The 112,758-nt window shown below is 70.3% G+C and carries 101 protein-coding genes and 5 pseudogenes (2 of these 106 running past the window's edge); 50 read left to right on the forward strand and 56 right to left on the reverse strand.

All coding sequences use genetic code 11. From position 1 onward, the window contains the following. Positions 1-67 carry the end of a helix-turn-helix transcriptional regulator gene (locus GEMRO_RS33060; RefSeq protein WP_051329471.1) on the forward strand. 353 nt of this gene lie to the left of the window's left edge, so only the last 67 of its 420 coding nucleotides appear in the window; its start codon lies off the left edge, out of view; the stop codon is at positions 65-67. Between the two features lie 79 nt (positions 68-146). On the opposite strand, the gene GEMRO_RS0125350 is transcribed toward GEMRO_RS33060, so the two are convergent. After that, a complete protein-coding gene (locus GEMRO_RS0125350; protein ID WP_027136249.1) occupies positions 147-809 on the reverse strand; it encodes a peroxiredoxin in 663 nt (220 codons plus the stop codon). Here GEMRO_RS0125350 and GEMRO_RS31835 point away from each other — a divergent pair. Further along, the gene (locus GEMRO_RS31835; protein WP_084507602.1) at positions 808-2,040 is read left to right on the forward strand and encodes a YihY/virulence factor BrkB family protein; all 1,233 of its coding nucleotides are present in this window, start codon (positions 808-810) and stop codon (positions 2,038-2,040) included. The two genes, GEMRO_RS0125350 and GEMRO_RS31835, sit on opposite strands and share 2 nt — an antisense overlap. 18 nt (positions 2,041-2,058) lie before the next feature. On the opposite strand, the gene GEMRO_RS0125360 is transcribed toward GEMRO_RS31835, so the two are convergent. After that, on the reverse strand, positions 2,059-2,895 hold the full coding sequence (locus tag GEMRO_RS0125360) for an HAD family hydrolase (protein WP_276202844.1): 837 nt from the start codon (positions 2,893-2,895) through the stop codon (positions 2,059-2,061). Between the two features lie 52 nt (positions 2,896-2,947). Next, complete coding sequence (locus GEMRO_RS0125365) at positions 2,948-3,202, reverse strand: hypothetical protein (RefSeq protein WP_027136251.1); 255 nt, start codon at positions 3,200-3,202, stop codon at positions 2,948-2,950. A gap of 220 nt (positions 3,203-3,422) precedes the next feature. Here GEMRO_RS0125365 and GEMRO_RS35530 point away from each other — a divergent pair, with 220 nt between their 5' ends. Further along, positions 3,423-3,923, forward strand: coding sequence for a DUF2934 domain-containing protein (locus GEMRO_RS35530; RefSeq protein WP_240476769.1), 501 nt, complete (start codon positions 3,423-3,425; stop codon positions 3,921-3,923). Positions 3,924-4,005: 82 nt separating this feature from the next. On the opposite strand, the gene GEMRO_RS31840 is transcribed toward GEMRO_RS35530, so the two are convergent. Further along, positions 4,006-5,979 (reverse strand): AI-2E family transporter, encoded by a 1,974-nt coding sequence (locus tag GEMRO_RS31840; RefSeq protein WP_084507605.1) that lies wholly within the window; start codon positions 5,977-5,979, stop codon positions 4,006-4,008. A 274-nt stretch (positions 5,980-6,253) separates the two neighbouring features. Here GEMRO_RS31840 and GEMRO_RS0125385 point away from each other — a divergent pair, with 274 nt between their 5' ends. Continuing rightward, positions 6,254-7,174: a sensor histidine kinase family protein gene (locus GEMRO_RS0125385; RefSeq protein WP_157505746.1), complete on the forward strand. Its 921-nt coding sequence runs from the start codon at positions 6,254-6,256 to the stop codon at positions 7,172-7,174. A gap of 82 nt (positions 7,175-7,256) precedes the next feature. Here the strand turns inward: GEMRO_RS0125385 and GEMRO_RS0125390 are convergent, their stop codons facing one another. Next, positions 7,257-7,601, reverse strand: a complete 345-nt coding sequence (locus GEMRO_RS0125390) for a response regulator (protein ID WP_051329474.1) — start codon at positions 7,599-7,601, stop codon at positions 7,257-7,259. A 174-nt stretch (positions 7,602-7,775) separates the two neighbouring features. Here GEMRO_RS0125390 and GEMRO_RS0125395 point away from each other — a divergent pair, with 174 nt between their 5' ends. The 8 genes from GEMRO_RS0125395 (at position 7,776) to mnhG (ending at position 16,637) form a co-directional block, all read left to right on the forward strand. After that, on the forward strand, positions 7,776-8,519 hold the full coding sequence (locus tag GEMRO_RS0125395) for a Crp/Fnr family transcriptional regulator (RefSeq protein ID WP_027136256.1): 744 nt from the start codon (positions 7,776-7,778) through the stop codon (positions 8,517-8,519). A gap of 86 nt (positions 8,520-8,605) precedes the next feature. After that, positions 8,606-10,897 (forward strand): PAS domain-containing protein, encoded by a 2,292-nt coding sequence (locus GEMRO_RS33070; protein ID WP_051329475.1) that lies wholly within the window; start codon positions 8,606-8,608, stop codon positions 10,895-10,897. Between the two features lie 180 nt (positions 10,898-11,077). Beyond that, positions 11,078-13,816, forward strand: coding sequence for a hydrogen gas-evolving membrane-bound hydrogenase subunit E (gene mbhE, locus GEMRO_RS31850; protein ID WP_035486015.1), 2,739 nt, complete (start codon positions 11,078-11,080; stop codon positions 13,814-13,816). Beyond that, positions 13,813-14,157, forward strand: a complete 345-nt coding sequence (locus GEMRO_RS31855; RefSeq protein WP_035488071.1) for a sodium:proton antiporter — start codon at positions 13,813-13,815, stop codon at positions 14,155-14,157. The genes mbhE and GEMRO_RS31855 overlap by 4 nt, the downstream gene beginning before the upstream one ends. Continuing rightward, the gene (locus GEMRO_RS0125415) at positions 14,157-15,632 is read left to right on the forward strand and encodes a proton-conducting transporter transmembrane domain-containing protein (RefSeq protein WP_027136257.1); all 1,476 of its coding nucleotides are present in this window, start codon (positions 14,157-14,159) and stop codon (positions 15,630-15,632) included. Before GEMRO_RS31855 ends, GEMRO_RS0125415 begins: the two co-directional genes overlap by 1 nt. Then, the gene (locus GEMRO_RS0125420; protein ID WP_027136258.1) at positions 15,629-15,961 is read left to right on the forward strand and encodes a Na+/H+ antiporter subunit E; all 333 of its coding nucleotides are present in this window, start codon (positions 15,629-15,631) and stop codon (positions 15,959-15,961) included. Before GEMRO_RS0125415 ends, GEMRO_RS0125420 begins: the two co-directional genes overlap by 4 nt. Beyond that, positions 15,958-16,248 (forward strand): monovalent cation/H+ antiporter complex subunit F, encoded by a 291-nt coding sequence (locus GEMRO_RS0125425; RefSeq protein WP_051329476.1) that lies wholly within the window; start codon positions 15,958-15,960, stop codon positions 16,246-16,248. Before GEMRO_RS0125420 ends, GEMRO_RS0125425 begins: the two co-directional genes overlap by 4 nt. Beyond that, positions 16,245-16,637, forward strand: a complete 393-nt coding sequence (gene mnhG / locus GEMRO_RS0125430) for a monovalent cation/H(+) antiporter subunit G (protein ID WP_240476770.1) — start codon at positions 16,245-16,247, stop codon at positions 16,635-16,637. The genes GEMRO_RS0125425 and mnhG overlap by 4 nt, the downstream gene beginning before the upstream one ends. A 48-nt stretch (positions 16,638-16,685) precedes the next feature. On the opposite strand, the gene GEMRO_RS0125435 is transcribed toward mnhG, so the two are convergent. From GEMRO_RS0125435 to GEMRO_RS31860, 4 genes are all read right to left on the reverse strand, one after another. Further along, positions 16,686-17,381, reverse strand: coding sequence for a hydrolase (locus tag GEMRO_RS0125435; RefSeq protein ID WP_027136261.1), 696 nt, complete (start codon positions 17,379-17,381; stop codon positions 16,686-16,688). Positions 17,382-17,489: 108 nt separating this feature from the next. Continuing rightward, positions 17,490-17,681: a hypothetical protein gene (locus GEMRO_RS0125440; RefSeq protein ID WP_027136262.1), complete on the reverse strand. Its 192-nt coding sequence runs from the start codon at positions 17,679-17,681 to the stop codon at positions 17,490-17,492. A 67-nt stretch (positions 17,682-17,748) separates the two neighbouring features. Next, complete coding sequence (locus GEMRO_RS0125445; RefSeq protein WP_027136263.1) at positions 17,749-18,390, reverse strand: response regulator transcription factor; 642 nt, start codon at positions 18,388-18,390, stop codon at positions 17,749-17,751. Continuing rightward, on the reverse strand, positions 18,383-19,990 hold the full coding sequence (locus GEMRO_RS31860; RefSeq protein WP_051329477.1) for an MASE4 domain-containing protein: 1,608 nt from the start codon (positions 19,988-19,990) through the stop codon (positions 18,383-18,385). Before GEMRO_RS31860 ends, GEMRO_RS0125445 begins: the two co-directional genes overlap by 8 nt. 366 nt (positions 19,991-20,356) lie before the next feature. Here GEMRO_RS31860 and GEMRO_RS0125455 point away from each other — a divergent pair, with 366 nt between their 5' ends. The 3 genes from GEMRO_RS0125455 to GEMRO_RS0125465 are packed head-to-tail and all read left to right on the forward strand — an operon-like array spanning position 20,357 to position 23,107. Beyond that, complete coding sequence (locus tag GEMRO_RS0125455; RefSeq protein ID WP_240476771.1) at positions 20,357-21,529, forward strand: patatin-like phospholipase family protein; 1,173 nt, start codon at positions 20,357-20,359, stop codon at positions 21,527-21,529. A gap of 27 nt (positions 21,530-21,556) precedes the next feature. After that, the gene (locus GEMRO_RS0125460) at positions 21,557-22,294 is read left to right on the forward strand and encodes an acetoacetate decarboxylase (protein ID WP_027136265.1); all 738 of its coding nucleotides are present in this window, start codon (positions 21,557-21,559) and stop codon (positions 22,292-22,294) included. A 33-nt stretch (positions 22,295-22,327) separates the two neighbouring features. Further along, entirely contained in the window at positions 22,328-23,107 is a 780-nt protein-coding gene (locus tag GEMRO_RS0125465) for a 3-hydroxybutyrate dehydrogenase (RefSeq protein ID WP_027136266.1), read from the forward strand. Positions 23,108-23,156: 49 nt separating this feature from the next. Here the strand turns inward: GEMRO_RS0125465 and GEMRO_RS0125470 are convergent, their stop codons facing one another. Beyond that, entirely contained in the window at positions 23,157-24,014 is an 858-nt protein-coding gene (locus tag GEMRO_RS0125470) for a LysR family transcriptional regulator (RefSeq protein WP_027136267.1), read from the reverse strand. Between the two features lie 79 nt (positions 24,015-24,093). Here GEMRO_RS0125470 and GEMRO_RS31865 point away from each other — a divergent pair, with 79 nt between their 5' ends. Further along, positions 24,094-25,017, forward strand: a complete 924-nt coding sequence (locus GEMRO_RS31865; RefSeq protein WP_035486017.1) for a DMT family transporter — start codon at positions 24,094-24,096, stop codon at positions 25,015-25,017. Between the two features lie 32 nt (positions 25,018-25,049). Here GEMRO_RS31865 and GEMRO_RS0125480 read toward each other — a convergent pair whose 3' ends face one another. From GEMRO_RS0125480 to dapA, 6 genes are all read right to left on the reverse strand, one after another. Further along, a complete protein-coding gene (locus tag GEMRO_RS0125480; protein WP_027136268.1) occupies positions 25,050-26,069 on the reverse strand; it encodes an SIS domain-containing protein in 1,020 nt (339 codons plus the stop codon). Between the two features lie 25 nt (positions 26,070-26,094). Continuing rightward, positions 26,095-26,820, reverse strand: a complete 726-nt coding sequence (locus GEMRO_RS0125485) for a sugar isomerase domain-containing protein (RefSeq protein ID WP_027136269.1) — start codon at positions 26,818-26,820, stop codon at positions 26,095-26,097. Positions 26,821-26,932: 112 nt separating this feature from the next. Continuing rightward, positions 26,933-27,865: a flagellar motor protein MotB gene (locus tag GEMRO_RS31870; protein WP_051329478.1), complete on the reverse strand. Its 933-nt coding sequence runs from the start codon at positions 27,863-27,865 to the stop codon at positions 26,933-26,935. Positions 27,866-27,871: 6 nt separating this feature from the next. Beyond that, positions 27,872-28,750, reverse strand: coding sequence for a flagellar motor stator protein MotA (gene motA, locus GEMRO_RS0125495; RefSeq protein WP_027136270.1), 879 nt, complete (start codon positions 28,748-28,750; stop codon positions 27,872-27,874). A 93-nt stretch (positions 28,751-28,843) separates the two neighbouring features. Further along, positions 28,844-29,326, reverse strand: coding sequence for an SsrA-binding protein SmpB (gene smpB, locus GEMRO_RS0125500; protein WP_027136271.1), 483 nt, complete (start codon positions 29,324-29,326; stop codon positions 28,844-28,846). Between the two features lie 10 nt (positions 29,327-29,336). Continuing rightward, positions 29,337-30,212, reverse strand: a complete 876-nt coding sequence (gene dapA, locus GEMRO_RS0125505; RefSeq protein ID WP_027136272.1) for a 4-hydroxy-tetrahydrodipicolinate synthase — start codon at positions 30,210-30,212, stop codon at positions 29,337-29,339. Positions 30,213-30,451: 239 nt separating this feature from the next. Between dapA and GEMRO_RS31875 the strand changes: the two genes are divergently transcribed. Genes GEMRO_RS31875 through GEMRO_RS31880 form a run of 3 tightly spaced genes read left to right on the forward strand, consistent with a single transcriptional unit; the run spans position 30,452 to position 34,330 of the window. Beyond that, complete coding sequence (locus GEMRO_RS31875) at positions 30,452-32,386, forward strand: lytic transglycosylase domain-containing protein (protein WP_051329479.1); 1,935 nt, start codon at positions 30,452-30,454, stop codon at positions 32,384-32,386. A 37-nt stretch (positions 32,387-32,423) separates the two neighbouring features. Beyond that, positions 32,424-33,416, forward strand: coding sequence for a threonine ammonia-lyase (locus tag GEMRO_RS0125515; protein WP_240476772.1), 993 nt, complete (start codon positions 32,424-32,426; stop codon positions 33,414-33,416). Continuing rightward, a complete protein-coding gene (locus tag GEMRO_RS31880) occupies positions 33,413-34,330 on the forward strand; it encodes an alpha/beta fold hydrolase (RefSeq protein WP_051329480.1) in 918 nt (305 codons plus the stop codon). The genes GEMRO_RS0125515 and GEMRO_RS31880 overlap by 4 nt, the downstream gene beginning before the upstream one ends. Here the strand turns inward: GEMRO_RS31880 and GEMRO_RS0125525 are convergent. Together GEMRO_RS0125525 and GEMRO_RS0125530 are read right to left on the reverse strand one after the other, a co-directional pair. After that, a complete protein-coding gene (locus tag GEMRO_RS0125525) occupies positions 34,311-34,952 on the reverse strand; it encodes a uracil-DNA glycosylase (RefSeq protein WP_027136274.1) in 642 nt (213 codons plus the stop codon). The genes GEMRO_RS31880 and GEMRO_RS0125525 overlap by 20 nt on opposite strands. Before the next feature lie 14 nt (positions 34,953-34,966). Next, entirely contained in the window at positions 34,967-35,596 is a 630-nt protein-coding gene (locus GEMRO_RS0125530; protein WP_035486021.1) for a LabA-like NYN domain-containing protein, read from the reverse strand. A gap of 269 nt (positions 35,597-35,865) precedes the next feature. On the opposite strand from GEMRO_RS0125530, the gene rpoZ reads away from it, so the two are divergent. Next, on the forward strand, positions 35,866-36,237 hold the full coding sequence (gene rpoZ / locus GEMRO_RS31885; protein ID WP_035486023.1) for a DNA-directed RNA polymerase subunit omega: 372 nt from the start codon (positions 35,866-35,868) through the stop codon (positions 36,235-36,237). A gap of 154 nt (positions 36,238-36,391) precedes the next feature. Continuing rightward, positions 36,392-38,533 carry a RelA/SpoT family protein gene (locus GEMRO_RS0125540; RefSeq protein ID WP_027136276.1) on the forward strand — a complete coding sequence of 714 codons (2,142 nt, stop codon included), beginning with the start codon at positions 36,392-36,394 and terminating at the stop codon, positions 38,531-38,533. 40 nt (positions 38,534-38,573) lie between these two features. Here the strand turns inward: GEMRO_RS0125540 and hemA are convergent, their stop codons facing one another. The 4 genes from hemA to GEMRO_RS0125560 form a co-directional block, all read right to left on the reverse strand. Continuing rightward, positions 38,574-39,785, reverse strand: a complete 1,212-nt coding sequence (hemA, locus tag GEMRO_RS0125545) for a 5-aminolevulinate synthase (RefSeq protein ID WP_027136277.1) — start codon at positions 39,783-39,785, stop codon at positions 38,574-38,576. Between the two features lie 129 nt (positions 39,786-39,914). Further along, positions 39,915-41,105: a type III PLP-dependent enzyme gene (locus tag GEMRO_RS31890; protein WP_169728450.1), complete on the reverse strand. Its 1,191-nt coding sequence runs from the start codon at positions 41,103-41,105 to the stop codon at positions 39,915-39,917. 152 nt (positions 41,106-41,257) lie between these two features. Then, entirely contained in the window at positions 41,258-42,094 is an 837-nt protein-coding gene (locus GEMRO_RS0125555) for an MOSC domain-containing protein (protein ID WP_027136278.1), read from the reverse strand. Beyond that, positions 42,094-43,203: a mandelate racemase/muconate lactonizing enzyme family protein gene (locus tag GEMRO_RS0125560; RefSeq protein WP_027136279.1), complete on the reverse strand. Its 1,110-nt coding sequence runs from the start codon at positions 43,201-43,203 to the stop codon at positions 42,094-42,096. The genes GEMRO_RS0125555 and GEMRO_RS0125560 overlap by 1 nt, the downstream gene beginning before the upstream one ends. A gap of 80 nt (positions 43,204-43,283) precedes the next feature. Here GEMRO_RS0125560 and GEMRO_RS31895 point away from each other — a divergent pair, with 80 nt between their 5' ends. After that, positions 43,284-44,432, forward strand: coding sequence for an iron-containing alcohol dehydrogenase (locus GEMRO_RS31895; protein ID WP_051329482.1), 1,149 nt, complete (start codon positions 43,284-43,286; stop codon positions 44,430-44,432). Here GEMRO_RS31895 and GEMRO_RS0125570 read toward each other — a convergent pair. The 12 genes from GEMRO_RS0125570 to GEMRO_RS0125630 form a co-directional block, all read right to left on the reverse strand. Beyond that, entirely contained in the window at positions 44,383-45,144 is a 762-nt protein-coding gene (locus GEMRO_RS0125570) for a hypothetical protein (RefSeq protein WP_027136280.1), read from the reverse strand. The genes GEMRO_RS31895 and GEMRO_RS0125570 overlap by 50 nt on opposite strands. Before the next feature lie 97 nt (positions 45,145-45,241). Further along, positions 45,242-45,727: a GNAT family acetyltransferase gene (locus GEMRO_RS0125575; RefSeq protein WP_084507616.1), complete on the reverse strand. Its 486-nt coding sequence runs from the start codon at positions 45,725-45,727 to the stop codon at positions 45,242-45,244. A gap of 85 nt (positions 45,728-45,812) precedes the next feature. After that, on the reverse strand, positions 45,813-46,724 hold the full coding sequence (locus GEMRO_RS33075; RefSeq protein ID WP_051329483.1) for a calcium-binding protein: 912 nt from the start codon (positions 46,722-46,724) through the stop codon (positions 45,813-45,815). Between the two features lie 421 nt (positions 46,725-47,145). Next, a complete protein-coding gene (locus GEMRO_RS31905) occupies positions 47,146-48,993 on the reverse strand; it encodes an ABC transporter substrate-binding protein (RefSeq protein WP_051329484.1) in 1,848 nt (615 codons plus the stop codon). Between the two features lie 54 nt (positions 48,994-49,047). Next, positions 49,048-50,916, reverse strand: a complete 1,869-nt coding sequence (locus GEMRO_RS0125595) for an ABC transporter ATP-binding protein (RefSeq protein WP_027136282.1) — start codon at positions 50,914-50,916, stop codon at positions 49,048-49,050. Beyond that, the gene (locus GEMRO_RS35535) at positions 50,913-51,590 is read right to left on the reverse strand and encodes a polysaccharide deacetylase family protein (protein ID WP_051329485.1); all 678 of its coding nucleotides are present in this window, start codon (positions 51,588-51,590) and stop codon (positions 50,913-50,915) included. Before GEMRO_RS35535 ends, GEMRO_RS0125595 begins: the two co-directional genes overlap by 4 nt. After that, complete coding sequence (locus GEMRO_RS0125605) at positions 51,587-52,705, reverse strand: glycosyltransferase family protein (RefSeq protein WP_027136283.1); 1,119 nt, start codon at positions 52,703-52,705, stop codon at positions 51,587-51,589. The genes GEMRO_RS35535 and GEMRO_RS0125605 overlap by 4 nt, the downstream gene beginning before the upstream one ends. Continuing rightward, positions 52,702-53,247: a histidine phosphatase family protein gene (locus GEMRO_RS0125610; RefSeq protein WP_027136284.1), complete on the reverse strand. Its 546-nt coding sequence runs from the start codon at positions 53,245-53,247 to the stop codon at positions 52,702-52,704. Before GEMRO_RS0125610 ends, GEMRO_RS0125605 begins: the two co-directional genes overlap by 4 nt. Continuing rightward, positions 53,244-54,416, reverse strand: coding sequence for a glycosyltransferase family 4 protein (locus GEMRO_RS0125615; RefSeq protein ID WP_027136285.1), 1,173 nt, complete (start codon positions 54,414-54,416; stop codon positions 53,244-53,246). The genes GEMRO_RS0125610 and GEMRO_RS0125615 overlap by 4 nt, the downstream gene beginning before the upstream one ends. Positions 54,417-54,438: 22 nt before the next feature. Beyond that, complete coding sequence (locus tag GEMRO_RS31915) at positions 54,439-55,692, reverse strand: glycosyltransferase (protein WP_051329486.1); 1,254 nt, start codon at positions 55,690-55,692, stop codon at positions 54,439-54,441. Between the two features lie 66 nt (positions 55,693-55,758). Next, positions 55,759-56,973, reverse strand: a complete 1,215-nt coding sequence (locus GEMRO_RS31920; protein WP_084507622.1) for a glycosyltransferase family protein — start codon at positions 56,971-56,973, stop codon at positions 55,759-55,761. 193 nt (positions 56,974-57,166) lie between these two features. Beyond that, the gene (locus GEMRO_RS0125630; RefSeq protein WP_027136286.1) at positions 57,167-58,036 is read right to left on the reverse strand and encodes a fatty acid desaturase; all 870 of its coding nucleotides are present in this window, start codon (positions 58,034-58,036) and stop codon (positions 57,167-57,169) included. A gap of 255 nt (positions 58,037-58,291) precedes the next feature. Here GEMRO_RS0125630 and GEMRO_RS0125635 point away from each other — a divergent pair, with 255 nt between their 5' ends. The 9 genes and pseudogenes from GEMRO_RS0125635 to GEMRO_RS34505 all read left to right on the forward strand — a co-directional run. Then, positions 58,292-59,986: an ABC transporter substrate-binding protein gene (locus GEMRO_RS0125635; protein ID WP_027136287.1), complete on the forward strand. Its 1,695-nt coding sequence runs from the start codon at positions 58,292-58,294 to the stop codon at positions 59,984-59,986. 112 nt (positions 59,987-60,098) lie between these two features. After that, positions 60,099-61,040 (forward strand): ABC transporter permease, encoded by a 942-nt coding sequence (locus GEMRO_RS0125640; protein WP_027136288.1) that lies wholly within the window; start codon positions 60,099-60,101, stop codon positions 61,038-61,040. Then, on the forward strand, positions 61,037-61,918 hold the full coding sequence (locus GEMRO_RS0125645) for an ABC transporter permease (protein WP_084507625.1): 882 nt from the start codon (positions 61,037-61,039) through the stop codon (positions 61,916-61,918). Before GEMRO_RS0125640 ends, GEMRO_RS0125645 begins: the two co-directional genes overlap by 4 nt. A gap of 328 nt (positions 61,919-62,246) precedes the next feature. Beyond that, positions 62,247-63,274, forward strand: a pseudogene (locus GEMRO_RS33770) (IS630 family transposase). Positions 63,275-63,663: 389 nt separating this feature from the next. Beyond that, positions 63,664-64,743, forward strand: a pseudogene (locus tag GEMRO_RS33080) (IS481 family transposase); the annotation flags it as partial. 1,392 nt (positions 64,744-66,135) lie between these two features. Next, positions 66,136-67,032 carry an alpha/beta fold hydrolase gene (locus GEMRO_RS31935; protein WP_205625093.1) on the forward strand — a complete coding sequence of 299 codons (897 nt, stop codon included), beginning with the start codon at positions 66,136-66,138 and terminating at the stop codon, positions 67,030-67,032. A gap of 1,021 nt (positions 67,033-68,053) precedes the next feature. Then, a pseudogene (locus tag GEMRO_RS35540) lies at positions 68,054-68,378 on the forward strand (IS481 family transposase); the annotation flags it as partial. Between the two features lie 821 nt (positions 68,379-69,199). Then, positions 69,200-69,262: pseudogene (locus GEMRO_RS36040) on the forward strand (hypothetical protein); the annotation flags it as partial. Positions 69,263-69,523: 261 nt separating this feature from the next. After that, positions 69,524-69,751 (forward strand): annotated as a pseudogene (locus tag GEMRO_RS34505) (IS481 family transposase); the annotation flags it as partial. 50 nt (positions 69,752-69,801) lie between these two features. Here the strand turns inward: GEMRO_RS34505 and GEMRO_RS0125680 are convergent. Next, complete coding sequence (locus GEMRO_RS0125680; RefSeq protein WP_027136292.1) at positions 69,802-70,947, reverse strand: GAF domain-containing protein; 1,146 nt, start codon at positions 70,945-70,947, stop codon at positions 69,802-69,804. A gap of 259 nt (positions 70,948-71,206) precedes the next feature. Here GEMRO_RS0125680 and GEMRO_RS0125685 point away from each other — a divergent pair, with 259 nt between their 5' ends. Both GEMRO_RS0125685 and GEMRO_RS0125690 read left to right on the forward strand, forming a co-directional pair. Next, positions 71,207-72,826, forward strand: coding sequence for a GMC family oxidoreductase (locus GEMRO_RS0125685; RefSeq protein WP_027136293.1), 1,620 nt, complete (start codon positions 71,207-71,209; stop codon positions 72,824-72,826). A gap of 109 nt (positions 72,827-72,935) precedes the next feature. Continuing rightward, positions 72,936-73,712, forward strand: a complete 777-nt coding sequence (locus tag GEMRO_RS0125690; protein WP_084507631.1) for a winged helix-turn-helix domain-containing protein — start codon at positions 72,936-72,938, stop codon at positions 73,710-73,712. Positions 73,713-73,746: 34 nt separating this feature from the next. Here GEMRO_RS0125690 and GEMRO_RS0125695 read toward each other — a convergent pair whose 3' ends face one another. Continuing rightward, positions 73,747-74,223: a MarR family winged helix-turn-helix transcriptional regulator gene (locus GEMRO_RS0125695; protein ID WP_027136295.1), complete on the reverse strand. Its 477-nt coding sequence runs from the start codon at positions 74,221-74,223 to the stop codon at positions 73,747-73,749. 165 nt (positions 74,224-74,388) lie between these two features. On the opposite strand from GEMRO_RS0125695, the gene GEMRO_RS0125700 reads away from it, so the two are divergent. The 10 genes from GEMRO_RS0125700 to GEMRO_RS0125745 all read left to right on the forward strand — a co-directional run bounded on the left by GEMRO_RS0125700 (position 74,389) and on the right by GEMRO_RS0125745 (position 83,730). Then, a complete protein-coding gene (locus GEMRO_RS0125700; RefSeq protein ID WP_035486029.1) occupies positions 74,389-75,189 on the forward strand; it encodes an alpha/beta fold hydrolase in 801 nt (266 codons plus the stop codon). Between the two features lie 267 nt (positions 75,190-75,456). After that, complete coding sequence (locus GEMRO_RS0125705; RefSeq protein WP_027136297.1) at positions 75,457-75,783, forward strand: hypothetical protein; 327 nt, start codon at positions 75,457-75,459, stop codon at positions 75,781-75,783. Position 75,784: 1 nt separating this feature from the next. After that, a complete protein-coding gene (locus GEMRO_RS0125710) occupies positions 75,785-75,982 on the forward strand; it encodes a hypothetical protein (RefSeq protein WP_027136298.1) in 198 nt (65 codons plus the stop codon). Continuing rightward, positions 75,982-77,838 (forward strand): glycosyl hydrolase family 28-related protein, encoded by a 1,857-nt coding sequence (locus tag GEMRO_RS0125715; RefSeq protein ID WP_027136299.1) that lies wholly within the window; start codon positions 75,982-75,984, stop codon positions 77,836-77,838. Before GEMRO_RS0125710 ends, GEMRO_RS0125715 begins: the two co-directional genes overlap by 1 nt. 580 nt (positions 77,839-78,418) lie before the next feature. After that, the gene (locus GEMRO_RS0125720; RefSeq protein ID WP_027136300.1) at positions 78,419-79,411 is read left to right on the forward strand and encodes an ABC transporter substrate-binding protein; all 993 of its coding nucleotides are present in this window, start codon (positions 78,419-78,421) and stop codon (positions 79,409-79,411) included. Between the two features lie 19 nt (positions 79,412-79,430). Then, positions 79,431-80,054: a hypothetical protein gene (locus GEMRO_RS0125725; protein WP_157505750.1), complete on the forward strand. Its 624-nt coding sequence runs from the start codon at positions 79,431-79,433 to the stop codon at positions 80,052-80,054. Further along, the gene (locus GEMRO_RS31945) at positions 80,047-80,730 is read left to right on the forward strand and encodes a hypothetical protein (protein ID WP_027136302.1); all 684 of its coding nucleotides are present in this window, start codon (positions 80,047-80,049) and stop codon (positions 80,728-80,730) included. The genes GEMRO_RS0125725 and GEMRO_RS31945 overlap by 8 nt, the downstream gene beginning before the upstream one ends. A gap of 29 nt (positions 80,731-80,759) precedes the next feature. After that, positions 80,760-81,800: a FecCD family ABC transporter permease gene (locus GEMRO_RS0125735; protein ID WP_084507866.1), complete on the forward strand. Its 1,041-nt coding sequence runs from the start codon at positions 80,760-80,762 to the stop codon at positions 81,798-81,800. Then, complete coding sequence (locus GEMRO_RS0125740; protein WP_027136304.1) at positions 81,788-82,558, forward strand: ABC transporter ATP-binding protein; 771 nt, start codon at positions 81,788-81,790, stop codon at positions 82,556-82,558. The genes GEMRO_RS0125735 and GEMRO_RS0125740 overlap by 13 nt, the downstream gene beginning before the upstream one ends. Positions 82,559-82,932: 374 nt before the next feature. Then, on the forward strand, positions 82,933-83,730 hold the full coding sequence (locus tag GEMRO_RS0125745; RefSeq protein WP_027136305.1) for an alpha/beta fold hydrolase: 798 nt from the start codon (positions 82,933-82,935) through the stop codon (positions 83,728-83,730). An 11-nt stretch (positions 83,731-83,741) separates the two neighbouring features. Here GEMRO_RS0125745 and GEMRO_RS0125750 read toward each other — a convergent pair whose 3' ends face one another. Beyond that, positions 83,742-85,385 (reverse strand): acyl-CoA synthetase, encoded by a 1,644-nt coding sequence (locus tag GEMRO_RS0125750; protein ID WP_035486032.1) that lies wholly within the window; start codon positions 85,383-85,385, stop codon positions 83,742-83,744. Positions 85,386-85,427: 42 nt separating this feature from the next. Next, on the reverse strand, positions 85,428-86,672 hold the full coding sequence (locus tag GEMRO_RS35775; protein WP_027136307.1) for an O-antigen ligase family protein: 1,245 nt from the start codon (positions 86,670-86,672) through the stop codon (positions 85,428-85,430). A 59-nt stretch (positions 86,673-86,731) separates the two neighbouring features. Between GEMRO_RS35775 and GEMRO_RS0125760 the strand changes: the two genes are divergently transcribed. From GEMRO_RS0125760 to GEMRO_RS33090, 3 genes are read left to right on the forward strand one after another with little or no spacing between them, the layout of a single operon-like run. After that, positions 86,732-87,451, forward strand: a complete 720-nt coding sequence (locus tag GEMRO_RS0125760; RefSeq protein ID WP_027136308.1) for a hypothetical protein — start codon at positions 86,732-86,734, stop codon at positions 87,449-87,451. Continuing rightward, on the forward strand, positions 87,448-87,906 hold the full coding sequence (locus tag GEMRO_RS33085) for a glycosyltransferase family protein (protein WP_051329487.1): 459 nt from the start codon (positions 87,448-87,450) through the stop codon (positions 87,904-87,906). Before GEMRO_RS0125760 ends, GEMRO_RS33085 begins: the two co-directional genes overlap by 4 nt. A 16-nt stretch (positions 87,907-87,922) precedes the next feature. After that, positions 87,923-88,411 carry a glycosyltransferase gene (locus GEMRO_RS33090; protein ID WP_051329488.1) on the forward strand — a complete coding sequence of 163 codons (489 nt, stop codon included), beginning with the start codon at positions 87,923-87,925 and terminating at the stop codon, positions 88,409-88,411. Here GEMRO_RS33090 and GEMRO_RS33095 read toward each other — a convergent pair. Both GEMRO_RS33095 and GEMRO_RS31965 read right to left on the reverse strand, forming a co-directional pair. Further along, positions 88,342-90,222, reverse strand: coding sequence for an adenylate/guanylate cyclase domain-containing protein (locus GEMRO_RS33095; RefSeq protein ID WP_051329489.1), 1,881 nt, complete (start codon positions 90,220-90,222; stop codon positions 88,342-88,344). The genes GEMRO_RS33090 and GEMRO_RS33095 overlap by 70 nt on opposite strands. Positions 90,223-90,262: 40 nt before the next feature. Continuing rightward, positions 90,263-91,642: a CRTAC1 family protein gene (locus tag GEMRO_RS31965; protein ID WP_051329490.1), complete on the reverse strand. Its 1,380-nt coding sequence runs from the start codon at positions 91,640-91,642 to the stop codon at positions 90,263-90,265. Between the two features lie 336 nt (positions 91,643-91,978). Here GEMRO_RS31965 and GEMRO_RS0125785 point away from each other — a divergent pair, with 336 nt between their 5' ends. Continuing rightward, on the forward strand, positions 91,979-92,767 hold the full coding sequence (locus GEMRO_RS0125785) for an alpha/beta fold hydrolase (protein WP_027136309.1): 789 nt from the start codon (positions 91,979-91,981) through the stop codon (positions 92,765-92,767). A gap of 14 nt (positions 92,768-92,781) precedes the next feature. Further along, a complete protein-coding gene (locus GEMRO_RS0125790) occupies positions 92,782-94,467 on the forward strand; it encodes a PAS domain-containing hybrid sensor histidine kinase/response regulator (protein ID WP_035486033.1) in 1,686 nt (561 codons plus the stop codon). A gap of 40 nt (positions 94,468-94,507) precedes the next feature. Here GEMRO_RS0125790 and GEMRO_RS0125795 read toward each other — a convergent pair whose 3' ends face one another. The 6 genes from GEMRO_RS0125795 to hutU all read right to left on the reverse strand — a co-directional run bounded on the left by GEMRO_RS0125795 (position 94,508) and on the right by hutU (position 100,185). Continuing rightward, positions 94,508-95,305: a hypothetical protein gene (locus tag GEMRO_RS0125795; RefSeq protein ID WP_157505751.1), complete on the reverse strand. Its 798-nt coding sequence runs from the start codon at positions 95,303-95,305 to the stop codon at positions 94,508-94,510. 333 nt (positions 95,306-95,638) lie between these two features. Then, positions 95,639-95,986 carry a hypothetical protein gene (locus tag GEMRO_RS0125805; protein ID WP_027136312.1) on the reverse strand — a complete coding sequence of 116 codons (348 nt, stop codon included), beginning with the start codon at positions 95,984-95,986 and terminating at the stop codon, positions 95,639-95,641. Positions 95,987-96,183: 197 nt separating this feature from the next. Continuing rightward, complete coding sequence (locus tag GEMRO_RS0125810; RefSeq protein ID WP_051329491.1) at positions 96,184-97,707, reverse strand: trimethylamine methyltransferase family protein; 1,524 nt, start codon at positions 97,705-97,707, stop codon at positions 96,184-96,186. A 154-nt stretch (positions 97,708-97,861) separates the two neighbouring features. After that, a complete protein-coding gene (crcB, locus tag GEMRO_RS0125815) occupies positions 97,862-98,248 on the reverse strand; it encodes a fluoride efflux transporter CrcB (protein ID WP_027136314.1) in 387 nt (128 codons plus the stop codon). Positions 98,249-98,264: 16 nt separating this feature from the next. Beyond that, positions 98,265-98,510, reverse strand: coding sequence for a hypothetical protein (locus GEMRO_RS0125820; RefSeq protein ID WP_027136315.1), 246 nt, complete (start codon positions 98,508-98,510; stop codon positions 98,265-98,267). A gap of 1 nt (position 98,511) precedes the next feature. After that, entirely contained in the window at positions 98,512-100,185 is a 1,674-nt protein-coding gene (hutU, locus tag GEMRO_RS0125825; RefSeq protein WP_027136316.1) for a urocanate hydratase, read from the reverse strand. A 75-nt stretch (positions 100,186-100,260) separates the two neighbouring features. Between hutU and GEMRO_RS33100 the strand changes: the two genes are divergently transcribed. Beyond that, positions 100,261-101,358, forward strand: coding sequence for a GNAT family N-acetyltransferase (locus GEMRO_RS33100; RefSeq protein WP_051329492.1), 1,098 nt, complete (start codon positions 100,261-100,263; stop codon positions 101,356-101,358). A 288-nt stretch (positions 101,359-101,646) separates the two neighbouring features. Further along, positions 101,647-102,183 (forward strand): hypothetical protein, encoded by a 537-nt coding sequence (locus GEMRO_RS0125840; protein WP_027136317.1) that lies wholly within the window; start codon positions 101,647-101,649, stop codon positions 102,181-102,183. A 109-nt stretch (positions 102,184-102,292) separates the two neighbouring features. On the opposite strand, the gene GEMRO_RS31975 is transcribed toward GEMRO_RS0125840, so the two are convergent. The 10 genes from GEMRO_RS31975 to GEMRO_RS0125890 form a co-directional block, all read right to left on the reverse strand. Then, positions 102,293-102,595 carry a hypothetical protein gene (locus tag GEMRO_RS31975; RefSeq protein ID WP_035486036.1) on the reverse strand — a complete coding sequence of 101 codons (303 nt, stop codon included), beginning with the start codon at positions 102,593-102,595 and terminating at the stop codon, positions 102,293-102,295. Between the two features lie 6 nt (positions 102,596-102,601). Continuing rightward, the gene (locus GEMRO_RS31980) at positions 102,602-103,447 is read right to left on the reverse strand and encodes an aromatic ring-hydroxylating oxygenase subunit alpha (protein ID WP_051329493.1); all 846 of its coding nucleotides are present in this window, start codon (positions 103,445-103,447) and stop codon (positions 102,602-102,604) included. Beyond that, positions 103,444-105,825 (reverse strand): N,N-dimethylformamidase beta subunit family domain-containing protein, encoded by a 2,382-nt coding sequence (locus tag GEMRO_RS0125855; protein ID WP_027136318.1) that lies wholly within the window; start codon positions 105,823-105,825, stop codon positions 103,444-103,446. The genes GEMRO_RS31980 and GEMRO_RS0125855 overlap by 4 nt, the downstream gene beginning before the upstream one ends. A gap of 87 nt (positions 105,826-105,912) precedes the next feature. Further along, on the reverse strand, positions 105,913-106,347 hold the full coding sequence (locus GEMRO_RS0125860) for a hypothetical protein (protein ID WP_027136319.1): 435 nt from the start codon (positions 106,345-106,347) through the stop codon (positions 105,913-105,915). A 219-nt stretch (positions 106,348-106,566) separates the two neighbouring features. Next, positions 106,567-107,637, reverse strand: coding sequence for a hypothetical protein (locus GEMRO_RS31985; protein WP_205625095.1), 1,071 nt, complete (start codon positions 107,635-107,637; stop codon positions 106,567-106,569). Positions 107,638-108,044: 407 nt separating this feature from the next. Beyond that, the gene (locus GEMRO_RS31990; RefSeq protein ID WP_035486040.1) at positions 108,045-108,629 is read right to left on the reverse strand and encodes a UbiX family flavin prenyltransferase; all 585 of its coding nucleotides are present in this window, start codon (positions 108,627-108,629) and stop codon (positions 108,045-108,047) included. A gap of 41 nt (positions 108,630-108,670) precedes the next feature. Next, on the reverse strand, positions 108,671-109,171 hold the full coding sequence (locus GEMRO_RS0125875; RefSeq protein ID WP_027136320.1) for a Fur family transcriptional regulator: 501 nt from the start codon (positions 109,169-109,171) through the stop codon (positions 108,671-108,673). Between the two features lie 61 nt (positions 109,172-109,232). After that, entirely contained in the window at positions 109,233-109,994 is a 762-nt protein-coding gene (locus GEMRO_RS0125880) for an adenine nucleotide alpha hydrolase family protein (protein WP_027136321.1), read from the reverse strand. Further along, positions 109,987-111,168 carry an electron transfer flavoprotein subunit alpha/FixB family protein gene (locus GEMRO_RS0125885; RefSeq protein ID WP_027136322.1) on the reverse strand — a complete coding sequence of 394 codons (1,182 nt, stop codon included), beginning with the start codon at positions 111,166-111,168 and terminating at the stop codon, positions 109,987-109,989. Before GEMRO_RS0125885 ends, GEMRO_RS0125880 begins: the two co-directional genes overlap by 8 nt. Further along, on the reverse strand, positions 111,165-112,758 hold the 3' portion of the coding sequence (locus GEMRO_RS0125890; RefSeq protein WP_035486045.1) for a DUF3483 domain-containing protein. Its footprint extends 332 nt past the window's final position; the window shows 1,594 of its 1,926 coding nt (coding positions 333-1,926); the start codon falls outside the window, past its right edge — the gene reads right to left on this strand; its stop codon occupies positions 111,165-111,167. Before GEMRO_RS0125890 ends, GEMRO_RS0125885 begins: the two co-directional genes overlap by 4 nt.

Below are 112,758 nucleotides of genomic sequence, written 5' to 3' on the forward strand. Positions count from 1 at the left end.
CTTCACCCGGCTGTCGGTGCACACCCGCGCCGAGATGGTGGCGGTCATGCTGAAGGAGATCAGGTAGTGCTTCGGCGCGCCTTGCGAGGTGCTGGATCCCTCCGGATCGCTGGCCGCCGGTCTTCGACCACGACCAGCGGCCCGTGTCAGGTGCTCGGGTCCGGCGTCATCCGCAGATAGGGCTTGAGCTCCGTCACTCCCTTGGTGAAGCGCTCGCGGGCCTCGGCGGTCGGGATCGACGGGAGCACGATCACGTCGTCGCCGCGGTTCCAGTTGGCCGGGGTGGAGACCGAGTACTTGGCGGTCAGCTGCATCGAATCGATCACCCGCAAGACTTCGTCGAAGTTGCGCCCTGTGCTCATCGGGTAGACCAGGACCAGCTTCACCTTCTTGTCCGGGCCGATCACGAAGACGTTGCGCACCGTGGCGTTGTCCATCGGCGTGCGCCCGGAGGCGCTGTCGCCGGCGCTGGCCGGGAGCATGTCGTAGAGCTTGGCGATCTTCAGCTCCGGGTCGCCGATCATCGGATAGTTCGGCGCATGTCCCTGGGTCTCGGCGATGTCGTCGGCCCAGCGCCGGTGATCGTCGAGCGGGTCGACGCTGATGCCGATGATCTTGACGTTGCGCCGCTCGAACTCGGGCTTGACCCTCGCCATGTAGCCAAGCTCGGTGGTGCAGACCGGGGTGAAGTCCTTGGGGTGCGAGAACAGGACCGCCCAGCTGTCGCCGATCCAGTCGTGGAACCGGATCTTTCCCTCGGTGGTCTCTGCCTCGAAATCGGGGGCCGTGTCTCCCAGACGGATCACCATGCTCGTCCTCCTCTCGGCTGCTCGGGAGAGTTATCGTCGGTCCAAGCTAGCACAAGGTGTCCTATCGCACAGCGGGAGTCGGGCGGCTTTACGGGGCAACATCGGCGGGCGCTTCGACATCCGGATGGAACCTTCTGGCCACTGCCGCCGTCCAAGGGCACGTCCCTGTAAAGACAGGTTGACCGGTCCGCTTGCCGGCCGCACCGGAAAGGCGATGGGAGGCTCGATGGCGCAACAAGGACGAGGTGACGTCGTGGGACCGGAAGCTTCACAGTCTGATGGCAGCGACGAGAAGAACCTGGGCAGGTGCGCAGGCAGCCCGTCGGAGATCCCGCCGGAAGGCTGGCTCGTGGTGCTGCGGCGCGTGCTGCGCGAAGCGATTTCCGACGAGGCGGGAACGGCGGCGGCGAGTTGCAGCTTCTACGCGCTTCTGGCCCTGTTCCCGGTCATCTCGGTCGCAATCTCCCTTTATGGCCTGTTCACCGACCCCAGTTCCGCTCAGAGCCAGCTGGAAGTATTGCGCGGCGTGCTGCCCGCCTCGACCTATGAACTCATCGAGACCCGCATGCGCGACATCGCGAGCGCCGGCCGCACCCAGTTGAGTTCCGGCCTGGTGCTGAGCCTGGCCATCGCCCTGTGGAGCGCGATGAACGGGGTGAAGTCGATCCTCACCGCCCTCAACGTGGCCTACGAGGAGCGGGAGAAGCGCAGCTTGCTGCGCCTGAACCTGGTGGCGCTGCTGTTCACGCTCGGTGGAATCGCAGGCGTTACCATCGCCCTTACCGTGATCGTCGCCATTCCCGCCGTCCTGTCCTTCAGCTGGCTCGGGCCGCTTGCAGCCATGGCCGTGCGGGCATTCTCGTTCCTGCTGCTGCTGGCCTTCACCATGCTGGCGCTGGCAATCCTCTACCGGCTTGGCCCCTCCCGCGCCGAAGCGAAGTGGCGCTGGGTGACCCCCGGCTCCATCCTGGCGGCTGCCCTCTGGCTGCTCTCGTCGGTCGCCTTCTCGTTCTATGTCAGCAACTTCGGGGCATACGACGCGACCTACGGCACGCTCGGCAGCGTCGTGGTGGCGCTTCTCTGGTTCTGGATCTCGGCCTATGCCGTGCTGCTGGGGGCGGAACTGAATGCGGAACTCGAACTGCAGACGCGCCGCGACACCACAACGCCGCCCGCGGAACCGATGGGCGAGCGCGGCGCCTTCGTGGCGGACCATGTGGCCCGTCGCTAGGCCAAGCCGCGCCAGATGTCAGTGCGATGCGAGGATAAAGCGCTCGATCGCTTCAGCGACGCCGTCCTCGTCATTGCTCGCGGTCACGTGGTCCGCCGCCGCCCGCACGTCCTCCGCTGCCTGTCCCATGGCGATGGAAAGTCCCGCGCGCCGGAACATCGCCACGTCGTTGTGGCCGTCGCCGATGACGGCGACCCGCTCGAGCGGAATGCCGGCCGCCTCGGCGAGCGCCGCTACGCCATGCCCCTTGTCGGCCCGGAGCGCGGTGACGTCGAGATAGTAGGGCTGCGACCGGACCGCCCTCGCCCGATCCTCGAGCGCCGCGCCGACACTTCCTTCCATCCGCTGCAGCATGGCGTGGTCGTCGCTTGCCGCGACGATCTTGTCGACACGGCGCGCCTGCCCGAAGGATGGAACCACGACCGGCTCGAAGCCCACGGCCCGCCGTTCACGCGGCACGAACGGGCCGTCCGGATCAAGCACCCGCCACTCGTCATCAGCGAACAGCCAGATCTCGACGTCGTGCCGGCAGAGCAGCGCCAGGGTCTCGTCGGCGACCTCGTTGGCAAGCTGGTGCGCCTGGATGATCGTTCCGTCCGCGCCGGCGATCGTCCCGCCATTGAAGGCCGCCGTCGGCTGGTCGATCTCCAGCACCTCGACGGGGTACCGCAATCCCCTGGTCGGCCTGGCGCTGATGATGGTGAATCCGATGCCGGCCGCCCGCAGACGCCGGACCGCCCTGGCCGTGGCCGGAGCCACTTGTTTCTCGCTGTCGACCAGGGTGCCATCCACGTCGCAGATCAGGAGATCGATGGCGCGGCCGCCGGAGGCGTCGCTTCGGCTGGATGAAGTCACAGGCAAGTTTCTCCGTCTGTCTTGCCGGAAGCGCGTGGAGGAGCACGTTCTTCTAGCGATGGGAAGGTACCGGACGAAGCCCCGGCTCCGCCTCCTCCTCCAATAGATCGGTGACGGCGTCGACGGCTCCCATCAGCCTGTCCAGCAGGTCTAGATCAAGACTGCGCAAAGGAGCCGTGATCACCGGCTGCCCGCCCACCAGGATGACGGACCAGCCCCGGCGCCTGGCGTTGACCAGGCTCTTCCGGGCCGCCTCGATCGGTTGGGCCTCCGCCTGGTCTGCAGGCCGAACCCCACGCTCCGTCATGCTCGAATTCTCCGGATGCTGCCCGCCGCCATCCTGTACACCCAGCCGATCCAGGTCCGACAGGAGTCTCGGCCGGCGAGTTGCCGGGATTCTCGGAACGCCGGCACCCAGGAAATGTTGTCGTGGGAGCAAGGGCTCCGCCCTTGGCGGGACCGGCAGGAGAATAGAGATGGCACCCAGGACACGTTCGTCGACGGTCGAAAGCTCTGAGATCGCCGCCATGGATCGTGCAGAGCAGCAATCACCCGACCAGGACACGTCGATGGCGGTGTTCGGCCGGGACGTCGACAGCTACGACGCGCAGGGAACCGGTACGCAGGGGGAAGACGCCACGGTCCAGGACTGGGCGGTGGCCGAGACGGCGCGACCGGACTTCGCCGATGAGACGGCGGACGGACTGGACGACACGGAAGAGGCCGTCCGTCGTGGGGCGGAAGATCCCCAGATGGACGAGCCGCTCGAGGAGCGCATCCGCCGGAAGGCCTACGAACTGTGGGAATCCGAGGGCGGGCCGCATGGCCGGGCGGAGGACCACTGGCATCTCGCTGCCGAGTTGGTGGCGGAAGAGGATGCGCATCGCTCGGCCCTGCTGCCGTTCGAGAGCGGCACCGACCCAGCGGTGGAAGAGGAGAGCACCCTGAACAATCTGGGTGAGTTCCCGAGCCTGTCGGATCAGGGCGAGGACTCGGCCGACCCGGTCCGATCCACGCCGGAGCGCTGAACGCTTCTCCGAGTTCAGGCAGCGAAGCACGCCCCGGCCGGTGACGGCCGGGGCGTTTCCTTGAGCATCAGCGCCTGCGCGATCAGGCGATCTTCTTTTCTGGCGACTGGATGGCCGGCTCGGTCCGGGCCGGCGTGCCGGTCGCGGCCGCGAGGCACAAACGCACCGCATCCTCGAAGGTCGAGGCGTAGTGGTCGGCCAGGACCTCACGCTCTGCGTCGGCCTGGCCGGGATGATCCTGGGCACGCCAGAGGCCGAGCAGGGTGCGGGCCTTGGGGATCCGGCGCCGGATCCGTTTGACCGCCGTGCGCGCCGGGATCAGGCTGGCGGGGTCCAGATAGGAGAAGCAGACCATCGCCACGCCGGCAGGCTCCAGCCGGAACAGATTGGCGGTGCTGATCGCGTCGGTGCCGACGATCCGCGACCGGATCCCGTGCTTGAACAGGAGCTGCGCTAGGATCCTGGACGCGGAATCATCCAGGGCACCGCGTCCGGAAATGATCAGGACCGGCGCTTCGCCCGCCCATTCCGGCGCCAGCGAACCTTCGGTCAGGACCTGCAGCCCGAGCGCCGGATCCTCCTGGTCCGCCGATTCCACGGCCGCCTCGGCCTCGGGGTCGTCGGTTGCCGGCGCCGGCTTGGGCCGGTCCTCCTGATCCACCAGATCGTCGATCAGTTCCTCCAGGCTGGCGCGGATGCGGTTCAGCCGCTTGTCGTTCAGCGCCCCCCGCGCATGGTCGTTCTGCGCCAGCTGCAGCCCCTTCAGCGCGACCTCGTCGTAGTAAGACGTCAGGGACCGCTCCTTCAGGTACTCCACCGCCTTCTCGGTCGCTTCCAGCGGATCGCCCGCCAGCATCCGCTGGTAGAATAGCTCGGAAGGGGTGAGCGCCGGCCGGTCGCCGAACATGATGTCCAGGAACTCCAGCGACTTCACGTGCCGCCCGAGCACCACGAGGCAGACGGTGACCGGGGTGGCGAGCAGAAGACCGATCGGCCCCCACAGCCAGGTCCAGAACGTCGCCGCCGCGACCACGGCGACCGGCGAGAGCCCGGTGCTGCGGCCATAGAGCAGCGGCTCGATGCCATGGCCGACCATGGGCTCCACGATGAGGAACAGGGCTGCCGCCCAAATCGCCATCGACCAGCCCGGATCGACCGCCGCCGCGATGATGACCGGGAAGACGCTGCCGATGACCGCGCCGATATAGGGCACGAAACGCAGGACCCCGGCCAGGACGCCCCAAAGGATCGGGCTCGGTACCCCGATGATGGAGAGGCCGATGCCGATCACCACGCCATAGCCCGAGTTCAGGGCGACCTGGGTGAGGAACAGCCGGCTCAGGCGCCGGCCCGCATCGTCCATGGCCGCTGTCGTGTTCTGGATGTCATGCGCGCCGGCCAGCCGGATCAGTCGATTGCGCAGGTCCTCCCGGGCCAGCAGGATGAAGATGACGAACACCACGATGATCCCGGTCGTGGCGAGCGGATGCAGCAGCGGATTGATGATCAGCGCCAGGGTCGCCAGCGAGCCGGGATCTGGCTGCTGGATGATCACCGGGATCGGCGAGACTTCCCCGGCGGGCACCCCTGATTCGGCGGGCCGCAGGTCTTGTCCCCTCTCCGCATCCTCCCGGTCCAGTTCCTCGCTCAGATTGTTGAGCATGCCCGAAACGCGGTCGACCACCCCCTCGCCGTCGGTGGCGCCGCGGAACGAGCGGATCTTTTCCTGAATGGTCGTCTGGTAGCGCGGAAGGTCGGTGGCGAGTTGCGCCAGCTGGGCCGCCATGATGGTGCCCAGGCCGAAGATCAGGGTGAAGGCGAGAAGCACCACCGCCAGCACGGCAACCGCGCGCGGCACCCAGTAGCGCTGCAGGACCCTGACCAGCGGCGCCAGGACAAAGCTCAGCAGGATGGCGAGCGCGGCCGGGACCAGCACCTCTCTGCCGAAATACAGAAAGCCGATGATGACCACCGCCACGAACAGCCCGGATGCGGCGGGTGCACGCGCACCGCTTTCCCCCAGCCGGGGGTCGATCGGGGCAGGTATTTGAGGCATCGCGTCTCGCAAGCGCCATGAGGAGCCCACTGCTCCTGGATGATCACCCAACGTGCGGACAAGGCCGCAGCACCCATCGAGGTGAATTTATTTTTACCAGTGTCGCAGGCCGGGAAGACCAAAGATTGTCGATTCCACTCCCTGGCGGCTCTGGGGACCAAGAAAGGGTCGGCTCACGCTCTCTCGTAGATGGCCTCGACCCCTCCCGTAAGCCGGGAAGCGGGTCACAGCAGGCCGGATCCTGCGACGAGGCGCCCGGCTCTCTGGGAAACAGGTGCAGCATCCCGGCTATCGCGAAGCAATCACTGGCGAGCCTAACCTGAGTGAGTGGCAATCAGTCGAGCCAACTCTACTTCTCTTGAGGAAGAGCCGGCACGCCATGCGATCTCGACAGAAGCGGCGCGGCTTGACCAGGGAGCGGGAGGAACGGTCGATGAGAAGAGTCCGTCAGTCTCATGGTGAAACGGTCGTGGACACAGCACCGCATGATCGGTCCGCCCACTCCTTCCAGCTCATCTCGCTCCTTGCAGAACATCGGCTTCGCGACATCGAGAGCAAGGAAGCCCGCCACCATCTCGGATGGCTGGCGGAGACGGCCTCGACCCTTTACCTCCTTCAGCAACGCGCCGCGCGGCCGGGCCGCGATGGAGCGAGCCTCCAGGCCTACTTGCGGGACACGGCCGAGTACTGGAACCGCGCCCTGCACGACCGCGGCATCCGGGTCACGATCGAAGCGGCCGACCACCTGCATCTGAGCGAATCAGCGATGATCACCCTGGCGATCCTGGCTCATGAGGAGACCGCCTACTCGATCGAGCACAGCTTTCCGGACGGCCGACCGGGCACCATCGCCATCCGCCTGGCTCCCCTCGGGCATGGCCGCGCCGAACTCACTGTCTCGGACGACGGCAGGCAGCCTGCGGCCACCGGCGCGCAGGGACCCGGGGTCGCCCTGGTCCAGCAACTCGCGGAGGCATCGGGTTGGCAGTATGAGTGCTCGACCGACGGGCATGGCCGCCGGATCGCCATCCGCTTCCGCACCGGCGCGCCGGCCCGCTACGTCCTTTCCGCCCGGCTGCCCGTGGCCAAGGTGCGCCGGTCGCCGAAGGTCGGGTCGGTGGCGCGGCATGCCATGAAGGCCATAGGAACCAGAGCCAGGGGTCATGCGGCCGCCATGGCAGGAGGTGGCCGCTAAGGCTCGCGTGCCCCTGCCCGGGATGTCTCGTTGTCCGACGGGCGACCCTGGCCGGCTCATGTCCCGCCAGGGGTCGCGGGGCTCACCCCCGGCGAGTCCTGTCCAGGAGCCGAAGGACCAGCCCCGTCAAATCCCTGTCCTCGAAGGGCTTTTCCAGGCGGGGAACGCCGGCATGCTCGGGCGGGATGATGGAGTCGTCGTAGCCCGTTGCAAAGATCATTGGGACTTCGTGGTCGCGCAACCCGGCCGCGAGCGAGAATACGAGGTCGCCACGGAGGTTGATGTCGAGCACGGCCAGATCGGGAAGAGAGGCAGCCTCCAAGCACTTCTCTGCGCTTTCCAGATCCGAAAGCGGCCCGATGACTTTCGCTCCCATGCTTTCCAGTAAAATTTTGACATCGTCGGCAATATAGAACTCGTCCTCCACAACTAGTATGCGGCGTCCTTGCAGGGGCTTCGACCGATCAATATGCATATTGCACCTGGATACGCCTCTGCGTCAGGAGATAAGACTCCCCTCACCGCCAGATGATAACATAAGACAGTCTTCCAGCACGCATGCTTCTGATAACGCATCGCGAGGCAAGCGGAAGGCACGTGCATGATCAATCCCTTGGTCAGGAAGCTGGAGAAGTTCACCAAGCTGTCGAGGGCCGATCAGGAGGCGCTGCGGGATCTGGCTTCGCAGCGGGTGCGTCATCTCAATGCGCGGGACGACCTGATTCACGAGGGAGACCGGCCGGATCATGTCAATCTGATCCTCTCCGGATGGGCGTGCCGCTATAAGACGCTGGAAGACGGCAGGCGGCAGATCATCGCCTTCCTTCTCCCTGGGGACCTTTGCGACCTGAACGTCTTCATCCTGCGAGAGATGGATCATTCGATGGCGGCGATCACGCCCCTCACCTTCGCCGAGGTCACCCGCGAGCATATGGAAGCCCTGACGCTCGACCATCCAAGGGTGACCCAGGCGCTCTGGTGGGACAGCCTCGTCAATGCCGCGATCCAGCGCGAGTGGAGCGTCAACCTGGGCCAGCGGACCGCGTTCGAGCGGGTCGCCCATCTGCTGTGCGAACTGTTCCTGCGCCTGCGCTCGGTCGGGATGACCGAGGGAACGAGCTGCGACTTCCCGGTCACCCAGGTCGATCTCGCGGATGCCACCGGCCTCTCCGCGGTCCATCTCAACCGCACCCTCCAGGAACTGAGGGGAGCCGATCTCATTGTCCTGCGCGGCAAGCTCCTGACGATCCCCGACCTGGAGGCGCTGCAGGCGGCGGCCCTGTTCAGTCCCAACTATCTCCACCTCAACCATGAGGGGCAGCGTTTCGACGCGAACGATGCATGACGACCCGTGACCGGCATCCGCTCGCATTGGCACCTGAAGGACATGCTCCGGGCGGAGGCCCACGTCCGGCCAGGACCGGCGCGGGCATGCGGGAACTGATCGCCGATCACGACTGGGCCGGCAGTCCCTTGAGCGGAATCGGCGACTGGCCACCGAGCCTGAAGGTCATGGTGAACCTGATGCTTGGCTCGTCCTTCCCCATGCTGCTGCTCTGGGGCGAGCATCTCGTCCCGATCTACAACGATGCCTATGCGGCGATCATGAGGGACCGGCTGCCTCCCCTGGGGCAGGCATGGGACGATTTCCGGCCCGAGATGGCGCCGGTCGACCGGCACACGTTCGCCCGGGTGCTGCAGGGGCAGACCTTGACGTTCGAGGATGCCGCCCATCCGGTCATGCGCCCGGCCCTTCCACCGTTCGCTCCGCTGCGCGCCTGCTACGCTCCAAGCCGCGACGAGCATGGCAAGGTGATGGGGATCCTGATCACCGTCGTGCCGCCAGGGGATTTCGGCGCCCGGAGGCGGCCGCCTTCGCTCCCGGACAAGTCGCTGGCGACGTTCGAATGCAGCCTCCTGTCCGGACGGCTGGTCATGTCACCAGAGGCGACCGAAGTCCTGGGACTGGAGCGCAGGAGGACGATCCGCCATGTCGAGGATCATGATCGCCTGATCCATCCTGCCGACCTCGAGGACTACCGCCAGCAGTTCGAAAGGGCTCTCTCCACCGGCGAGGCGTTCCAGATCCGCTATCGGATCATCCGCCCCTCCGATTCGAACGTCGCCTGGCTGACGAAGCAGGTGATCGTGCTGCGCAACCCGGATGGAACCGCCATTGGCCTGACGGGAGCAGTCTGGCAGGCCGACGCCTCCCCTCGCGATCGCCTGGACCCGGCGCGACCCCAGCAGGAAGGTTCCGTCAGCGATGCCGGGCTCCCGCTGCAGGCGCTCCTGGATGACGTCCTCGCCGCTGCCATCGAGGCGCAGGGGGCCGATGCGGGCACCCTTCATCGATACGAGGCTTCGGACCTGACCCTGCGGGTGGCAGCCTCGGCCGGATTTGACGACAACAAGATCCGCAAGCTCCTCGTGACACCGCTTGCGGATTCGCTTGTGACCTGCGTCCGGGCGTTCCTTGCCGGTGACAGCCTGATCATCGACAGCCATGCGCCGGGCGCAGCACGATGGCAGGACCAGGACATTGCAGCGCTGCTGCCTGCCCGCGGGGTTCATGCCCTGCCTCTGGCAGATCAGTCGGGGCGCGCCATTGGCGTGCTGACAACCTACTTCAAGGGGCCGGGCCTGCCGTCGGGCGAGGACCAGCGCCAGCTTGAGCGCTGTGCCGCACGGGCAGCCCATGCCCTTCGGGCCGCGGACCGGCAGGATCAGGCTGAGCGACGCCTTGCCGCGCTCCTGGAAGGCCTGCCGCACCTGGTCTGGCAGTCCCGGCCCTTCGGGGAGTGGAGCGCCGTCAGTCCCCAATGGGTCGCCTTCACCGGCCTGAACGAACAACAGTCGCTGAAACTGCGCTGGCTGAATGCCCTCCATCCGGATGACCGAGCGCCAGCGCTCGCCGCATGGAGGGCGACGGCCGCCGGGCAACCACTCGACTTCACCTGCCGGATCTGGAGCGTGCGCGAGCAGCGCTATCGCTGGTTCCAGACGCGCGCCCATCCGGTCCGCGACGGTCGTGGCGCCATCGTGCAGTGGATCGGCACGTCGACCGATGTCGATCAGCTTCGGCAATTGCAGGAACGGCAGGCTTTCCTGCTCCGGGAACTCCAGCATCGGGTCCGCAACACGCTGGCGGTGATCCGCTCGATCGCCCGACGCACCGCGGAAAGCAGTTCCAGCCTACAGGAATATTCCCAGCACCTGGACGGGCGGATCGGGGCGTTTGCCCGGGTCCAGGCGGCGGTCACCCGTGATCCGGGCTGCGGGATCCAACTGGAATCCCTGGTCGCCGAGGAACTGCTCGCCTCTCACGCCCAGCTGGGCGATCAGGCCCGCCTCAGCGGCCCCTGCATCCGGCTGCAGCCAAAAGCCGCCGAGATCCTTGGCCTTGCGATCCACGAGCTCACCACCAATGCCCTCAAGCATGGTGCCCTGTCCGGCCCGGCCGGCCGGGTCGAGGTCACTTGGCAGGTGGACGGCGACAACCTGGTCTTCGACTGGACCGAGACGGGAGTGGCGTACGAGCGCGGCAGCACGGCTGAGGAGGGCTTTGGCATGTCGCTGCTGAAACGTACGCTGGCCTATGAACTGAAGGCCGCCGTGGTCCTGCGGGAGGATCCTGCCGGCGTCCGCTGGAACATGACGATCCCGATCAACGAGCGGCTCGTCGTAGGAGCGATCTCCGCGCTGCCGGAGGCCACTTCCTGACTTCCCGACGGGCGTGAGCGGAACCACAGCTCGCTCGCCGGGTTTGCAGTTCATCGCTGCCTTCCCCACCGGAGCCGGCAACGTCGTCCTGCGCGCCAGAACAGGGCGATGGTTGTGCGAGGGGCAAGGGATCGTGTGCCCTGCCGCCAAGACGGCGCCCTATCTGCTTGACCGTGCCCGATGACCCTTCTCGACCTCCTGATCGTCGCGTTCGTCGGAGCATGCCTGGCCGGGCCCCTGTCCCTGCGGCTCGGCGCCCATGCGGGCTGGGTGCTGGCGGCCCTGCCGGCCTTCCTGTTCTACCAGTTCTGGCGGCTGGCCCCCCTGCTCAAGGGCGGGCTGGTCGTCGAGCATGCGGTGGAATGGGTGCCCTCCCTCGGGATCGATCTCGCCCTGCGCCTGGACGGCTTCTCGTTCCTGTTCGTGCTGCTCATCACCGGGATCGGCGCGCTCGTGGTGGTCTATGCCGGCGCCTACATGGCGGAGAACTCGCTTGCCGCGCGGGCAAGGTTCTTCACGCTGATCCTCCTGTTCATGACCTCGATGCTGGGCGCGGTGCTCGCGAACAACCTGATGGTGTTGTTCATGTTCTGGGAGGCGACCAGCATCCTGTCCTTCCTGCTGATCGGGTTCGAGAGCCGCAGCGCCCTGGCCCGCCGGTCCGCCGTCCAGGCCCTTCAGGTCACCGCAGGGGGCGGCCTGGCCCTCCTGGCCGCGTTCGTGCTGATCGGGGTCCAGCTCGGCACCTTCTCGGTGACCGAGGTCCTGGAACGGCGCGCCGAACTGGTGGACAGCCCCTGGATCTGGCTCATCGTCACCGGCCTTCTGGTCGGCGCCTTCACCAAGTCGGCGCAGTTTCCCTTCCATCTCTGGCTGCCGAACGCGATGCAGGCCCCCACGCCGGCCTCCGCCTACCTGCATTCGGCGACCATGGTGAAGCTCGGGATCTACCTCCTGGCGCGGTTCGAGCCGATGCTGGGCGAGGTGCCGGGGGTGCGGGCCATCCTGCTGGCCACCGGCAGCATCACCATGCTGATCGCCGCCCTCTATGCCCTGCGCGCGGAAGGCTTCAAGGCGGCGCTGGCCTATTCCACCATGGCCTCGCTCGGCATCCTCGTGATGCTTATCGGCCTGGACGGACCCACCACGGCGGTCGCAATCGTCGGCTTCATCCTGGCCCACGCGCTCTACAAGGCCGCCCTGTTCTTCTGCGCAGGCTCGGTGATCCATTCCACCGGCATCTCCCGCCTGCGCCGGATGGGGGGTCTGGCCCGGCTGCTGCCGGTCACCGCCGGCGCCGCCATCCTGGCCAGCCTCTCGATGGCCGGCCTGCCGCCCTTCATCGGCTTCATCTCCAAGGAACTGCTGTTCGAGGCCCAGATCGAGAGCACCTGGGTGGTGATCCCGGTCGCGATCGCGGTGGTCGTCAATGCGGTGATGGTCGGCGTGGCTGGGGTGGTCTCGTTGCGGCCGTTCTTTACCGGCAACGCCCCCGACGAGGGGCTCAAGCATCGCGAGACAACCGGCATCGTCATCGGTCCCGCGGTCCTGGCGGTGACTGGCCTGCTGATCAGCGTCGATTCCGGCTGGATCGCCGGCAACGTGCTGCGCCCGGCGTCCTACATCATCAACGACGGTCCCCTGAAGGTCGACATCGCCCTCTGGCACGGACTGACCCCGATGCTGGCGCTCAGCGTGGCCGTGCTCGCGATCGGCGGGGCGATCGTCTGGTTCTGGCGGGCCATCCACCTCCGCCTGCGGTCGGTGCGCCTGCTCGACGAGATTTCCGGCGACCGCGCCTACGATGCCGGGATGTGGGCGATCACCCGTTCCGCCCGTCTGACCTCCCGCCTGGTCCAGCACGGCGACCTTCGGCGCTATCTGTTCACCGTGCTGGCGGCGACCACCCTGCTGCTGGGATGGGCGATGCTGGCCGGCGGTATCCTGCCGCGCTGGCCAGCAGGCTCGCCGGTGCAGGCAGGCTCGCTCGCGGTGCTGGTGATCGGCGTGGCGGGCGCCCTCGCCGCGGCCAGGGCGCACTCGCTCCTCTCGGGGATGCTGGCGGTCGGTTTGGCCGGCCTGGCCGTGGCCCTGACCTTCCTGATGAATGGTGGCCCGGACCTGGCGCTCACCCAGTTCGCGGTGGAGGCGCTGATCGTGGTGCTGCTGACCGCGACCCTGCTGGCGCTGCCGCTCCAGGAACAGCCGTCGCGCCTGCCCCGGGAGCGGGTCGCGGACGCGATCCTGTCGGGCTGCGTGGGCCTGCTCGTGCTGGTGGCGACCCTCGACATGCTGGCCACGACGCCGGATGCCTCGGTTGCCGGCTATTACGGCCAGGAGAGCTACCGCTCCGCGTTCGGCCGCAACGTCGTCAACGTCATCCTGGTCGACTTCCGGGCGCTCGACACGCTGGGCGAGACCATCGTGGTCGGGATGGCGGCGATCATGGTCGCGGGCGTGCTGCGCGGGGCGGACCCGGCCGGCCACGCCTCGGAGCGACCCACCGCCCTGATCCTCCGGCTCACCCTGCGCCCGTTCTTCGCGCTGCTCCTGGCCACCTCGCTCTTCATCCTCCTGCGCGGCCACAATGAACCCGGCGGCGGCTTCATCGGCGGCCTGGTCGCCGCCCTCGCGTTTGCCCTGATCGCCCTGGCCGACGGGCCCGCCGCCGCCCGGGCGATGCTGCGCATCCATCCGCTGGTCCTGGTCGGGGTGGGCGCCCTGGCGGCGATCGGAAGCGGCGTGCCCGGGCTGTTCCTCCCCGGCGGCTACCTCACCCATCTCTGGGCGGAGCCCCAGATCGCCGGGATCGGGATCAAGCTCGGCACCACCCTGGTCTTCGACATCGGCGTCTATGCCGTGGTGCTGGGCAGCGTGCTGGCCTTCCTGTCGGGCGTGCAGCGGGAGGGCAGCCGGTGACGCTCGCCTATGCCCTGGGGGCGGCCATCATGGTTGCCTGCAGCCTCTACATGATCCTTTCCCGCAACCTGATGCGCACCGTCCTCGGGATCACGATGCTTTCGACCGCCGTCAACCTGATCCTGTTCCTGTCCGGCCATCTTCGCTCGCAGCGGCCGCCCCTGATTGCCGGAAGCGAGGAGGTGCTGGTCGACAGCGCCGATCCCCTGGCCCAGGCGCTGGTGCTGACCGCGATCGTGATCGGCTTCGCGCTGACGGTGATCCTCGCGGCCCTGGCGCTGCGCGCCTATCGCACCGAGCGCACGCTGGATGCAGCGCGGATCGATTCGGCGGAACGCTGATGATGGCATGGCCCGACGCACTCGTGGTGCTGCCCGTCCTGATCCCGCTGGCAGCGATGGCGCTCACCTCGATCCTCCGGACAGATCTCCAGGCGAAGCGCATGGTGATGGAGGCGGCGGTCGGCCTGATGCTGCTGGCCTCCCTGGCGCTGCTGGCGCAGGTCGCCGCGACCGGCACCCGCACCGTCGCGTTCGGAGGATGGCCCTCGGCGTTCGCGATCGTGTTCACGGTCGACCGGATAAGCGCGGCGCTGGCAAGCATCACCGGGATCGTGGCCCTGGCCGCGACCGTCTATGCCCGGGCCGAGATCCGCGACCGCCGCCGCCGCGCCGGCTTCGACCCGCTGTTCCTGGCGATGATCGCCGCGGTCAACGGCGCCTTCCTGACCGGCGATCTCTTCAACCTCTATGTCTGGTTCGAGCTGATGCTGGTGACGGCGATGGGGCTGATCGCCATCGACCGCCGCCGCTCCCAGATCGACGGGGCGCTGCGCTACGGCGCGATGAGCATCCTCGGCGCCAGCTTCATCCTGCTGGGGATCGGGCTTCTCTACGGGGAGACCGGCACGCTCAACCTGGAAGGCCTTTCGGCGGCCCTGCGCGGCAAGGAGCCAAGCCTGGCCTCGGGCAGCGCCGCCTTCCTGCTGCTGGCCGGATTCGGCGTCAAGGCCGGCCTGTTCCCGCTGTTCTTCTGGCTGCCGGCCTCGTACCACACCGCACCGGTGGCGGCCTCGGCCGCCTTTGCCGGCCTGCTGACCAAGGTCGGCTTCTATGCCTGCCTGCGGATCTTCACCCTGGTGTTCGAGGTGGAGCGCACGCCCGGGCTGCAGCCGGTGCTGGCCCTGCTGGCGGGCACCACCATGCTGATCGGGGTGCTGGCGGCAGCCGCGCAGTGGGACGTCCGCCGCATCCTCGCCTTCCATATCATCAGCCAGATCGGCTACATGCTGATGGGTCTGGCGCTGGCGACCACCGCGGGCATCGGGGCGGCCATCTTCTACATGGTCCACCACATCCTGGTGAAGACCAACCTGTTCTTCGCCGCCGGCGCCATCGGGCGGGCCAGCGGCACCTCCAACCTGAAGAACGCCGGCGGCCTGATGCGGGCACAGCCGCTCTTCGCCCTGCTGTTCGCGGTTCCGGCCCTCTCGCTGGCCGGGATCCCACCTTTGTCCGGCTTCTGGGCCAAGCTTCTGGTGATCGAGGCCGGCCTGCGCGACAGCGCCCTGCTGCTTTCGCTGACCGCGCTGGGCGTGGGCTTCCTGACCCTGTACTCGATGACCAAGATCTGGGTCGAGGCGTTCTGGAAGGACCGGCGCGATGGTCGCCGCCCCCGCCCGGTGCCGCCGGCCATGCTGCTCGCTTCGGGGATCCTGGGTGTCCTGACCGTGGCGATCGGGCTGGCGGTCGAGCCGCTGATCGCGTTCACCGACCAGGCGGCGGTCGAACTGACCGGGCAGGAGCCCGCGCGATGATCCTGGTGCGCGTCAAGGCGGCAACGCTGCTGTTCGCCAGCGCCATCTACGACCTGGTGGCCTCCTCCATCGACGTCGCCCGCATCGTGGTGGCGCGCAATCCGCAGCCGCACCCGGCGATCATCGTGTTCCCGGTCCGGCTGAAGACGCGCTGGGGCGTGGGCCTGCTCGCCAATCTGGTCTCGCTGACGCCGGGATCGACCTGCCTGCACATCGAGGAGGACATGAGCGCGCTCTACATTCATGTTCTGGACAGCCGCCAGGAGGAGAAATTGATCCGGGAGTTCCGGACCCTCTTCGAGCACCGGATCCGGGAGCTCGAAGGATGAGCGGCCTGTTCGGGATCGACGTCCCGGTCCTGGCCTCGGTGCTGCTGGTGGTCCTGGCGGTTCCGCTGGCACTTGCCGCCTACCGCATGGTGACCGGGCCGGGCTATGCCGACCGGTTCGTCGCCCTGGACATGCTGACGGCGGTCGCCGTGGCGTTCGCGGCCTTGACCGCGCTGGCGACCGGCAGCAGCGCGTTCCTGGACGTCGGGCTCGGGCTGGCGCTGATCAACTTCGTCGCCACCTGCGCTGTCGCGGCGTTCCTCGAGCGCAAGGGGGGTGACGAGTGAGCGCCGTGCTGGACGTGCTGGGGCTGCTGGCGATCCTGGTCGGCATCGTGTTCCTGATCATCGCCGCGATCGGCGTCGTCCGCCTGCCCGACGCCCTGCAGCGGATGCACGGCGCCACCAAGGCCGGCACCCTCGGCGCCACCCTCGTGGTCCTGGGCGTGGCTGGGATTTCCGGCCAGGGCCTGTTCACCGCCGGCCTCACCGTGCTGGTCCTGCTGCTCACTCTCCCGGTGGGGGCGCAACTGCTGGGACGCGCGGCCTACATGTCGGGCGCCACGCTCCGGGACCTGCACGGGCCGGACCCGCTGCGCGGCATCCTCGATCGCCGGTCCCTGCCGCTGGAGGAGCGGACCGATGGCGGGCGGTCCGCTTCCGACCGGAAAGCCTGAGGATCCGCCGGATACCAGCCCGCCGCCACGACCCGGCCCGGCCAGGGATCAGCCCGCGGTGATCGGGGCCGCGACCGGGTCGAGCCGCTTGCCATGCTCGACCCGCTCGGCCGCGTGGTGGACCATGGTGTAGGCGTAGTCGACACCCATGCCATAGGCCCCCGAGTGCTCGCGCACGATCGCCATCACCTCGTCATAGGTCTCGCGCCGCGCCCAGTCGCGCTGCCACTCCAGCATGACCTGCTGCCAGGTGACGGGAACGACCCCGACCTGGATCATCCGCTGCATCGCGTAGTTGTGCGCTTCCAGCGTCGTGCCGCCGGAAGCGTCGGCGACCATGTAGATCTCGTAGCCGCCCTCGCGCATGGCATCGAGGGCGAAGCTGTTGTTGCAGACCTCGGTCCACAGGCCGGACACCACCACCTTCTTGCGGCCGTGGCGCGCCAGGGCATCCCGGACCTTCTGGTCGTCCCAGGAATTCATCGAGGTGCGCTCCAGGATCGGATGGTCCGGGAACACCGCCAGAAGCTCGGGATAGGTGTGGCCGGAGAAGCTCTCGGTCTCGACCGTGGTGATCGTGGTCGGCACGGCGAAGGTCCGGGCCGCCTTGGCCAGTGCTACCGTGTTGTTCTTCAGCACCTGACGGTCGATCGACTGCACGCCGAACGCCATCTGGGGCTGGTGGTCGATGAAGATGACCTGGGCGTTGCCGGCGGTCAGAAGGAGCTGCCTGGGATCGGACATGATGGGTCTCCGGATGGGTGCAGGGTGTGCGGACGGCCCGGCTCGAGCGTGGCCCGGCTGGTTCGGGAGGATGCCGGACCCGGTAAAGGCAGGTCCCGGCGCTGCGGGTCAGGTGATGGGTGTCGGGGACGTGAAAGCTTGCTCCGGCAACCGGCCGGGGATGGCTTCGCCGGCTGTCGTCGGCGAGAGGCCGGAAGCGCCCGCCGCCCCCCGTGCATGGCCCGGAATCACCGGCGTGATCCGGACACCGTCCGCCCTGATCTTGATCGGCCCAGGAGCCGCCATGGTGGCGGTCGGCATCGGCGCTTCCTCCTGCCTGTGCAGTGACCGAGCCTATTCCGGATCGAAACGTTGGCCGCAATTATACCTAAGCGTATCCGGACCGAACCCCGCTGGCCTTCTTGAGCTCGTCGGCGATCCGCACCAGGTCGGGCAGGGACCTTGCGTCCAGCTTGCGCATCACCTGGGCCCGGTGGACCTTGATCGTGATTTCCTTGAGGTCGAGGGCCGCGGCGATCTGCTTGTTGGCCAGGCCTTCCGTCACCATCGCCATCACCTCGCGCTCCCGTGGGGTGAGGGTCTCGTAGCGCTCCTGCAGCGACGACAGCCGCCCGGTCTCCGCCCTTCGGTCCCGGTCGAGCCGGATGCCGCGCTGGATCGCATCCAGGAGATCCTGGTCGCGGAAGGGCTTGGTCAGGAAATCGATCGCGCCGGCCTTCATCGCCGCCACCGACATCGGGACGTCGCCATGGCCGGTGATGATCACGACCGGGATCTGGATGCCCGAGCGCAGCAGGGCCTGCTGCAGGTCGAGGCCGTTCTGCTCGCGCAGGCGCACGTCCAGCACCAGGCAGGACGGCAGGTCGGGACGGTCAGCCTCGAGAAAGGCCCGGGCCGAATCGAACGAGACCGCCGCCTGTCCCACCGAGCGCAGCAGGCTTTCCAGGGACGAGCGGACCCGTTCGACATCGTCGACGATGAAGACGATGGAATCGGCAGCATCAGTCATGGGCGGTGCTCGCGGATCCGGTCGGCCCGGTGGGCAGGAACATCTGGAAGACCGCTCCATGCGGCGGGTTGCTGCCGGCCGTGACGCGCCCGCCATGCGCCTCCACGATCAGCCGGCAGATCATCAGTCCCAGGCCGGTGCCGTGCGGCTTGGTCGAGTAGAAGGGGTCGAACAGCTTTTGCCCCTCGGTCCAGCCGATCCCGTTGTCGGAGACGGAAACCACCACATGGCCGCCTCCGGCCGAGCAGGCCACCCGGATCTCGCGCCGCTCCCGCGACACGCCGGCCACTGCGTCGACTGCGTTCGTCAGCAGGTTCAGGACCGCCTGGCGCAGCGGCATGGCGTCGCCCCGGATCGTCGGCAGGTCGGAGGGCGCATCGACGGTGATGCGGGCCTCGGCAAGCCGGGCCTCGGCCTGCATCGCGTCGACGGCACCGCCGACCAACACCCCGAGGTCGATCGGCTCCCGGCGGGCCGGGCGCCTGGCGAAGGCCCGGCGGACGCTCTCGATGATCTCGCCGGCCGCATGGCCATCGGCCGCGATCCGGCGGAGGCATGCGCGCACTTCCTCCGGTTCGGCGCGATCGAGCCAGCGCACCGCTGCGTCGGCACCGGTCACCACGCTGGCGAGCGTCTGGTTCACCTCATGGGCCAGCGAGGCCGACAGCGCTTCCAGCATGGTCGCCCGTGCATCCTTGGCACGGCCCTCGGCCAGCAGCGACTTCAGGAGCCGCGCGTGAAGGCTCGCGGTCTCGGCCAGGAGCGCCAGCATGACGATGCTCACCGAGACCAGGCCGAACATGCGGCCGACCCACCAGCCGATGCTGAAGCGTGTCCCAGCACCCAGGAAGCCGAGCAGGACGACCTCGCTCAGCTGGGCGGCCAGCGTGACCAGCAGCCAGAGATGCAGGAGCGTCAGCCGGCCACGACCAAGCAGCAGGCCGGCTGACCCGACAACCAGCACCAGCGCGGCATAGAGCACCAGGTCCCAGATCGCGGTGGCCTGCCGCGGGTCCGACATGAAGGCCGGCGCCAGTCGCTCGCCAGCCACCGAGACCCAGGTCAGGACGGCGGTGAGCAGCACCGAACCGATGGCCACGACCAGGATCAGCGGCCAGGTATGGCGCGCGTCGACGGTCGCCGGGCGCGGGCGGAACTGCAGGATCGCATAGACGAGCAGGGCGAGCGGCAGGACGATCCGCCGGAACGCTGCGATCGTGGCGGTCGACTGCAACCCTGCGTCGAGCAGGCCGGTTTCCGCGAACACCCCGGGAAAAGTCATCGCCCAGGGCAGCGCGGTCAGGCCGGTGAGCAGGTAGCCGGCCGCCAGCACCAGCAGCGCCACCCAGCCGTTCACGGTGAACTGCCCGAGCAGGAGCGTGGCGGCGATCAGGTCGATGAGCAGCACCGCCGCCGCATAGGCCGGCAGCCATGCCTCGGTCCCCTCCAGGGGGATCCGGGCGAACGGCGCCGTGACCACCAGCACCAGCACGAGGCCGGCCACGATCGCGCCGGCCAGCAGGCCATGGCTCCGCCCCACCTCCTTGGCCGTCAGCGAGAAGGCATGGTCGCCGGTCGAGGAGCGGTCTTGATGGTTCACGGGGGTACGGTGGCTCGAGGACAGATGGGCGCGGGGTCGACGCCGGGATCAACTTAGGCGACCCGGGCGCCATCGCAACCATCCCTGGTCCGCCCCGCCTCCATGTCCTCGTTCCCGCTGGCCGTGGCGGCACCTCGCCCATGGACCGCCTTGCTATCCCCCCCGGTCTCGCGGCCCTGCCGCCGGTATGCCACGGATTTGTCGTTGTATCGGCGGGCGAACAGGATCTACTGATCGGAGCGGTGGAAACGGACCGACAAGCCGCGCCGGCGCGACCGCATCCCGGACAAGCAGCTTTCGACGGTTTCCGTCATCGCGGGGCGGCCGAAGCGGCGTCACCATCTTCATCCTGCTGCGGGAACCACGGTGTCGAACAGACAGATCCCCAAGAAGAAGTCGCACCTGTGCAGCGAGCGCCCTCCCTTCGAGTGCATCGCGCTGCTCCTGCAGGGCGGCGGGGCCCTGGGATCCTACCAGGCGGGTGTCTACCAGGCGCTGGCGGAGGCGGGCCTCCATCCGGACTGGGTGGCGGGGATCTCGATCGGCGCGATCAACTCGGCGCTGATCGCGGGCAATCCTCCGGAAAAGCGGGTCGAGCGCCTGCGCGCGTTCTGGGAGGAGATCACCACGCCGCCGTTCGGTATCCCGGACTTCGAGGCCCTGGAAATCAAGGGCGACCTGGCCCGCAGCGTGGTCAACCAGATGCGGGCCTTCGGGGTGCTGGTCGGCGGCGCGCAGGGCTTCTTCACGCCGCGGCCGGTCCCCCCGCAGTTCCAGCCGCCCGGCACCATGGAGGCGCAGAGCTATTACGACGTGACGCCGCTCAAGGCGACGCTGGAACGGCTGGTCGACTTCGACCGGATCAATGCCGGCGGCACCCGCTTCAGCGTCGGCGCCGTCAACGTCCGGACCGGCAATTTCGTTTACTTCGACAGTACCCGCCAGATGATCCGGCCCGAGCACGTCATCGCCAGCGGCTCCCTGCCGCCGGGCTTCCCCGCCACCGAGATCGAGGGGGAGTTCTACTGGGACGGGGGCATCGTCTCCAACACCCCGCTGCAATGGGTGCTGGAGGGCAGGCCGCGCCAGGACACGCTGGCCTTCCAGGTCGACCTGTGGAGCGCTCGGGGCGACCTGCCGCGCAACCTCAACGAGGCGGATGTCCGCCAGAAGGAGATCCGGTTCTCCAGCCGGACCCGGGCCACCACCGACCAGTTCAAGTATGCCCAGCACCTGCGCCACGCCCTGAGCCGGGTCCTGAAGTCGTTGCCGCCGGAGCGCCAGGCCGAGCCGGACATCGCCTTGCTGGCCAGCGAGGCCGACCACAAAGTGCACAACATCATCCAATTGATCTACCGCTCCAAGCGCTATGAGGGAGCGGCCAAGGACTACGAGTTCTCCAGGCGGACCATGGAGGAGCACTGGAAGAGCGGCTACCACGATGCCGTGCGCACCTTGCGGCATCCCGAGGTCCTGGAGCGGCCGAAGAGCCCGGACGGCGTCTTCACCTTCGACCTTGCCTACCAGGGGCGGGAATAGCCCGTCCATCACCAGTACGAGGCGACGATGACCGAGAACGAGGTGCGCGAGCGCGCCTACGCGATGCCGCTGACCAGCCCGGCCTTCCCGCTGGGGCCCTATCGCTTCTACCATCGCGAATACCTGATCATCACCTACCGGACCGACCCGGACAAGCTGCGCGCCCTGGTGCCCGAGCCGCTCCAGGTCGACGAGCCGCTGGTGAAGTTCGAGTTCATCCGCATGGCCGATTCCACCGGCTTTGGCGACTATACCGAGAGCGGCCAGGTCATCCCGGTGAGCTTCCAGGGACGCAAGGGCGGCTACACCCATTGCATGTTCCTGGACGACCATCCGCCGATCGCCGGCGGCCGGGAGTTGTGGGGCTTTCCCAAGAAGCTGGCGAAGCCGACCCTGCGCGCCGATGTCGACACGATGCTGGGCACGCTCGACTACGGGTCGGTGCGGATCGCCACCGGCACCATGGGCTACAAGCACAAGGTCGCCGATGCCGAGAAGGTGAAGGCGTCGATGTTGACGCCCACCTGGCTGATCAAGATCATCCCGCATGTCGACGGCACCGCCCGGATCTGCGAGCTGGTCGAGTACTACCTGGAAGACGTCGACCTGCACGGGGCCTGGACCGGCCCGGCCTCCCTGACCCTGGCCTCGCACGCCCTGGCGCCGGTGGCGGAACTGCCGGTGCTGGAGATCGTGTCCGCCAGCCATATCATCGCCGACCTGACGCTGGGCATGGGCAAGGTCGTCCACGACTACCTGGCCTGATCGGGTCGTTTTCGCTTTTGATGGAGTAGATCTATGCGCCTGCAAGACAAGGTCGCCGTCGTCACCGGGGCCGCGAGCGGCATCGGCAAGGAGATCGCCAGGGTCTATGCCCGCGAGGGCGCCAAGGTGGTGATCGCCGACCTCAACGCCGAGGCGGCGATGGCCACGGCCAGGGAACTGGACCCGTCCGGCGACCGCTCCCTGGGCGTCGCCATGGACGTCACCAACGAGTCCCAGGTCGATGCCGGGATGCAGCAGGTGATCGACCGGTTCGGCGCGCTGGACGTGCTGGTCAGCAATGCCGGCATCCAGATCGTGGCGCCGGTGGTGGAGTTCGAGTTCGCCAAGTGGCAGAAGATGCTGGCGATCCACCTGGACGGCGCCTTCCTGACCACGCGCGCGGCCCTGCGCCAGATGTACAAGCAGAAGAGCGGCAGCGTGATCTACATGGGCTCGGTGCACTCCAAGGAGGCATCCGTGCTCAAGGCGCCCTACGTGACCGCCAAGCACGGCCTGATCGGCCTGTCCAAGGTGGTCGCCAAGGAAGGCGCCGCGCATGGCGTGCGCTCCAACGTGATCTGCCCGGGCTTCGTGCGCACGCCGCTGGTCGACAAGCAGATCCCCGAGCAGGCCAAGGAACTCGGCATCTCGGAGGAGGACGTGATCAGGAAGGTGATGCTGAAGGAGACGGTGGACGGCGAGTTCACCACGGTGGAGGACGTGGCCAACACCGCCCTGTTCCTGGCTTCCTTCGAATCGAATGCGCTGACCGGCCAGTCGATCGTGGTCAGCCATGGCTGGTTCATGAACTGAGCGACCGGGCGGCGCCCGCCGCTGGCCTGGCGCGGCGCCGACCCTTCCCTCACCCCGGATGCTGCATCGCCGCCACCAGATGGTCGGCCAGCAGCGCCGCGGCGCGGGGAAGGTTGGGTGCGCGGTGCAGCCGGGTCTCCAGGCCCGGCAGGGCGGGCATTCCCTCCGCCTCGCCCAGCCGCCGCAGCCGATCCGGGAAGGTGGCGGCCTTCACCACCGTCACCGCCAGCCCCTGGGCGGCCACCGCCTCGACCGCTGCCAGGCTGTGGCTCACAAAGGCGATCCGCCAGGGCCGCCCCTCGCGGTCCAGCGCCTCGGTGGCATAGCGGCGCAGGAGGCAGCCGCCCGGATAAAGCGCCAGCGGCACCGGGTCCTGCCGCTCGGTCTCGTGGCCCAGGCCGGTGGCCCAGACCGCCTGCTCGCGACGCACGAACTGGCCGGCGGCCTGCCCCTCCGGATGCAGGGCCAGGACCAGGTCGAAGGCGCTGCCGAGCCGGTCCGGCATGGTGGCGGTCAGGCCGGTTTCCATCTCCAGGCGGATATGCGGGTAGTCGCCGGCGAACCCGGCCAGGATCGCCGGCAGCACCAGAGTGCCATGGTCGTCCATCACCCCCAGCCGGACCAGTCCCTCGACCTTGTGGGCGCGCAGCCGCCCCACCGCCTCCTCGCCCAGCACCAGGATCCGCCGGGCATAGCCCAGCAGCCTCTCGCCGGCGGGGCTGAGCTCGACCTGCACGGTGGTGCGGTGGAACAGATCCACCTCCAGCCGCTCCTCCAGCCGCCGGATCTGCATGCTCACTGCGGACTGGGTGCGGTGCAGCGCCAGCGCCGCGCGGGTGAACGAGCGCTGTTCGGCCACCGCCACGAACGCCTTGAGCAGGTCGGGATCCAGGTCGGGCATGGTCATGGGCGATCGTGATGAGCCTCATCAGCTCAATGCCATTCCCTGATGAGTACCGGTCTGGCTATGCAGCAGGCAAGGAACCATGGCCGGGGGACGTCGGATGGAACTGCTGGGCGTGCTCGCCGCCATGCTCTCGAGCGGCCTGGGCGGGGCCTCGGTCGGAGTGACCCGCTACGTGGTGGCGGCAGCCGACCCGATCACCCTGGGCGTGTTCCGGTTCGGCGCCGGCTGCCTGCTCCTCCTGCCGGTGGCGATGCTGCGGCCGGAGCCCTGGCCGGCGCCCGCCGACTGGCCGGGCGTAGCCGGGCTGGGGATCCTGTTCTTCGCGGTCTTCCCGGTGCTGTTCAACGCCTCCCTGGCCTTCACCACCGCCGCCCGCGGCGCCCTGGCCCTCTCCACCCTGCCGCTGCTGACCATGCTGGTGGCGGCCTCGCTGCGCGTGGAGCCGCTGAGCGCCCGCAAGGCCATCGGCGTCGGGGTCGCGATGGCCGGGGTGGCGATCGGGCTGTTGGCCGATCTCGGCCAGGCGCCGGAGGGAGCCTGGCGGGGCGACCTGCTGATGGGGGGCGCCGCCCTGTGCATGGCGCTCTACAATGTCTGGTCCAGGCCGCTGATCCGCCGCTCCGGGCCGGTGCCGTTCACCGCCCTGGCGATGGCGGCGGGCGCTGGCTGCCTGGCGGTGATCGCCGCTGCCCAGGGCGGCTTTGCCGCCACCCTGCGGTTCGGGCCCGGCGAATGGGCCGCGGTGCTTTATCTGGGCGTGCTCGGAAGCGCCCTGACCTTCTGGCTGTGGGCGTTCGCCCTCCAGCACACCACGCCGACCCGGGTCGCGGTCGCGGTCACCGTCAACCCGCTCGCGGCCGGCCTCACCGGCGCTCTGATCCTGGACGAGCCGATGCGCTGGTCCCTGGGGGTGGGCATCGCCGCAGTGCTGGCGGGAATCGGGATCGCCGCCGGGGGCAGGCCGGCCGCCGGGAGCGCCACACCGGCGGCGGTCCCGCGCTAGGCCAGGACGGCGCGGCGCTTCAGCCCGGCGGATCAGAAGGTGCTGGTGACCTTGGACAGGGTGCGGGGCCGGTCCGGGTCGCGGCCACGGGCAAGGGCCGCGGCCGCGATCGCCGGATAGGCCAGCTGCAGGGCGGCCAGCGGCCCGTTGGCCGGGTCGATCGTTGGCAGGCGCCAGTGGTCGCCCGGCTGGTCGCCCACCAGGATCACCGAGGCGCCCTGGCCGGCCAGTTCCGCCGCGGCGGCCCGCACGTCGGCCCCGGTAGGCCCTGGCAGCGCCAGCGCCACCACCAGGAAGCCCGGTCCCACCACCTCGCGCGGGCCGTGGCGGACCTCGGCGGCGGACAGCGCTTCGGCGGACAGCCCGCAGGTCTCCTTCAGCTTCAGGGCGATCTCCAGCCCGGCGGACAGCCCGGCACCCCGGCCGAGCACGAAGGCATGCTCGGCGGCGACGAGCGGCCCGACCGGTAGCCCGCCGCTCTGGGCGGCGGTGGCCTCCAGGTCACCGGGCAGCCGCTCCAGGGCGGCGCGCAGGGACGCGTCCCCGGCAAGATCCGCCAGCAGGGCCTGGATCGCCGCCATCGAGCAGATCACCGACTTGGTGGCGGCGACGCTTTGCTCCGGCCCGGCCCGCTGGTCCAAAACGAACTCCGCGGCCGAACCCAGCGGCGATCCCGCGTCGTTGACCAGCGCCACGGTGCGAGCCCCGGCACGCCGCCCCCAGCTGACCACCTCGACGACGTCGGCCCCCCGGCCGGACTGGGAGATCGCCAGCATCAGCGCGCCCGCGACCCGCAGCCCGGCGCCGTCGCGGGTCACCAGGGAGGGCGGCAGCGACATGGTCGGCAGGCCCAGCCAGCGGGCAAGGCTCCAGGCGGCGAACGTGCAGACATGGTCGGAGCTGCCGCGACCGACCGTCACCGCCAGGGCCGGCGGCCTCGAGCGCAGCGCCGCCGCCACCGCCTGGCGCTCCTGGGCGCCAGTCTCGATCAGCCGGCGCACGGCTACCGGCGCGAAGAGCGCCTCCTGCTGCATCAGGCTGTCCGGTGCCATCCGATCTCTCCTGTTGGCCTTCGCCTCAGAGGCTGCGGTTGCGCTCCTGCCAGACCGCCGCCAGCCGGTCGTTATGAGCGTCGGAGCCTGGCAGCGCCGAGGCGCGCCAGACCGGCGGCGCAAAATCCTGCTCCAGAAGGCGCTCGGCGACCCGCCCGGCCAGCAGCTGCAGGAGCAGCGCCCCGCTCACGCTGGAGAACGCGCCGACCCGGAGGTCCTGGGCCAGTTCCACCACCGCATCCCCTTCGGGCGCGCCATTGTCCAGGACATGGTCGGCCAGCGCGAACAAGGACGGCCGCTCCGGCCGGCTGGCCGCGCAGGCGGGCGAGCCAAGCGCCAGCACGGTCAGCCCGCGCTCCCCGGCCAGCCGCGCCACCTCGACCGTGAGCGGGGTGGTGCCGCTCGACGAGATCGCGATCAGCACGTCGCCGGGCTGCCAGGCATGCCGGGCGACCATGGCCGGCGCCATCGCCGGCAGCCGCTCCAGGGCGGTCTCGACCGCGGCACCCTCGGCGAAGGCCAGCGCCGGGGACGCCATCGGCACAAAGCAGGCCGAGGTGCCGGCCCGGTGATGCAGTTCCAGCGCCAGGCACTGGCCATGCCCGGCGCCGAACAACCAGATCGTCCGGTCGGCCAGCACCGCCTGCACGCAGGCCTCGGCCGCGGCCTCCAGCGTTGCCCGGCCAGGACCCGCCGCCTGTGCCATGAAGGCCGAGAGATGCGCCAGATAATCGTCGATGACCTTGCTCATGGCCCTTGGCCTACCAGCATCCAAAGGCCGCGTCACCGGCCGCGGCGCTGCCGGAGCGGCGGTCGGGCGGGGACGGCGATCCGGAGCGGGCGGAAGCCGCCCGGGAGCGTGCTCACGGCCCGGCCGGATCCACCATCTCTTCTCCTGCCGGAGCGGCATGGTTCATCAGCAGGATCGAGATCCGGCGGTTGCGTGGATCCTCCGGCCGCTCGGGCAGGCGCGGCTCGGTGTCGGCCTTGCCGACCACCTCCGCGATCCGCGCCGCCGCCAGGCCCATCCCGGTCATCGCCAGCCGGGTGGCGTTGGCCCGGTCGGAGGAGAGCCGCCAGTTGTCGCTGCCGGCCCCGCTGGCGAACGGCCGCGAATCGGTGTGGCCGCGGATCGACAGGCGGTTGGGCTGGTCGGCCACCGCGGCCGCCACCACCTCCAGCAGGCGCAGCGCCTCCGGCGACAGGCGGTCGCTGCCGGAGGGAAACATGGCGAGGTTCTCCCGGTCGAGCAGCTCGATGCGCAGGCCGGCCTCGGTGCGGGTGACCTGCAGCTGGTTGCGGAACGGGGCCAGATCGTCGCGGGCAGCCAGGGCCTCGCGGATGCGGTCCTCGACCTGCGCGAACGTCCTGGCATCCTCGGCGTCGCCCGGCATGTCCAGGGCCGGGTCGTCGCCGACGGGTCCAAACGCCTGCACCACCCGGTCCGCCAGCTCGCTGTCGGTCTGCTCGCCGCGGGCGGGGGTCGGCGACAGGTCGAAGGGCGAGGCCGGTGGGATCTGGATGAAGCTCGGCGCCATCGCCATGCTGCCGCGCAGGATGCCGGCATCGCCGCCGGGCGGCAGCCGGCTGACCGAGCCGGGATCGGTGAAATACTCGGCCAGCCCCTCCAGCTTGGCCTTGCTGGTGGTCCCGAGCAGCCACATCAGCAGGAAGAACGCCATCATCGCGGTGACGAAGTCCGCGTAGGCGACCTTCCAGGCGCCGCCATGGTGTCCGCCATGGCCGGCCTCCACCACCTTGCGGACGACGATCCGGCCATCCTTCCTGGGCGCCATGGCCGGTCACGCCGCCATCGGCTCGGCGGGGATCTGCTGGAGCAGTTCCTCGACGGCCTGGAAGTTCGGCTGCAGGTGGGAAGGCACGCTGCCTCGCGCCAGCTCGACCGCGATCGGGGCGGCATGACCCTGCAGATAGGCCACCAGGCAGTCGCGGATGATCGCGTAGAACTGGGCGTCCTCCTCGTAGGTCTGCGCCAGGCGCGAGGCCATCGGCGCGAAGATCCCGTAGGACAGGAAGATCCCGAGGAAGGTGCCGACCAGCGCGCCGCCGATCATCTTGCCCAGGATGTCGACCGGCTGGTCGATCGCGGCCATGGTCTTCACGATGCCCAGAACCGCGGCGACGATCCCGAGCGCCGGGAAGGCATCGGCCATGGTCTGCAGCGCGCCCGAGTTCATCAGCTGCTCGCCGTGATGCTTCTTGAGCTGCCGGTTCATGCTGTCCTCGACCTGCATCGCGTCGTCCATGCTCATGGTCATCATGCGCACGGTGTCGGAGATGAAGTCGCAGGCGAAATGGTCGTGCTGGATCTTGGGGTAGCGGCCGAACAGGGCGCTTTCGTGCGGGTTGTCGATATGCGGCTCGAGCGCCAGCACGCCCTTGGTCTTGAGCAGCTTCACGATGGTGAACATCAGGCAGAGAAGGTCGCGATAGTCGTCCTTCTTCCATTTCGGCCCGGCGAACACCCGCTTGAGGTCGCGCAGCGCGCCCTTGACCACCTGGGTGCCGTTGGCGACCAGGAAGGTGCCGGCCCCGCCGCCGCCGATCATCATCAGCTCGAACGGGGCGGCCTTGATGATCAGGCCGAACTTGCCGCCTGCCAGCGCATAGCCGCCGAAGATCATCACGAACACGAGGACGAGGCCGATGATGGCGAACATGCGCGGACGGCGCCTCCGGTAGGTCTACCGGGGACACCATAGCCGCGATTCCTTGCCTATCCATTAACGGGCCCGGCTTTCCAGGCCCTTCCGTCAGTCGTTGGCGCGATGGGTCTCGCGCAGGAGGCGCTGCTTGTCGCGCTGCCAGTCGCGCTCCTTCTCGCTCTCGCGCTTGTCGACCATCTTCTTGCCGCGGGCCAGGCCCAGCTCGACCTTCGCCCAGCCGCGCTCGTTGAAGTAGATCGAGAGCGGCACCACGGTCAGGCCCTTACGCTGCACGGCCCCCTTCAGGCTGTCGATCTGCCGGCGGCGCATCAGCAGCTTCCGCGGCCGGCGGGTCTCGTGGTTGAACTGGTTGCCGCCGTGGAACTCCGGAATGTAGGCGTTGAACAGCCAGAGATCGCCCTGCATCTCGCCGGCATGGGCGTCGCCGATGGTCGACCGCCCCTCGCGCAGCGACTTCACCTCGGTGCCATTGAGCACCAGGCCGGCCTCGAACCGTTCATCGATGAAATACTCGTACAGAGCCTTGCGGTTCTGCGCGACGACCTTGCGGCCTTCCTGCTTCTTCGCCAAAGCGACCTTCTCAGTTCGTCAAGCCGACCGCGCGCAGCGCCGAGTCGATGCGTTCCTTCGATGCCGGCTGCGGCTCCACCAGCGGGAGCCGGAGCTCCGAGCGGCAGCGACCCAGCCGGGACAAGGCATATTTGGTGGGTGCCGGGCTGCTTTCACAGAACAGCGCCTGGTGCAGCGGCATCAGGCGGCGATGAATCTCCAGCGCCTCGCCGGTGCGGCCGGCGGCCCAGGCGTCATGCAGATCCGCGCACAGCTTCGGCGCGACGTTGGCGGTGACCGAGATGCAGCCATGGCCGCCATGGGCCAGGAAGGCCACGATGTTGGCGTCCTCGCCCGACACCTGCAGGAACTCGCTGCCGCAGGTCTCGGTGGTCAGCAGCGGGCGGACGATGTCGTTGGAAGCGTCCTTGACCCCCACGATCCGTGGCAGCTCGGCCAGCCGGCCCATCGTTTCCGGGGTCATGTCGACGATGCTGCGCCCGGGAATGTTGTAGATGATGATCGGGATGCCGGTCTGCTCGTGGATCGCATGGTAGTGGGCGTACAGGCCGGCCTGGGTGGGCTTGTTGTAGTAGGGCGTCACCACCAGGGCTGCGTCGGCGCCGGCCCGCTCGGCATGCTGGGTGAGGCTGATCGCCTCGGCGGTGCTGTTGGAGCCCGCCCCGGCGATCACCGGCTTGCGGCCGGCCACCACCTCGATGCACAGCTCCACCACCCGCTCGTGCTCGGCGTGGCTGAGGGTCGGGCTCTCGCCGGTGGTACCGACCGGGACGAAACCGTCGGTGCCTTCGGCGATGTGCCATTCGACCAGCTCGCGCAGCGCTTTCTCGTCGACCGCACCGTCGCGAAACGGAGTGACTAGCGCGACGATGGAGCCACGAAACATACTTTTCAACCTTCTGGTTCTTTCGGCTTGGAGCCGTGCCCGTGATCAACGATAGTCGCCTGCGCCTGCCTCCGGCAAGTCGGGGGCACGATCCCTTCGGGAACGGTTACGCGATGCGCAGCGCTTGGTTGCCCGACCTGGCCCCTCCACCCGGGTCCCCCGCCAGCTCCGCCCCTTCTTCCACCCCCTGCCCTCCCCTCCCGCGAAAGACCTGGTGGCGGCCCGCCCTGGCCGCGCTCGTGCTCGGCCTGGCGGTCCTGGCCGCACCGGGGCCGGCCGGCGCCGAGAGCGTGCAGGACGTGCTGCGCGCGGTCGAGGCCGGGCATTTCTCCTGGGCGCGCGCCAAGGCCGACGACGCCGGCGGCGACCTCCTGCGCGACTACGTGGCCTGGCGCGAGCTGCGCGACGGCAAGCCGCTGCCGGCGTTCGACAGGTTCGAGGCGTTCCTGGCCGGGGAGCCCGACTGGCCCAGCATCGGCCGGATCCAGCGCCGCGCCGAGGAGGCCATGGATGCCACCGTCCCGGACCAGGAGGTGCTGGCGTTCTTCGCCAAGCGCGACCCGGTCACCCGCCAGGGCCGGACCCGGATGGCCCTGGCCCTGCTGGACCAGGGCGACCGGGCGAACGCCGCGCGGATCGCCGGGCTGGCCTGGGTGGACGGCCGGTTCTCGGCCGGCGAGGAGCAGTATTTCCTGGTCCGTCTGGGCGAGCTGATCACGCCGGAGCAGCAGCGCGCCCGCCTGGATGCCCTGCTGGCGGCCGGCAGCCGGGACGAGGCACGCCGCCAGGCCAAGCGGCTCGACCAGGGCCATCGCCGGCTGGCCGAGGCGCGCATCCTGCTGCAGTCCGATTCCAGCGGCATCGACCGGGCCGTGGCCGCGGTGCCGGAGGCGCTCAAAACCGATCCGGGCCTGACCCTGGACCGGATCGCCCGGGCACGCCGGGACGGGCGCGACGCCCGGGCACGCGAGCTCCTGCTGCTGATCCGCAGCGCCAAGGCGCAGCCGGCCGCATGGTGGCGGGAGCGGCACATCCAGATCCGCGACCGGATCGATGCCGGCGCCTACAAGGAAGCCTACCGTTTGGCGGTGGCGCACCGGCAGCCCGAGGACCATCCGAGCTTCGCCGACGCGGAATGGCTGGCCGGCTGGCTGGCCCTGAGCTTCCTGGACCAGCCCAAGGACGCCGCCGCCCATTTCCAGAAGATGACCGACGCGGTCGGCTCGCCGATCAGCCTGGCCCGCGGCGCCTATTGGACCGGCCGGGCGCAGGCCAGGGCCGGCAAGCCGGAATGGGCGGCCGAGAGCTGGAGGGCCGCAGGCCGGCACGGCACCGCCTTCTATGGGCAGATCGCCTGGCTGGAGACCGGCCAGGCGCCGAGCCTCCCGTCGCTGGACTTCCCGGCCCCTGGCAAGAAGGCCGAAGCGGCGTTCGCGGAGCGCAGGCAGGTCAGGCTCGCGCGCCTGCTGTGCGCGCAGAACGGCAAGCCCCAGGCCGGGCCGATCCTGGCGCATCTGGCGGAGACGGCCCTGGACGATCCGGCGACGCTTGGCCAGGTGGCCGATCTCGCCGCCTCCTGCGACCGGCTGGACACGGTGGTGCAGACGGCCCGGCTGGGCCAGCGCGGCGGCGACCTGCGGGCCGCGGCCGCCTTTCCGGCACCGCCCTTCCTGGCCCTCATCGACCCGTCCGGGGTCGACCCGGCGCTGGTGACCGCGATCGCGCGTCAGGAGAGCCAGTTCGATCCCCGCGCGCAGAGCCCGAGCGGGGCGCTCGGCCTGCTGCAGCTGATGCCGGGCACCGCCAAGGCGATGGCGCGCAAGCAGGGCCTCGACTATGCCGCCTCCCGCCTGCTGACCGACCCGGTCTACAACGTCTCGCTCGGGCGGACCTACATGGCCGAGCAGCTGCGCCGCTGGGGAGAGCCGGCCCTGGCGATCGCCGCCTACAATGCCGGGCCCAGACGGGTCGACAGCTGGATTGCCCGCTATGGCGACCCGCGCGGCAAGGGGCTGCACCGGCTGATCGACTGGATGGAGCTCATTCCGTTCGCCGAGACGCGCAACTATGTTCAGCGGGTCCTGGAGGGCCGCAACGTCTACCGCCTGCGCTTTGGCTGGAATGCCGAGGTGGCCGGCCACCCGTTCGAACCGAGCTCCAGCGACCCGTCCTGAGCCGCCCGACCGTCCGCCCACCTCCCGGAGATCCGCCTTGCCCGCCGATGACGACCTGCCGCTCTCGATCGACGCGATCCGGGCGGCGGCCGAGCGCCTGGACGGCCTCGCCCTGCGCACGCCGCTCCTGGAGAGCCCGCTCCTGAACGCCCGGCTGGGCGGGCGGCTCCTGGTCAAGGCGGAGTGCCTGCAGCGGACCGGCAGCTTCAAGTTCCGCGGCGCCTACAACGCGGTCACCGCCGCCGGCGGCCGGCCGGTGGTGGCGTTCTCGTCGGGCAACCACGCCCAGGGGGTCGCCCACGCCGCCCAGATCTCCAACAACGCCGCGACCATCATCATGCCGGCCGATGCGCCGCGCACCAAGATCGAGAACACCCGCGCCTACGGCGCCGAGGTGGTGCTCTACGACCGCCGCAACGAGGATCGCGAGGCGATCGGCGCCAGGATCGCGGCGGAGCAGGACGCGGTGCTGGTGCGCCCCTACGACGACCCGCTGGTGATGGCCGGCCAGGGAACCGTGGGGCTGGAGATCGCCCAGCAGTGCCGGGCGCTCGGCATCGTGCCGGACGTGGTGGCGGCGCCTGCCAGCGGCGGCGGGCTGATCGCCGGCATCGCCACGGCGATCCGCGACAGCTTCCCGGACACCGAGCTGCGGGTGGCCGAGCCGGCCGGGTTCGACGACCATGCCCGCTCGCTGGAGCGCGGGGAGCGGGTCGCCCATGGCGGCGCCGGCCAAACGATCTGCGACGCGCTGATGGCGCCGATCCCGGGCGAGCTCACCTTTGTGGTCAACCGGCGGCTCCTGGCCGGCGGGGCGGTGGTGGACGACGAAGCAGTGCGCGACGCGATGCGGGCGGCGTTCCGGTTCTTCAAGCTGGTGGTGGAACCGGGCGGTGCGGTGGCGCTGGCCACCGTGCTGGCCGGCGTGGTGCCCGCCAGGGGCCGGACCGTGGTCGCGGTGCTGTCCGGCGGCAACGTGGATGCCGAGCTGTTCCGGGACGTGCTGGCGGAAAGCCCGGCGGCCCGATGACCGGCCAGCGGGAGACCCGGGTCGACTGGCCCACGGTCGACGGGCTGCGGCTGCGCTGCGTCACCTGGCGCGGCGAGGGGCAGCGCCGCGGCACCGTGGTGATCTGCAACGGCCGGACCGAGTTCGTCGAGAAGTACCAGGGCGTCGTGCCGGAGCTGCTGGAGCGCCGCTTCGACGTGGTCGCCTTCGACTGGCGCGGCCAGGGCCTGTCGGACCGGCTGCTGGCCGACCGGGCCAAGGGCCACATCGAGCGCTACGAGGACTACCAGGCCGACCTTGCCGCGATCACCGAGCTGGTCGAGGCGCGCCGCCTGCCCGGGCCGCGCCTGATGCTGGCCCATTCCATGGGCGGCCAGGTCGGCCTGCGCTTCCTGCACGACCGGCCGGGCTTCTTTGCCGGGGCGGCGATGACGGCCCCCCTGATCCAGATGCGGTTCGGCAACCTTGCCGCCTCGGCCGTCTCGGCCATGGTCCGGCTGATGTGCCTGATCGGCCGGGCGGAGGCCTATGTGCCGGGCCAGGGCCCCAGGCCCTACGCCTACCATCCGTTCGAAGGCAACGTGCTTACCAGCAGCGAGGAGCACTACCTGGCGTTCCGCGCCCTGCTCGAGGCCGATCCGGAGCTGCGCCTGGGCGGGCCGACCCATGGCTGGGTGCGCGCCGGGCTGCGCTCGATCGCGCAGACCCATCGGCCGGCCTATGCCGCGGCGATCCAGGTCCCGGTTCTCCTGGCGCGGGCCGAGAACGAGCAGGTGGTCGACAACCCCGCCATCGGCCAGATGGCCGAATGGCTTCCCAAGGGCGAACTGCTGGAGATCGCCCAGGCGCGCCACGAGATCCTGATCGAGCAGGCGCCGGCGCGCCGGGCGTTCTGGGACGGGTTCGACCGCTGGCTCAGCCGGATTCCGAGCTGAGCGCCGCCACCGTGCGGACGATCTCCTCGACCATCGGGTAGGTGAGCCGGTTGGTCTGCACGTTGTAGCGCGAGGTGTGGTAGCTGCAGACCAGCCGGGTACCCTCGTCGACCTGGTGGACCGCCCCGTGGCCGAACGGCAGTTCCGACGGCTTGCGGCCAAGGGCGCGCACCGTCGATTCGTGGGCAATCCGGCCCAGCACCAGCACGACCCGGGGCCGCGGCGGAACAGTCAGCTCGTCGACCAGGAAGCGCCGGCAGGTCGCCACCTCGGCCGGGGTCGGCTTGTTCTCAGGGGGCACGCAGCGTGCGGCGTTGGTGACCCGGCTGCCGACCAGACGGAAGCCGTCGGCCGGGTCCGCCCGGTACTCGCCCGCCGCCAGGCCATGCCTGGCCAGCGCCGCATAGAGGACGTCGCCGGCAAAGTCGCCGGTGAACGGGCGCCCGGTGCGGTTGGCGCCGCGCAGCCCGGGTGCCAGCCCCACGATCAGGAGGCGGGCATCGGCCGGACCGAAGGAGGGCACCGGCGCATGGTGCCAGCCGGGAAACTTCGCCCGGTTGGCAGCCCGGAACGCGGCCAGCCGCGGGCAGAGCGGACAATCCGCCGGCGGCACGGCACGCACCGCCCCCTGCCCGCTCAGCTCTCGACCTGCTCGTCGTCCTGCTCGTCCTCGCCGACCTCATTGTCGAGGTCATGGTCGTCGGCGGACATCGGCCGGTGGGTTTCCCGGGCGATCAGCGGCATCAGATCGGCCAGATCGACGAAAAAGTCGGCCTGGCGGCGCAACTCATCGGCGATCAGCGGCGGCTGGATCTTGATGGTGGAGATCACGGTGACGCGCTTGCCGCGCCGCTGGACCGCGTCGACCAGGCGCCGGAAATCGCCGTCGCCGGAGATCAGGACGATGTGGTCCAGGAAATGCGACTGTTCCATGATGTCGACCGCGATGTCGACATCCATGTTGCCCTTGTACTTCCGGCGGCCGGTGCTCTGGGTGTACTCCTTCAACGGCTTGGTCACCATGGTGTAGCCGTTGTAGTCCAGCCAGTCGACGAGCGGCCGGATCGGGGAGTACTCCTGTTCGTCCAGGAGAGCCGTGTAATAATAGGCCCGCACGAATCGGCAGGACAGATTGAACGTGCGCAACAACCTCTTGTAGTCGATATCGAACGCGAGGGCGCGTGCGGCTTGGTACAGGTTGGCCCCGTCGATGAACAGCGAGGTCCGATCGTCTGGGTGAAGGATATCAGAGGGCAGGAGCCCCATCGGGCCGCTCCGAGTGCGTTGTAATCTATTGTCCGCCGGGTGACGGAACACGTGACTTAGAGCGTGGCAATCCGCTCGGCAACCGCCCTGCGACCAGGGCGCACTGTTCAATCACCTTGTGGTTGTTGATGGTGACGGTATCATGCCCGTCCCTCCGGGATATTTCATCAGTGTCATCTCGTCGCTTTTCGTTCGGCAGCCGTTTGCACCCGGGCCTGCGATGCATTAGATGAGCGGACGACGTCGTTTTTCCCTCCCGGAGTCTGTTCATGGCCCGCATCACCGTCGAGGACTGCGTTGAGCGCGTCCCGAGCCGGTTCGAACTCGTCATGCTCGCAGCGCAGCGTGCGCGCGACGTGTCGGCCGGCGCCGCTCTCACCCTCGACCGCGACAACGACAAGAACCCTGTCGTGGCGCTGCGCGAGATCGCCGAGGACAAGGTCGAGCTGGACCATCTGCGCTACGAGATGATCCACGGCCTGCGTCGCCATGCCGAGGTCGGCAGCGAGGAGCCGGAGAGCCTGCAGGACGAGCTCGACGCGCTCATGCCTGCCCCGGATCTCGGCCAGATCGGCCAGATGCCGGAAGACGTGTCCTACCAGGACCAGGACATCGTCGAGGACGAGGGCTTCGATCGCTGAACACAGGCGAGGAGCGGCCGCGGTACGGGCAGCGGCGGCCGCCCCATCCATGGAGAACGCGGCGACCGTGAAGCTCGAAGCCGGTGACGAACTCCTTCTGAACCCGCCCGCCGAGGCGTCGGCGGAACCGGCCAAGCCGGCACCACGCCGCAAGATCCTCCGCCAGTACGAGCTGGTCGACCTGGTCCGGGCCTACGACCCGAACGTCGACGAGGAGCTGCTGGACCGCGCCTACGTGTTCACCATGCGGGCGCACGGCTCGCAGCTGCGCGCGTCGGGCGACCCCTATTACCACCACCCTGTCGAGGTCGCCGGCATCCTGGCCGGGCTGAAGCTCGACACCGCCTCGATCGCCACCGGCCTGCTCCACGACACCGTGGAGGACACCGGCACCACCAATGCCGAGCTGGCCAAGCTGTTCGGCAAGGAGGTGGCGCGCCTGGTCGAGGGGGTGACCAAGCTCAACAAGATCGAGCTGCAGTCGGCCGAGACCGCGCAGGCCGAGAATTTCCGCAAGCTGCTCCTCGCCATGAGCGAGGATATCCGGGTGCTGCTGGTCAAGCTGGCCGACCGGCTGCACAACATGCGCACGCTGCACTTCATCAAGAACGATGAGCGGCGCAAGCGGATCGCGCGGGAGACCATCGAGATCTATGCGCCGCTCGCCGAGCGGATCGGCATGGAATCGATGAAGGGCGAGCTGGAGGACCTGGCGTTCGCCGCCTTGTGGCCCGAGCATCGCGAAGGGGTGCTGCACCGCCTGGACACGCTGCGCCAGGGCGATGAGGGCCTGATCGAGCGGATCTGCACCTCCCTGCGCGAGACCCTGCACAAGGAAGGCATCGAGGCCGAGATCACCGGGCGGGTGAAGTCGCCCTACTCGATCTGGCGCAAGATGCAGAACAAGAACGTCAGCTTCGAGCAGCTCTCGGACCTGATGGCGTTCCGGGTGATCGTGGGCACGGTCGGCGAGTGCTACGCCTCGCTCGGCATCATCCACGGCAAGTGGCAGACCCTGCCCGGGCGGTTCAAGGACTATATCAGCCTGCCCAAGCCGAACGGCTACCGCTCGCTGCACACCACGATCCTGGGGCCGGAAGGACGCAAGGTCGAGATCCAGATCCGCACCACCGAGATGCACGAGGTGGCGGAGCTCGGCGTGGCGGCGCACTGGGCCTACAAGGACGGCGAGCGGCCGCGCGACGGGCGGCAGTTCCGCTGGCTGCGCTCGCTGCTCGAGATCCTGGAGCATGCCAGCGACCCGGAGGAGTTCCTCGAGCACACCAAGCTCGAGATGTTCCAGGACCAGGCGTTCTGCTTCACGCCCAAGGGCCAGCTGATCAGCCTGCCGCGTGGCGCTACCCCGGTGGACTTCGCCTATGCGGTCCATTCCCAGATCGGCGATTCCTGCGTGGGCGCCAAGGTCGACGGGCGGATCGTGCAGCTGCGCACCCAGCTGAAAAACGGCGACCAGGTCCAGATCATCACCGCCAAGGGCGCCACGCCCTCGCCGGCCTGGGAGCGGTTTGTCGTCACCGGCAAGGCGCGCTCGCGGATCCGCCGGTTCCTGCGCCAGCAGCGCCGCTCGGAGTTCATCGAGCTGGGCAAGGACCAGGTGGTCAAGCTGGCCGAGCGCGAGCACCTGCCGTTCAGCGAGAAGCACCTGGACAAGGCCCGCCAGGCTTTGTCGCTGAAAAGCGTCGAGGACCTGCTGGTCGCGGTGGGCGACGGCACGCTCCATGCCAAGAGCGTGGTCGACGCGGTGCGCAGCGAGCTGCAGCCGGCGCCGGTGCAGGAAGAGACCCTGCAGCCGCACCGCTCCAAGGGCGTGCCGATCGACCAGACCGAGCATGCCGGGCCGATCCGCGGCCTGCCGACCGGGGTGGCGTTCCATTTCGCCGGCTGCTGCCACCCGGTGCCGGGCGACCCGATCGTGGGCGTGGTGCGGACCGGCAAGGGGATCGCGATCCACCGGCTGGAATGCCGGACGGTGGCGGCCGAGGACCATGCCGGCCTGATGACGCTCGGCTGGAACGGCCGCCTCGCCGATGCCACCGCCCCCGCCCGCCTAGCGGTAATGGTGACCAACAAGCCGGGTGCCCTCGGCACGGTCAGCACGGTGATCGGCAAGCAGGGCGGCAACATCACCGACGTGCGGATGAACCGCAAGGACGAGGAGCTGTTCGAGATCGTGCTGGACGTCGAGGTCCAGTCGCGCGAGCAGCTCGACCAGATCCAGGCGGCGCTGCGCTCCAGCGCCATCGTCAACGGCGTGGACCGCCTGCTGATCGGCTGACCGGGCGGACTTGCCCGACCAGGATCGAGGAGCGGCCGCCTCAGGCGGCCCGCTTCAGCTCCAGCACCGCCCAGACATCGCTGAGCGCCTCGACCAGATGGTCGACCAGCGCGTCGTCGTGCAGCGGCGAGGGGGTGATCCGCAGGCGCTCGGTGCCCTTGGGCACGGTGGGATAGTTGATCGGCTGGATGTAGATGCCGTGGCGGTCCAGGAGCAGGTCGCTGGCCTGCTTGCAGCGCACCGGGTCGCCCACGAACACCGGCACGATGTGGGACGGGTTGTCCATCACCGGGATCCCGGCCGCCGCCAGCCGGCCGCGCACCGATGCTGCCCGCTCCTGGTGGCGGATCCGCTCGGCGTCGCTGGTCTTCAGGTAGCGGACGCTGGCCAGCGCCGCCCCGGTCACCGCCGGCGGCAGCGAGGTGGTGAAGATGAAGCCCGAGGCATAGGAGCGGATCGCGTCGATCAGCGCCCCGGAGCCGGCGATGTAGCCGCCCAGCGCGCCGAACGCCTTGCCGAGCGTGCCCTGGATCACCGTCACCCGGTGCTCCTGGCCCATCATCTGGGCGATGCCGCCACCCTGGTCGCCGTACATGCCGACCGCGTGGACCTCGTCCAGATAGGTCATGGCGCCGTAGCGCTCGGCCAGGTCCATGATCTCGCCGACCCGGCCGAAGCTGCCGTCCATGGAGTAGACGCCCTCGAACGCGATCAGCTTGGGGCGCTCGGGCGCGGTCTCCGCCAGCATCTGCTCCAGGTGCTCGACGTCGTTGTGCCGGAAGATCCGTTTGGGCGCGCCGCCGTTGCGGATCCCGGCGATCATCGAGGCGTGGTTCTTCTCGTCGCTGAACACGACGCCGTCGGGCAGGAGCCTGGCCAGGGTGGAGAGGGCCGCCTCGTTGGCGACATAGCCCGAGGTGAACACCAGGGCCGCTTCCTTGCGGTGCAGCCCGGCCAGCTCGCGCTCCAGCGCCACGTGCAGATGGTTGGAGCCGCTGATGTTGCGGGTGCCGCCGGCACCGGTGCCGTGGCAGCGCACCGCCTCGCGCCCGGCCTCGACCACCATCGGATGGGTGCCCATCCCCAGATAGTCGTTGGAGCACCAGATCACGACCGGGCGCGGTCCGTCGGGAGTATGGCGCAGTGCGCGCGGGAACGTGCCGACCTGCCGCTCAATATCGCAAAAGACCCGGTAGCGACCCTCTGCGCGCACGGCCGTGACCGCCTCGCGGAAGATGCGCTCGTAATCCATGATGTCTGTCCCGAGTCCTGGCGCCAACGTCTTATGGCACCGAATGTGCGACGGACGCTGGATGGATTCCAGTGTTTCGACGCTGCTCCGGCCAGGATGTCGCGGCCGGAGCAGATCGAGGAAGGCCGGTCAGGCGGCCTGGGCGTAGACGAAGGTCGCCTCGCTGCGGCTCTCCTGGAGCCGGACCCGGTCGAAGGCCTCGTCGTGCAGGAACACCACGGTGCCGGTCTCGAAGCCGTTGAAGCGGGTGCGCAGCGCGTTGCTGTAAGCACCCATCTGGCCGACCTCGACCCAGTCGCCCTCGTCCATGTCGGAAGGCAGCCAGTGCGGGCCCGGCATCGAATCGATGCTGTCGCAGGTGGGCCCGAACAGGTCGTAGGACATCAGCGGCGCCTCGCTGCGCTGGCCGTCGGCGCGGATCGCGCGCAGCGGGAACTGCGGGCCGATCCATTTCAGCTCGGCCAGGTTCCCGTACACCCCGTCGTTCAGGTAGAGCGAAGCGCCGCGGCGCAGCTCGACGCGCGCGAACACCGAGGCGCCGTCGGCGACCAGGGCGCGGCCGGGCTCGCACTGCAACGGCGTGCCGGACAGGCCGTAATCCGCGACCGCCTTCTTGATGGCCGCCACGAAGTGCTCGAACGCCGGCTCGTCGCCGACATAGCGCCCGGGAAAGCCGCCGCCGACATCGATCATGTCGACCGGGCCGGTCTCGCGCACCACCTGGCCGCACAGGCCGAGCGCCCGGCGGAACGCGGTCGGGTCCAGGCACTGCGAGCCGACATGGAAGGTGATGCCCACGCTCCTGCCGAACGCGCGGCAGGCGCGCACCAGGGCCGGCGCCTCATGCACCTCGCAGCCGAACTTGCCGGTCAGGGTCAGCACGGCACCCTCGCCCGGGACTGCCAGGCGCACGAACAGGTCGAGATCCTTCGCCCGCCCGGTGACCTGGACGATCTTGGCCAGCTCCTCCTCGTGGTCGAGGACGAAGCTGCGCACGCCGTGCTCGAAGTAAGCCTCGGCAATGGCCTCGGGCGACTTCACCGGGTGCATGAAATGGCAGATCGCACCGGGAAAACGGCGGCGAATCTGGCGAACCTCACCAATCGAGGCGGTGTCGAAGTGACGGATTCCGCCCTTCCACAGTGCATCGAGAACCGGATCGGCGTCGTTGCATTTGACGGCATAGAGGACGTCGCCCGGAAAGGCGGCGATCATACGCCTGGCCGTGCGCTCGACCACGTGGGGCCGGACGCCGACAATCGGGTGAGAACTGAGGTGATGGGTGAGCAACGCCTCAGCGCTGCCGTAGCTAGTGGTCATTTCCAACCTTCCGAGAGACCGGTGGAGGTCCAGGGCTGATCAGAAAGCCGCCGCCGCGCGCGCCGCAGTGCATGGGCTTCTTTTCGTCGGGGGGTAGATAGGGACACTACCCCCCTGACGCAAGCTATAATTAGTCCCGGATTTAGATGGACTTAGGCATCTACTTCCATGTGAAGCCCGATCAAGGCCCCGATCCGCAGCGCTGGGGCGGGTTTGCCGTCATCCAGCCACACGGCGTTCTGGCCAAACAAAGGTCGGCCCGAGTCGTCCGCATGGTACCGCTTCAGGGTCCGGATCGGCTCCGGGCCGGTCCGCTCGCCGCTCTCCTGGTCGGTGGTGGGGACGATGCAGCGCTCGCAGGCGCTCGCCAGCGCCAGGCGGATGCCGTCCGCCACCGCGTAAGGATGGTCGTCCTCGGCATAGGCCGGCAGGCCGTCCACCACGATGTTCGGCCGGAACCGGTCCATCGGCAGCGCCGGGCCGCCGGCTTCCTGGAGCTGGTCGTTCAGCCGGGTGAGCGAGGCGGTGCTGGTCAGGAGGATCGGGAAGTCGTCCACGAAGCTGGTGCGGGTGCCGGGGGGCGCCCCCCTGCCCCGGCAATAGCGCTCCACCTCCGGGTCGAAGCGGACCAGGCGGACCGGGCGGCCGAGATGATCGGACAGGGCCTGGTCGGTGGCCGGATCCCCGGTCAGCGCCGGGAAGCGGTCCTTCCAGATGGTCACCTCCATCGGCGGGCCGGCCATGGCCAGGTCGACCAGGTGCCGGCTGCCGCCGAAGCGGAGCGCCAGGGCGCCGTCCTCGAACGCCGGCACCACCGTCGCCATGGCCGGCAATTCGCGCTGGCTGAGGAAGCGGCCGTCCGGGCGGACCACCAGGAAGCGGCGGTCATGCTCCAGGCCGAGCGGGCCCAGCGTCGCCTGGTCCAGGGCGATGCCGCGGCAGCCCTTGACCGGATAAACGAACAGGCCGCTGATCCGTCCTTGCAGCATCAGCCGATCCTCGTCGCAGCCAGGCGTTCCTCGTCCAGGTGAATGCCCAGGCCCGGGCTCTCGTCCAGGTTCAGGCAGGCCTGCGCATCGACCTCGATCGGCGCCACCAGGCCGTGGTCACGCCTGGCGGTGGTCCATTCCGGCGGGTCGTAGGGGAATTCCAGGGGCAGCATCGGCCCCAGGCCCGCCACCAGATGGGCGTTGGCGAGCAGGCCGATGCCGTTGCCCCAGGTATGCGGGGTGAAGGCCACGCCCATGGCGCGGGCCTCGCGGAACAGGTCGGCCAGGCCGGTGATGCCGCCGCCGCAGACCACGTCGGTCTGCAGAACGTCGACGCAGCCCTCGCGCAGCCAGGCGCGCATGCTCTCCAGGTCGCGGGCGAGCTCGCCGCCGGCGATCCGGATCGAGGTGGATTCGCGCAGGATCCGCATGCCCTGCAGGTCGGAGCGGTGCAAGGGCTCCTCCAGCCAGAACACGCCCAAGGGCTCCAGGGCGCGGGTCACCGCCAGGGCGTCCTTCAGGGTCCAGGACGGCGAGGCGTCCCAGGGCATCCGCCAGCCCTGGTTGCAGTCGACCATCAGCTCCATCCGGTCGCCGATGGCGGCGCGGATCGCCTGGATCTTGTGGATGTCCTGGCGCCAGTCGGCCTCGTGGAAGCGCACCTTCATGTGCTTGTAGCCGAGCTCGGCGAAGCGCTCGGCCTGGGCGGCCATGGCCTTGGGATCGCGCAGCGTGCCGGACGAGGCGTAGCAGGGGATCCTGCCGGAGCTGCCGCCGAGCAGGCGCCAGACCGGCTGGCCGGTGATCTTGCCGAACAGGTCCCACAGAGCGAGATCCAGGGGCCAGATCCGCCCGTAGAAGAACGACAGGTTGTCGATGATCCGCGCATGGCGGGCGAGGTCGCGGGGGTCCTGGCCGATGAACAGATGCTCGTTGCCGATCAGGCCGGGCATCGGGTCGCCGGAGCCCACCCCGACCAGGCCGTCATCGGTGGTGACCCGGACCAGGTCGACCACGAAGCGGCGGCGGGGGACGGGGTCCCAGGAGGCCGGGAAGGGTGGATCCAGGTCGATCGCGTGATGCGACAGCTCGATCTTTGCAATTTTCATTCCAGCCCCACTCCCGCCTGCTTGCCGCGTGGCCATGCCTGCGGATAGCACGGGGAAACAGTTGCGTCGGAGGGTTTCGTATGTCGGCGAGCTTCGGTCTGGAGCGGGGCACCCCGGTCATCTACGGCGAGGACCGGGCGCTGGCGGTGGCCGAGGACGTGACCGCGCTGGTGGGCTCCCAGGCCCGGGTCCTGCTGGTGGCCGACCGGGCGATCGCGATGCAGGACCGGGTGGTGCGGATGCGCGAGCGCCTGGCGATGGCCGGCCACCAGGTGACCATGTATGCCGAGATCGTGGGCGACCCGGACAGCGCCCGGATCAACGCCGCCGCGGCGGCGGCGCGCAGCCAGCGGGCGCAGCTGGTGATCGCGGTGGGCGGCGGCTCGGCGATCGACGCCGGCAAGCTCGCTGCGGTGACCGCCGCCGGGGAGGACCCGGCCGACGCCTACGGCCTGTGCGCCACGCCCCTGCCGCGTGCGACCCTGCCGATCATCGCGGTGCCGACCACCGCCGGGACCGGGGCGGAGATGACCCGCACCGCGGTGTTCACCAACAGCCACGGCCACAAGGTCTGGAGCTGGGGCGAGGAGCTGCGCCCGGCCCTGGCGGTGCTGGACCCGACCCTGTCGGTGACCCTGCCGGCCAGGCTCACCGCCTGGACCGGGCTGGACGCCCTGGTGCACGCGATCGAGGCGGCGACCAACCGGCGCGCCAACCCCCTGGTGGCGGCCCCGGCGCTGCACGCGATCCGGCTGGTCTCCCGGCATCTGGGCCCTGCGTTGGACGAGCCGGCCAACCTGGAGGCGCGCGGCGGGATGCTGGTCGCAGCCGCCCTGGCCGGCACTGCGATCGATAATGCCGGGACCGGCGCCGCCCACGCGATCGGCCATGCCATGGGCACGCTGGCCCATGTCCATCACGGCCGGGCGGTGGCGCTGGCGTTGGGCGCGGTGCTGGAGGCGAACCAGGAAGAGGCGCCGCGCGCCCATGCCGAGGTCGCCGCCGCCATGGGCGTGCTGCCCACCGACCTGGTGACCGCCTATGACCGGCTGCTGGACGAGGTCGAGATCGGCCGCGACCTGTCCGACGTGGGCCTGGGCCCCGAGCATACCGATGCGCTCTACGCGACCGCGCTGGCCCCGGAGAACCTGCCGATGCTGCAGGCGAACTGCCGGCACTTCACCGAGGAGGAGCTGCGCGAGGTGGTGAGCATGGTGCTGGCGGGCTGAGCCCGGGCTCGTTCGCGCTATTTGCCGAAGCGGCCGCCCGCCCGGGTTCGTTCGTGTAAAGCATGGGAACAGCGGCCCGGGCCGGGGCTGCCGCAGGCTCGACCGGTTCCGGGGCGGGCTGCGCCGGCTCCGGCTCGGGTTCGTTCGTGCAGATCGCGGCTGGCACCGGCTGGTTCTGGTTGGCGGGCGCGGGCCCGGCCTCCTTCGCGTCCGCCGGCTCGTCCTCCTCGTTTCGCGGCTCGGCGGTGCCGGCGCGCAGCAGCGCCAGGGCTTTCAGCGCGCGGGTGACCGCGTTCATCGCCTCGGCCTGGTAGCGCAGGATGGTGGCCAGGCTGCGCGGGCGGTGGCCCTCCTCGTGCACCAGCACGGCGGCCAGCTTCAGCGTCTCGGAAAAGCGCGAGACCGGCACCGGCAGGCACCAGTACTCGGCCTCCAGCTGGTCGGCGCGCTCGGCCCGCCACAGCGCCATGGCGATCCGGGCGCACAAGGACGCCTCCACCGGGCAGAGCGGCCGGTAGCGGTCGTAGACCGAGCGCTCCAGCTCGTGGAAGCGGTCGGTTTCCTCGAAATCGGCAAGGCACGGGTCGGTGGAGCGCATCGCCACGGTGCGGGCGTTCTGGGCGGCGCGGGCCTTGCCCTCGGGGGTGGTAGGGCCGCGGCTGCGGGCGCCGTTCTGGCGGGAGGCTTGGGCCTGGGCGAGGCTGCGGGGCATGGGGCGGGATCCCTGCGTGGTGGGCGGCATGTCGGGCGCAAGGTACCAAGATAAGGAATATTTGCCTAGCAGCTTCCAGAGCAAGGAACGGCCGGCGTCAGGCGCCGGGTCCGGCCGGATCCCCGCGATCGCCCGGCAGCCACTTCTGCATCACCACGCGCGGCACCTCCTCGAACCCGAGATGCCGGTAGAATCCGACCACCTGCATGTTGGTCTCGCGCACCAGCAGCATGACCTTCGGAACGCCCCTGCCCTTCAGCCAGTGCTCCGCGGCTTCGACCATCGACCGGCCGACGCCCTGGCCGCGGTGCCCGGGATTGGCGGCAAGGTAGTAGATCCAGCCGCGATGGCCGTCATGGCCGACCATGACGCTGCCGACGACCATCCGGTCCGCCCCGAGCCCGACCAGGACGTCGGAGCCGGCCTTCGCGCGGGCGAAGCGGAAGTCCCCGGATGGATCGTTGTAGCTCGTCACCAGGCCGCAGGCCCGCCACAACGCGATGACGTGCGGCTCGTCCGCCGCGGTGGCGGGGCGGACGGTCAGGCCGGGCGGCGGGGTCGATTCCTGTGGTTCGTCGGTCATTGCGGGCCTCGAAGGCAAGTTCCCGCAGCAGCGGGGGGCGGCTCAATGACCCCGCGCGGCACCGCCTGCCAAGCCCCGCCTGCATCTAGGCGAGCACATCCGCCGAGATCGAGGTGATGCCGAACAGGGTGACTCCGAAGACGATGGGCGGGATCTCGACACCCGCTTCGATGGCGATCTCCAGCTTCAGCGACGGGCGCGTCGCCCCTTCGAAGGTGGCGTCCACCAGCGACGCAAGGTCGTCCTGCTCCGTGAGCAGGTCATCGCCATTGCTGTCCAGCGGGTTGAGGAAATCCACGGCCACAATCTTGAAGCCACCTACCGCATCGACGATCAGGGCGTGCCCGCCACTGCCGTTCACGAAATCATACGTGTCCATGCCGGGACCTCCCACCAGGACGGGGGCATCCTCTGGATTGTCGGCCCGGCTCACCAGCGTGTCGTCGCCCGCCCCACCATAGAGAACGCCGGGGCCGAGGCTGCCGCCGGACAGCCTATCGTTGCCGTCGCCGCCACGACCGACGCCGTTGTTGCCGACAGAAATCAGATCGTCGCCCGCATCGCCGAACAGCGTGCTGACTTCTTCCTTGAGACTGTCGAGAAAAGACCGGCTGTCCAGGCGGTCGTTCCCCTGACCACCGCGCAGCACGCCGAAGCCGTTCAGCGTGTCGTTGCCATCGCCGCCGAGGAACAGGTTGTCGCCGACGAAATCGAAGATCACGTCATCGCCGACGCGGCCCGAGAGCACATCATCGCCTTCCAGGCCCTGGAGCCGGTCGTCGCCCGCCCCGCCGTCCAGGATGTCGTCGCCGGTATGCCCGACCAGGAGGTCGTTCCCGGCGCCGCCGGACAGACGATCCGCCCCGGCGCCGCCCAGGAGCGTGTCGTCGCCGGCACCGCCATACAGGAAGTCGTCGGCGGCGTTGCCGCCGATCGTGTCGTCGCCGAGGCCGCCGGAACGGCGGCTGTCGTTGATCGTGCCGGTCACCGCGGCCATGGGTTCTTGCTCCATCCGCGCAGCCTTACGGGCTGCCGGATCATGTTCGCGAACGGTCGGGCCGAGCCTGCCACGAAGGGCGCAGCCGGTCGCCACGAACATGACTGGACGTTAACGTTTCTTCAACCCTGTCACACCGATCGGAATGTGGTTCCCGCCCGATCCGCCGGGGGTCAGCCACCACCCAGCGATGGCTGATGCCGACGAAAGCGAGTTCGGCGACCTCGACGACGATGCCGGCGAAGGCGGGCTGTTCGACGTCTGAGCGTTCAGGCCGACCCCCGCCGGCTCGTGAACGGACAGATCGAGGCGGAGCGTGCCATGCGCAATCCGCCTCGGCGATCCAGGCCGCGGCATGCTGCATCGCGGCCGCGGGCGAGCATGCGCGACCGGTAGCGGCCTGGTCCGGCCCGCCTCCCGCTCAGGCGTCCTTCAGCCACCAGCTGTCCGGCCGGTAGATGCCGAAATGGGCGCCGGGCTCCCAGTTGTAGATGCCCTCGGCCGGCAGGTTCATCAGGTTCGGCCGGGCCACCACCGGCTGCATCACCCCGGCCACCAGGCCGATGTTCCAGACATTCTCGGCATGGTTCTTCAGGATCGCATGCCAGATCGTCGCCTGGGCCTGCCCGTCCTCGGCGAAGCGCCAGTCGTCGAAAAGTTTCATCAGCGCCTGCGCCTCCGGCATGTCCGGCGCCTCGCCCGCCATGCCCTTGGTTTCCCGGTACTGGCCCCATTTCGGCCACTGCGCCTGGTCCTGGGCGGCCGGCACGAACTCGAGCGGCGGATAGTCCGGCTGCGGGATGCCGTTCTCGATCCCGTACCAGATCGTCATCAGCGCCTCGCCGGAGAAGATCCGGTTGCGCAGCACGTCGCGCTGCGACGGCTTCACGTCGATGCCGAAGCCGACCTCCTTCCAGGTGGTGGCGACCAGCTCCAGGACGTCGCTCTGCTCGCTGTCCTCGCCGGCGGTCTCCACCACCAGGCGCAGGTCGCGGCCGTCTGGCAGCCGGCGCAGCCCGCCCGCGCCCATCTCGAGGCCCAGCTCGTCCATCAGCGCGCTGGCGGCTTCCGGGTCGAAGCGGGTGTTGGCGGTGCCGATCTCGTCGGTCCAAAGCGGGCTCTGCGGCAGGATCGTGTTGTTGCAGGGCGTGGCGAGGCCGAAATAAAGGAACTGGTTGATCAGCTCCCGGTCGATCGAGATCGCCAGCGCCCGGCGGAAGCGCACGTCGCGGAACAGGCTGCGCCAGACATCGTCGGCGGCGTTCAGGTTGGGGAACAGCGCCAGATGCGCGCCCTTGGCCTGCTTCCACAGATGGGTGACCAGCCCACTGCGCTCCTCGCTCTCCTTGAGGAAGGTGTAGTCCTTGAAGAACAGGCCGCGCGCCTGCATGTCGGTCTCGCCGCCGCCGGCCTTGATCGGGATCAGCTTGCTGTCGACCACCTCCAGCACGATCCGGTCCAGATAGGGCAGCTGCACGCCGTTGGCGTCGACCCGGTGGAAATAGGGGTTGCGCTCGGCCACGAACCGCTCGGACGGCGGCTCGGTCACCAGCACCCAGGGCTGCACGTCCGGCATGTCCGGATTGTCGATCTTGCTGATCCGGTCCTGGCGGCCGAACAGGTCGGCCCAGTCCCGCGACTTGGTCGCCGCGATCCGCTTCTGCAGGTCCTCCGCCGAGGCGTATTTCTCGTGGAACGACTTCAGGTAGTGGGCCGGCCGGTACAGATAGATCGGCGCCGCCGCGGCCAGGGCCGGCAGGAAGAACGGGTTCGGGTTCTTCCAGGCGTAGCGGACGGTGAGCTCGTCCGGGAAGGTCACCTCGGGCGGCTCGCCGTCGACCAGCATCTGCACTTCCGGGCCGGTCGGCATCAGCTTGGGCTCGTTGGCGACGTCCTCCCAGTAGAAGCGGAAGTCCTCCGAGGTGAAGGGGTGGCCGTCCGACCATTTGTGGCCGCGGCGCAGGTGGAAGGTGAAGATCCGGCCTTCCTCGACCTCGTAGCTCTTCAGGATGTCGGCCACGAACTGGTAGTCCAGATCGTAGCCGACCAGCCTGGCATAGCCGTAGACCGTGAGCATCCGGGTGTCCTTGGCCCGGCCGATCAGGCTGCGCATCTCGCCGCCGCGCTTGCCGAGCTCGGCCAGCCCCTCCAGGACCCGCGGCTCGTCGGGCGGGGCCCCGGCCGCCTGGGCCGGCGAGCGGCGCGGCAGGACAACGGCCCCTGCGGCGGCCAGCGCCGCGGTCTCGACGAAGGTCCGGCGTGTCAGCATGGCGCGGTGGGCTCCCCTGGCTCTTGCGTCTGATCGTTCGACCTGCCCGCCCCTTCAGGCGGGCGCATGGCTTTCCGACAACATACGGACATAATGGTCCGGTTCCACCTCGATCAGCCGGGTGGGCTTATCGCCGATGGTGAACGGCGCCTTCCAATGGTCGGGGCGGCCGTTGCCGGCGGCCATCAGGTGGTCCAGGTCCAGGGGCCGGTCCGGGTCCGGCTCCGGCACCGCCGCCAGGAGGTTCCGGGTGTAGGGATGGCGGGGGTTGGCGAACAGCTGGTCGGTGGGGGCGATCTCCACGATCCGCCCGCCGCTCATCACCGCGATCCGGTCGGCGATGTAGCGCACCACGGCAAGATCATGGGCGACGAACAGATAGGTCAGGTCCAGGGCCTTCTGCAGGTCGCGCAGGAGGTTGAGGACCTGGGCCTGCACCGAGACGTCCAGGGCCGAGACCGGCTCGTCGCAGAGCAGGATGTCCGGCTCCAGCGCCAGGGCGCGGGCGATGCCGATCCGCTGGCGCTGGCCGCCGGAAAAGCTGTGCGGGTAGCGGCGCAGGTGGCGGCTGCCGTCCAGCCCGACCGCCTCCAGCAGCTGGCGGGCGCGGGTCTCGCGCTCCTTGGCGTTGCCGATGCCGTGGATCAGCAAGGGCTCGGCCACGATGTCCAGCACGGTCATGCGCGGGTCGAGCGAGCTGTAGGGGTCCTGGAACACGTACTGGATGCGCCGGCGGAACGCGCGCAGCGCCGAGGCGTCCAGATGGGCCACGTCGATCGGCCCGTCGGGACCGTGGAACAGGATCCGGCCGCTGTCCGGGGTCAGGCCGCGCATGATCATCTTGCTGACCGTGGTCTTGCCCGACCCGCTCTCGCCGACCAGGGCGAAGCTCTCGCCCTTGGCGATGGTGAAGCTGATGTCGTCGGCGGCGACGATCTCCAGCCAGGAACCGGAGAACGGCCCGCCCTTGCGCGCCATGAAGCGCTTGTTCAGCCCCTGCACCTCCAGGAGCGTCTCGCCCCGGGCCGGGCCCGGCTCCGGCACCGGCCGGTGCACCGCCTGGGCATGCTCGACATTGATGGCGCGCAGGCCCTTCAAACGGACCGAGCGGTCGGTGGTCAGGCTGGGCACCGCGCCGATCAGGCCCTGCAGGTAGGGATGCTGCGGGTCGGTGAGCAGCTCGCGGGCGGGACCGCGCTCGACCACCTTGCCGCGATAGAGCACCACCACCTCGTCGGCGATGTTGGCGACCACGCCCAGATCGTGGGTGATGAACAGGATCGACATGCCGAGCGTCGCCTGCAGGTCCTTGAGCAGCTTGAGGACCTGGGCCTGCACGGTGACGTCCAGCGCGGTGGTCGGCTCGTCGGCGATCACCAGTTCCGGGCGGCACACCAGCGCCATGGCGATCACCGCGCGCTGGCGCAGGCCGCCGGACAGCTCGAACGGGTAGGCGGAGTAGGCGCGGTCGGCGTCGGGAAAGCCGACCAGCTTCAGCATCTCCTTGGTGCGCGCCTTGGCCTCGCTGTCGCTCAGCCCCTCGTGCAGGGTCAGCACCTCGTCGATCTGGTTGCCGATCCGGTGCAGGGGCGAGAGCGAGCTCATCGGCTCCTGGAAGATCATCGAGATGTGCTGGCCGCGCAGCCGGCGGCGCAGGCCGCCCTCCTGGTCGAGCGGCGCCAGGTCGACCACCTTGCCCTCGTGCAGGAAGTTCACCGCGCCCCGCTCGATCCGGGCGTTGCCCGGCAGGATCCCCAGCACCGCCTGGGAGATCACGGTCTTGCCAGACCCGCTCTCGCCGACCAGGGCCACGGTCTTGTGCTGCGGGACGACGAAGGACGCGCCGCGCACGGCCTCGACCTTGCCCTCGTCGGCCGCGAAGCTCACCACCAGATCGTCGACTTCGAGCAGTGGGGTAGTCAACCTGACGCCTGCCTGGAAAAGAGACCGGCGGCCGTTTCGAACCGGACGCCCGGGCGATCTTGGAGGAGACCGATCGCGCGGTCGAGGGCAAGGAAGCCCTCGGCACCGGTCACGCCGTGATGGGTGAGCAGGCCGATGGGCCCAGGCCCTGCCCGCTCGGCGAGCTGCGCCAGGATCGCTTCCGCGTCCAGGTGGCGCTTGCCGTCCTGCCAGCGCACCGTGTCGACATGGGTGTCGACCAGGCGGAGATCCGGCACGTCCGGCGCCGGTTTGCGCCCGGCAAAGGTGGAGAGGCCGACAAAGCCCAAAGACGGCAGGCGGGCGCGCAGCTTCGGCTCGATCCGGTTCCAGGGCGGCACCATCACCGGATGAAAACGCTCGCCGAAGATCCCCGCCAGCCGTTCCCGCGCCCGGACCAGGGCTTCGTCCTGGTCGAGCCGGTCGACCAGCTCGCATTTGCGCCCATCGGCGCTGCGATGGTCCTGGTGGGCCAGGCCGTGCTGGACCACGGCGGCGCCGGGGCAGGCCAGGATCCGCTCGATCGTGGCCGGCTCCAGCTGCTCAGGGATCACCGCCAGCACCAGCGGCACGCGGTGGCGCCTGGCGATCCCGAGCAGCCGGTCGAGCCTGGGATCGTCGGCCGCCGCGTCGTCGTCCCGCCACCAGAGGTTCAAGCGATCAGTCCTTCGATGACCCGGGCGCTGGTTTCCGCCCCGTCGAAGGCGAAGCTGCGGCCGATCCTGGTGTCCTGCTCGGTGGCGCGGTCGATGGCGGCGGCCAGCCGCTCCGGGGCAAGCTCGGCCGATTCCAGCAGCACCGCCCGGCCGAGCTCCGAAAGGCGCGCCGCCCGCCGGCGCTGCTCGGTCTCGCCGTCCTCGGCGAACGGCACCAGCACCATGGGCGCCTCGCCCATCAGGGCCTCGGCGACCGTGTTGTAGCCGGCCTGCGAGACAGACACGCGACAGTTGGCCAGCCGATCGGGCAGGTCGCCCACATGGGTCTCGACCCGCCCGTTTTCGCCCAGCATGGCCTGCAGCCGGTCGCGGTCCGCCGAGCCGAGCGCGGCGCCGCCCACCAGCTGCCAGGGCTCGTCCGCCAGCCGGCTGAACCGGCGCGCGGCCGCGGCCGCCGCCAACAGCCGCCCGCCGACCCGCCCGCCCCCGGCCGAGACCAGGATGCCGGTCCGCCGCGCCTTGGGCGCGGTCGCCTGGTCCAGCACGAAGCCGGTATGCACCACCCGCTCGCCCAGTTCGCTGGCATGGGGGAAGGTCGCGCCGAGCGGCAGGAAATCCTGGTCGCCATGCACCAGGACCCGGTCGTAATGCTCCAGCACCAGGTCGCGCATGGCGAGCGCCCGGGCCGGGTCGCGCTTCTCGGCCAGCACGTCGCGCACCGAGCAGACCACCCGGCCGCCCCGGCCGCGCACCGCCCGGATCACCGGCAAAAGCTCGTGGCGGAAGGCGCGCCGGCCGAACGGGAACAGCTCGGTCACCAGCACCGCCGGGCGCAGATCCGCGGCCAGCCCGGCCAGATGCGCGGCGCGGCGCTGGCGGGCCGGCTCGTCCCAGGGCCGGTCCTGGCGGTCGCGCAGGTCGGAAAAGTTGGCCCCGGCATGGACCGGGTCGAGCTGCACGAAGGCCACGCCGTCTGGCAGCGCGAACCTCGCGGGCGGGCCGCCGCTGGCCAGCGTGGTCGGGATGTTGCGCGCCGCCAGGGCGCGGGCCAGGCCCAAGGCGCGGCGCAGATGGCCGGTCCCCAAGAGATGCTGGGTCCAGATCAGGACGGTCATGGCGAGGAGAGCGGCACCGGGCGGACCGTGCCGGCCTCGATCAGGATCGCGTCGGAATGGGCGAAGGCCACCGGGGACGGCTCCTGCATCGCCCAGCCGGTGCGCACCGCCAGCGCCGCCAGCATCAGGCCGCGATGGCTGACCAGGATCGCCTCGCCGACCAGATGCGGCGCCACCCGGATGGCGGCCTCGCGATAGGATTCGCCGCCGGGCGCCCGAAAATCCAGGCCCAGCGCCTCGCGGCGCGCCACCTCGGCCGGGTCGTCCAGGCGCAGGGAGCGCAATGACCGGCCTTCCCAGCCGCCCCAGTCCAGCTCCACCAGCTCCGGCAGCACGGCACCCTCCAGCCCCAGGATCTCGGCGGTCTGCCGGGCGCGGGCCAGCGGGCTGGTGCGGACCGGCCAGGCCTGGAAGCGGGCCGGCAGCCGCCAGGAGCGCACCAGGCGCGCCCCTTCCGGCGAGAGCGGGATGTCCGCCCTGCCCTGCAGGCGCCGGTCCCGGTTCCATGCGGTCGGGCCGTGGCGGATCAGCAGAAGGCTCACCGCTCGCCGGTTTCCTCGCGGCGCACCCGCCTTGCTGCGGCCAGGCCAAGCGCGGTGTCCAGCGCATGGGCGGCGGCGGCGTCGCTGTGGACCCGCTCCACATGGCGGATGCCGGCCTGGCCCATGATCGAGCGGCGTTCCGGCTCGTCCAGCAGGATCATCATGCTGTTGGCGAACGCCACCGCGTCGCCGCCGGTGGCGAGCAGGCCGGTGCGGCGGTGCAGGACCACGTCGGACACCCCGGTGCCCCGCCCGGCCACCACCGGCAGCCCGGCGGCCTGCGCCTCCAGGAACACCATGCCGTAGGCCTCGTTCAGGGCGGGCCAGACGAACATGTCGGAAGCGGCATAGATCGGCGGGAGGCGATCCTCGGGCATGGCGCCCAGGAAACGGACCCGGTCGGCGCCCAGCGACGCGAACGCACTGCGCACCAAGGGCCCGGCCGGACCGTCGCCCACCACCAGGAGCTGCCAGGGCCAGGCGGTCATCCGGGACAGGGCGTCGGCCAGCTGCAGGTAGGAAGCGCGCTTGGCCTCGTCGTCGCGCATCATCGCCACCGTGAGCAGCCAGACCGCCGAGGGGTCCAGGCCGTGCGCCGCGGCCAGCTGGGTGCGGTGGGCGAAGCGCTGGCTGTTGGCCTGGCGGTAGGGGGTGGTGTCCAAAAACGGCGGCAGGCGCTGGATGACGCCCTTGATGCGCGAGCCCGCACCCTGCAGACCACGCACGTCGACCTTGGTCATCGGCAGGAGCAGGTCGGCACGCGACAAGGCGCGGATCGAGCCGGCATGGCCCACCGCCCAGCCGCCCTCGCGGCGACGCCGGGCGAACGACGGCTCGGCCACCACGTAGGGGATGCCCAGCCGCTCGGACACGGTCGGGCCCAGCAGGTCCGGAGCCTTGTGGTAGCAGTGATAGGTGAACCAGAGGTCCGGCACCCAGTCGCGCGACAGCCGGTCGGCCAGGCGCTGCGACAGGCTGGCGGCGGTGTGGGCCAGGCGCAGCTGGTGGAGCTGGTCGCCATCGCGGTCGTAGCTGCGCAGCCGGCAGGCGACCCGCACCTCGTGGCCAAGGCGTTCCAGCACGCGGATGAAGCCACGGCTCATGCGCCGGTCGCCGGAAGGCACCGGATGGTCTGGGGGCTTCATCGGCGCGTAGAACGCGATCTTCAACTTGGTTTCCTTCGGCGTTCCCTCAAGGGGGCCTGTTAGCGCTGTGGTTTCCCCGTGCCAGCGCGTCGTCCACCAGCGCCGCAATACGCGCGATCCCACGGCCCGAGTCAAACCCGATGGCCACCTTGGCGTGCGCCTCGCGTGCGAATTCGCCGCGGCGGGCGGGGTCCTGCAACAGCTGGGCCATGGCGGCCGCCAGCGCCGCCGCGTCGTCGGGCGGCACCAGCCGGCCGCTCTCCCCGTCCGTCACCAGTTCGCCCACCGAGGCGGCGTCGGTGGAGACGATCGGCAGGCCGGAGGCCGCCGCCTCGACCACCACGTTCGGCAGCCCGTCCTTGTCGCCGTCCTCGGCGACCCGCACCGGCAAAACGAACAGGTCGGCCTGGCGGTAGGCCGGCCGCACGGTCTCGGCCGGCTGCGGGCCCAGCCAGGCGATCCGCCCGGCCAGGCCCAGCTCCGCCGCGCGCGAGCGCAGGCGCTCCAGGAGCGGCCCGCCGCCGATATGGTCCAGGCGCCAGTGCAGGCCGTCCGGCAGCAGCGCCAGCGCGTCCAGAAGGAGGAACAGCCCCTTCTTCGGCACCGCCCGGGCGATGCACAGGATCCGCACCGGGTCGGCCGGATCATGGCCGTCGCGGGCCGGTCGGTGCGCCGGCGCCTGGAAGCGGGCCCGGTCGACGCCGTGATGGATCAGGTGCACCCGCCCGGGGGGAGCCAGATCCTGGAGGTGGACAGCGCCGATCCGGGTGCAGGTCGCGCAGAACGCGGCGCCCGCCAGCTTCTCGGCCTTCTCCCAGGCCGGCGTGGTCCAGATGTCCTTGGCATGGGCGGAGATCGCGAAGGGCAGCTCGTGCATCAGGGCGGCATAGCGCGCCACCGAGGCAGGCGTGTGAAGGAAATGGGCGTAGAGCAGCTCGGTGTCCGGCTCCAGCTCGGCGGCCAGCACGCAGGCCTGGCCGAACCGGCGCACCCGGTTCTCGCCAGGATCGCGGCGATGGTCGGCCAGCCAGGTGGCGAACGCCCGGGGATAGCCCGGGAGCGCCGTGGCGGCGCGGCGGCCGGCGGCGACCCGCTCCGGCTCGTCCTCCAGATATTCCGGCAGGTAGCGCACGGGTGCGCGCACCGCCCGGTGCAGGTCGTGCACCGCGAGGTCGGTCGGGTGGCGCAGCGAGACGATGGCCAGGTCATAACCCAGCCGCTCCAGGCCCAGCAGTTCCTGGGCGACGAAGGTTTCCGACAGGCGGGGCCAGCCCTTGAGGACGACAGCGATCTTCGGCAGGGCGGACCTCGGCGGGAAACGGCGGGAACAGGATGGCCGGAGCCGGTGGGCGGGCCGGGCTGGCGGTCAGGCGCGGCGGCGGGCCGGCAGGGTGCTGACCACCGGGTCGCGCTGCAGCCAGGGGCGCACGTACTCGGTGATGTGCGGCAGCCCGTCCAGCATCCCGGCGACCTGGCGGGGATCGGCGGCAGGCCAGCTTGCGATGTCGTGCAGCTGGGCGGCCATCACCCTGGGATCGCGCTCGCCGTCGTCGGGCAGCATCCGCAACAGGCCGAGCTCGGCGGCGCGCTCGGCGCGGATCGCCTGCTCCAGGCGCGGAGTGGTGCGCGGCACGATCAGGGCCGGCTTGCCGAAGGAAAGGATCTCGCAGAACGTGTTGTAGCCGCCCATCGCCACCACCCCCAGCGCCCGGTCGAACAGGGGCTCGGTGCGCGCGGCGAAGGTCAGCAGGGTGAGCTTGGGCAGGTGCTGGGCGCGCTCCAGGAACGCCGCGCGGGTCTCGCGATGCATGAACGGGCCCATCAGCACCACGGCCGGGTGCGGCAGGTCCGGATCGGTCTCATAAGCCTGCAGCACCCAGTCGATCAGCTCCTCGCCGTCGCCGCCGCCGCCGGTGGTGACCAGGACATAAGGCTGGTCGGGCAGCTCGATGGCGGGCTCCAGCCCGGCGGTCTCGGAGACGTGGCGGCGCAGATATCCGGTGAAGCGGGTCTTGGCGGCGAGGCTGGCGGCGCCCGGGATCTGCGCCAGCGGGTCGCCCATCTCCTTGGTGCCGTACACCCAGATCTCGTCGTAGAGCCGCTTCAGGGCCGGGGCGACGTTCTTGCGCCGCCACTCCTCCTCCAGGGTGGCCGGGTCGTCCATCACGTCGCGCAGGCCCAGCACCAGCCTCGTGCCGCGGTCTTTGAGCAGGCGCAGGGTCGGCTCGACCTCGCCGCGCAGGCCGAGCGGCTCCTTGTCGACCAGGAACACGTGCGGGTCGAAGATCTCGGCGGCGTGCTCGATGATCGAGCGGCGGATCTCCAGGGTCTTCTCGATGTCGATATGCAGGCCCAGCGGGGTGTAGTCGCCGTTGCGCAGCTTGATCACGCCCGGCACCCGGACGAAGTCGACCCGGGTCTTGAAGTCGAAGCTGCCGATGATCGGCGAGCCGGACAGGATCAGGACCGACAGGTCCTTGAACTGCTCCACCAGATGGTGGGCGATCGTGCGGCAGCGACGCAGATGGCCCAGGCCGAAACTGTCGTGGCTGTAGATCAGCAGACGGGCATGGTCATTCATGAGGCGTCGATCCATGGGCGGCCCGGCGCGGAAGATGGCAGATTTCGGCGCTGGCCGATACCGGCAGGCAGCCAGGGCGGCGCCAGCCATCCGCCAGCATGGCGCGGCAATGGCGACAGGACGATGACCGGGCGGGCCGGCGCACGGGCATGGGAGCCGGCCGCTGCCCCCTGCCCGCTTCCATGCCGGCCGGTCACATGAACGGGTGGCTCGGCAGGTCGAAGGGCGTGAACAGGAAGCGGCGGAACACTTCCAGGTAGCCGCCGTCATAGACGTAGTGGCCGTTCTCCCGGCGCAGGAGGGACCGGTGCTGCCGGTAGTAGCGGGGGATCGCGTACCAGGGCAGGTCCGGGCGCTTGTGGTGGACGTAGTGCAGGTTGTTGTTGAGGAACAGGAAGCTCATCAGCGGCCCGGCCTCGACCAGGGCGGTGCGCTCCTCCGGGGTCTCGTGGGCGATGTGCTCGCAATAGGAGCGCACCAGGCTGAGCGACGTGCCGGGCAGGACGAACAGCAAAAGATACTGCCAGGCCGGCAGGCCGCACACCAGGGTGACCCAGGCCAAGACCAGCACCACGGCCGGGACATGGCAGGCCCAGGCCCAAAGGTTGCGGCGGTCGCCGGCCAGCAGCGCGCGGGCCTCGTGCCAGAAGAACTGCGCCACGATCAGGAACGGGCCGATCGTGAGCCGGCCGAACAGGGTCTGGTTGAACACCAGGACCCGGCGCCACCAGGCCGGCAGGGTCGCCCAGCGCTCGGCCGGGACATAGTAGCTTTCCGGGTCGCGGTAGGGGTCGGTCAGGTGGTGCAGCTTGCGGTGGTGGGCCAGGTGGGAGGCCCGGTAGACCGGGTAGGGCAGCCACAGGCTGAGCGGCGGGAACACCGGCACGTGGTTGAGCCAGCGGCGGGTCGACATCAGCTCGTGCAGCGCCTCGTGCTGCAGGGAGCCGTACAGGGCCAGGGTGAAGGCGGCGGCCGGGAGCAGGAGCCACCAGGGGATCGCGGTGGCGAACCAGGTGAGCGCCAGCCAGCTGCACCAGACCGCGGCCAGGCTGACCCAGGTCACCCAACCTTCCGAACGAATAAGTTCGGTCTTGATCAACCGGGAAGAAGGTTCCGGCTGAACGACATTCTCCATGGGCAGACCTTTTTACAAAAACCTGCCTGTTCTACCGAGCTTTGCGTCGCGATTGAAGGGTTTCGTTAAGAGGTTGGGCGCTAATCTGGGCGCGTTGACAGGGATCATGGAACGGATACGTTTCGGCGGGGACGATTCGGGTCCGTGATCCGAACCAGCGCAGACTATAATACGGGGGATCTCATGGCCGATCGTGAGAACAGGATTCATCCGTTCATTCCCAAGCTGGTCGACCAGTATGAACGGCGGCGGGTGGATCGCCGCGAGTTCCTGCGGACCTCGACCCTTCTGGGTCTCTCGGCGGCCACCGCCTACGGCATTGTCGGCCGGATCGACGGCCCGGGCTTCATTCCCCAGGCGCGCGCGCAGAACGGCACCCCCAAGAAGGGCGGGATCGCCCGGGTCTCGATCCGGGTGCCGGACCTGTCGACCCCCCACACCTTCTCCTGGGTGTACGACAGCAACTCGGTGCGGCAGTGCAACGACTACCTGACCCGCACCGGCGTCGACAACATCACGGTGCCGTGGCTCCTGGAGAACTGGGAGGCCTCGGACGACCTGAAGACCTGGACCCTGCGCCTGCGCCAGGACGTCACCTGGTCGAACGGCGAGAAGTTCGTGGCCGACCACGCGATCTGGAACCTCCAGCACATGCTGGACCCGGCCACCGGCTCCTCGGTGCTGGGCCTGTTCAGCGGCTTTCTGGTCGAGGACAAGGACACCGGCCAGAAGGACGCCGACGGCAACCCGGTGATGACCACCGAGTACTGGGACGCCAGCGCCATCGAGAAGAAGGACGACTTCACCATCGTCCTGAACGGCAAGGGCCCGCAGATGGCGGTGCCGGAGAACCTGTTCCACTACCCGGCGCTGATGCTCTGGCCGGAGGATGACGGCAAGTGGGGCGTGGGCTCGCCCGGCACCGGGCCGTTCGACTGCGCCGAGCTCGAGATCGGCAAGCGCGCGGTGTTCAGGGCGCGCGAGAACTACTGGGGCGAGGGCCCCTATCTGGACGAGCTGCATTTCATCGACCATGGCGACGACGCGTCGGCCCAGGTCGCCGCTTTGGCCTCCAAGCAGGCCGACGGCATGTACGAGGCCTCGGTGACCCAGTACGAGGTCCTCAAGCAGATGCCGCACCTGGAGCTCTACCAGGCGACCTCGGCGCAGACCGGGGTGGCGCGCGTCCATCCCAAGAAGCCGTTCGACGACGCCAGGGTGCGCAAGGCGCTGCGCCTGGCGGTCGACACGCCCAAGCTGTTGCAGCTGGCCCATCTCAACATCGGCGCGCCCGGCGAGCACCACCACGTGGCGCCGATCCATCCCGAATACGCCGATATCGGCCTGATGCAGCAGGACATCGAGGCGGCCAAGCAGCTGCTGGCCGATGCCGGCTACCCGGACGGGATCGAGGCCGAGATCTCCTGCAAGCAGGACCCGGCCTGGGAGTTGATCGCGGTGCAGGCGATGGCGGAGATGTGGAAGCAGGCCGGCATCAACGTGACCATCAACGTGATGCCGTCCTCGGCCTACTGGGACAACTGGACCAAGGTGCCGTTCGGCTTCACCGCCTGGACCCACCGGCCGCTGGGGGTGATGGTGCTGGGCCTGGCCTATCGTTCGGGCGTGCCGTGGAACGAGTCGAACTGGTCGAACCCGAAGTTCGACGAGCTGCTCTCCAAGGCGGAAGGCATCCTGGACGTCGAGGAGCGCCGCCAGGCGATGGTGCCGATCGAGGAGCTGATGCTGGAGGAAGGCCCGGCGGTGATCCCGCTGTGGCGCGGCATGTTCACCTTCTGGGACAAGAAGATCGGCGGGTTCCGCCAGCACCCGACCAGCTACATCTTCGGCGAGGAACTCTACCTCAACGAGGCGTGAGCCCGTTTCGGAGGGGGTGGCCGGACAGCCCGGCCGCCCCCGGCCGCCCTGGCGGGCCCGCCGCTTCCTGCCGCGCCCGCCAGCCTGTTCCTCCTGAAGATGGCCACCGACGATGACGAGCTTCGTCCTGCGCCGCATCGCCCAGATGGCCTTCACCATCGTCGTCGCGTCGTTTCTGATCTTCGCGGTGTCGGAATGGTCGCCCGGCAGCGTCGCCCGCAAGATGCTGGGCCCCTACGCCACCGCCCAGCAGGTCGAGATGCTGAACCAGGAGCTGGGCCTGGATCGCCCGGTGCTGGTCCGCTACGTCGAATGGGCCGGCAACGTCCTGCAGGGCGATCTCGGCTACTCGACCCTGTACAAGCAGCCGGTGGCGCCGATCTTCGTCGACCGCCTGCAGAACACCGCGATGCTGGCGGCGATCGCGTTCGCGATCATCGTGCCCGTCTCGATCCTGTTCGGGGTGCTGGCTGGGATGCGGGAAAGTTCCGCCGCCGACCGGACGATCTCGGTGGGGGCGATCATCTGCACCTCCCTGCCCGAATTCGCGCTGGGCGCTTTCCTGTCCTCGATCTTCGTGATCTGGCTGGGCATCCTGCCCGGGACCTCGACCATGGATCCCGGCAGCGGCTGGAGCATCGCCAGCCAGCTGGTGCTGCCGGTGATGGTGATGGTGCTCTATGACGCCGGCTACGTGATCCGGATGGTGCGCGCCTCGATGATCGAGGTGATGCTGGCGCCCTATATCCGCACCGCGATCCTCAAGGGGCTGAGCTTCCCCGACGTGATCCGCAAGCACGCGCTGCGCAACGCGCTGATCGCGCCCTTCACCGTGATCCTGCTGCAGATCAACTACCTGATCACCGGGGTGGTGGTGGTGGAGGCAGTGTTCGCCTATCCGGGCTTCGGCCGGATGATGCTGGAGGCGGCGCTGAACAAGGACGTGGCGCTGATCGAGGCGGGCGCGCTGGTGGCGGTCGCCATCGCGGTGACCACCCAGGTGGCCGGCGACATCGGCTACATGCTCCTCAACCCGCGCATCCGGATCGCATGATGGCGACGATCCCCGAAGACATCGAGGTCCGCGCACCGGCCAAGCCGCCGGGCCTGTTCGGCAAGATCCTGGAGGTCCGCCATTCCTGGGTGGCGGTGGTCGGCCTGCTGCTGGTGAGCTTCTGGGTGGCGGTGGCGCTGCTGGCCCCCTATCTGCCGCTCTACGACCCCAACGCCCAGGACTTCATGGCGCTGGCCAACCCCTATCCCGGCGGCGCGCACCTGCTCGGCACCGACATGCTCGGCCGGGACATGCTGAGCCGGGTGATGTGGGGCGCGCGCACCGTGCTGGTGGTGGCGCCGATCGCGGTGGTGACCGCCTACCTGATCGGCTGCACCATGGGGGTGGTGGCCGGCTATTTCGGCGGCTGGACCGACATCGTGTTCTCGCGGATCGCCGACATCGTGCTGAGCTTTCCGGTGATCATCCTCTATCTGATCATCATCGCCCTGTTCGGCGCCTCGGCGGTCAACATCGTGATCGCGGTGACCTTCACCGCCGCCCCGCAGATCATGCGCATCGTCCGCGGCCTGACCCTGGACATCAAGAACCGCGAATACGTCACCGCGGCGCAGATCCGCGGCGAGAGCGCCATCTACATCATGGCGGTGGAGATCCTGCCCAACGCGCGCGGCCCGCTGATCGTCGATGCCTGCCTGCGCATGGGCTACACCATCATCGCGATCGGGGTGCTGGGCTTCCTGGGCCTGGGGCTGCCGCCGCCCGACCCGGACTGGGGCGGGATGGTGAAGGACAATTACGGCCTGATGTCGGTCTACCCGCACATGGCGCTGATCCCGGCCGCCGCGATCTCGTCCTTGGTGATCGGCTTCAACCTGCTGGCGGACGGGCTGCGCGAACTGGCCCTGAAGGACTGACCCCGCGGCTGGCCGGGCGCGGCCGGGCCGGCCGCGGCTCCCTGCCGGAATGGCGGTCCGCCGCCTTCCGGGCGCCCGGTCGCTGCCACGAACCGCTCTCCGGCCGCTCCCCGGCTCCGGCCCGCCGCACAGGGCCCAAGGCTGGAGCCGCGCCGCGGTCGCCGGACCTGTCGCCGCCCGGAAATGCGGCCGGCAAGCGCCAACGCCGGCTCCCAGCCCCCCGGGTGACCGGCTCCTAGAGCATCGGCCGACCTGATTGAATCGTCGGGGATCCCCCTGAGGCGCTGGTTCTGATTCACGATGTCCGCCGGGCTGGAGGCCGGCATGGATGTCCAAGGCGCTCTCCGTCGATCTTCGTGAGCGTGTTGAAGGCAGTGGCTGAGGGCGCAAGCCACCGAGCGGCAGCGTCGCGATCTGGCGTCCGCGCCGCGAGCGTGATCCGGTGGCGCGCGCTGGAGCGGACGCAGGGCGATCCGCGGCCAGGTCCGCCCGGCGGTGATCGCCGCTTCGCCCGCGTCGAGGCGCAGGGTGGCTGATCCGAGGACTGCTGGAGGCAACGCCCGATATCACCGCGGAGGAACCGCGCGCGGCGCTGACCCAAGCGCGGCCGCGGCTTTGGTTGCGGCACCCTGCAGCGGTTCTTCCGCCGTCACGGGCTGACACGCAAAATAGGAGCGGGCACGCTACCGAGCAGGACCGTCCCGATGTCCTGGAGCGCCGGCAGGCGTGGTTCGACGGCCGGATCGACCTTGATCCCGAGCGGCTGGTGTTCATCGATGGTCGAGCGCCAGCGGCGATCGACGGGGCCAAGACGAACATGGCCCGCACGCACGGAGGTTGCCCCCGCGGCGAGCGCCTGCGCATGGGCGTCCCCCACGGGCACTGGAAGACGACCACTTTGGGGGGGGGGCGCCCCGACCACGCGCGGGATGATCGCGCCCGTCGTCCTGAACGGCGCGATCCATCGCGATGCCTTCGAGACCTACGTCGAAAAGGTTTTCGTTCCCGAACTGCAACGTGGCGGCATCGTCATCATGGACAACCTGTCCAGCCACAAGGGACCAACGACGCGCGCGCTGATCGAGGCCGCAGGGGCGAGCTTGCCGTTCCTTTCGCCCTACAGCCCCGACTTCAACCCATGATCCGGCAGGAGCCGGATCATCCGCCCCCTGAAAGGGCCCGGTCCAGCAGGACCGGGAGGCGAGAACGCCTTCGCCAGGCACAAGGCCATGCTGCGAAAGGCGGCCGGGCGCACCGTTGAGGGCCTCTGAACTGGCCATCGGCCGCATCGCCGACGCCTGCAACCCCGCAGAGTGGGCCAACCACTTCAGTGCATGCGGATACGATGCAGACTGATGGGATTCCGCTCTAGCGCCGGCAAACGGCGCGCGGCTGTTCGGGTACGCCAGCGGAACAAGCCTCCACCCCGCGGCGCTCGTGCCGAACCCTGGCCGACGGTTGAGCCGGTCGGGCAGCGTTCGATCAGCCCGCCCAGTGGCCAGCCGAGGGTCCAGCCAGCGCGTCCAGGCTTCCGGGTCAGACCACCGGCGATCGGCCGGCAGCGCCGGTCATCTGGTGGGTGCAACCCGAGAGAATGCCAGCGGATCGGGCATCCGGTCCGCTGCGCAGCGCCCGTGCAGGACTTTGGCCATCGATCAAGCCGTTCGGGCAGCTTCGGGTCCGCCAGCTAGGTGTACGGTCCCGGAGTGTCGTGGTGTGTTATTCCGTGAGCAGGAGAACGCGCTATGGCAGCAGGTCTTCACGGTTCAGCCCGCACGACGCCGCGAGTTCGAGCCGAACTCCTAGCGTCGCAAGAAGCGACCCGTGCCCTCGCCACCCGCTATGGGTTGAACCCCAAAACGGTCGCCAAATGGCGCCGACGCAGGTCCACGGTCGATGCGCCCATGGAGCCGAGCCGGCCACGCAGCTCTGTCCTGACCGAGGCCGAGGAGGCCATCGTCGTCGAGTTCCGTCGACACACCCTCCTGCCACTCGATGACGTCCTGGGCTGCCTGCGCGAGACGATCCCGACGCTCTCTCGGAGTGCTCTGCACCGCTGTCTGCAGCGGCCTGTCAGCTGCGCTGACATCCCTCCGGGGGATCGGGCCTTGGCCCGATGGTATCTCCCGCGTGCCGAAGGACGAGGGGAAAGCCTCCAAGCGCAGGCGGTTTGCCGAGACGAAGATCGGCTACGTCCATATCGACGTCTGCGAGCTGCGCCTGGCCCAGGGAAAGCTGTTCATGTTCCTGGCCATCAGCCGCCAGCAGGCGGCTGATCCGTCTCCTGCAAGGAACCGGTCCAGCAGGACCGGGAGGCGACCGCGTGTCAAAGTTCGTCCATGTCGCCTTGTTGGATGCCAACACGAAGGCCAACGGTGCCGCGTTCCGCCGTGAGGTCGTCGCCGCATTCCCCTACCGCCTGCACACCGTGCTCACCGACAACGGCATGGCCTTTGCCGACCAGACCTGTGAACCGCGGCCGTTACCCTGAGATCGAGGCCTTCTTCGGCGGGCATATCTTCGACCGCGTGTGCGACGAGCACGGCATCCAACATCGCCTCACCAAGCCCTACCACCCCTGGACGAATGGTCAGGCTGAACGGATGAACCGGACGGTAAAAGACGCCACCATCAAGGCCTTCCATTACCCAGACCTCGAGGCCTTGAAGGCTCACGTCCTAGCGTTCGTGCGCGCCTACAACTTCGCCAAGCACCTCAAGGCCTTGCGCTGGAAGACACCCTTCCAGGCCATCTGCGGCGCCTGGAATGACGACCCGACCGCCTTCAAAATCGACCCGCACCACCTCATCCCGGGACCGTACAGCCAGGCGCATGGCCAAGGCCCCAGGCGGCACGGCCTGGCTTTTGGGCCGAACCATCAGCGACTGGATCGCTGCGCTGGTCATCGGCGCGCGGCTACCTGAGCAACGCAACCGGACAAGACCTGCACTCCATCGCGCGGCCCGCAAGGAATGTCGGCCACCCGGCGAGCCCGTCGGTCAGCGTCCGGTCGGCCGGCGGGCGGCCCGCCAGGGTCCTGCCAGCACAGCCCGGCTGCCGGACCAGGCCACCAGCGATCGGCTTGCTGCGCCATCAACAGCGTATGACCATCCGGGGACGCAACCGGAACAGACCTGCCCTCCACCCCGCAGCGCCCGTGACGAACATCGGCCAACGCGGCGCCCCCTCCTGCCAGCGCGGCCCGGCAGCCGGGCTGCAGCACCGCTGATCGGCCCGTAGAGTGGGGGCGACGGCGTGCGACTGCCCGGGGACGCTGTCCGAACGGGCCTGCGCTCCACCCGGTGGCGCTCGGGCGGAACGTTGGCCACCCGCCGGGATGCTCGGGCAGCGGCCGGTCCGCCAGTGCGGTGGTTCGGCAGCCGGGCTGCAGCACCGCTGATCGGCCCGCAGCGTGGGGTGACGGCGTGCGACTGTCCGGGGACGCTGTCGGAACGGGCCTGCGCTCCATCCGGTGGCGCTCGGGCGGAATGTCAGCCACCCGTCCGGACGCTCGGGCAGCGTCCGGTCTGCCTGCGGGGCGACCGGTCAGGATCCTGCCAGCGCGGCCCCCCTGCCGGGCTGCCCACCGGTATCGGCCCGCAATGTGGGTCATCGGCGTGCGACTTTCCGGGAACGCTGTCGGAACCGGCCTTTGCTCCACCCCTGCGGCGTCCTTGCGGAATGGTGGCCACTCGGTCGAGCCGGGCGGGCAGCGTCTGGTCGGCCAGCGCAGCGGGCGTTCGAGCGCCCTGCCATCGCCGCCGGCCGGGACGTGACGGCCGTTGCTCCTGGCCGGAGCGGTGCGGAACAGCTGGCCGCGGCCGGGCTGGGCGAGCTGGATGGAGAAGGGGCTGTTCTTTCAGCCTGCCTGCCGGGGAGCGGGGAGCATCCGGGCGGCGTGGCGGGAGCGCGGCCGGAAGCCTGGGAGGTGCCGGGCCTCGGCGCGACGGGGGGCCGCGCCTGCGGTTCGACCGGGCCGGTCGGCAGCAGCTTTGAGCTGATCCCGCCGGGGCCGGCCCGGTTGCCGGAGATGCATGGTGGCGACGTTCCGGGTCGCGGCGCGGCGGCAGGCAAGGCGGCAGGTGCTTTCGTGGCCTGGGGCCGGGCGGCAGCCCGAACGGCTACATCGGAAACACGATCGGTCCTGCCCTGAAACCGGCCTGTAACCGTCGTCCCGATATCCAGGCCGTCATCTTGATGGTGGATCGGAGATCACGATGAACGGCGACGCCATGGCCGGTACGCGGCACGAGATGATGACGGCAGGCAGCGTCCTGTCGATCGTCGAGGAGGGCCGCGGCCTGCCCGTCCTGCTTGGGCACGGGTTCCTCTGGGACTGGAGGATGTGGCAGCCGCAGATCCGCGCCCTGTCCTCGCGCTGCCGGGTCATCGTGCCGGAGCTGTGGGGCCATGGCAGGTCGGGGGCCCTGCCTCACGGCACGCTCCGGCTGGCCGACCTGGCCCGGCACATGGTTGGGATGCTGGATCGGCTCGAGATCGAGCGCTGCGTCGTGGTCGGCTCGTCGGTCGGCGGCATGTGGGGCGCCCACCTGGCGGCGCAGGCGCCGGAGCGGGTGGCCGGGCTGGTGCTGATGAACAGCTATCTCGGCCGGGAGCCTGCGGGCAAGCGGCTGGCCTACAAGGCGATGCTCGATCAGGTCGAGGCATCCGGCCGGGTGGGGGACCAGCTGGCCCAGGCGATCACGCCGCTGTTCTTCGCCCCGGACATCGAGACGCGTGCGCCGGCCCTGCCGGAAAGGCTGCGCCAGCAGCTCCGGTGCTTCGATGCCGACGTTCTGCGCCGGTCGATCGTGCCGCTCGGGCGGATGATCTTCGACCGCGCCGACGCGCTCGACCTGCTGCCGGGCATCCGGGCGCCCACCCTGGTCATCGCCGGCGCGGAGGACCGCGCCCGGCCGCCGGAGGAAAGCGACGAGATGGCCGGCCTGCTCGAAACCGAGCTGGTCGTGATCCCGGGCTGCGGGCACAGCGCCACGCTGGAGCGACCCGAGGCGGTCACGGCGGCATTGCTGGCGTTCCTCGACCGGCTGGGTCCTGGCAGGCCAGCCAAGGGCGCGGAGCAGCCCTGGCGCGGGGGCCATGCCTGGCGGTGAGCGTGGAGCCTGCGGCGGTGCAGGGACCGGCGCTGGCGCCGGCACCCGGCCGGCGGAGGCACGCGCTGCGAGGTGACGGGCAACCTTTGGATGGAGCGGGCCGGGTGCTGCGCTGGAGACAGCCTGAACGGCTCATTCTCGGCATCGCTGGAAATCCTGGACCAGGCGGGCTCCGGCCTGTCAGCCGAGAACGCGGACAGGCCGCGGCCAGGCCCGTCCCCTGCGCCTTTGGCTGGAGAACGGGTGGATCCATCCGCTGGCGGCCATTTTTGGGGCTGGCTTCATGCTGCTTCCCGACGGGCTGACGAGGCGTCGTGCGGGTCCGGTCGGGCCACGAGCTGCCAGCCTGGAGGTGTCCGGCGTCCCGGGGCGGGCAGGACAGCTGGCGAAGAGCCGCTTGATCAGGTGGCGTCGGGCGCATGCGTCGCCGGGGAGCGGACAGGGGATGGTCCGGCTGGCGGTGCAGGAAGAAGCCGCCTGGATCAGGCGGGCCTTCGGCCAGATGGGGAGATGGTCGGCATCATCGGCGTTGTTCGCGATCCGGTGCCCGAGCGGCGGCATGGCGCCTGGCGGCCGGGCCCACGCGAGGCGGCAAGGGGGGTGGCTGCGGCTGGGTTCACCCGGGACCGGCGGGCTGCCAGAACAGCGGCTGCCTCGGCCGGTGACGTGTCCGGCCGTGGCAGCGCTTGTCGATGCTCGTGGCCGGCACGCGGGCTGGCGGCATGGCTTGCCACCGGCAGCCGGTCTCGGGCAGGGGCAGGGCTTTCGCTGATCACGCCGCGGGTGATCGGCCGTTTCGCCGACCCGGCCGCCCATCAGGCCGGTGCGGCTCGATCCGCGCGGGGGGATGCCCGGCCGGCGGTGGCGGCGGGTCGCTTGGCAGACCCATTTTCTGCCTGGTGCTCCTGTTCGGCCGAGCGAAAACCGGGACGCTGCCGAAGGTTGCCGGGGGTCTCTGCCCTGGGTGCCTGATCCCGCAATGTGGCGATACGGTTGGCCATCATGCGGCGAGGGATGCGCGATGGGCCAGGTTCTTCACGGCTGCGCCCGTGCAATGGAGGCGGTTGGTCGCGCGATCCGCCTATGTCAGGAGAGCGTGAGAGCGGCGGCCAAGCAGCAGGGCGTCAGCCCGACCACCATCCTGGAGCGGCGCAAACGGCGGACAGCCGCGGACGCGCCCATGGGTCCGAAGCAGGTTCGTTCAACGGCCCGGACGTCCGAGGAAGAGGCGATGTTCCTCGCCGTTCGCAGAGCACACGCTGCCGCCGCCGGACGACTGCCTCCATGGCTTGCAGCCGACCATCCCGCACCTGACCCGCCCGTCCTTGCACCGCTGCCTGTCACGGCGTCTGGCCAATGTCCGTGAGCGTATCGGTGCGCCTGTCCCGGGGATCGGGCCCCGCCGCACCGAGCCATCGTCTTCCAGGCGGAACGGCAGGCAGGGCGCCGGCAAGAAGCCGGAGAGCCTGGTTGCCAGGATGGCCAGCGGGAGGCTTCGGGCCGAGGGGCTCATGGACATCGTTGACATCGACGTCGCCAAGGCCGGCGTCGAGGTGTTTCCCGGCTGGCTGATGAGGCATCGTACCGCTTCGTCTCAGCCCTGCATGCCTGCCTGGAGGCGACCGGCAGGCTGGACCTGGATGATGGCCGGTACGCCCAGGCTGGGCAGATCAGCATCGTCGATCCGGCGCGCACCGAGGCCGACGGTGCCAGCGAACTGGTTCACACCAAGACCAGACGGCTTCCCACCTCGACGGGTTGGCTTAGACCCCAGGCGACGCAGCCCTGATCGCCCGGGTCGGCCGGGCGCAAGCGCCAGCAGCCTGGACACTGCCCGGCGCGCATGGACGGGAACCGCGCGAACCGGTTCGACGCTGCGATGCCTTCAGGACGGCTCGCGTCCAGGAGATCAACCGTCCAAAGGCGGGCTTTGCCGCACCCGCCGCGGCAGCGTCGATTGCTGCTCGCCTTGCCTGGCCCGACGGGGAGATCGACGTGGTGCTCGTCGGGACAGGGCGCCTCATCGACGATGATCCGATCTTGAGCAGAACTCCGGCTCTCCTCCCAAGCATCGCCGACTTCAGCGACGTCTCCGCCGCCATCTTGCTGTCGGAACGTCCTGAACCTGGCCGAATGCACGCCGAAAGCCCTCGCCGCCTTCGCCGGGCTGTCGCCGAGCCGGCGCTCCTCCGGTAGTTCCAGGCGCGGCAGCGGTACCATCAGCCGCATCGGCAGCGGACGATTGCGCCGCACGCTCACCCGGTGCGCGCGCAGGGCCAAGCGGACCAGCAAGGCTCGGGGCGGCTTCGTCGACCGCATGGCCGCCGCAGGCGAGCCGCCCGAGGTCATCCTGGTTGCCGTCGCACGCAAGCTCTTGGCCCGGGCACCTTCGGTCCTAGGGAAACCGAATGCCGCTCCGTTCCGGAACACCCGACCTGCCGCCCGCTTGACCGGCAGCACGGTGGGTCCGGGGGATCGGGCGAAGCCCGATGGCATCAGCCGGCTGCCGGAGATCGACGGCGACAAACCCGTCAAGAAGCGCGTTGCCCGCTACCCGATCGGCTATTTCCACATCGACCTCGCCGAGGTGCAGAGCGGGGACGGCAAGCTGCGCCTGTTCTTGGGCATCGACCGTATGAGCAAGTTCGCCTTCGCCCGGCTCGTGCGGAGCGCCGGCAAGATGGAGGCAGCCCAGTTCCTGCGCGACCTGATCCTGGCCGCCGAACCGGTTCAGGCTCGGTCCGTCACACCACATCCCGGGCCCCTGCCCTAGCGTGGATGCCCGCCGCGGGATGCGCTGGCCCTGGCCATGGATGGCCGCTCGGCCTGGCGGAGGGCGTCGCGCAGCTGGCGCTCGGTGGCGCGCAGGCGGACTTCGGCGGAGGCCAGGCCGGCGAGCGCCAGGAGGGCCTGCGTTTCGCGCTCGCTCAAGGTGCGGACCCGGTCGTCGATGACGCAGAGCGAGCCCACGGCGAAGCCCTCGCTGTCGAGGATCGGCGCGCCGGCATAGAAGCGGAAGCCGGGCTCGCCCGCCACGGCCGGGTTGTCGGCGAAGCGCGGATCGCTGGCCAGGTCCTCGACCGAGAACACGCCCTTCTGCAGGATCGTGTAGTTGCAGAATGCCCAGCTGCGCGGCGTTTCCGGAAGGTCCAGCCCGAAGCGCGACTTGAACCATTGGCGCGTGGGGGTGAGCAGCGTCATCAGGGAGACCGGCACGTCGAGGGTCTGGCTGGCCAGCCAGGTCACCCGGTCGAAGGCTTCCTCGGGCGCCGTGTCCAGAAGCCCGGTGCGCTCCAGCGCCGCCAGCCTCTGGCCCTCGTTGAGCGCGATCGGAAAGGCCGTGCCGGCGGATGGCACCGCCACCTTGCCGGTGTCGGCCAGGGAGAAGCGGAGCGAGGCCACCGCCTCGTCGGGCGTGTCGAGGCGGATCACCCGGCCGGGACCCTCCAGGACGGGCGGCCCGGCGGCGCCGATCGCCAGGATCCGGCTGCGGCCCAAGGACGGGTCGGCGCCGACGCTGTGCAGAAGCGCCAGCCGCCCGGGATCCCGATCGGCCAGGTCGACCAGCACGGCATAGGGGCGGCTGGAGCCGATCGCGAGCAGGGCCGCGTGCGGGTCCTCGAAAAGTTCCGCCGTGCATTCGGCCACATCGGCGAACTGCCGCTCATAGAGGCGCCGCCGCCCGGCCGGCGCGACCACCACCACGGTCACCGACGGCGCGGGCGCGGACGGGGCGGGCGCCCGGCCCTCGATCAGCGCCTCGATGTCGGCGCGATAAACGCGGCGATGCCCGCCCGGGGTCTTCCAGGACGGGATCGAGCCGCCCTCGATGAGCAGCTGGGCGGTCCGCACCGAGACACCCAGCAGCTTCGCCGTGTCGGCCGTTGTCAGGATGTCCTTTGCGGGCTTGTCCATGCCGTTTCCTCCTGCGGCTCGTCCGGGCGCGCCAAGCCGCCTGCTGCCGCGGGCTGGCCGGCAAGATAGTCGCCGCGCCAAAAAATGGAAGTCTTGCTAAATTTGATAGAATTGATAGTACAGCGCCTCGCTTGGGTTCAGGCGGGCTCCCCCGCTCGCCGCCAAGCCCCGGACCGTTCGCCCTGGCTGGATCCCGGCTGCCTGATCCGGTGGACGCCGCGCCTGGATGATGTCCGGTCATGCGAGAAGGAATGTTCAGATGGCATGGCAAGTCGACCCGTCGGAGGACCGAGACTGGTTGCGGCGGGCGCGGGAGAACCAGGCGCGGCTGACCGCCGGGCTCCAGCCCCGGTACGACGTGATCGTCTGCGGCGCCGGCGCGTCCGGTTCGGTGGTCGCCCGGCGCTTGGCCGAGAACCCGGATGTCCAGGTGCTGCTGGTCGAGGCGGGCGGCAGCGACGACGCCGAGACCGTGCTGGACCCGGCCCAGTGGCCGGCCAACCTCGGCAGCGAGCGGGACTGGGGGTTCCAGGCCCAGCCCAACCGCCACCTGAACGGCCGCAGCCTCTCGATGTCGATGGGCAAGGGCCTGGGCGGCGGGTCCAGCGTCAACGTCATGGTGTGGGCGCGCGGGCACCGCAGCGACTGGGATTTCTTCGCATCGGCGGCGGGCGACCCCGCCTGGAGCTATGAGGCGGTGCTGGAGCTCTATCGCGAAATCGAGAACTGGCAGGGCGCGCCCGATCCCCGGTTCCGGGGCACGTCGGGGCCGGTCTGGGTCCAGCCTGCCGCCGATCCGAGCCCGATCGCCCATGCCATGCTCGACGCGGCCGAGGAGCTGGGCATCCCGACCTTCGCCCATCCGAACGGGCTGATGATGGAGGGGGATGGCGGCGCCGCCCTCGCCGACATGCTGGTGCGCGACAGCCGTCGCCATTCCTTGTTCCGCGCCTATGTCCGCCCCTGGCTGGACCGGCCCAACCTGACGGTGGCGACCGACACCGTCCTGCGCCGGGTGGTGATCCATGACCGGCGCGCCATCGGCGTCGAGCTGGTTCGCCATGGACAGGTGCAGACGATCGGCGCGCGGGTGGAAGTGGTGCTGTCGCTGGGCGCCATCCAGACGCCCAAGATCCTGATGCATTCGGGCATCGGCGATCTCAAGGAACTGGGCCGGTTCGCGATTCCGGTGGTGCAGCACCTGCCGGGCGTCGGGCGGAACTTCCAGGACCATGTGTCGTTCGGCTGCACCTGGGAATATCGGGAGCCGATCGCGCCGCGCAACAGCGGCAGCGAGGCGACGCTCTACTGGAAGAGCCGTCCCGGCCTGGACGCGCCGGACCTCCTGTTCTGCCAGGTCGAGTTCCCGGTGCCGAGCGAGCGGACCGCGGCCCTTGGCGTCCCGGCGCATGGCTGGACGATGTTCGCCGGCCTGGCGCATCCTGAGAGCCGCGGCCGCCTGCGCCTGCAGAGCGCCGATCCGGGGGCGCCGCTGGCGATCGACGCGAACATGATGTCCGAGCCTGCGGACATGGCGACCGCGAAAACCTGCGTGGAGCTTTGCCGCGCGCTGGGCAATGCCCGGGCGTTCCGGCCGTTCGTCCGGGGCGAAGCCATGCCGGGCGACCTGAAGGGCGAAGCGCTGGAGAGCTATATCCGCGACGCCGCCGTCACCTACTGGCACCAGAGCGGCACGGCCCGGATGGGGCGCGACGAGCTCTCGGTCGTGGACGGCGCGCTCAAGGTCCACGGGATCGAGGCCCTGCGGGTGGCGGACGGCTCGATCATGCCGCGGGTGACCACCGGCAACACCCAGGCACCCTGCGCCATCATCGGCGAGATCGCTGCCCGCAAGATCCGCGCGGCGCACGGTTTGTGACCCTGCCGCGCTGAGGGATCCCCAAGGCGGCGGACGGCCCCGGGCCCAAGCCCCCATGCGACGGCCGAGCCCGGCGCTGTTTCCTGCCTGAACTGGAAGCTCTGGTCCGATGCATCATCCGTTGAATGTCCGACACGCAAAGGCCGGCGCGATGCCGCCCGAGCAGCCGTGCCGCCTGGGGCGCGTGCTGGTGGTCCATGACGACGCGCGCGTCCGCCACGTGATCACGAGCTACCTTGCCGACCATCGCTACCTGGCCGTCGGCTGTGCCGGCGGCGAGGTGCTGCGTCACCTGCGCTCCGGCCTGTTCAGCCTCGTGGTGCTGGATGCAGGGCCTGGCCCGTCCGGCGGCTTCGACCGGCTGCGCCAGGTCCGCGCGCAGTCCGACGTCCCGGTGATCCTGATCACCGGGCGGCACGGCACCGACATCGACCGCGTGCTCGGGCTGGAGCTTGGCGCGGATGACGTTCTGTGCGGGGCGCTGCACCTGCGCGCGCTGCTGGCAGGCGCTCGCGCGATCCTGCGGCGCCAGCAGGCGGGCCGGCAGGCGGCGGCGCCGCCGCTCCGGGGCGGCTACCGCTTCGCCGGCTGGGAGCTGCAGCACCGCCGCCGGGTCCTGAAGAACCCGGCGGGCGAGACCGTCCGCCTGACCAGGAAGGAGTTCGCCCTGCTGGTGGCCCTTCTGGACGCGCCGGGCCGGCCGCTTTCCCGCGCCCATCTGGTGCGGGCGACCAGCACCCATGAGGATGTCTACGACCGCAGCATCGACGTCCAGGTGCTGCGGCTGAGGCGCAAGATCGAGGCGGATCCCCGCGCGCCCAGGCTGATCCGGGCCGAGCGCGGCATCGGCTATGTCCTGGATGCCGCGGTGGAGATCCTGTTCTGAGCGGGATGCCGGGCGGTGGGTGCCGCCCGGGCGCTCACCCGTCCGGCTGCCCGATGCTCCAGCTGCCGGCCTGGCGGTAGATGGCGTCGCGCAGGCGCTTGATGTCCCGGTTCAGCCGGCCGAGCTCGGCCGGGGACTGGTTCGATGCCGCCAGCAGCGCCTCGCCCAGGCATCCGGCCCGGCCCCGAAGATCGCGCCCCTTTCCGGTCAGCTCGACCACGACCTGCCGCTCGTTGCCGGGGTTGCGCGTGCGGCGGACCAGGCCGGCGGCTTCCAGCCGCTTGAGCAGCGGCGTCAGCGTGCTCGGCTCGAGCGCCAGCTGCTCGGCGATCCCGCCCACGGTCTGGCGGTCCTCGCGCCAGAGCACGTTGAGCACCAGATATTGCGGGTAGGTCAGCCCGAGCCCGTCGAGCAGGGGCTTGTAGGCGCGCTGGATGGCGATGCCCGTCGAGTAGATGGCAAAGCAGAGCTGGTCGTCCAGCGGCACCGGGCCGGCTGTATCCTTGGTCATCACGGGCTCCTTCGCGCGGCCGGCGATATGTCGTGCGATAACCGATATCGCGATAAATTTCTCTCGACAAGCACAGGCGGCCTCGCTAGAGCATTGCTTATCGCGATAATAGTTATCGCAGATAGAATCTCTCGTCTCCCGGTCAACCTGGTGAGGAACCCGTCCATGATCAGCAGGATCCAGAAGATCGCTCTGGCTGCCGCCGCCGCGTTGTGCGTCGCGGGCCAGGCCCATGCCGAAGCGCCCGAGGGGCAGAACGCGGGCCAGCCGCCCCGGAACGTGGTGCTCGTCCACGGCGCGTTCGCCGACGGCTCGGGCTGGCGCGGGGTGTATGACGAGCTGACGGCGCGCGGCTACCGGGTCAGCATCGTGCAGAACCCCCTGACCTCGCTGGCCGACGACGTGGCCGCCACCCGCCGGGTTCTGGCCCGCCAGGACGGCCCGGCGATCCTGGTCGGCCACAGCTATGGCGGCACGGTCATCACCGAAGCCGGCGTCGACCCCAAGGTCGCGGGCCTCGTCTATGTCGCAGCATTGGCGCCCGACGCCGGCGAATCCACCGGCGAGCAGTTCGCGCAGATCCCCGTGCCGCCGACCTTCGTGATCGAGACCGGCGAGGACGGCTTCGGCTTCGTCAATCTCGACACGTTCAAGACCGGCTTTGCCGGCGACACCAGCGATGCCGACGCGGCGTTCCTGCGGGATTCGCAGGTGCCGATCAACATGGCGATCTTCAGCGAGAAGGTCAGCCAGGCGGCCTGGCGGACCAAGCCCAGCTGGGCGGTGGTGGCGACCGAGGATGCCGCGATCGATCCCAGGCTGCTGCGCCACACCGCCCGGCGCATCGGCGCCGTCACCCGGGAGGTCGAGGGCAGCCATGTGGTGTTCCTGACCCAGCCAGAAGCGGTCGCCGACGTGATCGACGAGGCCGCCCGGAGCGTGGTGCTGGCAGCCAGCGGCGGCTGAGCCAGCTTTGCTGCCGCCGGCATGGCCGGGACAGGCGGGCCGTTCGGCGCCGCCTGTCCCGCGTCAGGACCATGCGCGCCTGCCGGGCAGGAAGGCATGGCGGCGGCCCGGGCCGATGGGATCGGATGGCAGGGGACGATCCCGGTGAAGCGCCCGACAACAAGGATTTTGATCCTTTCCATCTTGTCACCGTGGGTTTGTAGGAATATAAGCAAGTTCGCTCGGGTCGATAGGATCCCGAGCGGATGACTTGCGAGGTCCACCCCCATGAGCACGCTCCTGCCCCTGGACGATAACGGCCACCCGATCGCCATCCTGGGCTTCGTCCACCACGGCACCCAGAAGCTGGAGGTCGCCAGCAGCGCCAGCGCGCGCAGCGCCGCCCTGCCCGAAGGGGTCCGGGTGGTCAGCCTGATCGCCACCGGCCCGGTCCGCTTCGAGCTGGGCGGTGCCAGCGTCACCGCCGATCCGGCCAGCAGCCCCTATCTGCATCCGGGCGTCTATCTGGACCTGCCGGTCGGCGGCGCGGAGCGCCACGTGGCGCTGATCGCCGAGAGCGGGTCCTGTCAGGCCTACGTGATCGGGCGGACCTGACATGGCGCTGCGCCTGGGGCTGCCGGCAGCCCTGGGACTGGCCGGTCCGGCTTCGGCCGCGCCCTTGCCTCCCCCCTCGCCGCCGCCCCCGCCACCTCCTCCCCCGCCGCCGCCGGTCGAGACCAGCTACCTGATGGTGGCGAGCGCCGATCCGCTGGTCGACGAGCAGGGCAATCATCTCGTCTGGGAGCATTCCTGATGGCCAACCGCCAGATCCACGAGCTCGACCCGGCCGCGACCCTGGACAGCGCCGACCGGATCCTCGTCTCCACCGCCGCCGGCAATCTGACCCGGCGGGCGACCCTGGACGCCCTCCCCTTCGCCGGGGACCGGCCGGGTGCGGTTCCCCGCACCCTGCCGGCCAAGCTGCGGGAGCAGGTCTCGGTGCGCGATTTCGGCGCGATCGGCGACGATGCGGCCGACGACACCGCCGCGTTCGCCGCCGCCATGGCGTCGGGCGCCCGGGCCATCCGGATCCCCGCCGGCCGCTACCGGCTGACCGCCCCGGTGGACGTGCCGAACGGCACGGCCCTCCTGGGCGAGGGCCGCGACAGCTCGATCCTGCGCTTCGACCATGACGGCGCCGGGCTGCGCTTCGGCACGAGCTTCGCGCCCGGCAGCGCCGAATACACCGACGGCACCTGCACCGGGCTGGGCCTGACCGCGAAGGCCAGCGCCACCGCCGCCGCGCTCAAGGTGGTGGGCAACAATTTCATCGGCCGCGACCTGCGCTTCCGGGGCGGTGGTGCTGGCAGCTGGGCGATCGAGCTGGACCGCTCCAACGACTGGTCGCTGGTCGACCTTCTGGCCTGGGGCGACGGCGCCGACGCCTTTGCCGGCAACGGCATCTGGGTCCGCAACTCGACCAATGCCGCGGTCAACTATGGCGACGGCTCGCTGCGCCAGGTCTCGATCAAGCTTGGCGGCGACGGGCTCAAAGGCCTGTTCTTCGAGGGCGGCAGCGCCTCGCCCGGGATCGTCAACAACGTGCTGGTCGCGAAAGCCAACATCGTGGCGCCGAACCGGACCGGCTGCATCGGGATCCACATCAAGAACGCCCGCCGGCTGACCTTCGTTTCGGTGGACCTGGAATCCTTGTCCACCGGCGTGCTGGAGGAAGGCAGTGCCGCCGGGATGAGCGAGGTCAACACCTGGCTCGGCACCTATTTCCTGGCCAACAGCACCAGCCCGGCGGTCGCCTATGCCGACAACAACGGCACGGTCGCCGGCGCGGTGCGCAACCGCAGCTTTCTCGGCTGCGACAACTTCCCGGCCCTGACTGGCACGTTCGCGGACGGCGACACCATGCTGGCCCGCGGCCTGTGGCTGGGCTCCGCCAGCACCGGCCTGCCGGTGGTCCGCGCCACCGAGCAGGCCGGCAACCTGCGGGTCGACCGGGGGGCGTCCGCCTATATCCAGTTCGGCGCGCCGGCCACCGGCAACAACAGCCGGATCACCTGCGGGGTGGACGGCCTCACCGCCCCCTACGATGCCACGCTCTACATGGGCGACACCAACATCCGCAAGGTGACGGTCGAGCCGGTCCTGCACATGAACGAGCACCAGGATCTGCCGAAATCGCCAACCGACGGCATGATCGCCTTTGCCGCCGGCCACCCAAATTCAGGGACTTGGAATCCCTCCTACGACCGGGGCCTCTACAGTTTTGCTGGAGGCACCTGGCACCGGCTGGTGGATACCCGGATGAAGGGCTGGGTGGCGGTCAACGAGCAGACCGGCACCAGCTACACCCTCCAGCCGGGCGATGTCGGCGACCGGGTCGAGATGAAGAACGACGCCGCCAAGACGGTGACCGTGCCGCAGCTGGCCAGCGTGCCGGGCGCCTCCGGCACCAAGCCGCCGGGTGGGACCAACGTGATCGCCGGGCGGCGGGTCTATTGCGAAACCAGCATCGGCCAGGTGGGTGCGGGCGCCGTCACCCTGGTCCCGGCCAGCGGGGTGGTGATCGAGGGCCCGACCGCGACCAGCGCCGACGGCCAGACCATCGTGCTGCGCTGGGTGTCGGCGACGCTGGTGCGCACCCGGCTGGCGTGAGCGGGTCGATGGCGGCGCCGCCCGGGCTTCGGGCGCCGCCGCCGCTCGCCCAAGCAGGCGGGCAGGAGCCTGCGGAAAAGACTGACTTGGCCTGGCCAGACGGCGCTCGAGGCCTTGCTGACCACCGATCCGGCCGAGGATTTGGCCCGGAGCGAACCGGGCGCGAGGTGCCGGACACCACGAACAGCTTGCCCGCGTCCGTGCCGATCCCGGGAGCCAGGCGTTCCGGTGCTCAATGGCCAAGCCGTCGATCCGGTCGCGCAGGTCCGCCGGCGGCTGGATCCGTTGCCGTTTCTTCCCGGCCGCTCGGGCAGCGACCGGCCAGATCAGTCACAGCAACCATGGCGGCGCTGCGCCGGATCGTGGCAGGCGGATCCAACGCACCACGTCAGGCTTCCGCGGCGGAAGAACCTTGACCGTGGGAACCGCCATCATTACTCGGAATCGCTTTTTACATACTCAAGCTGGAGCGATTCCAATGCATATATTTGAATCATTTTACTCTCGCTCCTTCTCGATTGTAATCAGCTTCATTATTCTTGTTGCGGCCCCGGCATGGACGTTCGCCGATGAAGTCCAGGTGAGCGATTCGCGTGGCAGATCGCTCCAGATCGAGCGTCCGGTCGACCAGGTGGCGATCTTCCCGCTGCCGATCCCGGAGGCGATGATCGCCATCGACGGCGGGACCGAGCGCCTGATGGCGATCAACCCGAGGGCGCAGGCAGCCCTGATGAACGGCGTGATCGGGGAGCTGTTCCCGGAGGTCGCGGCCATCAGGACCGACCTGGTGGCGCCCAACTTCATCCCCAATGTCGAGGAGATCCTGAAGGCCGGTCCCGACATCGTGCTGCAGTGGGAAGCCAAGGGCGACGAGCGGGTGGCGCCCATGGAGAACGCCGGCATCGTGGTCGCGACGGTGAGCACCGCCACGCGCGAGACGCGGCGCGGCTACATCGCCATGCTCGGCCAGATCCTCGGCAAGGAGGACCGGGCGCAGGCGTTCCTGGACTGGGAGGACCAGACGGTCGCCAAGATCGCCGGCGTGCTCGGGGCCGCGCAGCAGCCGCAGCCGCGGATCGCCTTCATCGACGCGATGAACGGCAACGAGTTCGTCGTGTTCGGCCGCCAGGAAGCCTACTTCACGGCGGCGGGACTGGTGAATGCCGCCAGCGAGGCAGGCTTCACCGAGGGCTCGGTGAAGGTGGGCGCGGAAGCGCTGCTCGCCTGGGACCCGGACATCGTCCTGGTCAACTACTACAACGACGCGATGCAGCCGGCCGACATCCTGGACCACCCGGTCCTGGCCGGGCTCGCGGCTGTCCAGCAAAAGCGGGTCTACAAGACGCCCGCGATCGATCCCGCGACCGCGGCCGGCGGGCAGCTCGCCTATCTGTGGCTTGCCCGGATCGGCTACCCAGACCTGTTCGACGACGACCTGCGCAAGGCGGTCATCGACGGGTTCGACTTCCTGTACGGCCGGCAGCTCACCGAGGCGCAGGTCGACCAGCTCCTGCAGATGAACTGGAACCGCGACAGCGCCGGCTATGCGGGCGGCTTCGGCGCGGCCGGCTGACCAGGACGGGAACCGCACCGTGAAGGACATCGGCTTCATCACCTCGGGCGACGGCGCCCAGCTGAAATGCTACCTGGACTTTGCCGGCTTTCTCGACGAGCGCATCTACCTGCCGTTCCTCGACCGGGTCGACCTGACCGCGTTCCGGGCCATCGTCGTGCCGGACTTCTCCAACCAGGCGCTGCTGCACCGGCACGCCCGCCAGCTCAACGCCTACCTGGCCCAGGGCGGGTTCCTGGTCGTCTTCGAGCCCAACCGGATGGACCAGTGGCTCGACGTGGTCGAGGTCCCCTGGTTCGCGCGCGAGACCGAGGACTGGAAATGGTGGATGAAGCCGGGCGGGCGCATGGAGGCGTACCAGCCGGAGCCACGCCACCCGATGGCCCAGGCGATCCCGCTGCCCGCGATGTGCTGGCACTTCTTCGGCGCCTTTCGCTTCGTCCCGGACGCGACCCCGATCCTGAACCTCGACCACGACGAGGGCTGCCTGATGTACGACCAGCGGCTGCAGGGCGGCGGCCGGCTGATCGCGTCCACGCTCGACCCGCACACGCACCACGGACGCGGCTTCATGCCGGCGACCACCCGTTTCCTGGAGGGCTTCTATCCCTGGCTGAAGGCGGAGGTCGGGCGCGATGGCTGAGGCCGGCCGGGATTTCCGGGGCGGCCGGCGGCCGCGCCTGCTCTACCTGAAGTCGTACCGGGCCTTCGGCATCGACCGCATGGGCGGGCTGGTCCCGCAGGACTGGCACTACGCCGCCATCGACATCTACCAGCTGGCCGGCGCGGCGCTGGGCGAGGTCGACGTGCTGGTCGTCCCCGACATGCACGACCAGCTGTTCCTGAAGTCGATCGAGCCGCGCCTGGCCGCCTATCTTGCCGGCGGCGGCCACCTGCTGGTCAACGGCCACATCACTGAGCCATGGCTGCCCTGGCTGTCGCCCTTCAAGGCGGTCAGCCCGAAGCCCTTCAGCAACTGGATGATCCGCCCGCGCGATCCCGGCGCCTATTTCGGGCGCATGGACTTCGAGACCTTCCACCGGCACGAAGGCATTCTCGGCCAGTATGCCCGCGGCTACAGCGATCCGCCCGAGGGCGCCCAGTGGCTGTGCATGATCGGCGGTCCCGCCCTGGACGGCAGCGTCATCGAGGGGCCGGTGGACTGGGTGTGGCGGATGCCGGGGGGCGGCAAGCTGTTCGTCCATAACGGCGACAACATCCATCATTTCTGCTCGGACCCGCGCCACCAGCCCAACCTGTTCCACGACATCCTGCACGGGCTGGTTCATTCGGACGAGCCTGCCGGGATCCGCCGGTGACCTCGAACCCGCGGCGCGGCATCGAGGGCATGTCGTCGGAGGGCGGCAGAGCGCGCGGCCCGGCCCTCGCCATGGCCAGCCTGGTCGTCCTGCTGCTGGCGGCCGTGGTGGCGTCCCTGGCAGCCGGGCGATACACGATCGGGCTTGGCGACCTCTGGATCCTGGCGAGCGGCTGGCTCGGCATCGGCCCCGGCCGGGATGGCCTGGCGGAGCCCGTCTGGCGGGTGGTGGAACTGGTGCGGGCGCCGCGCACGGCGATCGGCGGCTTCGTGGGCGCGGGGCTGGCGCTGGCCGGCGCGGTGCTGCAGGGCGTCTTCCGCAACCCCCTGGTCGACCCGCACGTGATCGGCGTGTCGTCGGGCGCGGCGTTTGGCGGCGTGTTCGCGATCCTGCTGGGCCTGGGTGCTGCGGGGCTCTGGTCGATGGCCTTCGCCTCTGGACTGGCGGCGCTCGGGCTGGTCGTGCTGATGAGCCGCCGGTCGGGCCGCTCCTCGCTGCTGATGCTGGTCCTGTCGGGCGTGGTGGTGGCCGCCCTGTTCTCGGCCCTGGTGTCGCTGGCCACCTATCTCGCCGACCCCAACGACACCCTGCCGGCGATCGTGTTCTGGCTGATGGGATCCTTTGCCAGCGCCACGCCGGAACGCGCCTTCTACATGGTGCCGGTCATCGCGCTGTTCGCCGCTCCGCTCCTGGCGATGCATTTCCGCATCAACGTCCTCTCGCTCGGCGACGAGGAGGCCCAGGCGCTTGGGCTGCGGGTCGAGCCGACCCGGTGGATGGCCCTTGGCTGCGTCACCGGCATCACGGCGGCCAGCGTCGCCAACTCGGGCATCATCGGCTGGGTCGGGCTGGTCATCCCGCACTTCGCCCGGGCGCTGGTCGGCCCCGACCACCGCCTGCTCCTGCCGGCGTCCGCCCTGCTCGGCGCAAGCTTCATGCTGGTGATCGACACGCTGGCCCGCTCGCTGACCGCCGCCGAGATCCCGCTGGGCGTGCTGACCGCGATCATCGGGGCGCCGGTCTTCCTGCTGCTGCTGCATCGCAGCCAGGATGAGGGATGGCAGCGATGATCGAGGCGAGCGACCTCGCGTTCCGCCATGGCGCCGCCGGGCCCTGGCTGTTCGCCGGCCTGTCCTTCTCCCTTCGCCGCGGCCAGACCCTCGTGCTGCTCGGCCGGAACGGGCGCGGGAAGACGACGCTGCTGAAATGCCTGGCGGGTCTGATCCCGCCCTCCGCAGGCACCATCCGGCGCCAGGGCATCGTCGGCTACGTCCCGCAGCACTTCCAGCCGCCCTTCGCCTACTCGGTGCTCGACATGGTGCTGATGGGGCGTGCGCGGCATGTCGGCCTGTTCTCGGCCCCTGGCGCCGAGGACCGCCGACGCGCCCAGGAAGCCCTCGAGCTGATCGGCCTGGCCCCGCTGCAGCGGCGCTCGGTCACCACCCTGTCCGGCGGCGAGCGCCAGCTCGTCCTGATCGCGCGCGCGCTGGCCTCGGAAGCCGACATCCTGCTGCTCGACGAGCCGGCCTCCGCCCTCGACTTCCGCAACCAGGCGGTGATGCTCGCGACGCTGCGCCGGCTCGTCGCCAAGCGCGGGCTCACCATGGTGATGACCACGCACGAGCCGACCCATGCCCTGGAGGTGGCCGACCGCGCGGTGTTCCTGCACGGGGCCGGCCAGGCCGAAGAGGGGCCGGTCGACGCGCTGTGCACGGAGAGCAGGCTCTCGATGCTCTACGGCATCCCGATGCGGCGGCTGGACTACGGCATCGGGGCGCGCCGGTCCTCCAGCATCGTGGCCAGCTACGGATCGGTCGACACGGCCTGAGGCGGAGGCGGGGCGACATGGCTTGCCGTCGGGTCCCAGCGCCCGGCAGATCATCCAGGCCTTCGTCCACCAGAACGCAGAGCCGGCCCGATCACGCGCGGGTTCCGGGCGCAATCCCTTCGGCAAGACGGGCACCGGCGCCGGGGGCGTACCCGGCAGGCGCGCCCCCGCGGATCGGGGCCGGGCGTCAACGTCTCGTTCAGGTCTGGCGGACAAGAGTGGCGGCGGGCCGGGAGAAAGTTCCGGCCGGCTGCCTTGCTTGGAGTGCCGCATGCCGTCTCGCCGACCCAGTGCCTGGTCGTCGCTCCTGCCGCCCCCCTTTCCTTTTGCGCCCGTCTGTCCTCAGATCCGTCCGGCTTTGCGGGCAGGCGGACATGGTGATCGATATCGACGGGACGAGGATCCAGATCAGCTCCTGGCAACGCCCGCCCGGGCCGGGCGTGCCGGCGGTGCTGTGGCTGCACGGGGCGGGCATGGACCGGACGGTGTGGACCCTGGCGGCGCGCGACCCGGGCCTGCGCGGGGTCGCGAGCCTGGCGGTGGATTTGCCTGGCCATGGCGGCTCGGCTGGCGGGGCGCCTAGCACGGTCGAGGACCATGCCGCCTTGGTCGGCCGGCTGCTGGACGGGCTGGGGATCGAGCGGGCGGTGCTGGCCGGGCATTCCATGGGCGGGCTGATCGCGCTGGCGGCCATGGCGGCGATGCCGGAGCGGCTGGACGGGCTGGTGCTGGCCGGGGCCGCCGCGCGGATGCCGGTGAACCCGGCTTTGATCCAGGCGGCGGAGAACGACCTGCCGAAGGCCGCCCGGATGATCGCGACCTATGCGGTGGCCCCGGCCGGCCGGCGGGCCGCCGCCGCCACGCCCGGCGTGCGGCTGGCCGGGAGCGCGGTGGCGATGCTGGAGCGCTCGCGGCCAGGGGTGCTGGCCGCGGACCTGCGCGCCTGCGACCAGGCAGCGCCCGCGACCGGACCCTGCCCCGTGCCGGCCCTGGTGGTGACCGGGGCGCTGGACCGGATGAGCCCGGCCAAGCGCGGCGCCGAGCTGGCGGCGGCGCTGGGCGCCCGGCTGGCGCGCCTGGAGGGGGCCGGCCACATGATGATGCTGGAGCGCCCGGACGCGTTCGCCCAGGCCGTGCTGCCGTTCCTGGCGGAGGTGCGGGCAGGACGCTAAGGCCCTGCCCTTCAGGAAAGGGCGCGGGCGCGCTGGCGCAGCTCGTTCTTCTGGACCTTGCCGGTGGAGGTCTTGGGCAAAGGCCCGAACACGAAGTGACGCGGGACCTTGTAGTGGGCGAGGTTCTGCTTCAGCCAGGCGGTCAGCTCGGCCGGCGGCGGGGCGGCGGCGTCGGGCTTGAGCACCAAAAAGGCGCAGGGCACCTCGCCCCATTTCTCGTCCGGCCTGGCCACCACCGCCGCCTCCATCACCGCCGGGTGGCGGTAGAGGACCTCCTCGACCTCCAGCGAGCTGATGTTCTCGCCGCCGGAGATGATGATGTCCTTGGCGCGGTCCTTGACCTCGGCATAGCCGTCGGGGTGCAGCACGGCGAGGTCGCCGGTATGGTACCAGTCGCCGGCAAACGCTTCCGCGGTGGCCTTGGGGTTCTTCAGGTAGCCGGCCATCACGCTGTGGCCGCGCAGCATGATCTCGCCGATCGTCACGCCGTCGGCCGGGACCGGGCGCATGGTCTGCGGATCGGCCACCTGCATCTCCGGCATGACCGGGGTCCGCACGCCCTGGCGCGCCATCCGCTCGGCGCGCTCCTGAACCGGCAGGTCTTGCCAGCCCGGCTGCGGCAAACAGAAGGTGGCCGGGCCGTACACCTCGGTCAGCCCGTAGGCATGGGTGACCCGAAAGCCCATCGCCTCCATGGACTGGATCACGATCGAGGGCGGGGCGGCGCCGCCGGTCAGCACGTCCACCGGGCGGGCCAGCGCCCGGCGCGCCTCCTTGGGGCTGTGCGAGAGCATGTTCAGGATGATCGGCGCGCCGCACAGGTGGCTGACCTGCTCCTCGGCGATCAGCTGGAAGATTCGGGCGGGCTCGACCCGGCGCAGGCAGACATGGGTGCCGCCCACCGCGGTCACCGCCCAGGTATAGGTCCAGCCGTTGCAGTGGAACATCGGCAGCGTCCACAGGTAGACGCTATCCGGGCGCAGGCCGAACAGGAGGGCGTTGCCCATCGCGTTCAGATGCGCGCCGCGATGGTGGTAGACGACCCCCTTGGGGTTGCCGGTGGTGCCCGAGGTGTAGCAGAGCGAGATCGGCGCCCATTCGTCGGCCGGCAGCACCGGCGGCGCGTCGGGATCGCCCTGGTCGAGTAGTTCCTCGTAGGTGAGCTGGCCGATCGCCTGGCCGGGCTCCTCCGGATCGACCATGTCGACCACCAGGATCGGCCGCTTCAGCCTGGCCAGCGCGTCGCGGATCACCGGGGCGAACGCGGTGTCGGTGATCAGCACCTTGCTTTCGGCATGCTCCAGGATGAAGGCGATGGTGGCGGGGTCCAGCCGGTAGTTCAGGGCGTTGAGCACCGCGCCGGCCATGGGGATGCCGTAATGGGCCTCCAGCATGGCCGGCACGTTCGGCAGCATCACCGAGACGGTGTCGCCCCTGCCCACCCCGGCCCGGCGCAGCGCCGAGGCCAGGCGCCGGCAGCGGGCGCGCAGCTCGCGCCAAGTCCGGCGCTCGCGGCCATAGATGCAGCCGACCCGGTCGCCATAGATGTCGGCGGCCCAGTCCAGGAACACGAGCGGCGTCAGCGCCTGGTGGTTGGCCCGTGCCCGCGGCAGGTCCTGCGCATAGATGGAGGGTGGGTCATCCGCGCTGACCATGGGCTCCGCTCCCTGTTTCGGCCTTTCCTCGTACGCCCGATGCTACGCCGGAGCCGGGTGCGGCGACAGGCCGGATGTGGCGCGCCCATGACGGTTTGGCGCTTCCCCGGCGAGCAGGCCCACCAGCAGCACCGCGAAGGTCGCGTGGTACACGCCGTTCAGCCAGTTCTGCAGCAGGCTCTGGGCGATGGCGTCGCCGGCCAGCACGAGCGCGACCAGCCCTTCCCCGCCGGGCGGCGCTGCCTTGGCCACCGCCATGGCGCGGCCGACCACCGCCCCCAGCAGCACCAGCAGGAACGCCAGCCCCACCGGCCCGGCCTCGACCCAGAGCCGCACCGCCTCGTTGTGCGGCCAGTCCAGGATCGCCTGGCCGTCCAGATGCGGCTTGCCCTCGGCCAGGGCTGAGCGCACCGCACCCAGCCCCAGCCCGAACGGGTGGCCGTCGGCCCGCTCCAGCCAGCTCTGCACCGCCACGGCCCGGCCGGTCGACCATTCCGGCTGGCCGTCCGCGACGAGCCGGCGCCAGAGCGAATCGTCGATTAGGGTGGTGTGCAGGGCCAGGAAGGCGGTGCCCGCGAGCCCGGCCAGGACGAGGCGGCGCGTCCAAGCGGCCCGGCCGGGCGAGGCCGCGACCAGCAGGGCCGCGGTGATCGCCAGGGCCAAGAACGGGGTGCGGGTGGCGGCCAGGAGCAGCATGAGGAGGGCGCCAGCGCCCGCCACCAGCCGGAGGAGGCGGCCGATCGCACCGGTTCGGCGCCAGGTGGCGGCCGCCAGCGCCAGGTGCAGGGTGCAGAACGAGGCATGGATGACCAGCGAGCCGGAGGCGTCGATCCGGGCAATGCCCTCCGCCCCCTTGGCCAGCTCGGCCGGCCCCAGCAGGACAACCGCCAGGGCGGTCGCCAGCACGTAGAGCGCCGTCAGCCGCCAGAGCAGGCGCGGCAGGTCCAAGGGCCCGAGCGCGGCGGCGACCGGGCCAGCGGCGAACAGCGCCAACACCGGCAGGAGCAGCTTGTAGTCCAGCGGGTCGACCGGGCCCTGCAGGTCGATGAGCGCCATGGCGGCGGCCAGCAGCAGCAGCAGGGCGGGCGCGCGCATCGCCGCCGGGCCGATCCTCGGCCGGACCGAAAGGCCCAGCGCCACCAGGGCCAGCACCACCAGCAGGAACACCGGCATCCGCAGCGCGGTGATCCCCAGCCGCGCCGCCTGGTCGGCGCTCAGCATCGCCAGGGCCGCCAGCAGCACCAGCAGGCACGAGGCGAGGCGGCGGGTGGAAGGAGCGCTCGGCATGGCGGTTTGTGAATATAGTCAGGCTCGACTTTAAATCAACCATTGATAGAAATAGCGGCATGGACCAGACGCCGCCGATCCGCCCCAAGCGCAAGCCCTTCCCGCTCCCGACGGGCCCGCTCTGGCTCGACCGGCTGCAGCAGAGCTGCCTGGTGATCCTCCTGGTGAACTGGGTGTTCCAGGGGATGCGCGGCATGCAGCGCAAGGAACTCGGCTTCCGGCTGGGCTTCGGCGCCGCCATCGCCGCGCTTTGCGGCGGGCTGGCCGCAGGGGCGGGCCTGCCACCCTTGGCGGCGCTGGCGGTGGGGGTTTTTTCCGGGCACAGCGTCAACTTCCTGGCGAACGGGCAGTTCTGGGTGTGCGCCCGCTACTGCCGCCGCTACCGGGGCAGTGCCGCGCGGATCGCGGCAGCCAGCGTGGCGCTGGCCAGCGAGCTGGCCGCCCTGCCCTGGCTGGACGAGGTCGCCTTCATCGGCTCACGCGCCCGCGGCGGCGAGCCGTCGGACCGCTCCGACATCGACCTGCGCCTGGTGTTCCCGCCGGGCGTTCGGGGGTGGTGGCGCACCAACCTGCTGCTGCTGCGCCTGCGCAGCCGGGCCCTTGTCCAGGGCCTGCCCCTGGACCTGTACGCCTACGACGCGCCGGACGCGCTGTTGCGCTTCGACCAGGACGAGCCCCTGCTGCTGGCGAAGGACAGCCATGGCCGGCTGCGCCGGATGTTCGCCCGGCGCGCGGTCGACCTGGAGGCGCGCCCGGCCGCGCAGCGGCGGCCGGCATGACCGTGGAGACCAGGCGCACCTGCTTCGCCTACTCGCCGGGCGGCCACCTGGCGGAACTGCTGCGCGCCACGGACGGCATCCGGTTCACCGACCTCTACCACGTCACCTTCCGGTCCGGCCGGGATATCGGCCTGGCCGGCCAGCGCGTCCACCATGTCTGCCACCCGCGCCGCTCGGTGGCCCGCACCCTCGTGAACGCCGTGCAGTCGGCGATCGTGCTGCTGCGCGAGCGGCCGGAACTGATCGTCTCCACCGGGGCCGACGTGGCGGTGGCGACCCTGCTGCTCGGCCGGCTGTTCGGCGCGCGGCTGGTGTTCGTGGAGACCGGCGGCACGCTGGCGCCGTCCTTGACCGGGCGGCTGGTCTATCCGTTCTGCGACCTGTTCGTGGTGCCCTGGCCGGAGAAGCTGGACGCCTTCCCGGATGCGGTGCTGGCGAGCGGGCCGCTTCTCTAGCGGCGGGAGGCCGGCAATGCTGGTGGCGGCGGTGGGCACCTTCCTGCACGGGTTCGACGAGCTGGTGCTGGCGGCCGAGCGCAGCTGCGCCTGCCTGGACCTGCCGGGCTTCGCCCAGATCGGCCATGGCCGGGCGACGCCCCAGGCGATCGGCTGGCAGCGCTTCCTGCCGCAGGCGGATCTTTCCGCGCGGTTCCGGGCGGCGCGGGTGGTGGTCTGCCATGCCGGGATGGGCATCGTCGGCGAGGCGATGCGCGCGGGCGCGCCGATCGTGCTGTTCCCGCGCAAGGGCGCCACCCGGGCCGGCCATCCGGCCAACGACCAGACCGCGTTCGCGCGCCGGATCGCCCTGCGGCACGGGCTCGGGCTGTGCGAGGACGGCGCCCTGCTGCCGGCGATCCTGGCCCGGGTCCTGCGCGGCCCGGCCCGGCGCGACTACGAGCTTGCCAGCGACGTGCCCGCGATCCTGGCCGACTGGCTGAGCCGGCCGGGGCACAGGCGGTAGACCCGCTCGCCCTGGAAGCGGCCGCGCACGGCGTGGTCGCCCAGGTCCTCCATCGCCGCCTCGGCCTGGGCGGCATGCACCGTGGTGCCGGTGGCCAGCACCACCACCCCGCCGGCAGGGCCGTGCTCGCGGCAAAGCTCGACCAGCCGGGCGGCCACGTTCACCGCATCGCCCACGATCGTGTAGTTCAGGCGCTCAGGGGTGCCGATGTCGCCGACCAGGACCTGGCCGGTATGCAGGCCGATCCGCAGGCCCAGGCCGAACCGGGTGCGCATCGGGTCGTCCCGGTAGGCCTCCTGCATGGCGGCGGCGGCGCGCAGCGCCCTGGCGGCATGATCGGCCTGGCGCTCGGGCGCGCCCCAGAACGCCATCACCGCGTCCCCTAAGAACTTGTCGACCGTGCCGCCCTCGGCGACCACGCAGGCGGTCAGCCGGGCAAAATGCTCGTTCAGCAGGCGGGCGGTCTCCCCGGCCGGCCGGTGCTCGGCCATCGAGGAGAAGCCGGTCAGGTCGGTGAACATCACGGTCAGCTCGCGCTGCTCGGAGAGCGGCTCGCTGTCGTGGCCGGCTTCCAGCAGGCGGCGGACCAGCTGGCGCGGCACGTAGGTGGCGAACGCGCCGGTCACCCGCAGCATCGCGGTGAACGCCTGCGCCAGGTCGTCCAGCTCGCGCACCCGGGAGCGTTCCGGAGTGTCCACCTGCTCCAGCTCGAAGCGCGCCACGGCGTTGGCCTGGCCGGCCAGGTCGCGGATGGTGGCGGCCAGCCGGCGCGCCAGCAGGGCGGCGATCGCGGCGGCGGCGGCCACGATCGACAGGCCGACCAGGGCGATGGTCTGGAACCGCTCCGGCCCGACCCCGACATCGTCCAGGTTGACATAGGCGCCGACCCAGAGCGGCTCCGGCGCGAAGCCGCGCAGGTCGCGGAACAGATAGAGCAGCGGGCGGCCGCCGACCTCGCGGATGATCAGCGGCGCCTCGTCCGACCCGTCCGGCCCGTCCGACCCGCCCGGCTGGGTGGCGGCGAACGAGCCCAGGCCGGACCCGGCGACCAGGGCCTGCAGGGCCGGATCGTCCATCTCGGCCAGGCGCGGCAGGTTGACCGGGGCCGGGCCGTCGAAGCTCGGATGGGCCAGCACCCGGTTGCCGTCGTAGAGGATGAAGGCGGAGCGGATCGGCGGCAGCGCCAGGTCGCGCATGAAGCGGGACAGCCGGTCGGAGCGCAGCATCACCACCACCAGCCCGAGATCGTCGCCCTTGCCGCGCACCGGCACCCGGTAGTTCAGGTAGGCCAGGCGCGGGTCGGTGTCGGCGGCGAACGGCGCGCCCCAGCTGCCGGCGCCGATCTGCAGCGCCTCGTCGACCGCCTGGCGCGCCTCTTCGTTGCCGGACAGGTCCAGGATCGCGACCTCGGCCGGGCGGTCGGCTTCGCGGGCGACCTGGATCCCGGTCAGGTCCGGGCGGAGATAGACCACGGTCGAGACCTGCGGGGCGGCGGCGAGCGACGCCACCAGCGTGCCGGTGATCTCGCTGGCGCCGGCGCGCCCGGCCAGCTCGCGGGCAACCAGGCGGGAGATGTAGTCGCCCTGGGCCTTGGCCGCCTGCAGATGGTCGCGGGTCCGCTCGGCCAGGGCATCCACCACCAGCCGGGTGCCCTGGCGCAGCGGCTCGACCGCCGCCTCGCGGGCGCTGAGCAGGGCGAACACCACCAGGATCACCGTGACCAGGGCGACGAAGCCCACCGACCCGCCGATCAGCAGGCCGCCCAGCCCCAGGGTGAAGCGCGGCCGCTTCCTGTCTTCCAGCTTCCTCACGGGCGGGATTGTGGCGGCTCGTGGACCAGGGCGGAAGGGTTCAGCGGCTGAAGCGGCCGACCGGATCGCGCAGCCTGGCCGGATGCTGGACCGGATGGGCCCGGTCGGCGGCCAGATGGGTCAGCGAGATCTCGGTGCCGTCCGGCCACAAGACGGTGACCCGGTCGACCCGGCGCTCGCGGCCGAGACCGAAATGGGCGACCGGCTCGCCCTGGGACAGGTAGCCGGCCCCGGTGTCGATCATCCGGACCTGGCGCCGCCCGCCGGCCTCCAGCGTGACCCGGGCGCCCCGCGCCGGGGCGCCGGCCGCGGTCACCGGGGCGATCCGGATCCAGTGGTGGCCGGGGTCCTTCGCCAGCTTGAACCAGCCGAGGCGCCCGGTGCCGCCCTCGCCATAGCTGGTCACCAGCTCCAGCCGGCCATCCCCGTCCAGGTCGGCGGCGACGCAGGCCAGGCCGGCCTCGGACGGCTCCAGCGCGTCGCCCGGGTCCAGCGAGCGCCAGTTGCCCTCGCGCCAGCCGAACAGCCGGTTCGGCTCGCCCTGGTGGTGCAGGAAGATCTCCTGGAAGCCGTCATTGTCGAAATCGGCGACCACCACGCCGCGCACCGCCGAGGGCTCGGCGAACAAAGGCGGGGCGATGTCGGCCCAGTCCTGGCCGGCGCCGCGCACCATCATCCGGTGCGGCCCGTCGATTCCGGCCAGCAGCAGGTCGAGCCTGCCGTCATGGTCCAGGTCGACCGGCAGCGCGGCGCGCGAGCCGGGCTCGGCGCACAGCCCGGTGCTGGCGCCGATCTCGGCATAGGTCCGCTCCGGCCCCGCCCGGAAGAACAGGTCCGGGCCGACGCCGCAGGCCACGAACAGGCCGGTCTCCTCGCCGTCCAGGGTGGCGATCGCGAAGCCGTTGCCGCCGACCATCTCGTCCAGATGCACCGCGGCTGCCGAATCCACCAGGCGGCCATGGCTGGCGTCCAGCTCGAACAGCCGCACCGGCCCGCCATAGGCGGCGACCAGGAAGCCGTACTTGCCGCCGCCCTTGCGATCGAAGGCCACCACGCTGCGCGCGGCGATCCGGTTGAGCAGCGGCTCGACATAGGGATCGTCGAACCGGTCCAGCCAGCCGGCACCCAGCCGGGTGAGCAGGCGGTCCTGGGCGCGCTTGGGCCCGGCGGCGACCTCGGAGTTCTGCAGGTAGATCTCCTCGCGCCCGTCCCGGTCGACATCGGCGCCGGCCACGGCGAGCGTCGCGGAGCCGGAATCGGCCAGCACCGGGTCGGCCTCGTCGCGCAGCCGGCCCGAGCGCAGCCGGTAGAGCCGGTTCGGGCCGTTCATGCCGGCGACCAGCAGGGCCAGGCCGGAACGCGGGTCGGCCTGGACCACCGCCAGCCCGCCCTGGGCCTCGTTCCGGGAAGGACTGACCAAGCAGCGGCAATCACGAAACATGCACCGGCACCTCGATCGTCCAGTCCCCTCCTCGATAATACAAAGTAGGCTTCTGGGGAAGCACCTTCCCAGGCACCCGCGGAAATACTCTAAGCTTGCATCGTCTTCACCATGCCGTGCTCAACCGGCCAGGTAATCGTGCCATTTTCGCAAGACGGTTGAATGTTTTCTTCGAACGTGGCGCGCCCGGCACTTGCCCGGCGCGCGCAGGGGCGGCCATCGACGAATCACGCAGCTATCCTGTATTGTCAGAACGCGGTAACGCTCGGGCAACCATGCTTCCATCCCGCCCGGCGCTTTGCGAGGAGCCGCGACATGTCCGTCCTGCAGCGACACCACGTGACGACCGCCGGCTCCGGCACCCGGTCCATGATGTTCTCCCACGGCTTCGGCTGCGACCAGAACATGTGGCGGCTGGTGGCTCCCGCCTTCGCCGACCGGTTCCGGGTGGTGCTGTTCGACCATGTCGGCGCCGGGCGCTCGGACCTGTCGGCGTTCGACCCGGCCAAGTACGGCTCGCTGCAGGGCTATGCCGACGACGTGGTCGAGATCGGCCGCGCCCTGGACATCCGCGGCGGGGTGTTCGTCGGCCATTCGGTCAGCGCCATGATCGGGGTGCTGGCGGCCAAGGCGGCGCCCGAGATGTTCGACGAGCTGGTGCTGGTCTGCCCGTCGCCGCGCTACATGGACGACGGCGACTATCGCGGCGGGTTCAGCGAGGCCCAGCTCCACGAGCTGCTGGAGTTCCTCGATTCCAACCATATGGGCTGGTCGGCGGCGATGGCGCCGGCGATCATGGGCAACCCGGACCGGCCGGAGCTGACCGAGGAGCTGACCAACAGCTTCTGCCGCACCGACCCGGACATCGCCCGGCATTTCGCCCGCACCACCTTCCTGTCGGACAACCGCGCCGACCTGGCCGGGGTGCCGGCCCGCTGCCTGGTGCTGCAGTGCGCCGACGACGTCATCGCCGGCGAGCAGGTCGGCCGCTACGTCCACGAGAACCTGCCGCGCAGCGAGATGGTGCTGATGCAGGCCACCGGCCATTGTCCGAACCTGAGTGCCCCGGACGAGACGATCGCCGCGATGAAGGCATTTCTCTGAGAGGATCCCATGCCGTGCGCAGCAGCCACGACGCGCACGACCCCGCGGACGACGAAGACCTGGAGGACCTGTTCGAGAGCGCGCCCTGCGGCTACCTGTCGGCACGGGCGGACGGGCGGATCATCAAGGTCAACCGGACCTTCGTCGACTGGACCGGCCATCCCCACGACCAGCTGGTCGGCCGTCGCTTCATTGACCTGCTGACCCTGCCGGGCAGGATCTTCTACGAGACCCATTTCGCGCCGCTGCTGCGCATGCAGGGCTTCTTCCACGAGGTGGCGCTGGACCTGGAATGCCAGGGCCGCGGCCGGCTGCCCTGCCTGGTGAACGCGGTCGAGCGGCGCGGCCCGGACGGCGAACTGCGCTTCGTGCGGATCACCGTGTTCCGGGCCGAGGACCGGCGCAGCTACGAGCAGGAGCTGCTGGCCGCGAGGGAAGCCGCGCGCCAGGCCAGCGACGAGCTGCGCGACCTGAACGCGGTCCTGGAGACCCGGATCGCCCAGGCGGTCGAGGAACGGCTCAGCGCCGAGGAAGCCCTGCGCCACGCCCAGAAGCTGGAGACGATCGGCCAGCTGACCGGCGGCGTCGCCCATGACTTCAACAACCTGCTGACCGTGATCATCGGCGGGCTGGACATGATCGAGCGGCAGGCCGGCCTGCTGGAGGACGGCCCGGCGGTGGCGCGGATCCGCCGTTCGGCCGACATGGCGATGCAGGGCGCCAAGCGCGCCGCGATCCTCACCGCCCGGCTCCTGGCCTTCGCGCGCCGGCAGCCCCTGGCGCCCAAGCCTTTGGACGTCAACCGGCTGGTCATCGGCCTGGCCGACCTCCTGCAGCGCACGATGGGCGACGCGATCGCACTGGAGACCGTGTCGGCGGCGGGGCTCTGGCAGACCCTGGCCGACCCGAACGAGCTGGAGAACGCCCTGGTCAACCTCGCGGTCAACGCGCGCGACGCGATGCCCGAAGGCGGCCGGCTCACCATCGAGACCGGCAACGCCTCGCTGGACGAAGCCTATGTCCAGGCGATGGGCGAGCCGGTCCCGCCCGGCCAGTACGTGCTGCTGGCCGTGTCCGACACCGGCTGCGGCATGGACAAGGCCACCCTGGACCATGTGTTCGAGCCGTTCTTCACCACCAAGGAGGCCGGCCGGGGCACCGGGCTGGGCCTGAGCCAGGTCTACGGCTTCGTGCGCCAGAGCGGCGGCCATGTCCGGATCTACAGCGAGCCCGGCCAGGGCACCACGGTGAAGGCCTACCTGCCCCGGCTGCTCGGCGCCGCCGCGCCGGACGAGCGGCCGGCCGCCGCGCCTCTTGGCGGCCTGCGCGGCGGGCGGGAGACGGTGCTGGTGGTGGAGGACCATGCCGATCTGCGGGCCTATGGCGTCCAGGTGCTGCAGGAGCTGGGCTACCGGGTCCTGGAGGCGGGCGACGGGCCGGCCGCGCTGGAGCTGCTGGCGGCCCATCCCGAGATCGACCTCTTGTTCACCGACGTGGTGCTGCCGGGCGGGATGAACGGCCGGCAGCTCGCCGATGCGGCCAGGCAGACCCGGCCCTTGCTCAAGGTGCTGTTCACCACCGGCTACACCCGCAACGCCATCGTCCATCACGGCCGGCTGGACCCGGGCGTCAACCTGCTGGGCAAGCCGTTCACCCAGATGGAGCTGGCGGCCAAGATCCGCGGCGCGCTGGACGGCTGAGGACGGCCGGCCGCAGCCCCTGGGCCCGGTCCCGGAGGGCTCAGGCCGCGGCGGCGCGCACCGGCGCGGGGCGGGCCGGCCGGGCGTCGCCCGACGGGGAGCTGGCCGGCGGGGAGCTGGCCGGCTGGCGGACCGTGGCGGCGGCCGGCTCCGGCAGCGCCAGGATCCGCTGCGCCAGCGCGTGGCGGACCAGGGCATAGAGGAACAGCAGCATGCCCAGGCCCTCCAGCCCTTCCTCCAGGTTGGCCATCATCTGGTAGGTCATGGTGTAGGTGCCGTGCTGCTCGGCATGGCGCGAGCCCAGCATCTCCATGCCCAGGGCGCCGCCGACATAGGCGGCGCCGGACAGCACGAACAGCAGCATGGTCGGGCGGGGCAGCGAGCGGAGCAGCGGGATGAAGGCCAGCCCGGCCGCGATGCAGATCAGCAGGCCGGGGATCACCCAGGCGAAATGGAAGATCCCGCCGGTCTCCACGTACTGCCCGAGCAGGCTGCCCAGCCGCTCGTGGAAAGCCATCGCCTCGTCCATCGACAGCAGCACGAAGCCGAACGACAGCAGGCCCCAGGACCAGAAGCGGCCGGGCGCGCGCAGGGCGATCACGAACAGCAGCACCGCGTTCAGGAAGATCAGCGAGGACGACACCCAGGTGTAGAAGCTGCGCTCGCTGTTGACCTCGAGGAGCCAGCGCGTCCCGGCCTGCCACTGCTCGGGCGTGAGCACGCCGCCATGGGTGGCGTAGAGAAGCAGGTCCTGCAGGACGCTCAGCAGCAGCAGCGCCGCGAGGGCGGCAGCGACGGGAGCGACGACCAGGCCGGCCGGGCCGAGGCGGGCGCTCATCGTCATGTCTTGACCAGCCTGGTCGTGGCGAGGGTGCGGGCGGCTGGATCAGCCTGTTCCCGGACCCCTCGGGCACTCGCGGGAATGTCCTCCCAAGAACAGCAGATAACCCTAGGGCAGATTTCCCTGGACGAAACGGATGGGCTCCAAATCATGTTCATGACCATCACCAGCGTCCCATGATCCACACCGACAGTACCGTTAGAGCGGCGACTTGTCGGCACCTTGCGCCGAAGGGCCGTCATGGAGCCGTAGCCGAACGGTCATCTTATTGCAATCTACCCAGCCCGGTTGTCGATCCTTTCGCTGCACCCTGGTAGGACGTCCGGCGCCTCAGGGCGCCGGGCGCCAGCCGAACATCTCCGAGACCCGGCCGCCAGCGGCCAGGATGGCGTCGGACAGCACGAACAGAAGGACCGGCACGAGCAGCAGGACCAGCAGCATGGCGCCCTTGGGCAGTGCACGGACCAGGGGAAGGCAGATCAGCCCCAGCCCCAGGCAGACCAGCAGGCCGGGAATTCCCCAGGCGTCATGGAAGCTGCGGCCGGCTTGCGCGGCGCGCCTGGCCAGCTCGTCCAGCTGCTGCTGCAAGGCCATGGCCCGGCCGGCCGGAATGAGGACGAGCAGCGATGCCAGGAGGGTGCCGGAGCAGACGGCGGCCCTGTCTGCCTGGCTGCTCATCCGGCGACCGGCGCCAGCGCGCCGGCGGGCATGGCGGCGCGGCTTCCGGACGATCCGGGGTAGCCAGCCGCGGCCGGAAGCAGGGTGCGATCGATCCGAACAGGCTTCATGACATCACCGGCAGTCCGCGCCGTACAACCAGCAAGCCGGGCTGCCGGTTCCGCGCGCTGCCGCCAAGATGCCCGGGCGCGCGCCTTCTAGCTGCGCGCGCCGCCCTCTTGCTTGCGGCGCGCCACGAACGCCGCCAGTTCCTCGGCGATGGCCGGGTCGAGCGGCGGGGGCTCGAAGGAATCCAGGATCTGGCCGACCAGCTTCTCGCAGCGGTCGTAGGCGGTGGGCTCGCCGGCCTCGGCCCATTGCTTGGAGTTGCGCCAGTCCGAGACGATCGGCGGGTAGAAGGCGGTCTCGTAGCGGGCGAGCGTGTGGGCGCTGCCGAAGAAATGGCCGCCGGGCCCCACCTCTCGGATTGCGTCCAGGCCGATCGCGTCGTCGTCGACCACCACCGGGGCCACGGTCTCGGCCATCATCTGGATCAGCTCGGCGTCCAGAACCATCTTCTCGAAGCTGGCGACCAGGCCGCCCTCCAGCCAGCCGGCGGCGTGCATCACGATGTTGGCGTGGCCCATCACGGCCGCCTGCAGCGACATCATCGATTCGTAGGCTGCCTGGGCGTCCACCGTGTTGGCGGCGTTGGCGTTGGACGAGCGGTAGGGCAGGCCGTAGCGGCGGGCGAGCTGGCCGCCGGCGAGCGTCGCCTTGACGTATTCGGGCGTGCCGAAGGCGGGTGCCCCGGACTTCATGTCGACATTGCTGGTGAAGCCGCCATAGGCGCAGGGCGCCCCGGCCTTCACCATCTGCGAGAACGCGATCCCGGCCAGCGCCTCGGCGTTCTGCAGGGTCAGCGCGCCGGCGATGGTGGCGGGCGCCATGGCGCCGGCCAGGGTGAAGGGGGTCAGCACCATGAGCTGGCCGGCCCTGGCCATCGCCATGATCCCCTCCAGCATCGGCCCGTCCAGGCGCAAAGGCGAGTTGGAGTTGACGATGGTGAACAAGGACGGCTCGCGCTGCAGCTGCTCCATGCTGATCCCGCGGGCGATCCTGGCGATCTCGATCCCGTCGGTGATCCGGGTGTGGCCCAGCGAATAGGCGTGGAAGGTCTTGTCGGTCAGGGTGACGAAGGCCGCCAGGCAGTCCAGGTGGCGGGTCTCGGGCGGCAGGTCGACCGGCTCCACCGGGTAGCCGCCCATGATGTGGATGCAGTTCAGGCTCTGCCCGAGCTTGAGGAAGTTGGTGTAGTCCTGGAAGTTGCCGGGCCGCCTGCCCCCGGCGCGGTCATGGCTGTTCGGGGTGGAGCCGACCGTGGCGAAGTTGACCACGTCGCCGCCGATGACGAGGTCGTGGGCGGGGTTGCGGGCGTGCAGGGTGAAGCGGCCGGGCGCCTTGGCGACCATCTCCAGGACCAGGCCGCGGTCGAGGCGGACCTGGGGGGAGCCGGGCGTCACCTCGGCACCGGCCGCGGCCAGGATCTCCAGGGCCTGCGGGTGGAGGAACTCGATGCCGATCTCCTCCAGGATGCGCAGGGAGCTGTCGTGGATCTTCTCGACCTGGTCGGCGGAGAGCGGCTCGGTCGGCGGCAGGTGGTTGACCACCTGGCGCCAGGGCCGCTGGCCGATCCCGCTGTCCGCCACCCGCCGCACCCGACGCCGACCCGCCTCGCGCATCCTGACCCTCGTCCACCCAATGACCGGCCCGGACGGCCGCAGCAGGACGCTAGATCAGCAGCGCCGGAACGTGCATGCCCCACATCGCCAGGGGCCTGTTTGGGAGCGACAGAAAGCGGCGGCCGCGCCACAGGGGGAGACGAGCGTGGCGGGATCAGCCCAGCAGGCGGCGCATGGCATACATGGCGAGCGCGATGGCCAACAGGGAGACCAGCAGCGAGCCGGCCATGTAGAGCAGCGCCAGCTCGACCCGTCCGCGCTCCCACAGGGCCACCGCGTCCAGCGAGAAGGTGCTGAAGGTGGTGAAGCCGCCCAGCACCCCGGTGGTCAGGAACAGGCGCAGCTCCTGGGACAGATGCCAGCGCAGGGCGGCGCCCTCCACGATCACCCCCATCAGCGCGCTGCCCAGGACGTTCACGACGAGCGTGCCGAACGGAAAGCCCATGCCGAACAGGCGCAGGGCGCCAATGTTGACCAGGTGGCGGCCGGCAGCGCCCAGGCCGCCGCCCAGGAACACCAGCAGCAGGATATGGGGGCTCATCGACCGGCCATGCCTCTCACGGAAGGTCGTCGTCCCGCTCGCGCTCGTGCGCGCCGTCGTCGAAGCCGCGGGCACGGCTGACATAGATCAGCACCATGAACAGGATGGTGAGCAGCAAGGCCAGGCTGCCGCCGGCGATCAGCGCCATCTGGCCGTGCCAGTCGATCACGGTGCCCTCCAGCTGGTGCCAGAGCCCCCAGGAGCCCCAGGCGACGAAGCCCAGCAGCGCCAGGAGCAGGACGATCACCGACCATGCCGGCATCTCAGCTTCCCAGCATCGGCAGGTCCAGCCCCTGCTCGCGGGCGCAGTCGATGGCGATGTCGTAGCCGGCATCGGCGTGGCGCATCACGCCCGTCGCCGGGTCGTTGGTCAGGACCCGCTCCAGGCGCCGGGCGGCCTCGGGCGTGCCGTCGGCGACCACCACCATGCCGGCATGCTGGGAGAAGCCGATCCCGACCCCGCCGCCATGGTGCAGGCTGACCCAGGTGGCGCCGGACGCGGTGTTGAGCAAGGCGTTGAGCAGCGGCCAGTCGGCCACCGTGTCCGAGCCGTCCTGCATCGCCTCGGTCTCGCGGTTGGGCGAGGCGACCGAGCCGGAATCCAGATGGTCGCGGCCGATCACGATCGGCGCCTTGACCTCGCCATTCGCCACCATCTCGTTCAGCGCCAGGCCGATCTTCGCCCGCTGGCCCAGGCCCAGCCAGCAGATCCGAGCGGGCAGGCCCTGGAAGGCGATCCGCTCCCTGGCCATGTCCAGCCAGTGGTGCAGATGCGGGTCGTCGGGGATCAGCTCCTTGACCCGGCGGTCGGTGGCGAAGATGTCCTCCGGGTCGCCGGAAAGCGCCGCCCAGCGGAACGGGCCGATGCCCTTGCAGAACAAGGGCCGGATATAGGCCGGCACGAAGCCTGGGAAGGCGAAGGCGTTCTCGACCCCGGATTCCAGGGCGAACTGGCGGATGTTGTTGCCGTAGTCCAGGGTCGGCACGCCGGCCGAATGGAAGGCCAGCATGGCGCGGACATGGCGGGCCATGGTCTCGCGGGCGGCTTCCTCTACCCCGGCCGGGTCGCTCTTCTGCCGCTCCTCCCAGTCCTCCACGGTCCAGCCGGCCGGCAGGTAGCCGTGCACCGGGTCGTGGGCGGAGGTCTGGTCGGTGACGATGTCCGGCAGGATGCCGCGATGGGCCAGTTCCTCGAACACGGTGGCGGCGTTGCCGAGCAGGCCGATCGAGACCGGGCTGCCGTCCTTGTTGGCCTGCTCGATCCGCTCCAGGGCGTCGTCCAGGTCGGTCGCCATCAGGTCGAGATAGCGGCTCTGGATGCGCCGCTCGATCCGGGACGGGCGGCATTCCACCGCCAGCATCGAGGCGCCGGCCATGGTGGCGGCCAGCGGCTGGGCACCGCCCATGCCGCCCAGCCCCCCGGTCAGGATCCACTTGCCCTTCAGGTTGCCGTCGTAATGGCGGCGGCCGCACTCCACGAAGGTCTCGTAGGTGCCCTGCACGATCCCCTGGGTGCCGATATAGATCCAGGACCCGGCGGTCATCTGGCCGTACATCATCAGGCCGAGCTTATCGAGCTCGTGGAAATGCTCCCAGGTGGCCCAGCGGCCGACCAGGTTGGAGTTGGCGATCAGGACGCGCGGGGCGTCCTCGTGGGTGCGGAACACGCCGACCGGCTTGCCGGACTGGACCAGCAGGGTCTGGTCGGCTTCCAGGCGCTTGAGGGTCGCGACGATCGTGTCGAAGCAGCGCCAGTCGCGGGCGGCCCGGCCGATCCCGCCATAGACCACCAGCTCTTCCGGGTTCTCGGCGACCTCGGGGTCGAGATTGTTCATCAGCATGCGCATCGCCGCCTCCGCCTGCCAGTTCCGGCAGGTGAGCTCAGCGCCGCGGGGGGCGCTGATCCGACGGGCATTGTCCCGGCGCGACTCGGTCATGACACTTGCTCCTTGGTCGGGCGGCCCACCGGAAGCTAGGACGAAGCGCTGCCGACGGCCAGGGGAGTACGAGGCATGTCCGAGCGCGTGGCGTTGACCGAGTTCCTGGGAGACCTCCTGCCGGCGCAGGGACGGATCCTGGAGGTGGGCTGCGGCCAAGGGGAGCTGGTGGCCTGGATGCGGCAGGCCGGGCGGGACGCGCTGGGGGTCGACCCGCAGGCAGTGGACGGCACGGCCACGATCCGGGGCGTGGCCCAGGACCTGCCGGTCGAGGCCGGATCGGCCGGGGCCGTGCTGATGGTCAACAGCCTGCACCATGTGCCGGTCGGCGCGATGGACCGGGCGCTGGGCGAGGCGGCCCGCGCGCTCGTTCCTGGCGGGCGGCTGATCGTGGTGGAGCCTTTGGCCGAGGGCGACTGGTTCGAGATGCTGCGGCCGGCGGACGACGAGACCAGCGTCCGGGCCGCCGCCCAGGCGGCGCTGGAGCGCGCCTGGGTGATCGGGCTGGCGCCGGGCCAGGCCCGCCGGTTCTCGGTGGAGCGGCGGGCGCGGGACAGCCGGGAGGTGCTGGCGGCCCTGCTGGCGGCCGATCCGTCGCGCGCCGGGGCCATCCAGGCGGCAAGGCCCACGGTGGCGGCGCGCTTTGCCCGGGGCGGCCGGCCAATCGAGGGTGGTGGCCGGGCGTTCCTGCAGCCGATGGCTCTGGCGGTCCTGGACCTGCCGGCCAGGCCCCGGCTGGTGCGCTTCGCCCATGGCGAGGCCGAGATCGAGGCCGCCCTGGAGGTCCGCCGCCGGGTGTTCTGCGAGGAACAGGGCGTGTCCCTGGAGGGCGAGATCGACGGCCTGGACGGCGGGTGCGACCATCTGGTGGCGGTGATCGGCGGCGAGGTGGTGGGGACCGCCCGGATCCGCGCCTATGGCGAGGATGGCGCTGTCGGCAAGATCGAGCGGGTGGCGCTCCTGAAGGAGGCCCGCGGCCTGGGCCTGGGCGAGCGGCTGGCGCGCCTGGCGACCCAGGTCCTGGAGGCGCGCGGCCATCGCGCGATGCTCCTGAACGCGCAGACCAGCGCCACCGGGCTGTACGAGCGGCTGGGCTACCGGGCGGAGGGGGAGCTGTTCGACGACGAGGGAATCCCGCATGTCGCGATGTGGCGGCGCCTGGCCGAGGGCTGAGGCCCGGCTGCCCTGGCGGGCACTCGGACTGCGAGCATCCGGGCAGTATTGTTTCCAGCAATTGTCACGACTTCGTGACCGTACGTGAGAAAACCGGTATTCATAAATAAGAACCGTGATAAATTCCAAGTTGTGCAAGACGCACACCTGTATCCGGAAAGACCAACTGCTCCTCATTCCGTAGGAGTCGCTGATGACGTCGACATAGCGTCATCAGTATCCGATGCCGGCCGGCAAGTCCTCACCCTCTCGCCATGTCTCGACCAACGAGCCAGGGAGACTGCAGCCATGTATCCAACCATCCCGAAGATCCGCATCGCCGCCCTCGCGGTCGCCGCGTTCATGGTGGCCCCGGTCGGGGAGGCCATGTCCAGAGACTACAAGGTCTGCTACCGGGCGACCGGTCTCGGCACCACCCGGATCGTGCTCAACGTCGCCAAGCACTCCGACCTCCCCACCTGGCGGGCCGGACAGCAGAGCGTCTACGAAGCCGACGGCAAGCATACCCTCTACCGGAGCAAGAACCGCTCGGTGATGGCGACGGTGGACGGCTCCATCGTCACCTCGCGCGGCGGCGGCGGCCAGGTCGCCGGCTCGCACTTCGGCGGCATCTCGCTGTTCGTCCGGGGCGGCCGCGGCTTCGGTCCCAAAGGCGGCCCGTCGCATCCGATCTACTGGGAATGCACCTCGCCCAGGAACAGCCCGGTCCCGCCGGTCTGGTACTGCACGATCAAGTCGGATTCCTACAAGCGCAACCTCGGGGTCACGCTGATCAAGCTGCGCCGGCCGGACCGGCATTGCGACATCTTCCAGGACACCCGCTGACCACCCCGGACCGGCGGCCGCGCTGACGGCACCGGCAGCACGAGCACGGGCGAACGGCCAGGCACCGCTCGCCCGTCCACGCGTGCACAGCCTTGCCTTGCGCTTTCCTTCAGTGGTCCGGGCGGACCAGGAAGACGTGGCGGCCATGCTCGTCGCCCGGCCGAAGCCCGGCCAGGCGCACGGCATAGCGGCCGTGCAGCCGGGCGACCACGGCGGCGGCGGCTCTGGGCGTCAGGGCCGGGCGGGTCAGCCAGAGGGCGTGGTGGGCGCGCTCCACGGCGAAGCGCTCCTGCAAGAGCGCATGCGGGTCGGCGCAGGCGCCGGCCAGCCACTCGTCCGGCCGGGCGCCGAACTCCTTGATGTAGCTCAGACAGTCGAACTGGATCTGGCTGACGCTGTAGGCGCGCTGCATGGGCGGTCACATCACCGCGTTGAAGCGCGGCTGGCTGGCATAGGCGCTGTCCGGGCGGGGGCCGCCGGCCTGCTTAGGCGCATCCCGGAGATGGCGGTCCAGCCAGGCCCGCGCGCCCTCCGGCATCGGCGCCGTGGCGGCATCGGCCTGGATCCGCTCGCCGATCCGGGTCCGCCAGGAGGCGACCGCCGCCTCATCCGGCGGCTGCGGCCCGAACGCCGTCAGCCGGCAGAGCGTGCGGCCAGGCGCCAGCGGCTGCAGCACCACGGCGCAGGCGGCGGGGCCGTTTTCCAGCAGGACCAGGTTCGGCAGGTGCCAGACCCCCTCCCCCGCCAGGGCCGAGGCGGCGGCCTGCCAGGGGGCGTCGACCTCCAGCCAGATCGTTGCGGCCGCATGCTTCGGCAGCGGCGGGAGGAGCGGAGGCGCGCCGGGGCCAGGCATGATCGCCACGAACAGGAGGCCCGCCCGCTCGCAAAGCGGCAGGACCGGCAGCCGCTCGGGACGCATGCCCAGATACTGGTACATCTCGGGCACCGTCTCGCCGCCCTCGGCCGCCGGGATCGCCTGGCGGTCGCGGCTGTAGCCGCAGGAGGTGAAGCCGCAGCGGGTCTTCGTCCCGGTCTGGCACTGCATCGGGATGAAATGGCAGCCGCCATGCTGGGCCTTGTTCAGCCGCGCGGTCAGCCCGCCGCCTGCCAGGCGCTGCACATGGATGCCGTGCACGCCGATCGTGTAGGGCAGCAGGTCGCCTGTGGCGGGGATATCGGCCGAACTGCCCACGCAGACCCAGGCGCGCGGCCACAGGCGCTCGTCCTCCAGCCGCAGGAGCGCCGGGCTGGACGGCCCGGTCACGGCAGCGCCGCGTTCGGATCATAGTCGGCCCGGCCGCGCGGCTTCACCGATTCGGCCGGCGGCGGCGGCAGCGGGCCGTCGGCCATGAAGCGGTCCAGGACGTTCCTGGTCAGCCGGGAGATGTTGTTGTCGCCCTCGTTCCAGGGCAGCGCGCCGCAATAGGCGATCGAGCTGAACGCGAAGCAGGCGCCGCCGTTGGGGGTCTCGTGGTAGGCGAGATCGGCGCGCACGCGGGGGTGCTGGGTCCCGTCGATGCCGGGCTGGCTGCTGCCGTAATACTCGCCGACCAGGAGATAAGCCTCGGTGTGGCGGCCGGCCGAGGTGGCGACGGTCAGCGTGTGCGGCGGCGAGCCCAGCATGGTGTCCACGATGTCGACTTCCAGCCCGGCGGCCCCGCCGCCGCAAAGCCCGAAATTGCCGAGCTTCTCGTCCGCGCCGATGCCCTCGAACGCCCAGGAGATCCGCGGGTTATGGCTGTCGGGGGTGCGGGTGTAGTAGGTGCCGATGTCAAAACCCTGGGCGGCCATGCCGGCGCCGGCCACGGCGTGCAGCATCCGGCCGCGGAAGCGCCACATGCCGCCAAGCTCGCCGGTGCTCTGGTGGTAGTATTCGCCGGGATCGGCGAACCAGGGGCGGATGCCGCTCTCGCAGCGGCGAAGCTCGGTGATGACCCCCCTGCCCAGCCCGTCATAGGCCGGGTGGTAGGTCTGCACCCAGTACCAGCCGTCGCCGCCCAGATACATCAGCCGCCCGCCCTGCTGCGTGTAGTTGTGCAGGGCGTCGATCTGCGGGCCGCTGTTGTGCTCTGGATGCGAGCCGGTCAGCACCACGTTGTAGCGCTGAAGGCGGGCCAGGCCCTCGTAGGTGACGTCCTCGTCGGTGAACACCTCGTAGTCGTAGCCCATCCTGTCGAGCCAGTAGATCAAATGCAGGTCGGCATTGTACTGCCAGGGCGCCTGGGCCACGAACGTGTCGTATTTCGGGCGCATGTTGAGGATCGGGCGCAGGCGCGAGGAGAAGCTGACGCCGCTGCCGTCGGTGTGCACGTCGTATTGCGAGCTGCCGTACTCGCGGTGCTCGGCCAGATACATGTTCTGGTCCTGCATGATCGGCACGCGATACATCAGGAGCTCGGCCCCGGCCCCGTTGGTCGCCATGTGCTCGTTGGCGTAGGCGAGATAGCTGATGGTCGGGATCATCACCCCGATCTTCGGCCCGGGCGCACCCAGCTTCGCCACCACCCAGAACGGCAGATAGTCCTCGTCGCCCTCCTCGGTGGTGAGCTTGACGGCATAGGAGCGGCTTTTGGTGCCCTCCGGCACGGTCCAGGCGAAGTCCTCGATCCAGCGCGCGTCGTCCACGTCGTCGTCGTGGAAATGGATCGCGCCGTACTCGTCCCTGGCGTGCTTCCAGTCGAAATTCTCGCCGCGCCAGTTGTGCCCGGTCATGGCGCGGGTCGGGCAGTTCACCAACGTCGCGTGCAACAGGTAGGGGCCGCGGTCGTGGCCGACCAGCGTGTCGATGCCCTGGCCGAAATCCCAGGAGGCCACCAGGCACCTGGCCAGGGCGTTGGTCGGGCCGGCATGGGTGCGCTCGGTCAGGCCGGGGTTGGCGCCAGCCTTCATCATCTCGATCTCGAGCCGGGACAGCGCCCGGTTGCATAAGCGCGGCGCGTCGATCTTGCCGTTGTAGCTGCCGGCGATCCGGAAGCCCGAGGGGTGCTGGCGGTCGCCGGGTGCGGGGGCTTCCGGGTATCCCGCCAGGACGAACGGCACGGCGGCATGGGGGAGACCCGGCTGCAGCTCGGCCTCGACGGGACCCGGCTGCGGGTCCAGGGCATAGACCACCTGCGGCTCGTGATGGAGCACGGCCCGGCCAGTGGCGGCGTCGAAGCTGGCAGCCACGAAATGCCAGGCGCGGTCGCGCAGCGGCATCGGCGCCCTCACCACCTGCGCGCCGACCCGCAGTTCCAGATGGCCGTCCGTGCCGATGAACAGGCCATAGCCCTTGTTCTGGCTCCACTGGCCGAGGATCGCCTGGACCCCGTGCTTCCAGTAGCGCTCGTGGGTTTTGGGTGCGGTCGGCCAGATCCAGCATTGCAGGGTGAAGCTCTCGACCAGGAGCGACGGGCCGGCCGGGACGAAGCCGTAGGAGCCGCTGAAGATCACCTGGGGCCGGCCGGGATAGGTCCCCTCGATGTCGCTCGGCACCGGCCGCTCGATGAAGCCCGGGCCGCGCGGGTTGGTGTCGCCGTTGACCAGCTCGACGATCTCGGCGCGGTACTGCCTGGGGCCGTCGCAGTTGACGTAGAAGCGGATCGGCTCGCCCGGGTGGACGCTGAACTTGTCGGCGTAGCCGGTCAGGCGCATCGCTGGCATCGTCGGGTTCTCCGCGCGACGGCGGCGTGGCGTCGCGTCTGTGTGCTGGGTCGGATCGGGCTCAGGCGGGCAGACGGAGGCAAGCGCTCAGGTCCAGTTGTGGGCGCCGCGCTTCCAGCCCTCGTGGAAATGCTCGGGCATCCCGTCGGTCTCGGGCAGCTCGTCCAGGCGCATCAGGAAGATCGCGTGCTGGATCTCGTTCTCGTCGTGGAACACCCGCTCGTCCACGAAGGCGGGCGGAACGCCGCGCAGGCCGGACAGGCGCGCGATCCGCCATTCCTGGTCGGGTTTCGTGCAGACCACCACCAGCTTGCCGGCGGGCGGCTGGGCGCGCATCCGGAACAGGACCTGGCGCAGCAGCGGGTCCTCGGCGATCCCGCCCGAGACCTCGGTGGTGTCGCCCGGCACCGCGCATTCCAGAATGGCGCAGCCGGCGACGCCCTTCATGGAATCGATGCAGCGCCGGTGCGCCTCGATCAGGCGCTGGCGCTCGGGCGTACCGGGTCGGGGGATCGGGATCATCGCGACGCCTTCCTGCGGGGCAAAGACGGGCCTGCCGGCCAAGGGCGGCCGGGCGCGTGGGGCAGGAAAGCCCGCCCCGCACCGAGCCTCGGTGATTAATCGTTTACTGGCAAGTTCCATGCCCCCTTTACGAAGAAGGGCCGGAGCCGCATCCCGGCGGCTCCGGCCCCTTGCTCGCCTACCTGGAACGGGCGTCCAGGCGGCAGCTTCGCCTGGCCTTCAGGAGGCCGGCCACCAGCGGTGGTAGAGCCCCCAGTCGGTGCCGCGCGCGAAGCAGTCGATCCGGCGCGGGCCCCAGTTCAGGCATTCCGGCTCCTCCAGGATGACCCCGCCCAGGTTCCGCCAGCCGCGCCAGCGCACGCCGTCCCACCAGCGCTGATACATCGCCCGGTTGGTGCCGCGCGCGAAGCAGTCGATCCGGCGCGGACCCCAGCTGGTGCAGGAGGGCTGCTCCAGGATGGTGCCGCCCAGGTTCTGCCAGCCCCGCCAGCTGCTGCCGTTCCACCAGCGCCGCCACAGGGAGCGGTTGGTGCCGCGGCCGAAGCAGTCGATCCGGTTGCGGGCCCGGCTCACGCATTCCGGCACATGGGTCAGCACACCGCCCAGCCGCTCCCAGCCGCGCCAGGCGCTGCCGTTCCACCAGCGATGCCAAAGCGCCCGGTCCGGGCCGCGCGCGAAGCAGTCGATCCGGTTGGAGGCCCAGGTGACGCAGGACGGCTGCTCCAGGATGATGCCGCCCAGGCTCTGCCAGCCGCGCCAGGCACTGCCGTTCCACCAGCGGTGCCACATGGCGCGGTCGGTGCCGCGGCCAAAGCAGTCGATCCGGTTGCGGGCCCGGCTCACGCATTCGAGCTTTTCCAGGAGGATGCCGCCCAGGCTTTCCCAGCCACGCCAGGCGCCGCCATCCCACCAGCGGTGCCACATGGCGCGGTCCAGGCCGCGGGCGAAGCAGTCGATCCGGTTCGGCCCCCAGGCCACGCAGGACGGGGCGTCCAGGATGATGCCGCCCAGGCTCTCCCAGCCGCCCCAGGCGCTGCCGTTCCACCAGCGGTGCCACATCGCGCGATCGGTGCCGCGGGCGAAGCAGTCGATCCGGTTGGCGCCCCAGCTGACGCATTCCGGCTCTTCCAGGATGATGCCGCCGAGGCCCTCCCAGCCGCCCCATTGGGCGCGGGCGGGCGACGGCGCCAGCGTGGCCGCCCCCAGCACGGCCAGGGCGGCCACGCTCCAGGCCACGGCCCGGGAAACGATGCGGGCGCGCAGGCGCGCGCCGATGGTTCGACCGGTCATCGCTGTTGCCCTTCCTCGTGCGGACTGCACGCAGGCCGGCGCCCTCCCGGCAGCCAGCGGCACGGACGAGGCCGGGCCGCCGGGCACGGGCTCGCCCCCGCCCGGCAAAGACCAGCGCAGGTCACGAGACACTGCCCGAATCTATCCAGACGCCCCTTGCGGTCGCCCATGACGGCGCGGCAGCCCAGCCCCGCCGTCTCCGAAGAGCCAGGAGCACATCGACCTGTCGGGCAACGATACTATTGCGAGCAGATCGGCGCCACGTCCTGCCAGGATTTGCAATTCATACAAAGACCGGATCATTTCATACAGCGACAATAAATGCCCAAAGTATTCGATCGGAAAACAGTCCATGGCGTACCGCAAGTCGCCTCGCGCCGGACAGGCGGCCGTCCGGCAGCGCCCGCTCAACTCGAACTTGGTGCATGCTCGCGCCAGCGATGCGCCAGCTCCGCGTCGATGTCGAACAGGTCGAGGACGCGGCCGACCGTATGGTCGACCATCTCGTCGATGCTCTTCGGCCGGGCATAGAAGGCCGGGACCGGCGGGGCGACGATGGCGCCCATCTCGGTGACGGCGACCAGGTTGCGGCAGTGGCCCAGATGCAGCGGGGTCTCGCGCGGCAGGAGCACTAGGCGGCGGCGCTCCTTGAGCACCACGTCGGCGGCCCGGGTCAGCAAATTGTCGGTGAGGCCGGTGGCGATTGCGGCCAGGGTCTTCATCGAGCAGGGGGCGATCACCATGCCGAGCGTGCGGTAGCTGCCCGACGCCACGCAGGCGCCGACATCGGCCAAGGGATGGACCCGATCGGCCAGGGCCTCGACCTCGTCCACCGAGCGGTCCAGCTCGTAGGCGATGGTCAGCCGGGCGGCCCGGGTCAGGATCAGGTGGGTCTCCAGGTCCTGGTCCTTCAGCGCCTCCAGGAGGCGCACGCCGTAGACGACGCCGGACGCCCCGGTGATGCCGACGATCAGCCGGCGGCGCTTAGTCATGACGGGGCGCTTTCCAGGGGCAGGAGACGGAAGGGGGGCACTCAGACGGGCTCGCCGGCCTGCCCGGCGCAGGCGACGCACAGGCCGGCCAGCTCCACGGTGCGGCTCTCCACGGTGAAGCCGCGGTCCCGGGCGATCGCGGCCAGCGCCTGGTCCAGGGCGTCGGCCTCCAGCTCGGCGACCTGGCCGCAGGCGCGGCAGAGCAAAAAGGCGCTGCTGTGCGGCTCGTCCGGGCGCGGGCAGCCGATGAAGGCGTTCAGCCGGTCGATGCGGTGCACCAGGCCCTGCCCCACCAGGAAGTCGAGCGCGCGGTAGACGGTGGGCGGCGCCACCCGGCCGCGCTCCGCCGACAGGGTCTCCAGGATGTCGTAGGCGCCGACCGGGCGGTGGCTGGCCCAGACGATCTCCAGGACGCGGCGGCGGATCTCGGTGAGCCGCCCGCCATTGCGGGAACAGACCAGGTCGGCGCGCGCCAGCGCGTCGGCGACGCAGTGCTGGTGGTCGTGATCATGGTCGTGGTCGTGGTGCGGGGTCGTGGCCATGGCATCCTGAACATAGTGTCGCCGGAGCGGGATGTCAGGCCGCACGGCGCCGGCCCGCGCGTCAGGAGCGCAGCAGGCCCTCGGCGGCAAGATAGTCGAGGATCGCTTTGGCGGCCTCCTCGGGCGGCGGCTCGACCATCAGCCGGCCCTGGCCCGCGGTGAACGAGGTGGCGGCGGCCAGGCGCGCCGAGGCGCCGCCGCGCAGCCGGCGCATCGGGCGGGCCAGCGACCGGGCCGGCTCCGCCTGCCAGGCCGGCGCCTGTTCCGGCGGAACGGCGGTGGGCTCGATCGTGACCACCGCCCGGGCGGCGCGGGCATAGGCCCAGCCGCCGGGCTCGGGCGCCGTGGCCGCGGCGGTCAGCACGGCCGGGGCGGGGGCCGCCAGCCGGCGGCGTCGGCCGCCCTCCAGGGCCTGGACCAGGGTGACCCGCTCCGCCAGGGCCTCGATGGCCGCGACCTCGGGGACGCAGGCGCCGCCCAGCGCCTGCGCCAGGAGATAGGGCAGCATTCCGCTGGCCGGGCCGCGCTCGGCGCGGGCACCGGCCAGCACCAGGGCCGGGCGGCGCGCCCCCAGCCAGCCGGCCAGGGCCGGCGCGGGATCGGCCTCCTCCGGCAGGTCCAGGCGGACCAGGTCCAGCGGGCCGAATCCGGCATAGGGGCGCAGCGCGTCGTCGGACGGGCCGGCATGGAGGCCGATTAGATCATGGCCGGCTGCCTGGAGGGTGCGGGCCAGCTGCAGCGCCCGGGCATCGCCATCGGCCGGGCGCGGGCGGCCAGTGGCGGGGTGGCGGCCGGCGGACAGGAGGACCACGATCTCAGCCATGGCGGCGCTCGCGCAGAAGGGCCGCCAGCGCCGGCATCACCGCCTGGGCGTCGGCGACGATGGCGAGGTCGGCACGCTCGATCATCTTGGCGTGCAGGTCGGTGTTGACCGCGACGACGCGCTGGCAGTGCTCAATGCCCTGCAGGTGCTGGGGCGCCCCGCTGATGCCAAACGCCAGATAGGCCTTGGGTGCGACCAGGGTGCCGGATGCGCCGACCTGGCGGTCGCGCGGCAGGAGGCCCCGGTCGCAGACCTGGCGCGAGCCGCCGACCGTGCCGTTGAGCTGCCGGGCCAGATCGTGGAAGCAGAGCCAGTCGCGCACCCCATCGCCGGCGCTGACCACGAGATCGGCCTCGGACAGGGGTGCGCCGGTCAGGTCGACCGGGATCTCGCCCAAATCCTCGATGCCGCCGGCAGGCGCCGGGGGGAGGTCGACCTGGACCGGGCGGGCCTCGCGCAGGGTGGCGTCCGGCCGGTCGGCCAGCAGGATGTCGTGCAGGGTCAGGATCGGCGCCAGCGGGCCGACCAGGTCGATGCCGCCGCCCCGGGCGCGCAGGCCGCTCTCGTCCAGGCGGTGCACGGCAAAGGCGGCGGCAAGGCCGCTCGCCACCGCCAGGCGGCGGGCGCGGTCGGCGCCGAGGAGCGGGTGGTCGGTGAACAGGACGTGGCGGGGGGCAAGGCGCTCGATCACCGCCGAGATCGCGGCGGTGGCGGCATCGGGGTTCCAGGCCGGGTCCAGCTCCAGGGCGGCATGGCGGTCGACGCCCTGGCGGGCCAGGTCGTGGCGGCCGTGCAGGGTCAGCGCCAGGACCGCACCGTCCAGCCGGTCGGCCAGGTCGCGGGCGGCGGCGAGCAGGCCGAGGTCGGCTGGCTCCAGCCGCCCGCCTGGCAGGTCCAGCACCGCCAGCACCAGGCAGGACGGCGCTGAAACGACCAGCGGCTGCTCCGCGGCAGCGGCCGGCGCCGGGGCGATGCCGTGGAGATGGACCAGCTCGCCGCCATGCGGGTCCAGGCGCAGCCGGCCGGAGGGGCCGGGCATGGCGTGGGCACGCGGGGCGTGCGGGTCCTTGCGCGGGCGCACCGGCCCCGGCGGCAGGCGGCGCTTGCGGCCGGACGGGCCCAGAACAGTGCGGGCGCGCTCGGCATGGGGATCGCGGCGCGGGCGGGTGGTCATGCCGCCTGCTCCAGGGCGGGGGCGGCGACGCGGGCCAGGACCAGCTCGGCGATCTCGGCGACTTCGGGGCGCTCGCCGGTGACGCCGTCCAGCATCACCGCGCAGGTCGGGCAGGCGACCACCACCGTGGCGGCGGCGACTTCCCTGGCATCGTCCATGCGCATGTCGGGGATGCGCCGGCGGCCCTGGATGTCGGTGAGCGGCGCGCCGCCGCCGCCGCCGCAGCAGCGCGAGGTGCGGGCATGGCGCTCCATCTCGACCCGCTGGATGCCCATCAGGTCGAGCAGGCGGCGGGGTGCTTCGAACTCGCCATTCCAGCGGCCGAGATAGCAGGGGTCGTGATAGGTGAGCGGGCCGCCAGCGGGTCCTGCCGCGGGCCGCAGCCGGCCCTGCTCGGCCAGCTCCAGCAGCAGGGCGGTGTGGTGGACGACGGTGTAGTGGCCGCCAAGCGCCGGGTAGTCGTTGCGCAGGGAGTTCAGGACATGCGGGTCGGTGGTGACGATCCGCCCGAAGCGGTAGCGGGCAAGGGTCGCGATGTTGGCTCGTGCCAGGCGCTGGAACTGGGCCTCGTCCCCTAGGCGCCTTGCCAAGTCGCCGGTGTCCAGCTCCTCCTCGCCCAGCACCGCCAGGTCCAGGCCGGCATGGCGGGCCAGCTGGACGAAGGCGCGGATGGCGCGCTGGCCGCGCGGGTCGAAGGCGCCGTCGCCCAGCCAGAGCAGGAGGTCGGTGGAGCCCACATCCTTCAGGCGCTGCAGGCCCAGGTCGGTGAAGGCGTCCATGCGCCGCTCGGGCGGGCGGCCATGGATGTTGTCGGCGGCGGCAAGCTCGGCCAGGGCATGGGGCGCCTTGCCGGGCACGGCCCCCAGTTCCAGGGCCTGGAAGCGGCGCAGGTCGACGATCGCGTCGACATGCTCGATCATCATCGGGCAGGCTTCCACGCAGGCGCGGCAGGTGGTGCAGGCCCACAAGGCCTCAGGGGGGATCAGCCCTTCCGTGCCGACCAGCGGCAGGGCGCTTCCGCCCTCGCCTACCCGGTCCTCCATGCCCGGCCAGCGGCGGCCGGCATAGGAGCGGTCGTCGGCATGGTCGGCGGCCTGACCGATCGCGATTGCCTGGATCAGGAATTTCGGGTCGAGCGGCTGGCCGGCGGCAAAGGCCGGGCACTGCACCTCGCAGCGGCCGCAGGACACGCAGGCATCCGCCATCAGCAGGCGGTTCCAGGCAAAATCTTGAGGCGTCTCGGCGCCGAGCCTGAGTGCCTCCAGGTCGAGCGGCTCCAGGCCGACCGCCCTGCGCCCTTCGGTGAAGCGCCGCGGGCGCGGATGGGCCACCAGGTTCAGCGCACCGGCCACGGCGTGGCGCATCGGCCCGCTCGCCAGGCCGTCGGCCAGCTCGAAGGCGGACCAGGCGAGAAGGGCGGCGAACGCCAGGGTGAGCGGATGGGCCAGGCCCGGATCGTCCAGGAGACCCGCCGCCGGCAGGGTGAACCAGGCCAGCGCCAGGGCGAAGCCGCCGATCGCCCAGCCAAAGCGGTTCCAGCGCCCGCCGGACAGGCGCGGCGGCCGCTCGCTGCGCCGGCGCAGGACCATT

Source organism: Geminicoccus roseus DSM 18922, from assembly GCF_000427665.1.
GTDB lineage: Bacteria > Pseudomonadota > Alphaproteobacteria > Geminicoccales > Geminicoccaceae > Geminicoccus > Geminicoccus roseus.

Bases quoted from the DNA above. Each gene is read 5' to 3' on its own strand.
- GEMRO_RS31835 (WP_084507602.1), top strand. From the start codon at position 808: ATGCTCGTCCTCCTCTCGGCTGCTCGGGAGAGTTATCGTCGGTCCAAG.
- GEMRO_RS0125350 (WP_027136249.1), bottom strand. From the start codon at position 809: ATGGTGATCCGTCTGGGAGACACGGCCCCCGATTTCGAGGCAGAGACC.
- GEMRO_RS0125365 (WP_027136251.1), bottom strand. From the start codon at position 3,202: ATGACGGAGCGTGGGGTTCGGCCTGCAGACCAGGCGGAGGCCCAACCG.
- GEMRO_RS35530 (WP_240476769.1), top strand. From the start codon at position 3,423: ATGGATCGTGCAGAGCAGCAATCACCCGACCAGGACACGTCGATGGCG.
- GEMRO_RS31840 (WP_084507605.1), bottom strand. From the start codon at position 5,979: ATGCCTCAAATACCTGCCCCGATCGACCCCCGGCTGGGGGAAAGCGGT.
- GEMRO_RS0125395 (WP_027136256.1), top strand. From the start codon at position 7,776: ATGATCAATCCCTTGGTCAGGAAGCTGGAGAAGTTCACCAAGCTGTCG.
- GEMRO_RS33070 (WP_051329475.1), top strand. From the start codon at position 8,606: ATGCGGGAACTGATCGCCGATCACGACTGGGCCGGCAGTCCCTTGAGC.
- mbhE (WP_035486015.1), top strand. From the start codon at position 11,078: ATGACCCTTCTCGACCTCCTGATCGTCGCGTTCGTCGGAGCATGCCTG.
- GEMRO_RS0125415 (WP_027136257.1), top strand. From the start codon at position 14,157: ATGATGGCATGGCCCGACGCACTCGTGGTGCTGCCCGTCCTGATCCCG.
- GEMRO_RS0125420 (WP_027136258.1), top strand. From the start codon at position 15,629: ATGATCCTGGTGCGCGTCAAGGCGGCAACGCTGCTGTTCGCCAGCGCC.
- GEMRO_RS0125425 (WP_051329476.1), top strand. From the start codon at position 15,958: ATGAGCGGCCTGTTCGGGATCGACGTCCCGGTCCTGGCCTCGGTGCTG.
- GEMRO_RS0125435 (WP_027136261.1), bottom strand. From the start codon at position 17,381: ATGTCCGATCCCAGGCAGCTCCTTCTGACCGCCGGCAACGCCCAGGTC.
- GEMRO_RS0125440 (WP_027136262.1), bottom strand. From the start codon at position 17,681: ATGCCGACCGCCACCATGGCGGCTCCTGGGCCGATCAAGATCAGGGCG.
- GEMRO_RS0125445 (WP_027136263.1), bottom strand. From the start codon at position 18,390: ATGACTGATGCTGCCGATTCCATCGTCTTCATCGTCGACGATGTCGAA.
- GEMRO_RS0125460 (WP_027136265.1), top strand. From the start codon at position 21,557: ATGACCGAGAACGAGGTGCGCGAGCGCGCCTACGCGATGCCGCTGACC.
- GEMRO_RS0125465 (WP_027136266.1), top strand. From the start codon at position 22,328: ATGCGCCTGCAAGACAAGGTCGCCGTCGTCACCGGGGCCGCGAGCGGC.
- GEMRO_RS0125470 (WP_027136267.1), bottom strand. From the start codon at position 24,014: ATGACCATGCCCGACCTGGATCCCGACCTGCTCAAGGCGTTCGTGGCG.
- GEMRO_RS31865 (WP_035486017.1), top strand. From the start codon at position 24,094: ATGGCCGGGGGACGTCGGATGGAACTGCTGGGCGTGCTCGCCGCCATG.
- GEMRO_RS0125480 (WP_027136268.1), bottom strand. From the start codon at position 26,069: ATGGCACCGGACAGCCTGATGCAGCAGGAGGCGCTCTTCGCGCCGGTA.
- GEMRO_RS0125485 (WP_027136269.1), bottom strand. From the start codon at position 26,820: ATGAGCAAGGTCATCGACGATTATCTGGCGCATCTCTCGGCCTTCATG.
- GEMRO_RS31870 (WP_051329478.1), bottom strand. From the start codon at position 27,865: ATGGCGCCCAGGAAGGATGGCCGGATCGTCGTCCGCAAGGTGGTGGAG.
- motA (WP_027136270.1), bottom strand. From the start codon at position 28,750: ATGTTCGCCATCATCGGCCTCGTCCTCGTGTTCGTGATGATCTTCGGC.
- dapA (WP_027136272.1), bottom strand. From the start codon at position 30,212: ATGTTTCGTGGCTCCATCGTCGCGCTAGTCACTCCGTTTCGCGACGGT.
- GEMRO_RS31880 (WP_051329480.1), top strand. From the start codon at position 33,413: ATGACCGGCCAGCGGGAGACCCGGGTCGACTGGCCCACGGTCGACGGG.
- GEMRO_RS0125530 (WP_035486021.1), bottom strand. From the start codon at position 35,596: ATGGGGCTCCTGCCCTCTGATATCCTTCACCCAGACGATCGGACCTCG.
- rpoZ (WP_035486023.1), top strand. From the start codon at position 35,866: ATGGCCCGCATCACCGTCGAGGACTGCGTTGAGCGCGTCCCGAGCCGG.
- hemA (WP_027136277.1), bottom strand. From the start codon at position 39,785: ATGGATTACGAGCGCATCTTCCGCGAGGCGGTCACGGCCGTGCGCGCA.
- GEMRO_RS31890 (WP_169728450.1), bottom strand. From the start codon at position 41,105: ATGACCACTAGCTACGGCAGCGCTGAGGCGTTGCTCACCCATCACCTC.
- GEMRO_RS0125555 (WP_027136278.1), bottom strand. From the start codon at position 42,094: ATGCTGCAAGGACGGATCAGCGGCCTGTTCGTTTATCCGGTCAAGGGC.
- GEMRO_RS0125560 (WP_027136279.1), bottom strand. From the start codon at position 43,203: ATGAAAATTGCAAAGATCGAGCTGTCGCATCACGCGATCGACCTGGAT.
- GEMRO_RS31895 (WP_051329482.1), top strand. From the start codon at position 43,284: ATGTCGGCGAGCTTCGGTCTGGAGCGGGGCACCCCGGTCATCTACGGC.
- GEMRO_RS0125570 (WP_027136280.1), bottom strand. From the start codon at position 45,144: ATGCCCCGCAGCCTCGCCCAGGCCCAAGCCTCCCGCCAGAACGGCGCC.
- GEMRO_RS0125575 (WP_084507616.1), bottom strand. From the start codon at position 45,727: ATGACCGACGAACCACAGGAATCGACCCCGCCGCCCGGCCTGACCGTC.
- GEMRO_RS33075 (WP_051329483.1), bottom strand. From the start codon at position 46,724: ATGGCCGCGGTGACCGGCACGATCAACGACAGCCGCCGTTCCGGCGGC.
- GEMRO_RS31905 (WP_051329484.1), bottom strand. From the start codon at position 48,993: ATGCTGACACGCCGGACCTTCGTCGAGACCGCGGCGCTGGCCGCCGCA.
- GEMRO_RS0125605 (WP_027136283.1), bottom strand. From the start codon at position 52,705: ATGACCGTCCTGATCTGGACCCAGCATCTCTTGGGGACCGGCCATCTG.
- GEMRO_RS31920 (WP_084507622.1), bottom strand. From the start codon at position 56,973: ATGAATGACCATGCCCGTCTGCTGATCTACAGCCACGACAGTTTCGGC.
- GEMRO_RS0125635 (WP_027136287.1), top strand. From the start codon at position 58,292: ATGGCCGATCGTGAGAACAGGATTCATCCGTTCATTCCCAAGCTGGTC.
- GEMRO_RS0125640 (WP_027136288.1), top strand. From the start codon at position 60,099: ATGACGAGCTTCGTCCTGCGCCGCATCGCCCAGATGGCCTTCACCATC.
- GEMRO_RS0125645 (WP_084507625.1), top strand. From the start codon at position 61,037: ATGATGGCGACGATCCCCGAAGACATCGAGGTCCGCGCACCGGCCAAG.
- GEMRO_RS31935 (WP_205625093.1), top strand. From the start codon at position 66,136: ATGAACGGCGACGCCATGGCCGGTACGCGGCACGAGATGATGACGGCA.
- GEMRO_RS0125680 (WP_027136292.1), bottom strand. From the start codon at position 70,947: ATGGACAAGCCCGCAAAGGACATCCTGACAACGGCCGACACGGCGAAG.
- GEMRO_RS0125685 (WP_027136293.1), top strand. From the start codon at position 71,207: ATGGCATGGCAAGTCGACCCGTCGGAGGACCGAGACTGGTTGCGGCGG.
- GEMRO_RS0125690 (WP_084507631.1), top strand. From the start codon at position 72,936: ATGCATCATCCGTTGAATGTCCGACACGCAAAGGCCGGCGCGATGCCG.
- GEMRO_RS0125695 (WP_027136295.1), bottom strand. From the start codon at position 74,223: ATGACCAAGGATACAGCCGGCCCGGTGCCGCTGGACGACCAGCTCTGC.
- GEMRO_RS0125700 (WP_035486029.1), top strand. From the start codon at position 74,389: ATGATCAGCAGGATCCAGAAGATCGCTCTGGCTGCCGCCGCCGCGTTG.
- GEMRO_RS0125705 (WP_027136297.1), top strand. From the start codon at position 75,457: ATGAGCACGCTCCTGCCCCTGGACGATAACGGCCACCCGATCGCCATC.
- GEMRO_RS0125710 (WP_027136298.1), top strand. From the start codon at position 75,785: ATGGCGCTGCGCCTGGGGCTGCCGGCAGCCCTGGGACTGGCCGGTCCG.
- GEMRO_RS0125715 (WP_027136299.1), top strand. From the start codon at position 75,982: ATGGCCAACCGCCAGATCCACGAGCTCGACCCGGCCGCGACCCTGGAC.
- GEMRO_RS31945 (WP_027136302.1), top strand. From the start codon at position 80,047: ATGGCTGAGGCCGGCCGGGATTTCCGGGGCGGCCGGCGGCCGCGCCTG.
- GEMRO_RS0125735 (WP_084507866.1), top strand. From the start codon at position 80,760: ATGTCGTCGGAGGGCGGCAGAGCGCGCGGCCCGGCCCTCGCCATGGCC.
- GEMRO_RS0125740 (WP_027136304.1), top strand. From the start codon at position 81,788: ATGGCAGCGATGATCGAGGCGAGCGACCTCGCGTTCCGCCATGGCGCC.
- GEMRO_RS0125745 (WP_027136305.1), top strand. From the start codon at position 82,933: ATGGTGATCGATATCGACGGGACGAGGATCCAGATCAGCTCCTGGCAA.
- GEMRO_RS0125750 (WP_035486032.1), bottom strand. From the start codon at position 85,385: ATGGTCAGCGCGGATGACCCACCCTCCATCTATGCGCAGGACCTGCCG.
- GEMRO_RS35775 (WP_027136307.1), bottom strand. From the start codon at position 86,672: ATGCCGAGCGCTCCTTCCACCCGCCGCCTCGCCTCGTGCCTGCTGGTG.
- GEMRO_RS0125760 (WP_027136308.1), top strand. From the start codon at position 86,732: ATGGACCAGACGCCGCCGATCCGCCCCAAGCGCAAGCCCTTCCCGCTC.
- GEMRO_RS33085 (WP_051329487.1), top strand. From the start codon at position 87,448: ATGACCGTGGAGACCAGGCGCACCTGCTTCGCCTACTCGCCGGGCGGC.
- GEMRO_RS33090 (WP_051329488.1), top strand. From the start codon at position 87,923: ATGCTGGTGGCGGCGGTGGGCACCTTCCTGCACGGGTTCGACGAGCTG.
- GEMRO_RS0125785 (WP_027136309.1), top strand. From the start codon at position 91,979: ATGTCCGTCCTGCAGCGACACCACGTGACGACCGCCGGCTCCGGCACC.
- GEMRO_RS0125795 (WP_157505751.1), bottom strand. From the start codon at position 95,305: ATGAGCGCCCGCCTCGGCCCGGCCGGCCTGGTCGTCGCTCCCGTCGCT.
- GEMRO_RS0125805 (WP_027136312.1), bottom strand. From the start codon at position 95,986: ATGAGCAGCCAGGCAGACAGGGCCGCCGTCTGCTCCGGCACCCTCCTG.
- GEMRO_RS0125810 (WP_051329491.1), bottom strand. From the start codon at position 97,707: ATGCGCGAGGCGGGTCGGCGTCGGGTGCGGCGGGTGGCGGACAGCGGG.
- crcB (WP_027136314.1), bottom strand. From the start codon at position 98,248: ATGAGCCCCCATATCCTGCTGCTGGTGTTCCTGGGCGGCGGCCTGGGC.
- GEMRO_RS0125820 (WP_027136315.1), bottom strand. From the start codon at position 98,510: ATGCCGGCATGGTCGGTGATCGTCCTGCTCCTGGCGCTGCTGGGCTTC.
- hutU (WP_027136316.1), bottom strand. From the start codon at position 100,185: ATGACCGAGTCGCGCCGGGACAATGCCCGTCGGATCAGCGCCCCCCGC.
- GEMRO_RS33100 (WP_051329492.1), top strand. From the start codon at position 100,261: ATGTCCGAGCGCGTGGCGTTGACCGAGTTCCTGGGAGACCTCCTGCCG.
- GEMRO_RS0125840 (WP_027136317.1), top strand. From the start codon at position 101,647: ATGTATCCAACCATCCCGAAGATCCGCATCGCCGCCCTCGCGGTCGCC.
- GEMRO_RS31975 (WP_035486036.1), bottom strand. From the start codon at position 102,595: ATGCAGCGCGCCTACAGCGTCAGCCAGATCCAGTTCGACTGTCTGAGC.
- GEMRO_RS0125855 (WP_027136318.1), bottom strand. From the start codon at position 105,825: ATGCCAGCGATGCGCCTGACCGGCTACGCCGACAAGTTCAGCGTCCAC.
- GEMRO_RS0125860 (WP_027136319.1), bottom strand. From the start codon at position 106,347: ATGATCCCGATCCCCCGACCCGGTACGCCCGAGCGCCAGCGCCTGATC.
- GEMRO_RS31985 (WP_205625095.1), bottom strand. From the start codon at position 107,637: ATGACCGGTCGAACCATCGGCGCGCGCCTGCGCGCCCGCATCGTTTCC.
- GEMRO_RS31990 (WP_035486040.1), bottom strand. From the start codon at position 108,629: ATGACTAAGCGCCGCCGGCTGATCGTCGGCATCACCGGGGCGTCCGGC.
- GEMRO_RS0125875 (WP_027136320.1), bottom strand. From the start codon at position 109,171: ATGGCCACGACCCCGCACCACGACCACGACCATGATCACGACCACCAG.
- GEMRO_RS0125880 (WP_027136321.1), bottom strand. From the start codon at position 109,994: ATGGCTGAGATCGTGGTCCTCCTGTCCGCCGGCCGCCACCCCGCCACT.
- GEMRO_RS0125885 (WP_027136322.1), bottom strand. From the start codon at position 111,168: ATGACCACCCGCCCGCGCCGCGATCCCCATGCCGAGCGCGCCCGCACT.